Consider the following 84,108-nt stretch of genomic DNA (forward strand, 5'->3'; position numbering starts at 1 on the left):
GGGTGTAGGTGGTTGATTGAAAAGGCTTCTGCAACAGGGATGTTGCAGAGAGCTACAGGGACGTATTGATGCGTCCTTTGAAATCAAGCACCTACAACCTTAATTCAAAGCGGGCGAGTAGTTACGTTGGATATTAAAAACCCAAATCATTGTAGCCCTTAGAACAATAGCTTTCGGCTATGCCACATCCCGTGCGGCCTCTTCAATGACGCTATCAGGAACGCCCAGTTTTTTTAATGCAGCGATCAATTTCGCTTCCTTGCTAAATGTAAATTGCGCTTCATCCCGGCGCAGCCCTTCACTAATGTATGACTTTAATAACGCCTGATAGCCTGAAAAGCCTTTATAGGGCGCAATCGTCTTCATAGACTCCACTACATCAACCGGAATACGTAAGGTAATTGAAGTCATAGGACGGTCTTTGGTTAAACGGTTTTTAAGAGTGTCAGAAATCATAGTCATTGCGCTCAGTAATAGTAGCTTTTCTAGCCGAAATCAGTCGGATAACTTCGCCTTCAACCTCAATATGCACGACAAAAAGCAATCGGCCAGACTCATCATAACCAATAACCGCATCTCGTGCTTCTTGGTTTCGCCCGGCATCAACAAGCTTGAAAAAGGGATCAAAGAATACCTCGGTAGCGTGTTCGAAAGTTATTCCATCGTGTTTCTTTGGATTAGCCGTTGCTTTACGACCATTCCAGGTAAAGATGATGCCATTTTTTTCAAAGCGTATATCCATTAAACAATTTTATGCAACATATGTACATTGTCAATACATTATTGGATTGATTAACTTCACAACGAAAAATTGTTTAAAAGTACACGTAAAAACTAATTTTCTATTGGTTTTTGACAGCAATGTTCGACAGCCGAAAGGCTTAACTCACTCCGACCTAAAACCCACAAGACCCAGGAAGTTCGTGGCTTCCCGCACAAATATACAATAGCCCGCAACATTTGATATTGGTGGTTTTGTCTAGGGTAGCGATACCTCCAAAGTTAAAAGCCCAAGCAATAAAACGAGCCAAATGGCTTTCCGGAAACCAGTCATCCATTGATGAGGGTAACTGACACAGTGGTTGACGACTGGTTGGGACAAAACGATTCACAAGGCAAGCCTTTGCTGCAATTGGCCGTGAACATGTCGCTATTTTAACAAATATGATCCGTTAAATAGCAGGACATACTTATTTAGCTGCTCGCCAGACTCCTAGCCAGCGCGATCAACCTGCTGCATTTCAAATCATTCATTACCCGAAAATAAACGGCATTTTCTTTAACAATAGACATAGTTATAGACAAATTCACGTAAATTAGGGAAAATTGCCCGATAATTATAATAATTTTGAAACCTTACCTTAATGTCTAAAATTTTCGTCCTCAATGGACCTAATCTAAATTTGCTGGGCGTCCGAGAACCATCGCTTTATGGCCATCAGACCCTGAAAGACATTCAAAATAACTTAGAGTTGCAAGCGGCGGAAATGGGGCATTCCCTGCACTTCTATCAGCATAATGCTGAGCATCTGATGGTGGAGCTTATCCATCAGGCCTTTGCCGAAAAGATAGACTTTATCATCATAAATCCTGCCGCTTTTACTCATACCAGCGTTGCTTTACGCGATGCTTTACTTGCTACAAAAATTCCGTTTATAGAAGTTCATCTATCTAACGTACACGCCCGTGAACCGTTTAGAAAACACTCCTATTTTTCAGATATAGCCGAAGGGATTATCTGCGGACTGGGAGCAATCGGGTACGAACTGGCTCTTAAAGCCGCTCATGAGATACTAGCCAAGAGACATTAAAGACAATGGATATAAGAAAAATAAAAAAGCTGATCGAGATTATCGAAGAATCAGACATTGCAGAAATAGAAATAAGCGAAGGTGAAGAGTCAGTCAGAATCAGCCGCTATTCAAGCGCTCCTGTTGCCTATGCTCCTGCTCCGCAAGCACCTACAGCGATTAATCTGGCTCCAGCTGCTGCGCCTGCCGCAGCACCAACACCAGCAGCAGCCGTTGAAAATAAAGCAAGCGGACATGTTGTAAAGTCCCCTATGGTTGGTACTTTTTACCGAACAGCATCTCCCGGCTCCAAGGCGTTCGTCGAAATAGGCCATGCCGTAAAAGTAGGCGATACGTTATGCATCATTGAGGCAATGAAAATACTTAACCAAATTGAGGCCGACAAGAGCGGGACTATCACTCAAATTTTGGTCGAGAATGGACAACCTGTCGAATATGACCAACCTTTATTCGTTATTGAATAACAACACTTAGGTGCCTGATCATGTTCGATAAAATTGTCATTGCCAATAGAGGCGAAATTGCTCTGCGTATTTTGCGCGCCTGTCGCGAAATGGGCATTAAGGTGGTAGCGGTCCACTCATCTGCAGACCGTGATTTGAAACATGTCCGTCTTGCCGATGAATCAGTCTGCATCGGCCCCCCATCATCCAGCGAAAGCTATCTCAACATCCCGGCCATCATCAGTGCGGCTGAAGTCACCGATGCGGAAGCAATCCATCCTGGCTATGGGTTTTTATCAGAAAATGCCGATTTTTCGGAAAAAGTCCGACAAAGTGGATTTGTTTTCATTGGCCCGAACCCTGAAACCATCCGCTTGATGGGTGATAAAATTTCCGCCAAGAAAGCCATGAAAGCCGCAGGGATTCCCTGTGTTCCCGGTAACGGCGACCCGCTAGGCGATAACAACAAGAAAAATCTCAAGATGGCTCAGGAGATCGGTTACCCGGTCATCATTAAAGCCGCAGGCGGCGGTGGCGGCCGAGGCATGCGAACCGTCCATACGGAAGCGGCATTGGTTAATGCCATCACGATGACCAAAGCCGAAGCTGAGGTCGCTTTCGGTAATGGTACGGTATACATGGAAAAATTTCTGGAAGACCCCCGTCACATTGAGTTTCAAGTGATGGCCGATTCGCATGGAAATGCGATTCATCTGGGTGAACGGGATTGCTCCATGCAGCGCAGACATCAAAAAGTTGTAGAAGAGGCGCCGGCTCCCGGAATTACTAAAGAGCAGCGCAACCGAATGGGTGATCTATGCGCCAAAGCCTGCCGAGACATCGGCTATCTGGGCGCCGGCACGTTCGAATTTTTATACGAAAAAGGCGAATTCTTTTTCATTGAAATGAACACGCGAGTCCAGGTTGAACATCCGGTCACCGAAATGATTACCGGCTTTGATATCGTTAAGGAACAACTGCGAATCGCCTATGGCTTACCGCTTTCAATTACGCAGGATCAGGTTATATTCCGCGGCCACGCCATTGAATGCCGGTTAAACGCTGAAGATCCCAAGACATTCATGCCCTGCCCCGGCACGATCAATCAGTTCCATATGCCGGGCGGACCAGGTATTCGTTGCGAAACGCATATTTACAACGGCTATAAAGTACCGCCTTATTACGACTCAATGATCGGTAAACTGATCGCTTTTGGTGATGACAGAAACAGCGCCATTGCCAGAATGAATACGGCATTGAGTGAAATCATCATCGACGGGATCAAAACCAATATCGAATTGCACAAGGATATTATGGCCGACCAGGGTTTTATCAGCGGCCAAAGGAATATTCATTATCTTGAGAAAAAATTAGGCATGACCTCCTGATGATGAAATACGCCGCGTGAAACTCTGTTTTCAGGCGCATCTTTAAGGATGCGCCTTTTGCAGAAAACTACTTAATATGGCGTTATAACTTGAAACGCAATCAATTTCAGACACTCATTTCTTCACAAAACTTTTGTACTGAACAGCCCTTCAACTCACTACCGCATAATGGAATTTTAAGTTTTAACCATTATTTTGAAGTTAACCCCAAAGAGCAGACATCCGTCTGCTTTTGTATTTTAGAATGTGCAAACTCATGTCCTGGCACCAATTATCTGTTACCACCAATGAACATATAGCCCCCGAACTCGCTGACTATTTCAGTGAAATCGGCGCGGTCTCAGTGACCTACATGGATGCCGAAGATCAACCGGTTTATGAACCGCTACCCGGCGAAACAATAATATGGCCCAACACCCGGGTCATTGCCTTGTTTGAACTTGAGTTTGACCCTGATCAGATAAAAACATCGGTAAATGAGCAGTTTAATAGCGGGCTTTCTCAATGGACCTATGAAAGACTGGAAGATCAGGCCTGGGAACGCAGCTGGATGGCTTATTATCAACCGATGAAATTTGCCGACCGGCTTTGGGTCTGCCCTACCGGCCAGGAACAACACGAACCCGGAACGGTCTGCCTCACTCTCGACCCCGGACTGGCATTCGGCACAGGCACTCACCCGACCACTGCGCTGTGCCTGGAATGGCTGGCAAGTCATGATTTAACGGATAAAGTCGTGATTGATTACGGCTGCGGTTCGGGTATTTTAGCGGTAGCCGCTGTGCTGCTGGGAGCCCGCGAGGCGCATGCCATCGATATTGACCCCCAGGCACTGACAGCCACCGAAGAAAATGCCCGAAAAAACCATATCCCGGACCGCATAACCTGCTATTTGCCGGACAATTTTGTACCTTTTCAAGCCGATGTTGTCCTCGCCAACATTCTGGCTAAACCGCTGATTGACTTATCAACGGCTATTTCCGGATTAGTCGCGCCTGCAGGTTGCCTGGTTTTATCCGGCATCTTAAATGAACAAGCGCCGTCTGTTGCAGAAGCCTATACTCCCTTGATCGATCTAGGCCAGCCCGTGCAGCAAGATGATTGGTGCCGGCTTGATGGTATAAAAAAGGCGTGAACCATGTTTACTGACTGCCCTGAATGTCAAACCCGTCAAACCCTGACTATTGAACAGCTGCGCCTTAACCGCGGTTTAATGCGCTGTTCAAATTGCAATACGCTGTTTGATGCATTAAAGCAACTCAGCGAAAACACCTCGGAAGCACCGCAAAAAATCGAGACTAAAGAACCGGCAATCAATTGGCTGAAATCACCTGAAATACCCAATGCAAAAATTTGGGGCTCGGCTCTGGCTTTCAATTTACTGTTACTGGTCAGCCAGGGTGTTTATTTTTATGGGGACGACGTTCTACAAAATCCGTCATTAAGACAGCAACTGGAGCGAGGCTGCCAAACGCTGGGTTGCAGGCTGCCCGCCTATAAAAACCGGGATGAGCTGGTCGTGATGCAAAGTGCGTTGACCGAAAAAAACGGCTTCTATGAATTTTCTTCGGTTATCATCAATCAGGCCGAATTTGCTCAAAATTATCCCAGCATTAAATTAACTCTGCTAAATCTTAACGGTGAGCCTTTGGCTCAACGCATCTTTTTAGCCAAACACTACTTGAATGCAGGCAACAGCGCTATTGCCTCAAATCAATCATTTCAAGTCTCCCTAGCCATTGTCCCCACTGAAAAAACGATCGGTGGTTACACTTTTGAGCTGATATAAAACATGGCTTACCCTGAACTTTACTTAAAGAAAAACGAAGATAAACGCTTGCGAAAAGGCCATGTCTGGGTCTTTAGCAATGAAGTGGATACGCATCGCTCGCCTTTGGATCAATTTGCGCCCGGCGATCTGGTCAATATTGTCACCGATGACGGCAAACCGGTAGGCACAGCCTATGTTAATCCTCAAACACTGATTGCAGCCCGCCTTTTATCGAGAAAGCTGAATCTATCCTGTGGTATCAATTTTTTTAAATCACGCCTGACAACCGCGTTACGACTAAGAGAGCAACTGTTTAACAAACCTTTCTATCGATTAATTTTCGGTGAGAGTGATGGCTTACCGGGTTTAGTGATTGACCGCTTTGACCGCGTATTTTCGGTGCAAATCACAAGTGCCGGCATTGAAAAACACAAATCTTTTTTGATGTCCGCACTCATTGAACTGTTTAATCCTGAAGCGATCGTGCTCAAAAACGAAAACAGCCAACGAGCACTTGAAGGCTTATCCCAGGAAAATGAAATCGGCTATGGAAAAATGCCCGAAGCTCTTGTCATTGAAGAAAATGGTGTAAAATTCGTCATTGATGTTTTAACCGGCCAAAAAACCGGCTGGTTTTATGACCATCGCAACAGTCGGCGTGAATTAATGGGTTTATGCCGTGATCGGACCGTACTGGATTTATTTTCTTACACGGGAGCGTGGGCTATTCCCGCTGCAAAAAATAGGGCTGAGCATGTCACTTGTGTTGATGCTTCCGCTGCTGCACTGGCACTTGCATCCGAAAACGCCAGACTCAATGAGGTTGAACAACGGGTTGACTGTATCCAGAGTGATGTATTTGATTTTCTTAAAACCGCGCGTTCAGATAAGCGTAGTTTTGACATTATTGTTCTGGACCCGCCGGCATTGATCAAGCGCAAAAAAGACTTTAAACAGGGCTTTGAGGCTTACCGGAGACTGAATGACATGGCATTACAGATTTTGTCGCCAAACGGCATACTCATATCGGCATCTTGCTCGCATCATCTTAGCCGCGAAAATCTGCATGAACTGCTGCGCGCATCCGCACGTCACATTGACCGGCACTTGACTTTTTTTGGAACCGGAGGCCAAGGTCCTGATCATCCTATTCATCCAGGCATGCCGGAAACGGAATATCTGAAAACCTATTTCTGCTATGTGTCGCCAAGTTTATAACTGAATTTATAAAATAGTTACCCGTGACCAATAACCAAACTTCGCTTACCTGCGCACTCTGTAATCTGCCCGTCACCATTAAAGGCTTTTCTTTAAAAACCGAAGAGGGTGATATAAATTTTTGCTGCGGTGGTTGTAAAAGTATCTATGAATTACTTAACGCCGACAAGTTGATGCCATCCACTAAAACTAAAACAAAGAGAGGTCTTATCAAATGAAAACCTGTGAAACCTGTACCCATCGCGTCGAAATAGGTCGGCATTACAAAGAACAGCCCGTTTGGATACGAGGCATTGGGATGGTGCTCGTGTATTTACCGATCATTACGCTGCCTTTTGTTTTTCTCAGTGCCTACCTGACGTATTACCATCTACGCATGATGGGTGCCAAAAATATCAAAACTTTATCGGACTTTCTGCCCAACAGAAGCAGCCACCGGTATACACTGAAAGATCAAATTACCATGGATGCCTCATTTAAAGGCAGCACATCCCAATACAAACTGTTTTGGATATTGAACTGCACCTGGTATTGCCCGGTGAGCGTGGCGCTGTTCGAATGGCATGCCTATATGGTCAAAATCGTTGAAAACTGGTGGTGTCCTTTTGGTCACGATAAAAAGGACGGTTACATGGAAGGCGCTATCGACCAGTCTTTTTGGCATGTTTATCCGCATGACAAGGCTAAATTAAACCCTGAAGACCGCGACAATCCTATATGGAACGAAGAGTTTTCCTCTGAAAACAAGCCCAACAGTTAACACGTGATGTTTTTCAGCGGAGCAACAAAATAAAGTTGATGCACCTTGTAGGTTGCGGTTGGCGTGACAGCTAACCCAGCCTAAACAATTACTCAGTTGTTTTTTATATTTAACTGTCTCTGTCGATGAATAGCTTGACCGGATTCGGCCCCATTGCCACTGCCGAGTCTAAAATACTGATTTTAGGCTCGATGCCCGGCGTTCAATCTTTACAAAAAACCCAGTATTACGGCCACCCACGCAACGCATTTTGGCCGATTATGGCCGCACTGTTTAATGACTTTGACTCGATTGATTATGAGGCTAAAAAACGCATGCTTGAACGAGGCGGCATTGCTGTTTGGGATGTAATCCAAAACTGTAACCGACGCGGGAGTTTGGATGCCCACATTGAAAAAACATCTATCCAACCAAATAATTTCCGCTGTTTTTTTAATGAACACCCTAACATCACCACTGTTTTTTTTAACGGGGCTACTGCCGAAAAACTGTTTAAAAGTTTTGTTCTATCCACGCTTGATCCGTCTATTAACACGCGCGTATACCACCGTTTACCGTCGACAAGCCCAGCCAATGCCGGCCTTTCTCTTCATGACAAGACCCGGATCTGGAAATCAGCATTAGCCGCTGTTTTATAAACCCCTTTTTACGTTTATTGCGGTATGATACCCGCCCTTTTTTGAATATTAATCACGATGCAGATAGGCCCTTATACCCTCGACAGCCCCTTGATTCTTGCACCGATGGCCGGCGTGACTGATCTGCCGTTCAGAAATTTGTGCAAGGTATTGGGCGCAGGGCTCGCTGTATCTGAAATGGTCACTTCAAAACCAGACTTGCAACAACATAAAAAAACGCTGCTCAAATCCGAACAAACAGGAGAAACCGGATTACGTTCCGTTCAAATTTTGGGCACGGATCCGACACACATGGCCGAAGCCGCCAAAATCAATGTTGATCGAGGCGCACAAATCATCGATATCAACATGGGCTGCCCTGCCAAAAAAGTCTGCTCAGTTGCCGCAGGTTCGGCCCTCATGAGAGATGAAGCCTTGGTTTCCCAAATTCTTGAAGCCGTTGTCAATGCAGTGTCAGTGCCTGTTACGTTAAAGATGCGGACGGGCTGGGATCCGCAAAACCGTAACGCATTAGCCATTGCAACTATTGCTGAAACTGCCGGGATAGCCGCACTGACAATTCATGGCAGAACCCGTGCCTGTAAGTTTTCTGGTCACGCTGAATACGAAACAATAAGACAGATTAAAGAGGCCGTCAGAATTCCGGTCATCGCCAACGGCGACATCACCTGTCCGCAAAAAGCGCATGAGGTTCTTAGTTACACGGGAGCTGATGCCTTGATGATTGGCCGGGGTGCCCAAGGCAATCCCTGGATATTTAAAGAGATAGACCATTATCTCCAAACCGGGAGTGTTCTAAAAAGACCCGATGTTTTACAATTAAAAAACACGGTTATGGAACACCTGGATCAACTCTACAGTTTCTACGGAAACTTAACCGGTGTTAGAATAGCGAGAAAACATATCGGTTGGTATTTTGGCCATCTAGGCAGCTTACCGACTTCAATCGCAGATAAAATCAATAAGGCTCAGCAACCGCCTGAGCAGTTAGCGTCAGTTAACCTGGCCTTTACCCTCTTTACTTAAGAAATGAGCAGCACAATGGAAGCAATGCACAAATCCGCCAAGGTGATCAATATTAATAGTAAAGAAACCACTCAGATCCCTCTTTCAATACATGTCAAACAAGCCGTGGAACATTATTTTGCGCAGCTAAACGGGCATGAGACAGCCGGACTTTATGCGATGGTGATCAGTGAAGTTGAAAAACCGCTGCTGGAAATTACCCTGCAACAAGCCGGATACAATCAAACCAAAGCAGCAAAGGTATTGGGACTGAGCCGGAGTACGCTCAGAAAAAAGCTTGAACAATACGGACTTTCTTAAGTTAAAGCTCACAATGACCCCCCAATAAATAATGTTTGGTCTTTATCCGTGTTTCTTTAGTTAACGTTATTGCGGTATTGATTTTTCTGCATTCCTGTTTCTTTTACGATTCTTTCTCCAGAGATATTCATGAATAAAAAAATAAATCGAGCGCTGATCAGCGTCTCGGACAAAACCGGTATTATCGATTTTTGTCGGTCTCTCAGCGCAAGCGGCATTGAACTGCTGTCCACCGGCGGTACGGCAAAACTCTTGTCCGAACAAGGCATCCCGGTCATTGAAGTATCCGACTACACCGGTTTTCCGGAAATGATGGACGGCCGGGTCAAAACTTTGCACCCTAAAATCCATGGCGGTATTTTAGGCCGACGCGGCATCGACGATCAAATCATGGCCGCTCATGACATTCAGCCCATCGATATGGTAGTCGTGAACCTCTATCCTTTTGCCCAAACTATTGCCAAGCCTGATTGCGATCTGGAGACTGCGATTGAGAACATCGACATCGGTGGCCCGACAATGATACGTGCCGCCGCTAAAAATCATAATGATGTGGCGGTTGTGGTTAATCCGGAAGATTACTCCCTGTTATTGGCTGAATTAGCGGCACAAGAGGGCGAGTTGACTCAAGCCACCCGCTTTAATCTGGCGCTCAAATGTTTTGAACATACCGCAAACTACGACACCATGATAGCCACTTATCTGGCCCAGGTTAATCAACAACAGTTTCCTGAAACGCTGAACCTTCAATTCAAACGCGTTCAAACGATGCGGTACGGAGAAAATCCCCACCAGCAAGCCGCCTTTTACCGTGATCATTACCCAAAACAAGGAACCGTGGCGTCTGCCATTCAGCACCAAGGCAAAGAGCTGTCATTCAACAATATCGCAGATACGGATGCAGCCCTGGAATGCGTTAAATCGTTTCCAGAGCGTTCAGCCTGCGTCATTGTCAAGCACGCCAATCCTTGCGGTGTGGCCGTTGCCGATACTAATTTAGAAGCTTACGACTTCGCCTATGCAACCGATCCGACTTCCGCATTTGGCGGCATCATCGCTTTCAATCGTGAACTCGATAGCGCAACAGCAGCAGAAATCATCAAAAGGCAGTTTGTTGAGGTCATCATCGCTCCGGCCATTCAAAGTGAAGCACTTGCAGTGCTTGCTGCCAAGCAGAATATTCGTGTTTTAAGCTGTGGTTACTGGCAAGAAAATCAGGATCCTGCACTTGATTTCAAACGTGTTTCAGGCGGCCTGCTGGTTCAAGATAAAGACATAGGCACAATAACCGCAGCAGATTTAAAACTGGTCAGTGAGCGAGCCCCCACCGAACAGGAAATGCGCGACCTGCTATTTGCCTGGAAAGTCGCCAAATTTGTCAAATCAAATGCCATTGTTTATGGCCAAAACGAAAGAACGATTGGCGTAGGCGCAGGGCAAATGAGCCGGGTTTATTCAGCTAAAATTGCCGGCATCAAAGCGGCCGATGAAGGTTTAAAGGTAGCAGGGTCAGTAATGGCCTCGGATGCTTTTTTTCCTTTCCGGGACGGCATTGATTCGGCAGCCGAAGCCGGTATACGTGCGGTGATTCAACCGGGTGGTTCGATGCGTGATGATGAAGTCATTGCTGCCGCCAACGAACATCATATTGCCATGGTATTTACCGGCATGCGCCATTTCCGGCATTAAGAGACAGACAAACAGCATCATTAACGGATGAGCCCTTTGATCAGCTGATAGCAGCAGCAACCTCGCGGAGTTTTCCGGTAATGGCATCGAGCTCATCCTTTAATTGATAAATACCGGCAGGTCCATAGTCATCTCGATTTTGACCTGCAATCAACGTCCAGCGCACCCCGTGTGAGATATCATTATGAAAGTATTAATCGTCGGCAATGGTGGCCGTGAACATGCCTTGGCATGGAAAGCAGCCCAGTCACCCAGAGTAAAAAAAGTTTTTGTTGCCCCCGGAAATGCCGGCACCGCACTTGAACCTCAACTCGAAAATGTCCCTATTGCGGCCGATGACCTACCTGAACTGCTGGCCTTTGCCCGGCAGCAAGGTATTGATTTAACCATCGTAGGGCCGGAAGTACCTTTGGTAAAAGGCATTGTCGATCAATTTACTGCAGCCGGACTTAACTGTTTCGGCCCAACCGCCAAAGCGGCTCAGCTAGAAGGCTCTAAGCGTTTCAGCAAAGACTTCATGGCACGGCATCATATACCTACCGCAGACTATGAAACGTTTACCGATGCGGAAAAAGCCATTGAGTACATTAAAAATAAAGGTGCACCCATAGTCGTCAAAGCTGACGGGCTTGCCGCAGGCAAAGGCGTAATCGTCGCTCAAACCGAACAAGAAGCCATCAATGCCGTAAAAGATATGTTGTCTGGCAATGTCTTTGGCGAAGCGGGTAGCCGCGTGGTTATCGAGGAATTTTTAACGGGTGAAGAAGCCAGTTTTATCGTCATTGCCGATGGCCTGCATGCGCTACCCATGGCCACGTCTCAAGATCATAAAGCACGTGATAACGGCGACGTGGGGCCCAACACAGGCGGCATGGGAGCTTACTCCCCGGCACCGGTTGTTACGGATGCCATTCATAAACGAGTAATGCAGGAAGTTATCGCCCCTACACTTAAAGGAATGCAAGCTGACGGCAATACTTACACGGGATTTTTATATGCGGGTTTAATGATCAGTCCTGACGGCGGCATCAAAGTGCTGGAATTTAACTGCCGGTTTGGTGACCCTGAAACACAGCCTATTATGATGCGGCTGAATAGCGACTTGGTGACTCTGTGTGAAGCCGCATTAGCAGGCAATCTCGATACCATGGAGACCGAATGGGATGAGCGTCCGGCTCTGGGCGTAGTTTTGGCAGCAGGTGGATACCCTGATACGTATCAAAAAGGCGATGTGATAACAGGCTTACCCGACGCTGAAGACGCTGATTGTAAAGTGTTTCATGCCGGCACTTTGTTGCAGGAGGGCCAGGTTGTCACTAATGGGGGACGGGTATTATGCGCCTGCGCTCTGGGTGACACAGTCAAAGCCGCGCAAGAAAAAGCCTATGCTCTGGCTCAAACGATCCATTGGGATGCCATGTATTACCGAACCGATATCGGCTTCAAGGCGATAAAGCCATAAAACTTGCGATCATCATTTTATCCACAAACGACGATTTTAGGTTTAATGTTAAGGAACGGGAAGCTTAGACTTCCTGTTCCTTTTCTCCCTTATCCTCATCTTTCAGCACCTGCCTGAACGTTAAATTGATGCGTTGAGTCTTAAACCGCTTTGTTTTCGGAACGCTATGACGCCAATGGTTTTGTAAACTGCCCGCCATAACGACTAAATCACCGTGTTCCAAATCTAAATCGATGCAGTATTTAGATGTGTTATGAATCAATCTGAAGCGCCTGTTGTCTCCAAAACTGACTGAAGTAATGACGGGGTTAAAGCCCAGTTCTTTTTCATTATCGGCGTGACAGCCCATCGAATCATTGCCATCACGGTACAAATTAGCCAGTACGCTGTTAAAAGAGTGACCGCACGTTTTTTCAAGCCGTTGCCGAATACCAACCAGCTCCGGAGTCCAAGGCAACGGGATATGCTCAACTTTTGAATAGGTATAGCGAGCATTGGGGTCGCCATACCAACACATTAACCGTGGCACCTTAACCCATCGGCCAAACAGCCAAATTGATTCTTCCTGCCAGGTCAGATTGTTGATCAGGCTTTGAAATAAATGATCCGCTTCTGGTTTTGGGTAAAATCCTTTCAAGTGAAACAACTCCCCATCCATAGGGGCTAAATTGTCGCCGGCGCAGAACATTTCGAGGCTAGAACCGGCAAAGTGTTGTCAGAGGAATAAGCATGCGGGTTACCGCTATTTACCGCGCAATCATAGCTGGGCAAGTGGTACCGGCTTGCCAATTCCATAACCCTGAGCGTAGTCGACACCCAATTGTTTCAATATATCGAGAATTTCATCATTCTCTACAAATTCGGCGATCGTTTTTTTATCCATGACGTGACCGACTTCATTAATTGAGCGCACCATAGCCAAGTCAACTTTGTCATCGACGATATCCTTTACAAATAATCCGTCAATCTTGAGATAATCGACAGGCAAATTCTTTAAATAAGCAAAGGATGACAATCCGCTACCAAAATCATCCAACGAAAAAAAGCAGCCCTGCTGTTTTAACGTCCGGATAAAGTGCGTCGCATTGGACAAGCTGGCTATTGCCGCCGTTTCGGTTATTTCAAAACAAATACAATGAGTAGGAATCCTCCATTTGTTAAACTGCTCAGATATGAAGTCGAGCATGGTTTCATCGGATAGCGATAGCCCGGATAAATTCACCGAACACATCGCTAAGTTTTCGATAAATCCGGGTCTTTTAGCCATCCATTCAAATAACGTGGAAATGACCCATTTATCCAGTTCAGATGCCAGATTATAGCGTTCCGCTGCGGTTAAAAATGCGCCTGGTGGAATAATGTGACCCTCGGCATCCTGATAGCGAATCAATGTTTCAAAATGCAAACCTTCTTCACGACCATCAATCGGCACGATGGGCTGACCATAAAGACAAAACCGATTATTGATAATCCCTTGCTGAATTTTTTCAACCCATTGCATTTCACCCTGACGCGAAGCTAGTTCCTGGTCATTGGGCCTGAACACATGCACCCGGTTTCGGCCTTTTTCTTTAGCGGCATAACAGGCGGCATCAGCCTCTTTAAGTGACTCGATACTGTTACCGCTGATACTGTTAATGCTGGCTATTCCAATACTGACTCCCACTCTGAAAAGACGATCTTCCCAGGCAAATTGAAAATTCTGTACCGCATTGCGAATTTTTTCACAGGCGTTGTAAGCCTGTGATAACAAACATCCCCGCATCAAAATGCCAAATTCGTCTCCGCCCAAACGGGCTAATAAATCATCCTGGCGGATTTGTTTTTTTAACAAGGCGCCCAGCTGCCGCAGCAATTCATCTCCCGCTATATGTCCGCAGGTATCATTAACTACCTTAAACTGGTCCAAATCAAGGTAGCAGAGGGCATACTCAGTTCGATTGTTATGGGCGGAAAGCAAGGCTTGCTGAATTTGCCTGTCGAATTCGCTGCGATTCAGTAATCCGGTCAATTCATCGTGCCGGGCCTGATGAGAAATTTTTTCGTTCAGCTTTCTTGTCTCAGTAATATCTTCGCAAACCAATAAAATATTCACTTTTCCATTAGTTTGCCGGGTAGATCGGATGGCACCTCTAACCCATATCACTTTTTTGTCGACACAGATCAGCCTCAATTCCAGCTTGTGAACTTTATCCAGCTCTGCGGCACACATATTCAAGATGTGTCGCATTTCATTCCGGTCATCCGGATGAACAAAGTCAAACACTGAAAACCCATGTAAGCGGTTTGCAGTTTGACTTAGTTGACGGGCCCCAAATTTGTTGACGGATATGATCCCACCCTCTTCATCGATATTGAATATCATAGAGGGGTTATCATCAAATAAAAGAAGATACCGGTTTCTGGCTTCGACCAAGGCTTTGTTCTGCCTGTCAACGGTGGCCAACATATTGTTAAAGGTATCGATTAACAGACCAACCTCATCGTTATTACTTTTTTGGGCTCGCAGTTCGTAGTTTTTATCAATGCTGATTTTTTTGAGTGTCTGTACCAATCGCCCGATAGGTAAAATAATGTTCTTGTTTAAATATAACGATAACAGATAGGTAAAAACGCTGGCCCCTGCGAGGATACCTAGAAGGCAATAAAGAACATTAAGCTGACCCCAATACAAATGACCAAGATCTGCTTCTATAAAGACCAGACCGACTGTTTTATTCTCAAATTGAATGGGCGCTGAAATTTTGACTTTGAACCAACCCAAAACACTTTGATTCACGTCTGAATAAACGGGACAAAAAACCAATGCTGAGGCTCTTTTGGCCAAACGGCTGTATACATTCCCGTTCGTGTCATAAATGCAAATCTGGTCTATATAGTCCAACCCTTTACTCACCCGAAGATTTTCCTCAACTACCGCTCTATCATCCAAATTGAGAGCAGATCCGCTACGAAAACTGATATTGGTTGCAACAGCTTCCAGACCTTCAATCGTTGCTGTCCTTATGTTTGCCAAATCCTTTATTTCCATAAAAGCGCAGTTCAGTAACAAAAGAATACTGAAAGTACCAAATGTGACAAAAGAAAATTTTTGTTTGATACTTGATTTATTGATATAGCGATTATATTTTTCTCGCCATTGACTTAATCGCACAAAAATTCCCTCAAACAAGTGAAAAAATAAACTCAGGATTTGAATAATAAAAGCTTACTCGTTTATGGACTCCCGAACCCAGCGTCATCGCCATTAAGTGTAGGATCAAGCTGCTGCGGTAGTGGGGATTTATCCCTACTTTGCGAATCAATTCGCATCAGCAACAGTCACTCATGTTATGCGGACGTTATAGTTGAATTCGGCTCCATGAGAACACCTCCAGACTCACCCGTATAAAATAAATCCACTCAACTTTTATAATTCAGCTACTTAGCTGTTATTTACATCACTTAAGAGTTTAAATCAAGACTCCAAGGCAAGTCTTCAACCGATTTTGAGAGCTGTCTAGGCTGAAATATCAGCAGTACTGCCTGTTGAAAACTCAATGGAGAAAAAACCATTTCATAACTTCAATCATTGCAGCATGGTCTTCAACCCCGGCACTTTCTCTAAGGCTGTGCATGGCCCACATCGGATTACCCACATCTACCGTGTTAATTCCCAATCTGGCAGAAGTCAGCGGGCCTATCGTACTGCCACAGGGTAAATCTGTTCGATGTGCATACTTTTGATAACGCACATTTACGGCATCACACCAGGACGCAAACAGGGCCTCAGAAACACTATTTGTCGCATACCTATGATTTGCATTGACTTTTATAACCGGCCCATGATTAACCAATACTTTATGATCGGGCTCGTAAGCCATTGGAAAATTCGGCTGGTAGGCATGAGCCATATCGGCGCTGATCATAAAACTGCTTGCCAACGCACGTTGATATTGCTCGCCTTTGCACTCATCACCCGCCATGCCGATGCGTTGGAGAATATCAGACAAAAAACTGCCATCCGCGCCTTTAGATGTCGTACTGCCTATTTCTTCATGATCAAAAAACGCACAAACCAGTGTAGAGTCCGCTTTTAAAACCTGATCATCCAACAATGCCGTGAGTCCTGCATGACAGGAAGCCAGATTATCCAACTGACTGTTCGCATAAAACTCGTCTTCCGCACCCCAAAAGGCTCCTTTTTGAGTATCATAAACATTCAACTCCCAGGACAAAATTGCAGCGGCATCAACTTCAGCCTGTTCAGCCAATGTGGTCAAAAATTGCTGCTGGGGCGTTATTTGATCTTTAACCAGTGAAAATATCAGAGGCAGCTCAAGCTGCTTATTTAATTTCAAACCATCTTCATTCACAGTTCGATTCATATGAATCGCCAAATTAGGTAAACGAAGCAACGGTCTTGTAAAGTCAACCAGCTTCGTTGATATACCCTGCTCGGATCGATAGCTAATTCTCCCGGCAAGGCTCAAGTCTCTGTCCGTAAACGTGGCCAAAATCGGTCCGCCATAAACTTCCACACCGATCCTGACAAAATTATCTACGGCCATGACCGGATTAGGTTTTAATCGCAATCCCGGCGAATCCGTATGGGCGCCAATGATTTTGAAACCGGTTTCCACCAGCGGTTTTTGTCCCATCACAAATAGGATGATCGAAGAATCGTCACGTACCACATAGTAACGACCTCCCTGATTTAAGTGCCAGCGTTCCTGCTCATTCAATCTGACAAACTCACGGTCCAGAAGCTTTTTCTGGATCGTGTTGACAGCATGCCATGGACTCGGGCTTACATCGATAAAGTCTAGTAAATTTTTAACCCTGTGTTTACTGTTCATGATCTTTCTTGCAAGTCCAGCGATGCTGAATTAATGCAATAACGCAGTCCCGTTGGTTCTGGTCCGTCATTAAAAACATGCCCCAAGTGCGAACCACAGCTTTTACAGATTATTTCTACTCGTCTCATCCCATGACTGGTGTCGGTGATTTGATCGAGGCTGTTATCAGAGATTACATCCCAAAAGCTGGGCCAACCGGAACCCGAATCATATTTGGCAGCAGAATCAAAAAGCGCATTGCCGCAGCACACACAATGATAGATCCCCTCTTTTTTGCAGTCTGCATATTTCCCGGTAAAAGGGGGTTCGGTGCCTTTATTCCAGCAGACATTAAACTGTTCCGGGGTCAGCTTATCTTGCCACTCATCCGTTTTGTCTATTTGTTTAGTCATTATCTCAACCTATTATTTGAATATACTTAACCACATTAACTGGATAGTTTATTATCCGCTTTCAAAATTGACGATCATAAAAAAGCTTTTTGTGCCGCCTACCGTCAATTTAAACAACCAATTCCTACTAACGAATATACTTTTTCATAGTCAGTCGCCGTTCGATCAATACCGTTAAACTGCGCATTAAACATTGATGACAAAATCAATCGACTGATAGTTTCAATCGTTAAATAAACACATCCGCCTTGTCGAGAACGCCATAAACAGCAGACTCTGTTGCCGAGTCAAAATAATTAAAGACAAACTAATAAACATTTTGGCACTAAACTTCTGGTTTTATAAGGGTATGCTCGTAAAACTTTCCTGATTGTGTTGGAACAGTTATTAAAACAAAGCCATCGCGGCATCAATCCATCTCTATATGGCCTTGAAAAACAGCTCAAAACCCCTGTAACCCTTTATGATACAATTTTGCAACTGGTTAATTTTTTACTTTGGTCATTAGTTATGAACGAAATGTTAGAGAACGGCGTTGAACTAATGCTGATAGGCATGGGCATTGTATTCTTGTTTTTAACGTTACTGGTGGTTGCAATTAAAGTGATGTCTTCCCTCATCACCCGTTTTTTCCCGGAACCCATCGCTGTCCCGCCGCCAATTCCAAGCCTTGTAGCCAAGAAAAAACCGATTGACTCCGGCGTGATCGCAGCAATTTCAGCAGCTGTTCATCACTATAAAAAACAGCATTCACAACAATAAGTGAGTGTTGGTCAGACTTTTAAATCGTTATCTTAACAGCACACATTGATAGCTCGGTCAAGCGAATCTCCATTCTCAGAGAAAAAAGCATGAATGATCAAAATACCCAATCCTTAGGCATAACCGAAGTTGTTCTGAGAGACGCACACCAATCGCTACTGGCGACTCGTCTGCGCATTGAAGATATGCTGCCTATTTGCGCCAAACTCGATCAGATTGGTTTCTGGTCATTGGAAACATGGGGGGGCGCGACTTTTGATGCCTGCATCCGCTATTTAGGTGAAGACCCATGGGAACGCCTTCGTTCACTGAAAGCCGCGATGCCTCGCACACCCCAGCAAATGCTGTTAAGAGGTCAAAATTTACTCGGTTACAGGCATTATGCCGATGACGTTGTAGATAAGTTCGTCGAACGTAGCGCCGTCAATGGTATTGATGTTTTTCGTATCTTTGATGCGATGAACGACATGCGGAATATCGAGCGAGCTATCAAAGCCGTTCTTAGCACTGATGCTCACGCACAGGGTACTATTTCCTATACCGTCAGCCCTGTTCACACCCAAGCCATGTGGGTTACGCAAGGCAAACAAATTGAAGATATGGGTGCTCATTCGGTCTGCATCAAAGACATGGCGGGACTATTAACGCCTTATGACGCTTATGAGTTAGTCAGCCAATTGAAAAAAAGCCTGTCTATTCCTGTCCACTTGCATTGTCATGCCACGACCGGACTCAGTGTTGCAACCTTGCTAAAAGCGGCCGAAGCGGGAGTGGATAATGTCGACACCGCCATTTCATCAATGAGCATGACGTATGGCCATAGTCCAACTGAAACCATAGTCGCCGCACTCACCGGACAGCCCCGAGATACCGGGCTACCCATCAAACCCCTCGAAGATATTGCCGCTTATTTTCGCGACATCCGCAAAAAATATGCGCAATTTGAAGGCAACCTCAAAGGCGTAGACAGCCGCATTCTGGTCAGCCAGGTTCCTGGAGGCATGCTCACTAACATGGAAAGCCAGCTAAAAGAACAAGGTGCTGCGGACCGCTTTGATGAGGTACTTGCCGAAATTCCACGCGTTAGGGAAGATCTCGGCTTTCTGCCGCTGGTAACGCCCACGTCACAGATTGTCGGCAGTCAGGCTGTCATCAATATTCTGACCGGGGAACGTTATAAAAGCATCACCAAAGAATCCGCCGGCGTTTTAAAAGGTGAATATGGCGCCACGCCTGCACCCGTAAACAAAGCCCTGCAAGATCGTGTGCTTGAGGGAGCCGCCCCCATTACCTGCAGACCCGCTGATTTATTGGCGCCGGAAATGGATAAATTGATTGCTGAAGTTAAGGCCAAAGCCCTGACCGAACAGGTCAAACTGGCTGACAACATTGAAGAAGATGCTTTAATTAACGGCATGTTTGCTCAAATCGGCTGGAAATTCATTGCCAATCGGGGCAAAACCGATGCTTTTGAGCCTGCACCCGGTTCAGCATCAGCTAAACCTGCAACGGCCAGCCAGCCCCATGCAACTGAAAGCTACTCTGTCAATGTTGACGGGCGTAATTACAATGTTGTTGTAGCTCCTGGTGGTGCAGGGCTTGTTATTCAACAGTCCGCCGAAACCCAGCAAACTGTTGCGACGCCCCCCGCAATTACGACGGGCGAAATCGTACGTGCGCCCATGGCAGGTAACATTCTGAAAATTAATGTAGGTATAGGTAGTATCGTAAAAGAGGGCGATGTGGTTGTGATCATGGAAGCCATGAAAATGGAAACCGAAGTTCGCGTTAAAAACAGCGGCACAGTAAGTGCGATAAATGTCAAAGATGGTGCTGCTGTTGCTGTGGGTGATGCGTTGATTTCTTTATAACCCTTCAATTGAATCGAGGCCGGAATTTTTTGCTCCGGCCTCAAGCCACACCGATCTATTCACGCCGACCGCCTCTTTCATTTCTTCCTTCTCTTTCTGGCCTCTCCATTCTCTGTTCTTGCTGTCTTGGTTCGCGCTGATTAAATTGAGCATTTCGGGCAATCGTTTGACTTTCGTTTCTTTCGTTTCTTTCGTTTCTTTCGTTTCTTTCGTTTCTTTCGTTTCTTTCGTTTCTTTCGTTTCTTTCGTTTCTTTCGTTTCTTTCGTTTCTTTCGTTTCTTTCGCTGCTTCCTTCTCGCCGATTGAATGAAGGCCTATCGCCGCGATTGCTCGCTTGCGGTGTGACTCGATCACTTCGTGACCCTTCTCGCCTATCATTTCGAACTTCGACTCTACGACGGTCTTTATCGTCTTCTTTGCGAGAGTAATCAAAACCATCTTTTCTCCGATCATTCCCATGATCGTATCTATCCGGCTTACCTTGCCATTTTGGTACCGGCCTAATGACCTCAACCCTTTTGTTGATTACCGTAACCGGAGTTCTGCGCTCAATTATTCGCACAGGAGCAGGTGCGTAATATTCTCGGTAGGCAGGCCGGGCCGAATAATAACTGCTGTAAATACGGGTATCAGAACGAGGGTAAACGGGATAATACTCGGTACTTTGATAAACTCCGCGGGATGCACAACCGGAAACTGTTATGAGCACGGCCAATAGGATTAGTTTTCTAATGCTGTTCATTTGCTTATCCTTCCTCTTTGAAGTATGGATAAAGTTTGCTCCGAACAGCATGAATCAGAAGTGAATGCCAAGACAACATCGAATTAAATTTATGCGCGTGGGTTTACCGCAGTAATTCCCAGTTTGACGATAAAAAAAGGGGGGCTTAAGCTGAGGATGTCGGCAGCAGGGATGCTGCCGTCAAGCCCTCATAGATGGGTCTACGGCATTCCTCGCAAGGCTTACGCCACTCCTTGATGACATATTAAAAGTTCAAACTGGGAATTGCTGGGTTCACCGCCAAAATTCAATCTGCTTTTAATTTTGATGAATACTTAACCAGTTCTGCACCAAGCGCCAGAACCGTTGCATTGTTTTGGTCATCGCTTAATGTTCCATTAGTTAAAAATGCTTGGCCGGCATGAGTCAAAGCAAATTGACCGGGTAAAACCACAATACCGATATTAGCCAATAGCATTCTTAAAAACACCAAGCCTCTTAACCCGCCTAATGCACCGGGTGAAGCTGACATAATCGCTGCACATTTACCTCGATAAGCGACCAAGGGTTGCTCATCGCCCTCTTTTCGGGAAGCCCAATCCAGAACATTTTTCAGCAAGGGGGTAAAAGCGCTGTTGTATTCAGGTGAAGCAATTAAAAAGCCGTCATGCTCTATTAAAAGTTTTTTAAATGCTTTGACTGTTTCAGGCATACCTTGTTCAGCTTCAAAATCCTGATCAAAAATCGGCATCGGATAATCGGCCAGATTGACGACGGTAACTTCCCCACCAGCTTTTCCGGCGCCTTCCGCAGCCAACTTAACTAATTTCTGATTAAAAGAATCTTTCCTTGCACTCCCCGAAAAAGCCAGAATTTTTACCATTTAAATTCCCCTGTAATTAAAAAGATTCTTCATTTTGTTGATCCGCTACTGATGTGATAATCCGATGTCAATCGAAAAACAACAGGACTTAAAAGCGCCAACGCAATCAAATTGGGGATTGCCATCAATCCGTTCATGATGTCGGCTAATAACCATATCGTACTCAATTTCCCCATCGCGCCCAAGGGAACAGCACAAATCCACAGAACTCGAAACGGAAGAATTACTTTGATACCAAACAAAAATTCGGCACACCGTTCGCCGTAATAACTCCAGCCAACAAGGGTTGTAAACGCAAAAATCACAATTCCAAAAGCAACAATATAGCCGCCCCAACCGGGCAAAGCGCTATTGAAAGCGAATGCCGTCAAGGCCGCACCGGTCTCACCGCTATCCCATGAATCGGTAATGACAATGACCAACGCGGTCATCGTACAAATAACCAGTGTATCTATAAACGTTCCCAGCATCGCAATAGTTCCCTGCTGCACTGGGTTATGGGTTTTAGCTGCCGCATGGGCAATAGGCGCACTTCCAAGTCCCGCCTCATTGGAAAAAATGCCTCTTGCTACGCCGTATCGCACTGCCGCCCATACGCCCACTCCGGCAAATCCGCCTGTCGCAGCCGTTGGATTAAATGCGCTGTGAATTATCGTCATAAATGCGGCTGGCACGGCCTCAATATTGATACCGATAACCAGAAGAGCCCCGGCGACATAGCCAATCGCCATGAAAGGGACCAACTTTTCAGCCACTTCGGCAATACGGGTAATTCCGCCCAAAATTACAAAGGCAACCAGAACGGTCAGGATTACAGCCGTCACTTCATTTGGCATACTAAATTGTAGCGAGACGGCACTGGCAACTGAATTTGCCTGAACCATATTCCCTATTCCAAATGAAGCCAAAGTACCGAATGTAGCAAACAACGGGGCTAACCAATACCATCGCTTTCCCAAACCATTTTTAATGTAGTACATGGGACCACCGACATGCTTGCCCAAATGATCGGTCTCTCTATACTTAACGGCCAGCAAAGACTCCGCATACTTGGTAGACATCCCGAATAAAGCGGTCATCCACATCCAGAAAACCGCGCCTGGCCCCCCCATATAGATAGCGGTTGCAACTCCGGCAATGTTTCCTGTACCTATTGTGGCGGATAAAGCCGTCATGAGGGCTTGATAAGGCGTAATGTCACCTTCTTGCTCGGACTTTCTTCCCCGCCAAAGCGAAACAAACGCATGCGGCGTGTTAAGCCAGGTAAAGGCTTTAAGCCCCAATGTCAGGTAAATACCCATACCCAGTAATAGAGCCATCGTAGCAGGCCCCCAAACAAAACCACTGAGTTGATTAAGCCAATCATGAAAGACATCCATCAGGATAACTTATTCACTTCAGCGATCTTGTCATAATCCACTCCGACACTGATTATAAAACTGGTAGCCTCCTCAACATTCATCTCTGATTTAATCACTCTGCTCTTATCGACGATAACGGTAAAACCGGAGGTGGGATTGGGTGAAGTTGGAACAAACAAAATATAACTATCTTCAAATTTGTTGGTTACATAGGCAGGCACCCAAAGCCCTTCTTTTGGATATTCCACATACACCACTTCACGCGCATCTTTTCTATCGTGAGAGGAAAACATATTGATCACTTTTTTAGTGACACGATAGATGCTGTTTAAGAGCGGAATTCTGTCAATGATGAAATCAAATGCGGCAATAGCCCAAAACTTACCTTCTTTGACTATTTTATGGCCAATTAACACCAACAACAGAAAACTGACTGCAAAAACCATGGATGTATACAAGTAACTGTCGGCATAACCATAGACCAGCCCAAAAAGATCGGCCACCCTGTCTTTAACAAAAATGACAATCTGCAGCACTATAACGATGGGGATAACGGCAAAAATACCGATTAGAAAATTATTAAATATTTTCTTTAAAGAAACATTCATATCACTTTTCTCATTAAATTAGACGTTAAAAAAGTCAATATAGCTATTTGAGAGCTTTATATTGACTGACTCGAATATCGGAATGGTTATTACCGTAGATAAAGCCATTCTATTCTGAAAAACATGGACAACGTTAAAATGACAGCACTCATTGAACGAGACCCGTTTTGCTTTTTTAATTATAGATATGCCAATAGGAACAAAATAAAGATGACCATTGGGCCGTTCAGCCATCCATTTAAGGTATTTAAATTTTCACGCTTTCAGGTAAGTACTGAATTTGAAGTACACTTTAACTATAACCACTTAAATTTAGTTAAGCGAGGATAAGCCATAGCGTTTTTCGAGGCAAGTACAAGCGGATATTATCGCCTGTTCTGTAAGAAAATTATGCGGGATATTTCTGAGGACTTGGGCGGATAAAATCCACTGCGAGATTCAATCCGGATGGGGAAATTAAATAACAGCAGATCAAATGAGAAACTGCCTGGCCAAAAATTAAACAAAAAAAAGGGGCGCAAGCGCCCCCTTCTAAACTGGATACAAGAATTATGCAGTCACAACGTTAGCTGAAATGCGTTTTTTGCGTCCAACACTTGATAAAAGACCTACTAAACCAGCGCCGAACATCCAGATTGCAGATGGTACAGGAATCGGAGCAGTAGCTTCAAAAGGTGTAATATCAGTTGCATATAAAATGGTAAAACTGGTTCCAGCTAAAAATACAAACTGATAGGTATCAGCTACATTTAAAACTGGCCCTACTGAAAAAGGCAGATACCAGCTACCGGCAGATTTCCAAGCAACTTGGAAATCACTAGCAACTGAACTTGCTGGTGAAGAACCCCAATTAATCGTTGAAGCGGGTTCTAAAAATTCACCAGAAAACGTCAGAAGAGGAGCATCTGTAGAAATATCTGCAGATCCACCAAAAATTCCGAACGTATCTGTCAATGGTGTAAATGCATTGATAGATATAAATGCACTGCTACCGTCTGTTGCAGCCCAGTTTGCCGAAGCAACACTGGTCACAACCATTAAAATTAAAACACTAAGAGATTTTTTAAGAAACATAATTACACCCATTTTGAAAAGTGCGACCAGACTGTCTGAACAGGTCAATCATGATTCAGACTCTTGGCTTTCCGTCCCTACCTCACGATAGGTTTAGCCTGACTTATACGATTACTAAAGAATCCCTTTGTTTAAAATTGAATCATACATTCAAGTTAAAAAACGTATGATCTATAATCCAAATATGGTCCTTCACATTTGGCATTATCCCTAGCTTGTATTAAATAGACCTTAATAGAATACCAAGCGGTTGAACATAAAAAATTACTCATTTATTCAGCAGCGATCGAACCAACCCACCAACATAATTCGTAAGCTTATGTTTTACAGTAACTATTTATAAAACCCCACCCCCTCAGCGCTTGCTCAAAGAAGACTTTTTAAGGGTTAGATTGAAATGTTACATTTTTATTTTGATTAAAATTTGAGGGGGATTTAAGTTAATTTATATTTACAGCTACATTATTACCTAAAAAACAACTTATTAAAATTGTACTAAAGTGCTAAGCATTAACACTGTAAACAATTTCACTTTTTGAAATCACTCCTGCTCATAACAGATGACGCTCTCCGGAAACACACAGCTAAAACAACTGCCTTTTCCTAATTCACTGGCTATTTCCAGGCGTGCATTATGATTTAGCAATACATGCTTGACGATCGCAAGACCCAAACCGGTACCGCTTAGTTTACGATTTCGCTTAACGTCGACACGATAAAAACGCTCAGTAATCCTTGGAATCTCAAGCGGAGCAACACCTTCCCCATGATCGACCACATCAAGCCTGACCTCATTGCCGTCCCTATACCAGCGAACGCTTACCAATGATTCTTCTGGCGAATATTTCAATGCATTGATAAGGAGATTACTGAAGGCACTTCGTAAGTCTTCCTGGACACCTATAAGCCCTTTCGGCGTCTCCAATAACAACTGTATTCTTTCGGAGGCGCTTTTAAGATTTCCCTCTTCATTGCAAATAGCTGTCAAGAGCCCGCATACATCAACACAGACTGTTTTTTTTCTTTGCGTTTCCAACCGAGTCAGCAGCAGCAAATCATCAACCAGGTGCTCCATTCTTTCTGTCTGGTTTTGCATTTGGCGCAGCGAATTGGTGAGTAAAGGTGAATCCTGATCATCCATGTCCTTTAAGGTCTCCAGATAGCCCTTAAGCACCGTCAGAGGCGTTCTCAGTTCGTGCGATACATTTGCGACAAAATCCTTACGCATACTCTCCATCTTTTTTAATTGCGTAACATCCTGCGCCAACAGGAGTCGCAACCCAGCACCGTAGGCGACAACTCTAACAGACAAAATAATGCCGCTATCTACGGGCGAGGGAATGATGATGGCATTGTCAAAACTACCCATCTTCAAATAACTGAGAAAATCGGGATGACGAAATAAATTAATAATTCGCTGCCCTTTGTCGGCTCTTTGTAAACCAAGCACTCTCATGGCTGATTTATTGGCCCATTCAATTTCATCGTGCCCGCCTAAAACAACTGCCGCATCGGGCAATGCTTCAGTCGATTTACGAAACTGATCAATCATTTTGGTCAGCTTTTTTTTACGCTTTTTTTGACTTTTTCTGAGCCTGTAAACGTGATAGTAAATATCGCCCCAAATCCCGTTATTTTCCGGATACTTTCCTGCACCACCAAACTTGATCCATTTTTCAAACCGGTAAACCTGAATATACTGACGTAAAAGCAGAAGACTGAGAGCAACTAAATAAAGAAGGAAGAAGTGCCCTATAAAAACACCCAAAAGCCCTAAAAGAATCAATAAGGTAATTAGCAACAGAATTTCTTTATGCCATAGCGTCATACAGTCAGTCTATTAATGAAAACCGGTAACCAAAGCCACGAACTGTCTGAACCAAGTCCTCACGACCGTATTCTGCCAATATCTTTCTTAAGCGCCGGATATGGACATCCACTGTTCGCTCTTCGATATAAACGCTTCTTCCCCAGACTTGATCAAGCAATTGCGTGCGGCTATAGACTTTATCCGGATGAGTCATAAAAAATTGCATAAGACGGAATTCGGTTGGACTGACTTCCAATTGTTTGTCACCGAGGGTAAGACGGTGCTGCTCGGTATCCAAAATGATATCGCCCAAACTAATCTGGGCTAAATCCTGAATTTTACCGGCTCTTCGCAGCACTGCGCGAATTCTGGCCACCAATTCTTTTGGCGAAAAAGGTTTGGTCATGTAATCATCCGCGCCTATTTCCAGGCCTCGTACTTTATCCTCTTCCTCGCCCCGGGCAGTCAGCAAAATAATGGGAATCTCCCGGCAAAACTGATCTTTTTTTAAGCGCCTGGCCCATTCGACACCGGACATACCGGGCAACATCCAATCCAGCACAATCAGATCTGGTTGATGATCACTTAATGATTTGTTGGCCTGCTCGGCATCGGAGATCCCTGTTGCATGAAATCCAGCCTGCTCCAAAACCATCACCAGCATGTCCCTGATAGCATCTTCATCTTCAACAACAAGAACCGATATCCTAGTCATAAATACACATGTTTCGCTTTAATGCTTGATTTTAACAGTTAGTGTATTACATTTTTATGACAAGACTCATCAGCACTCAGTTAAAACACAAGAACTTATGCTCAAAAGCCGTCTGATGAGCTCCCTGGGTGGTTGATGTCTGATGGGAAAATGCAAAGCGTGGAAAATCAGTATTGATGATGCTTGAAGGAATAATCGCCGAAAGCGGCAATTAAGAATAACCAAACACGAGAGCATGAAGGCCAAAACGAGGTTTTATGCATCCTTGCACAAATATCCTGCCAAAACATAACCTGATTATAAAGATCAATCAGCTCAGTCAAAAATCGTCATCTCGGCAGGGATTGCCGAGATCCAGGTGCCATGGATGGCGAGCGCCGAACACATCCTTGTGCTCTAGATTCCGGCAATCCCTGCCGGAAAGACGTTGTTGCTGAAGCATCTTTATAATCAGGAAACATAATGACTTTATACAGCGACGCCCACATCCAGCGCTTCAAACCAATCCAGAAAGCGTTTTACGTCATCACCCTTGAATACACGGCCATGCTGAGGCGCCATAATATCGATTTCCAGTTTACGAACGCGCTCAATCCAAACACGTTTTGCCTGATTTGATGGCATCCAGCGCTGATGAAAATAACGCATATGTTCGGTATGTGCATCAAAATTATCAACATAAATGGGCGCACCTGACGGCTCCAGTGCAGCCCCTACATCGCCCGACATCAAAATCTTGGCTTGTGCATCATAGATATGAAAATTGGCGGAAGAATGAAGATAATGCGCGGGTATGATTTTTAATTCGGTAGAATCCAATTTGATACTGCCGCCATTATCGGGAATACCGACATATTCAATGGATTCACAACCGAAATGCCGGATAAAACCTTCCCACAATTTGGACGCATGCAGCTTGGCTTTAGGTAAAGCCTGATCCCATAAACCCAAGGAGGAAATGATATCGGGATCTTGATGGGACGCAAACAAATCGGTAATTTCTTCAACCGGAGCGTGGTGCAAGACGGCGGCCAACATCGGCGCAAACAATTCGACACCACCCGGGTCCATCAATAGACATCGTCTGGCCGTCCTGACCATATACTGATTGGTATCAATGATGTTAGCGGGTTTATTGACATCTCTGCCAAACATGATCCACTGGTAATTTCCTTCATAAATCTTGGTCATTTTCATGACGATTCAAGGCCTCTAAATTGTTATTTTTCTGAAAAATTAATCACTATTAATGCACTTCGACAACCCTGAACATTGTCATGAATAATTTGTGCGGCATGATCTACGCTCTCTGCTACAGCCTGTAAACTTTGCAAATATTCTCCGGCTTGAGACGCCTCAATTCTGGAATTAGCGGCAATCACACGTGCGGCCCGGGCAGGATGCATCACTTCCTGTAATTGATCCAATAGTTGGTCGATATTAACCTGAAACCTTTTACGGCAGTCATGCATCCGCTGTTGCACTAAATCTGACGAAGCTTTAAGAGAGCTTTCATTGGCAGAACCCTGTGCTAAGCGAATGACTTCCTCAAATTTATTAAAAGCATCCGTAGTTCGATATTCCTCAACCGTTAATTGATAGAGCAACATCGCATGTTCATTTATCCTGTTGACCTTCTCAATTGTTTCTTTAGCCAATTCATTGATGAAATCCGTGATGGGTTGAAAACCTCTGGCCTTTTCTCCCGCTCTAAATGCGATCGCTTTAGCATTAGCGGCTGCCAGCGAGATTTCTTTGGCAACATCCATTACCTCACTTAACTCGGCCGCAATGGATGCAACAGCTACAAATTTGGATTTAGTCTGGCTTGTTTTCTTTTTCATAACCATTAAGACTCATGCTGAGTGTTTAACATCGTCCATTCGTAAGTGGCCTTTACCTGATTTCCACTTCCGATATATTCAAAGCTTTGACATAACTTTTTCAATAAAATCATGCCTCGGCCATAGTAGGTATCCATACAGTTATCGTTTAAAGCTTCCGGATTAAAATCAAAACCTTTTCCTGAGTCCTGAACCTCAATAATTAGCTGACCTCCCTGACTGACCGGCAAATGACTGAGTGAAATCGTGATTTTTCCTTCTGATAATTGTTGTAATTGTTGCTCACGCAATTCGTAAAATCGCATAGAGCCATCAGGCGTTTGCTTTAAAGAAGAATCAAGACCCAATAAACCATGCTCCAGAGCATTGGTAAATAACTCACTCACAATGACATAAAGGGCTTCCCGGTGAGCTTTTAGCCCTTGAATTTCCATTAATGAATTCATGACAATGGGAACAGGATTTACTTTTCGAAGCGCAGACGGCTCAAATTCCAGAGACGTTTTCCAAGCCAAAGGCACGACATCAATACTGGTGCGCTCTGTTTGCGTAATAGCCCAAATCGGATTTAAAGAATTGCAATGTAATTCAACCAGGGTTAAATCATCTTTTTGATCCTGGCCTTGCGTAAACCGATGAAAAGCATCAAGTACTTGCTTAAAACCCGGCCCCTTAACACTCAAGCAAGCTTTGATGCGTTCAGTGCCAAACTCATCGCCTCCTTCTCCAAGAGCCTCGATAATGCCATCGGTAAACAAATAAAGATAAGTCTGCACGCTGGTTTGAAAAACCTGTTCCTGCGGCAGATAAGAACTGAGTATGCCCAACGGCACATTATTCGAGAGAATAGTAATAATTTCCCCCGTTTCATGATTAACCAAATAATGATCCGGTAAACCGCAGTTAATTAATTTAACGGTCTGAGAATCAGGATATAAAGCCAAAATAGTCGCCGCTAAAAAAAAATTGGCCGGCATGATCATCATTAATTTACGATTAATCTCAACCGTGATCTCGTTAATACTGAACCCTTTCTGAGCCATTCCATAAAATATTTCAGCGGTTGGACCGGCACCCATAGCCGCGGATAAGCCATGCCCGGTAAAATCACCTAGTAAAACATATAACAAATTCCCAGGGGTTCTCGCTGACAACAAGATATCACCGTTGAATAAGGCCATAGGCGATAAAAGGTAACGCAAGGCCTGTGTTTCAAAAAAACCCGCATTAATAAAGTTTTTATAAATTGAGGCGGCAATTTCCTGATCCTGCTGAGCCAATTGCCGAAAATGCTCCAATTGTTTGGCCTGAGTGACCTGGTCATGATAGAGCTTTTTAACTCGAAGCAAAGAAGCGATCTTCGCTGAGAGCAAACGGTGATTAAACGGCTTACTGATAATATCGTCACCACCGAGCGCATGACATTCGTCTAGTTTTTCTTCGGCATCAAGCCCGGTCAGAAAAATAATAGGAATGTATTCGCCAAAAAGAAACTCCCTTATATGCTTTGCTGCATTGATGCCATCGCAAACAGGCATGATAATATCCAAAATGACCAGATCCGGCCTGTATTCCTTAAATAATTCAAAGGCTTGATATCCATCAGAGCACTCGATAACTTCATGGCCAAACGCTTCGATTAATGCAGTCAGCATTTTCCGTTGCGAAATACTGTCCTCCGCAATTAAAATTTTCGCTTTAAGCTGAGGTGCGGCATCAGCAGTACCGCAGTTTACAGGATGAAAAGAAGCAGCCATCATTAACCAATCGTAAACAATTGATCAAAATTGGCAATCTGAAAAATCTTCTTCACGTCCGGTTTGGCATGAATCAGGTGAATTGCATTTTTGTTATTATTAATTTTTTCACGTAAAACCAATAACATACCCAATGCAGAACTATCAAGATAATCCGTCTTGCTCAAATCGATTATAATCCGGTCAATAGCTTGTTTATCCATGTCCGATACTTTCCGGAAATCCTGGTGCAGGCTAAAATCAAATCGGCCGGTCACTCGAATCACCAGTTCTTTTTTATCTTTATTGTATTGACTGCTTACAGACATTAGCTGTTGCTCCTTGAAATATCTTTATCAAAATAACTCTATATCGCCTTCGTCAAGAGAATGCTGCCCGACAGCCTTGGCAGAACTGGTTCTATGTTCCCATTGTTCCTTCAACTCACTCAACCGTTTAACACCATCATTCAAGACCTGAACACTCTGGGTTTGATCTCCTGATTTAAAGGTCTCAAAACTAAAGTGAATTTCATCTAACAATAGTTGGAAATGATCAATGTTGCCTTGCACATAATCAAGAAGCTGTCTAGCCATATCCTCGAATTGCAAAGCTCTCACGGCATTATTGACGTGCGAATCAATCTGTTCGGAGAGACCCGATACGTCATATAGTTTGGTTGCGATCAAGCTATTCATTTTGTCGATATCCTGCAGCATCTCGTCAATATTCGCCTTTGATGTAATCGCCACATTCATATCTTTTGAAGCCATCAATTCAATCATCTGCCTGGCTTCAGCAATGCTTGTTTTGGATTCGATAACCACTTTTCTAATTTCTTCGCTGAACTTGTCGGAATTTTTAGACAATTTCCGCACTTCATCAGCGACAACCGCAAAACCTCGCCCCGCATCTCCGGCTCTGGCCGCTTCAATAGCCGCGTTTAATGCCAATAAATTGGTTTGATCGGCAATCGTTTGAACATCATTCACCAGTTTTCTGATGAGTTCCATCCGGCTATCAACGTCACTGACGACATTCACCATCGACATACTTTGTTTACTGACGCTGATGATGTGCTCTATAAAACTGGTTAATACACTTTCGGTTTCAAGGGCGAAATCTTTAAAATTTATGGTTTGAGTGTCATTTTCGGAGCCGCCTCCTTGTACATTTGCCATCAAGGAATGGACCAATCCGGTTTGATTTTCCGTCAATCGGTGAAGCCCCTGAAAGCTTTCCGTCATTGTTCCAACGCCATCAGCAATCACCTTCTTGACCTGTATCAAATCTTCTCGCAAAACAGTCATTTCTTTAGTGGCACATTGCTCTAACTCAGCCAGATAATTATCAATCGCCCCATCAATCAAGTAGCCTTCATTATTTTTCAGCGACTCCTTATCACTGGCTGGCTGGTTTTGCATAAAAACAGACAGGCACCAGCAACAACCGAACAGCGGAATCATGATCCAATACAAGGTCTGAACGGGAAGCAGAAAAGGCGCAATAAGTCCTGTAGAAGTTAATGCGATGGCCGTCCAATAGGTTTGTCTTTTCATTTTATCCACACTAGTGCCGCTATGCTTTTAAGGCCAAAATTTGGGCTGGAATCCGCTCTAGCGGTTGAACGTAATCGACTGCACCCAATCGGTATGCCTCACCGGGCATACCCCAAACCACACTGGACGATTCGTCTTGAATAATATTAATCGCTCCGGAATCATGCATTTCCACCATACCTTTAGCACCATCAACCCCCATTCCCGTGAGCATGACACCAATCGCATGAGAACCCACATTCTGCGCGACCGAGTGAAACAAAATATCCACAGAGGGTTTATGCCGGTTAACCGGAGGTCCATCATCTAATTGACACACATAGTGCGCACCTTTGGTGATAACCATCAAATGCTTGTCGCCCGGCGCAATATAAATGTTACCGGGAAGTATCTCTTGCCCATGTTTAGCAACACAGGCATTCATTTCACTCGCCTGATTGACATGATTGGCAAAAGACTGACTGAATGCTATCGGCAAGTGCTGAGTAATCACAATCGCCGGGGAGCTTGCCGGCATTTTACTGACAACATACTTGATGGCTTCAGTTCCCCCCGTTGACGCACCTAAGGCTATCAGTTGAGCTTTCAACCGATTCATCTGTTTTTTAGGCGAACCAGTAATAATAGGGTCAAGTTTTGCCGTTGAAATACCACCCGAATTAGGGGAGTTCTCAGATGAAAGCATAGCTGCATCCAATGTCCGCACCTGGACAGTTGAAGCCATAAGGACCTTATTAATTATCTCATCGGCATATTCGTTCAATCGATTGGCTACGTCTACTTTAGGCTTGGATATAAAATCAACGGCCCCATAAGCTAAAGCATCCAAAGTCACATGAGCACCTTGTTCGGTGAGCGTCGACACCATAACAACCGGCATAGGACGTAAGCGCATCAAATTGCGCAAAAACGTCAAGCCATCCATCTTGGGCATTTCTATATCCAGGGTAAGCACATCCGGATTAAGCTTTTTAATTTTTTCTCTTGCCATATAAGGATCGGAAGCCGTTCCTACCACCTCAATAAGGGGTGAGCTGGATAAAATCTGGCTAAGCAAATTTCTTATCAAAGCCGAGTCATCAACAATTAAAACTGTTATCTTACGCATCCCTGAATCCTAAAATAGTTCAATTTCGCTTTCTATTGGAACGTCTTTAAGTTTTTTGCGATATTCAAACTCCCGGGTCACGATAGTTTGATTGTGCAAATCACTGATTTTTTTCATCCTGACCCGGCCTGTCATAGGATAGAAATTCACTTTCCGTGGATAAATATCCCCTAGATCCTGAGCCAACAACACTAAACTTTCGGTTTCGATATATTCCAGGACAAAAGCAATATTTCTCAATCCAACATCGCTTAAAGTAGGAATAATCTTGCCTCCGCCAAACAATTTAACCTCCAGGTTTTTTCGCTTTCCACCATGCGCCAAAATACTGTTGATCAAATGCTCCATCGCATAGTTACCGTAGCGCATAGCATTACCCACAACGGCATCTATGCCTCGGGCCAACCTGTTTTCAGAGGTTTCCGGCAACATAAAATGATTCATGCCACCTATATTCAACTCTTTGTCACGCACACAGGCGGCGATACAGGATCCTAAAACGGTTGTAATCAATTCATCTTCCTTAGTCACATATAATTCGCCAGGCATAATCTTGGCGGCCACTATTTGATTTTCAGGATCCCAATAACGGTTAACTTTTTCAAAACCGTTTAAAGAGGGCAGGATAATTGAACCGGTTAATGACTTAGACACGCTTCGATACCTTTTTGTAAATGGTATGGCCTATTAATTCAAAATCGGTATTGCCATGCTGTATAGTCTCACTGTGCCCAATAAAGAGATAGGCATCCATCGGCAGCAAGCTACTGTATCGCTGAGCAATGGTACATTTCGTCTCACGATCAAAATAAATAAAAACGTTACGACAAAATATAAAATCAAACGGTTGTTGCATCGGCCACTCTTGCATTAAATTCAGTTGCCGAAATCGAATACAAGCCTGTAATTCAGCCTTGACTTTAACTTTATTAATCTGAGCGCCTTTTCCATTATGAAACCAACGTTTAAGCCGGGCTTCTGAAATATTGGTAACCGTTTCCCTAGAATAAATACCATTTGCCGCCGTTTCCAATACCTTCGTATCCAAATCGGTAGCCAACAATTTGACTTCCCAGTTTGACGGCAAATTTTCCAACAATGTCATTACAATCGAATAAGGTTCTTCCCCCGTTGAGCATCCTGCAGACCAGGCTTTTATGACCTTGGTTGACTGGTTTTTTTTAATCAACTCAGGTATCAGCTTGTCTTTCAGAAATTCAAAATGATGCTTTTCTCTAAAGAAAGAGGTCAAATTCGTGGTAATCGCATTAATAAATTCTGTAAATTCTGCGTCATGATTGTTTTTCAGAAAATTGCTGTAACTTTTAAAATCCGATAAACCCAAGACTCTGATGCGCTTTGAAAGCCTGGAATAGAACATATCGAATTTTTCATCGGGCACCAAAATGCCGGAATATTCAGAAGATAATTTTCTCAGAAAATTAAAATCGTCCCAGGTAAATTCAAATTCGCGTTGTTTATCGTGCGTTGACATCAATAATGCAAAACCTGATTGTTAGTTTCAGAATCGAATAAACCACATAACTTGCCGATCAGTTAATCGGCCGTGGGGTGAAAACCTGAAGGAACCCGCCGTCAAAACAAACCTGAAACCGGTTTATCCACTTCCAACAGTTTCGATAAGCCCAGCAATTCGGAAGCTTCAATAAACCGGTCAGATGGAAAATCAATAGTGACTTGTTTACCCTGCTTCAATGCCTGTTGTTTAAACACTACCAAACACTGGAGCACCGACGTATCGACTGTTTTTACCGCGGAAGCATCGATTTCCATGTTATCGACTGAGGTCAAAAGAGTTCGCAATTGCTCAAATAGTGTTTGCACGTTTTGAATCGTATTGATTTCTTCCAATATCAAACAATTTTCAGTCTGAAAGGCATCTGTTACCTGAACGTCCTTATTCTGCTCATCAGGACTGCCGTTGCCGGGTTCGGCCTGCATATCGACCTCCTGCGGATTATTATCGGTATCGGGTATTGGCAAAGACGCGCCATCTAATTCCTGACTTTGTGAAGCATTGTTCATCCAGGCTAAAGGATCGAACCCGATCAGACTAGGGGTATCTTTGGAAGCCATCACATTACCTTGCCTTCAATAAAATTATTTGCCAGCTTTGCAAAATCCTTGGCTACAGGACTTTTTGGCTGATATTCCAGAATCGTTTTACCAAAACCGGGGCATTCTGCGAGCGATGCAGTTTCACGTATCACGGTTGCCAATACTTGCCCGGGAAAATGCTTGAGCAGCGTATCCAGGACTTCCTTAGATAATCTTCGGGTTGATGCATAACGGGACATGACTAATAACGTTTTGTATTTTTTTTTCAGGACTTGCTCAAAGCGCTTAATTGTAGCGACCAAATGTGAAAGCCCCTGCAGTGACAGAAAATCACTGCACATGGGGATTAACAACTCATCAGCGGCAAACAAGGCATTTGCGGCCAATATTCCGGAAGACGGTGGGCAATCCATAAATATAAAGTCCTGGTCTTTCAACTGATTTTGTAAGGACAATCTCAACAAATCGCCTCTTGCAACACCGCCTTCGGTTAACTGCTCAATTTCCCGCAATTTTGGCCCCGAAACGATGAGTTGAAGGTTGTCTCTTACGGGAATCACCTGCGTTTCAATATCGCTATGCCCCAACAACACTTCATCGATTCCCGACTTCGCCGCGTCAACAACTCCAAGAGAAACAGCAAGATGCCCTTGAGGGTCCAAATCGATGAGCGTGACTTTTTTTCCCATCATTGCCAGCGCGTGGCAAAGATTGGAAGAAGTTGTCGTTTTACCGACGCCGCCTTTTTGGTTGATAACGGCGATAATTCGTGGGTTCATAACAAACTTTCAATCTTGGTTAAGTCGTCGACATCAAGTAATTTATCCACATCCAGCAACATGATCATGCCTTGCTTGGCAACATAAATGCCGCGCATGTATCGAGTATCAATGTTGACCCCGAAGTTGGGTGCCGGCTTGATATCAGCCAGATTTAGATCCAGCACATCGGATACGGTATCGGCAATGACACCTAAAACCATCGGATGGTCATTATTATTAATGGATAACACAATCACAACCGTTACCGGTGTGTACTCGACATTCTCAAGACCGAATCGCTCTCGTAAATCCAGTACGGGAACAATGGTGCCGCGCAAGTTCAAAGCGCCTTTGATAAACCCCGGCGTATTAGGTATCTTTCTGACCGGCTCCCAACCCCTGATTTCCTGAACTTTAAGTATTTCAACGGCGTAAGAGTCCCCTGCCAGTTCAAATGTTAAAAACTGATTGACTTCTTTATCGTTTGGGCTGGGTTGATTTTCGCTTTTCATAATGAAGTGAAGCCTTTGTCCTGTCTATCAACAAACCGGATTATCGTTGTCATTAAAACTCTTCCCATTCATCCTTATCGGCAGTTGCCGAAAATCCGGAAGCGGGTCCCGCTTTTACCGGAGCAGGATTCACTCTGGCCTTAACCGGTGCAGACGAAACCGGAGCACGACTTACTTTTTCGGGGCGTTTTTCGGAGACTTGATCCAGTTTGAAAAAATTCAGCAAATCAGCCATTGTTGTGGCCTGATCGCTCATTGAAACACTTGCAGCTGAAGCTTCTTCAGCCAACGCGGCATTTTGTTGCGTGATTTCGTCCATTTGAGAAACCGCCTGATTGACCTGCTGTATGCCTTGGGCTTGTTCGGTGCTGGCCGAAGCTATTTCAGAAATAATGTCGCCGACTTTCTTAACGCTAATGACAATTTCTTGCAGCGCTGCGCCTGTCTCATTGACAAACTCAGTACCGGAGCGCACTTTCTGAACGCTGTTTTGAATCAATTCCTTACTTTCTTTGGCCGCAACTGCACTTCGCTGCGCCAAATTACGCACTTCTGTCGCAACCACTGAAAACCCTCGGCCATGCTCACCTGCTCTCGCCGCTTCAACCGAAGCATTCAGTGCCAATAAATTGGTTTGGAAAGCGATCTCATCGATAACGCCGATAATTTCGGCAATTTTGTTACTACTTTCATTGATCTCAGCCATCGCAGTGACTGCCGAGTTAACCACGGTGCCGCCTTTTTCAGCCAACTGCCTTGCCATATTAGCCACTTGATTAGCTTGTTGTGCATTGTCGGCATTGTTTTTCACAGTACCCGTCAGCTGCTCCATACTGGATGCCGTTTCTTCCAGACTTGACGCTTGAGTTTCAACCCGTTGTGACAGGTTGTTATTACCGCTGGCAATTTCATGCGAGGTATTGCTGATAAAATCAGCTGAGCTTCTGATATGGCTGACAATTTCGCTTAATTTATCAACAGTTTCATTGATATCATTTTTACATTGAGCATAAACACCTTGGTAATCCGTCGTTATGCTTTGGGTCAAATCTCCTGCCGACATGGCTTTCATCACGCGAGCGACATCACCGAACGCGGTCTCGATCACATCGGTCAGTTCATTGATACCTAAACTTAACGTCGCAAAAAATCCCTCCTTTTGGTCCATTGCTATTCGGCCGTTCAACACACCCGACTTGACCTGATCAACAATATCAGCGATTTCCCTCTGAATGCTGACTTCTTCACTCCGGTCTATCCATTCCACGACAGTACCCAGACGCGTCTCGTTGGCGTAGACCGGGGTCGCAATGACGACCATGGTTCTGCCGCCAATACTCAATTCAGCTCTGAAGGTTTGCGTCAATTTCGCCAGCATTCCTCTTTGATGTGCCGGGTTTTTGTGGAAAACATCGATGTTCGCGCCGATCAAAGCATCCGCATTGTAATCCGGCAAATCGCGTCTAAAGGCCGTTTCATTTTGCTTAAACATGCGTTTTGCGGCATTGTTCATGTAGATAATGTTCAATTCCGCGTCGGCCATCATCACGTTGCCGGTAACCTGATCCAGCGCTTGCTTAATTCTTTCTGTTGATGCGCCGGCCTCCAAACTTGCAGAGAAATCGGAATTCAACTTAACCTGCATCGATTGCAGCGCGCGATTGAGATTACCGATTTGATCCAGACGGTTGATATCGACCTGATTGCGAAAAAATCCGGCCGCCGCTTTATCGCAGAAGCCAATGGTCTGCTCGATTGAACGGCTCATTATCCGGTAAGTATGAACAGCCAAAAAAAGGCCTACTAATGCGCTGGTAGACACTGAAGCGAGCAAAATGTAATTGCCGGCAACAACCGCTTGATAAGCGCCATAAAACACGGGTAATAACAGCATTAACAAGGACAAACCGGCTTTTTTCCAAAGCGCCATTTGTTTGATTGCATTAATTTTTGCACTTAAACCGGCAGGCCTCAGTGCCGCCTGATTGGCGCTCACTTTTTGATAAAGCGCTTCAGCCTGATTGATCTGATCTCTCGTCGGCGGCTGGCGAACGGACAGATAGCCCGCTACCTGTTTATTCTCGTAATAAGGCGTGACATTGGCCTCAACCCAGTAATAATCGCCTGATTTGGTCCGGTTTTTAACTAACGCTATCCAAGGATTTCCCGCTTTTACGGTATCCCATAAATCTTTAAATGCGGCGGGTGGCATATCAGGATGGCGAACCATATTATGATTCGAACCAATCAGCTCATTTCTGGTGAAACCACTGATTTCAACGAACGCATCGTTAGCGTAGGTGATACTGCCTTTTAAATCAGTTTTGGTAACCAGTATCGTGCCTTTTTTCATCACGATTTCGCGATCGGTTACAGGCATATTTATTTTCATTGTAAAGGCTCCCCGCTAACTTCAATATTCAATAGTTCACTGTTAATTTTCATCATCATCCACGCCATCTAATTTAAGCAATTTGTTAACATCCAACAGCATCACCATGCGCCCATTCACCGTTATCAGGCCGTTGATATACTCGGTGCTGACTTTGCTGCCAAAATTAGGCGCGCTCTGTACCGATTTTTTATCGACATCAATGACGTTCGACACGGCATCGACCACCACTCCCATCACCCGCGTTTTATTTCCGATCATGGCCTGCAATACCATGACCACAGTCAAAGCACTGTAATGGCCATGCCCCAAATGGAAGCGCTCGCGTAAATCAATAATGGGAACGATAGCCCCACGCAAGTTCACTACACCTTTTTCGTAAGAAGGCACATTAGGAATGCGAGATACCGGTTCCCAGCTTCTGATTTCCTGAACACTGAGGATATCGACGCCATACTCTTCATTACCCAACGTAAAGCTGAGAAATTGGGAGCTGGAAGCCAAGCGCTTCTTTTCAGCCCGTTCTATTTCATTATTTTCGGCTACTTGTGACATAACGTGATTTTTACTGATTTGCCAGGCGGACGAGCCCTGGAATGTCGAGAATTAATGCAACGGAGCCATCGCCCAGTATGGTTGCACCGGAGACACCTTCGATACGCCGATAGTTGGCTTCCAACGATTTGATAACGACCTGTTGCTGCCCCAGAAGATCGTCAACAAACAATCCGCAGCGAACACCCTGGCCTTCGACAACCACCAATAATCCTTCACTAAGCTTTGTGGTTTTAACATTCGGCACTTTAAAAATTTCATGCATTCGAATGATGGGCAAATATTCGCTGCGCAGCAGAAACGTTTCACCTTTGTCAGCCACACGGTTAATGCGTTCTTCTTTGATATGAAGGGATTCGATGATTGAACCTAGCGGCACAATGTAAGTTTCATCGCCCACCGCAATAGATTGACCGTCAAGAATAGCCAATGTCAGCGGTAAATGAATGGAGATGGTGGAACCTTTCCCCAATTCAGAAATGATTTCTATATTACCGCCCAAGGCCTGAATATTACGTCGCACCACATCCATTCCGACGCCGCGCCCGGAAATATCCGTCAGTTGTTCTGCCGTAGAAAACCCCGGCATGAAAATCAGTTCAAAAGTCTGCTTGTCAGTCAGAATGGCATCTTCATCCAGCAAGCCTTTTTCAATGGCTTTAGCCCTAAGCCTGTCTTTATCCAGTCCCTTACCGTCGTCACTGACTTCAATAACGATGTTACCGCCTCGGTGGTAAGCTTCGAGTGTCACGGTACCCGTCTCAGGCTTACCGACCGCGACACGCTCATCAGGCATTTCTATGCCGTGATCAAGACTGTTTCTGACCAAGTGAACCAGAGGATCGCTGATTAGCTCTACGACGGTCTTATCAACTTCGGTATGCTCGCCAATAAGCTTTAGATCAATTTTTTTACCCAATTTATTGGACAGGTCATGCACAAGACGGGAAAAACGGCTAAAAACCGAATTGATAGGCATCATGCGAATATTCATGACACTTTCTTGCAATTCGCGGGTGTGTCTTTCCAGCTGAGCCAAACCATTTTTCAGCTGATCCTGCTTGCTCATATCAAAGTGCTCACCGATCAAACTCAACATTGATTGAGTAATGACCAGTTCACCTACCATATTAATCAGCGTATCAATCTTGCTGGTATCCACCCGAATGGATGTAGAACCCTTGTTCTTGGCTTCATCACCCGGCGCTTTTTCTTTGATGACCACCGGCGTGCTGATTTCTGCTGGTTTACTAACACCGGCCTGAACAACGTGCTCCGCCGCAGGATGCTGCGCCCGGTTAGCGGAAACCTGGTTTTCAGCGCCAGGTACTAAAAGGGATAAATCATCGGCTTGATAAAGCGGTTGAATAGCCAGATCGCAATCATCTTCAACCCAAGCGAAAGCCTCATCGATTGGAGCACGGTCAATATCGCCTTTAAGCACCAAATTCCATGACAAGTGGCATTCTTCCGGGTCAAGCTGATAAAAATCAGGCACACCCCTGAAATCTGCGGTGACTTCCAATTCACCCAGCACACTTAACTCCCTGAACATCCTGACGGGATCATTGCCGGTTTTTAACAAATCGGTATGCGGACTAAAAGCAATATGCCAGCCTATTACTTTAGAGTCCGATTGATGGGCCTGATTGGAAAGCGGTTCGTGTGCAGATAAAGACTTATCCTGTTGGCTTGAACCCGACTTCTGCTGCTCCAGGTCTAAGGCATGCTTATGCTCTGCAACCCGTTCAGCATCGATGGCTTGTCCTTCTTTGACCGCAAAAAGCATTTCTCTTAAACAATCGACAGACCCCAGCAACAGGTTTACCGCAGCCTGAGTAATCTGTCTTCGGCCATCACGCATTTCATCCATGAGTGTTTCCATGACATGGGTGAAATCTGAAATTTCGGTAAAACCGAAGGTTCCACTTCCGCCCTTGATGGAATGTGCTGCCCTGAAGATACTGTTAATTGCTTCACTGTCAGGTTCACCCGGACTAAGGTTCAAAAGGCCGGACTCCATGATATCCAGCCCTTCAAAGCTTTCTTCAAAAAACACTTGATGAAACTGCGCCATATCGATGGACATTGATAGATCCTTTTTTTACCCAAGAACCTTACTAATGGTCTTTAACAACTGATCAGGATTGAAAGGCTTAACAATCCAACCCGTTGCACCGGCCTCTTTACCTTGTTGTTTTTTGTCCATTCCAGACTCTGTAGTCAGTAATAACAAAGGCACAAACTTGTAATTAGGCAATGCTCGCAAATCCCTGATCAGCGTTATTCCATCCTTATTCGGCATATTGACATCGGTCACCACGCAATCGAATTTTCTGGCTTTTGCCTTGTTTAAAGCATCACTTCCATCTACCGCTTCAACAACATCATAACCGGCGCCCTTCAATGTGAAAGAAACCATTTGCCTCATAGAGGCGGAATCATCCACTGCTAAAATACTTGCCATCATTTGCTCCAAAAAAGTAAAAAATTAAAGTTAGAAAATAGAAACCGCGGTTCAACCAAGTAAACGAGAGTCCTGATTAATTTTTCCCATCACACCCGTTTTTTGGGTTTTTCTAACTCATTAAAACTTGAATTTTAGATCAGACTTCATGTGCGACTGAACTGCAGACGCTCTAACAATTTGTAATAGTCAGAATTTAAATTGATGTGACGAGTATAGTTAGTATCCTTACAAAAACCAGGAAACACAGACCTAATTTAAACAGGTCTAAAATTACGCATTACAAGTCTTGACTCTTTAAGTTTTCATGGCATGCATGTTAAAGAAAGAGCGCTCAGATCTAAAACCAGATAACCATTAACACACAAACGGCTGCTTGCAGCCGTAAGTCCACGCCCCGAAGCGCAGGCCTAGGCTGTAGTGGTTGAAAAATAAGACCCGGTAACTGATTGAACGGGTCGCCATAAACAAACTCTGCGTCTAATAGTCCGCGCATAAGTCGCGACCGTCCGTCTTCGGTTGAAGCCCCTTGAGTTTCAGATGTTTGAGATGAGTTTGATAGTTTTGCTTGAAATCAAATGCGGATAATGCTGTCATTGACTTGTAACCACATGATTCGTGGAGAATGCCGTCTAGAAAGGGTTTGATGTTACATTTTAAAGTCAATCAAATAGAGAGGGCTTTCCCCGCGTTAGCGGCTTCGTCCAGCAATACCTTCATTTATAAACCCATGGACAAACCATGATGTCAACTATCAGGCTCGGATTCAAAACTCCTGAAGAAGAAATTAATTTGCTTTATGGGATAATTAATTGCCTTAAGGATGCCGTTGTTGTGCTTGATCCGGAGCTCAATGTCAACTTCCTAAATAAGGCGGCTACATTACTTTATGGGCTTGAGCTTAGCCAGAAACCACCAGAGCACAAAGGCCAGCTTAGCGGTATATTTTCAACTGATCGCATCACACCGTATTCATTAAAAGAGCTGCCGTTCTTATTAGCAGACCAAAGTGATGCAGCTGCTGAACTGGAGCTGTACGTGCAACGCCCCGATGGCACAGGCACCCCAGTTTGCACTGATTGTCGAACTTTGCTGGATAAAGACGGGGACATGCAAGGTTGGTTGGTAACATTTACCGATATAACCTTGCAAAAACAACGAGAACACGAGCTATGCCAACGCACCGAACATCTTGAAGACGCGGCGATGATTGCGAATATTGGCAGTTGGTCGTGGGATGTGCTTAATGACAGGGTCTACTGGTCGGACGAACTCTACCGAATCTTTGGCCTGGATACACAATCGCCTGCACCTAGTTATTCGAAGCACCCGCATTTATATACGCCTGAAAGTTTTGCCCGCTTGAACGATGCCGTTCAAACAGCGCTTAACGCCGGATTGCCTTATGAGCTTGACCTGAATGCTCTACATGCAGATGGCACAATTAGAACGTTGATAGCGCGTGGCCAAGTTAAACGCGATCAAGCCGGACAAATTGTCGTGCTCAACGGCGTAGCCATCGATATTTCTAATCGCAAGCGCGTTGACGAACAACTGAAACTGATCATTGACATGATCCCGATGCCGGTTTTTGTGAAAGATGCCGACAGCCGTTTTCTCCTTGCCAACAAAGCAAGCGAAGAGCAATGGGGATATTCAGCTAACGACTTACGAGGAACAGACGGGAGTCAATTCTTTCCGGCTGAGCAAATGCAAGTGTTTTTGGCTAAGGATCGCGAAGTATGGGAAAGCCGGTCTTTGATAAGCAATGAAGAATTCGTGTGGAGCGATAAATTTAAAGAAAACAGACTTTGCATTACTTTGAAAAAACCGATCTTCGATAGCTTTGGTAATCCACTTTATCTGATTGGAACCATAGAGGACATTACCGAACGTCGGCATGCTGAAAATTCTCTTAGGGTAACATTGGCAAGATTAAGGGCTGTGTATGATAACTTGCCTTTTTTGGCCTGGATGAAAGATCTGGAAGGCCGGTATCTTTTAGCTAATAAGCATTGGTCCCAAGCTGTCGGGATCGATGACCGGATCAATTTAAACGGCATTACCGATTACGATATTTGGCCAAAAGAATTAGCCGATCATTACCGGTCGCTCGACCAACAAGTCATAACAAGCCGCCAACAGATAGTATTGACTGAGAAAGCTTTGGATGACGACCGGGAAACCTGGATAGAAACCATCAAAGCCCCCATACTTGATGATAATGAACAAGTATTAGGTACTACTAGCCTTGCCCGCGACGTTACTGAGATCCTAAGCACTGAACAACAACTAAAGAAATACAGTGAACGCTTACGCCTGGCTTCCAAAGCAGCGGCTATTGGCATCTGTGAGTGGGATATCAGCACGGGGCTGGCAGAATGGGATGAGCGCAACTACGAAATTTTTGGCATCCCCTATGGCACACCGATCGATTATCGGACATGGGCAAAATTGGTCCTTCCTGAGGATTTATCCAACACCACCATTAAACTGCGCAAATTACTTAAAATGAAGCAGGAAATATACTGGGAGTTTCGTATCCATCGCCAGAGCGATGGTGCGTTGCGCTACATTCAGGGATCTGCGATTCCTGCGTGCAAATCAAACGGTGAAGTCCATAAAATTGTTGGCGCTAACCTGGATATCACCGCTTTCAAACAAGTCGAAGCTGAACTTGAAGAGAAGAGATCTCACCTTTCGGAGGCTCAGGCTTTAGCAAATCTAGGTAGCTGGTCGCTTGATATGGTCAACAATGAACTGACATGGTCCGACGAAAATTACCGAATTTTCGAAATTGCCAGGGGAACAACGCTAAGCTATGAGAGCTTTTTAGCCCTAGTGCACCCGGATGACCGAGTGTATGTGAATGCCAAATGGGCTGCCGCTTTACAAGGAGAATCCTATGACATCCTTCATCGTATTGTGGTAGATAGTAAGGTTAAATGGATTCGGGAGCGTGCGGAATTGGAGTTTTCTTCTGATGGTCGTCCTTTACGCGCAGTCGGCACGTCTCAGGACATCACTAAACTCAAGTTAATTGAAAGCGAACTTGAAGCCTCCCGTTTGCAATTACGACAACTTGCTGCTCGCCGCGAAAGAACCAGGGAAGAAGAGCGCAAGCGCATCGCTCTCGACATTCACGATAATTTGGGCCAAATGTTGAGCTCGCTACGCATGGAAATTGCTCTATTACGTATCAATTTCGCCGGGGACAATCTACCACTTTTAGAAAGCATCCGAAGCCTTACCCAGCTGGTGGATAACACTATTGAGATAACACGTGAGGTAGCGACAAAATTAAGGCCCACGGTGCTCGAAATGGGTATTGGGCCAGCGCTGGAATGGCTTGTGAAAACTACCGCATTGCGATCCGGTATTGAATTCAACATTTCCTATACCGAGAGCGAACTGGATTTGAATGAGGAAAAAGCAGTCGTCTTATTTAGGATCGTCCAGGAGTCCATCAACAATGTGTTAAAACATGCCCAAGCAAGCAAAGTGAATATTTCCATGAAAATGGAGTCCGACAATTATGTATTAGAAATCGCTGATAACGGCAAAGGCTTTGACTACGCAGAATCCAGGGAAGTCAACTCTCTGGGGCTGATTGGCGTAAAGGAACGCGCCATTATGCTAGGAGGAGAAGCTTGCATCTCAAGTTCACAGGGCAATGGCACGCTTATCCGGGTGCGGATCCCGGTGAGTAATGCGGAGCATCGGCAATGATCCGACTCATTATTGCCGATGATCATCCTATTATTCGTACCGGGCTTAAGCATTTATTTCAATTATCAGTGGATATTGATATCGTTGCTGAAACAGACAACAGTCAGCAGCTGTTGGATCTTCTGAAGGATAAGGTTGATGAAGTCGATCTGCTATTGCTTGATTTGAATATGCCAGGCTTCAGCGGGATAGAATCTATCACCTACGTGCGCAAACACTATCCTGATTTACCGATTCTTATTTTGAGCATGCATAATGAGTTACAAATTGTCACACGTGCTTTAAAAGCCGGCGCATCGGGCTATCTTACTAAAGATAGTGAGCCTGAAATCTTACTAAGTGCTATCCGCAAAGTAGCGGCTGGTGGACGTTTTATCGACCCTAAACTTGCCGAAAAATTGGTCTTCGAATTTGAAGGTTCACACGAAAAAAAACCACACGAAAAGCTATCCGAACGAGAGTTTGAAGTCATGCAATTGTTGGCTAACGGCAAGAGTGTCAACGAAATTGCAAACGCGCTTTTTATTAGCAACAAAACCGTCAGCACTCACAAAACCCACCTGTTGAAAAAGTTGCATCTCAACAATATCACCGAACTGATCCGCTATTTCGATGCGCAAGACTGGCATAAATAATCGTGATGTAAACATTGGTTGTTCTCAGTCTTAGGGATTTTCCTATATTTTCATCAGGAATTTCTGTTTAAAAATCCGAATCGCACGATGTTCAATCACGCCCTCTTTGCCTAACATTGAAACGATGGCTTAATCGATTAAGTGGAGGCGAAAATGCGCGTATCAGTGGCAGATACTGAGATTGAAGTCACTATTAAAAATTTAGATTTTAGTAGCACACAAAACCTTTTGCTGTGCTGTAAAAGCCATGCAAATTTGCATCCGGCGGCAAGTGCTAAGCTTCGTCTTGAAAATGTAACCAACATCAATAGTTGCGGTATTGCCGCGATATCACTGATTGCCGATTGGATGCCTGGCGGTTTTGAGATAACTCTCAGTCAATGCAGCCGAGAAGTTCACCAATGGATTGACTATTGCCAAGGTAAAGACTTTTTAAGTACGCCTCCGAATTTATCCTGTTCTTTAATCTGTACTAGCTGTTTTGACAATAACGACTATCTGAGTTTTGGGGATAGCGTTCACTCTTCTGCACAATCGGAGTGCTAAGGATGGCCTTATCAGATCTATTCAATTTGGGTGAAATGGTCCCGCACGGTTTCTGTATTAAGTGGACACCGGGTCTGCTTTGGTCCTATGTAGCTGCCGATACATTAATTGCACTATCCTATTTCTCCATTCCATTCTCACTTTACTACTTTGTCTCGCGCCGTAAAGACCTGCAATTCCGCCGGATTTTCCTGATGTTCAGCGCATTCATCTTGGCCTGTGGCACCACCCACTTATTTTCGATCCTGTTGTTGTGGCAACCGTTTTACTGGGTGGATGCCATTTTAAAAGCCATCACGGCAGTTATCTCTTTTGTCACCGCGATTTATCTGGCGAGAATCATTCCGCAAGCTTTGTCTTTACCGTCTCCGGCAGCGCTCGAAAGGGAAATTGAACAACGAAAACAATACCAACTTGAACTGCAAGGCAGCGAGAGCAATCTGCGCATTCTTACCGATCAGCTCACGACGCTAATAGAGTCCATCCCGGACACCATTTTTTTTAAGGATGGCGAGGGTCGCTTGCTAATTGCGAATGAATGCGCTAGACAGCTTTTCAAGCTTCATGAGGTTGCCTGGCAAGGTAAGACAAAATTGCAACTGGTCGCTGAACAACCAGACTTACATGAGTTATACGAGAAGTGCTTTAACGATGACGAGTCCACATGGAATATCCACGATCGGCTAGTTTGCGAAGAGAATGTTATTATCGGTGATGGTAATGTTCATAAATTCGAGGTCCGTAAAACTGCAGTTTTCAATGATGACAGCGAACGCAAGGGTCTGGTCGTCATCGTGCGCGATATCACTGATCGTTGGCTGGCCGAGCGAGAATTACGTATTGCCGCCACCACCATCGAATCGCAAGAGGGCATCATGGTGACGGATGAAAAAAATCGTATCCTGCGGATCAATCGTGCCTTTACCCGATTAACCGGCTACATCCCGGCAGAAGTCATCGGCAAAACTCCCGCCATACTGAAGTCAGGTCGTCATGACAAAGCTTTTTATCAGGCGATGTGGGAGAAATTAATCTCGGAGAAGCACTGGCAGGGCGAAGTGTGGGATCGGCGCAAAAGCGGTGAAATTTATCCCAAGTGGCTAACTATCAATGCCGTGACCGACCCAACCGGGCAAGTCACCAATTACGTCGGCGCATTTTCCGATCTGAGCGAACACAAGGATGCTGAGGCGGCCATCCATCGACTTGCCTTTTATGATCCTCTCACCGATCTTCCCAACCGAAGATTGCTAAACGATCGTCTGGAACTGGCAATGATGGTGAGTGACCGCAACCAAGCCCATTGTGCAATGCTGCTGATCGATCTGGATAACTTCAAGATCATCAATGACACCAAGGGCCACGGTATCGGCGATCTGCTGTTGATAGAAGTGGGGAAACGCTTGAAATCCTGTGTGCGCCAAGGCGACACAGTCGCCCGACTAGGCGGCGACGAATTCGTCATCATGCTGGAGAATCTGGATGCTGAGCTAGAGACCGCAGTTGTCCAAGCCGAACGCGTGGGTGAAAAAATCATCCAATCGTTCACTCAGTCTCACCTATTGGATGGGAAGGAACACCATAGTTCTGCCAGTATCGGCATTAGTTTATTTTTCGGCAGCCAATTAACTAGTGAAGAAATCATGAAGCACGCCGATACGGCGATGTATGAGGCTAAACAAGCGGGACGCAATGCGCTACGATTTTTCGATCCAGATATGCATGCAACACTGGAAGCACGGGTGACCTTGGAGTCAGATTTACGCCATGCCCTGGAGCTCGATCAACTTCGGCTTTACTATCAGCTGCAGATCGACAATACTGGACGCGTGCTCGGTGCAGAAGTATTGTTGCGCTGGCAGCATCCGCAACACGGCATGATTTCCCCTGCCCAATTTATTCCGATCGCCGAGGAATCCGGGCTGATTGTGCCGATTGGCGAGTGGGTATTACACTCTGCCTGCATGCAATTGAAAGCATGGGAAAACGACCCGCTCACCAAGGATTTACACCTTGCCGTCAATGTCAGTGTCCGTCAGTTTAGACACCCTAACTTTGTCGAGCAGATGTGGAATATTCTAAAACATACCGGTGCGGACGGACTCAAGCTTAAGTTGGAACTTACAGAAAGTCTCGTGATGCAAAACGTGAGGGACACCATTGATAAGATGGAGGAGATGCAACTGTTTGGTATCCATTTCTCGATGGACGATTTCGGTACCGGCTATTCCTCCCTCAGTTACCTGAAGAGATTACCGCTATCCCAGTTAAAAATCGATCAATCCTTCGTCAGAGACCTCATCTACGACACATGTGATGCAGCCATTATCCAAACCATCATCGGCATGGCCCACAATCTCGGACTAAATGTGATTGCTGAAGGCGTGGAGACCGAAGAGCAGCGCGCCTGTCTGGAATGTTTGGGCTGCTTTTCCTATCAGGGTTATTTATTCAGTAAACCGGTGCCTCGAGTGGAGTTTGAAGCGTTATTGAAAGCCCGATCTACTTAGATGCGTGAGTTGTCCTTGCGGATTGTTTTAGAAACGTACCTTTATTTTAACCAGGAAAAAACAGGTTATTTGTGGAGCTCAATATACCGGTAACCGACAAAGGAATTCAAATGAATAAAGATGGCATGTTGGACACGCGAATCGATTGCTACCGGGAGAGCTGAATCAAGTCATACTGAACCTGATCATCAACGCTGCTCATGCCATTGAGGCTAAATCCTCAGGTACCTGTTTGATTCGTGTCGGCAGAGGCAAGTTAAACGCCAATGAAGTGGAATTAACATTGCCGATAACATCATCGACATTCCGGTAGACATTCAGGAAAAATTATTTTTAACCTGTTTTTTAAGGCCAAGCCAGTGGGCAAAGCGACAGGCCAAGGCCCCGTCTGGCTCACAATATCGTAGTGAAAATGCATCGTGCCAAACTTTTTTTGAGTCCCTGTTGAATAAGGGAACGACCTTTCATATTCACTTACCCATTCAAGTCCAAAAGCAGACATGAAAGCATGATCAAGAAAAACATCCTGTTTGTCGACGACAATGAAAATATACTCAGCGGCATTCAACGCCAACTGCACCCATACCGTGAGCAATGGCAATTATTTTTTGCCCACAATGGCTCCCAAGCTCTGGAATTGATGGCTAAACAACCAATAGACCTGATCGTCAGCGACATGCAGCTGCCCTATGTCCGGGGCGACCAGCTTCTAAAACAAGTCAGCGAGCTGTATCCAGCCACAGTCCGCATAATTTTGAGCGGTTATGCCGATGATGAAAACTTGAAAGCAGGGCTTGAGGTCGCACACCAGTACGTCAGCAAACCTTGCAGTGCCGAAATGCTGAGGGAAGTGATCGCCCAAGTATTTAAAATCCAGGCCTGCGTTACCAATCCAAAAATCATTTCCGGTATCGGCGATATTAACCAGTTGCCCAGCTTGCCAAAAATTTATAACGAACTTAACGCCATCATCACCAAAGAAAATACAACCAGCCGGGATATTGCGGAGATTTTTGCCAGAGACATGGTGTTATCCGCCAAATTACTGCAATTGGTTAACTCGCCGTATTTTGGTTTATATCGCAAAATTTCAAGCCTCACAGAAGCAATCAACCTGATTGGCGTCAAAAAATTGAATAGCCTGATGCTGTCTGCCCATGTCAAAAGTGCGTTTCCGGTCATCAACCCGCAAACGCAGCGGTACATGGAATATATTTGGCAGGATGCCGCCAGAGTGTCGGACCTTTCAAAACTGATCGCCCTGTCTGAACAACAAATGGAGGACCGCCCTGACCAGGCTTACCTGGGCGGTCTTTTACATAACCTGGGGCTACTGCTATTTCTATCTCGCGACGGCGACAAACTCAACGCCTTGATAGAACAGACAAAAAATACCCACATACCGGTCAGCGAGCTGGAAACGAGCATATTCGGTTTTAACCGCTGCGAGGCAGCCGCTTATGTACTGAGTTTATGGAAGATTCCTCCGCGTATCATAGAAGCCATTTTGCTGCAAAAAACACCCAATGATAGCGATTACGACGGTTTCAATGCTCTGACTGCGGTTCATACCGCTAGCTGCTTGCTCAAACCTTCGGTCATGGAAGGCTGTGACCGCCTGTTCGAAATCGATCTGGACTTCAGCTATTTAGAACGCATCAACAAACTGGAACGACTAACTCATTGGCAATCACTGGCTGAAAAAGTGCTGGCTCACTATGCGGATAAGTAATGCCGGCAATCATTGGAATGTATTGAAGACGCTTATCACAAAGCGATTGGACTCCTTTCAAAATCGGCTTGTGCAACAAAAGCAGGGGGTTAAGAGAGTTATCTGCAGGCTTTAGGACAAACCTTTCAAACCATCGAATCTACGACGGAGTATCTCGTAATGATGACTAAACAAACTGACAAAATTCTCTTTATAGATGATGAAGAGAATATGCTGCATATGTTTCATCGCGCGCTTGGCCGTCAGTTTAGTATTACTACGGCTAACGGCAGTGAGCAGGCTTTGAGCTTACTGCAAGAAAACGGCCCTTTCGCAGTGATTGTCGCTGATTACAATATGCCTGATATCAACGGGGTTGAATTACTCAACCGGGCCTTCACGCTTTCACCGAATACCGTGCAAATCATGCTGACCGGTAATATCCAGCTGGATGTAGCGATCAACGCCATCAACGAAACCAATGTCTTCCGTTACCTTCCCAAGCCCTGCCCTATGGATGTCCTGCGCAAAGTGATTGATGATGCGCTGGATCAATTCCACTTAATCCGGGATAAACAAAGGCTGACCAGCGAAATAGAGCAAAAAAACCTGCAATTGGCCGCCATGAACGATGAATTAACCCGGCAAAAATATATGCTGGAATATGAATTGGAAATGGCTAAATCCGTCTATGGCAACATCGTGCTCTTCGAAGAAAATGAGCCCGATGGACTGGATTATTATTCTGCGCCCAAGGAAACAGTGGGCGGAGATTTTTTGCTGAGTCACATCAGCAAAGGTCATGAATTTTTTTATCTGATGGTAGGCGACATCACCGGGCATGGTCTTCAATCCGCATTAGTGGTCTCATTGATTAGCAATGTATTTGACGACCTGAACAACAACCTCATCAGTATTGAGGAACTGGCTCAGAATATTAACGGCAAAATGTGCAACAAGCTGCCAACCGGCCTGTTTTGCTCTGCAGTTCTGGCAAAGCTAGACAAAAACACCGACAGTATCACCCTTTGGCAAGGCGGAATGCCCAACGCCTTCCTGCTTGATGCGGCAGGAAATATTGTGGAAACGCTAACTTCAAATAATCTGCCTCTAGGTGTGCTGGCTGAGCAGGATTTCAGCCGAAGTACCCGGTGCTACCCATTAAGCCATGCCAATTCACTGTTCGTTTACAGTGATGGTGTCACCGAACAAATGAATCAAGACCAGGTCATGTTCGGTGAAGATCGCTTACAGACTGCTTTGCGTAGCGGACCATCAGGACCAAAACGGGTAGACGCTGTCATCTCAGCCTTGCAAGCCTATCAGCAAGGCGAGCCTCAAGCTGATGACATTTCCATGATGGAAATGAACTTTGCCCGAGTTGCTCAAGCCCTGGCTCAAATATGAGCGACTCAACCACCGCACCGCTATCAGCCAAAAAATTCTATTTGTTGACGATGAAATGCTGTTGCTTGAGGGGATAAAACGCCAACTCAGACGCGAGTTTGACATCAGCGTAGCAGTAGGTGGCGAGGCAGCATTGGCCTTAACTGCAGAACAAGGCCCCTTTGCTGTCATCGTATCGGATTACAACATGCCGGGCATGGACGGCATTGCTTTTCTGAAAACCGTTTATCAACATTACCCGCAGACAATACTGATTATGCTCACCGGCCGGGCCGAACTGGATGTAGCAATCAGCGCCCTGCACAATGCTCATATCTCCCGTTTTCTCAACAAACCCTGCCCCAGGGAAATTCTGCTGGAAACCTTGGTGGATGGTTTGGAGCAATACCGCCTGAAAAAAGCCGAGGAGATTCTGCAAATACAATTGCAGGCAGCTAATCAGCAGCTTAACCAAATGAATGATCAACTGGAAATGCTGGTCGATAAAAAAACCAGGGCGCTGCAATTGCAATACCGTTATGCCGCCAGCATGGCGCAGATGACTTATTCGTCAGCGGTTATGGATGCTTTTATCCAGGCAGTCATTGAATTGACAGCCATTCAAAGCCTCAGTTTATGGTTAAGCCCTCAACAAAACGGTCAATTTACCTGCCATTATCCCGACAATTCTTCGCTGCCGGATTTTGACAGTAAAAACTGCCCGGCCGGATTGATCGCCAGCACGCTCAGTCAAAAAATAATCTGGCGGCAAGACAACGGAGCGTCAAAAACAGTCACCCTTTTCGATCCATCGGTATTTAGGGGAAAACCGTATTATTGCCGAAGGCCAAGGCGTCCATTTCGATCCGGATATCGTTTCGGCATTTTTAACGAATGAAGCCGAGTTTTACAAAATTGCTGAAGAATATGCCGACCTCATCTAACATCAAAAATAACAATAATTAAGCATGTTTATTAACATTGATGAAAAATCAGCCGTTCTGGTCGTTGATCCGGATCCTTCATTACGGAGTCACCTGGATGCTATGTTCAACGCGAGTGCCGACGCAAGCCTTGGCGACAACGATGAGAATCTGACTTATCTTATCCATGGTTGCACTCAGAGCGAAACGGCAAAAGAAAAAGTCATGAGCCGACTGGCTAATGGAGTACCCTATGAACTACTGTTTATTGAAAGCCAGATCGAGGATGGCAGCGGACTGGAATTGATCAGCCATCTTTGGCAGATCGACCCGGACCTGCATGTGGTTTTATGCAGCGCAGATAAGGCTTTGAACTGGCAACTCATTGTTAATAAACTGGGTGAAAGCGACCAATTGCTTATTTTACAAAAGCCCTTCAGCGATCTGGCCTTAAGGCAGACAGTCCACGCCATGTTAAGAAAATGGCAACTCGGCAAACAATCACAAAACGTGATGCAATTTATGGAAGCTCAAATCAACCAGCGAACGCTTGAAATTCAGGAAGCCAACAACAACCTGCTGCAAGCAGAAAAACTGGCTGCGGTGGGCCAACTCGCCGCGGGTATTGCCCACGAAATAAACACCCCGGCCCAATACGTTGGGGATAATATCAAAGCGATAGGTGATTTTTTCGAAAGTATCACTCGCTTGCTAGCGTTATACCGGCAACTGCTCAGCGAGCAACAACAACCGGAGCTTATGGAACAAGTCCATGACCTGGAGGAAAAAGAAGATCTGGCCTACATTCTGGAAGATATGCCTCTGGCAATAGCCCAGTCATTGGAAGGCATGTCGCAAATCGTTCGGATTGTCCAGGCCATGAAAGGTTTTTCTCACGTAGGCCCGAGCCGCATCGCTAATATTAACGTCAATCAGGCACTGGAAAACACCTTAGTAGTTTCACGCAGTAGTTATAAGTACTTTGCCGATGTTGTCACCGAATTCGGTGACATTCCATTAATTGAATGTTATCCGGGGGAGTTGAATCAGGTCTTTTTAAACATCATCGTCAATGCCGCTCAGGCCATAGAAGACAGCCGTAAAGGCCGCGGCAATATAACAGTGGTAACTGCCCCAAAGGAAAACGGTGTGGAAATTCGTATCAGCGATACCGGTAACGGCATCCCGGAACCCATTCGCAGCCGTGTTTTTGATCCCTTTTTCACTACCAAAGATCTGGACAGAGGCAGTGGCCAGGGTCTTAATATCGCTTACCGCATTATTCATCAGCAACATCGCGGCACCTTGACATTTAATACCGAAACCGGTGTCGGTACGACTTTCATCATCAATCTGCATCGCTATTTGCCGATTTAGAATTGGTCGGCAATAACCTCCTGATGGCATGAAATTAAGCACTGTTCTCGTGAGGTTACGGCGTCGTCCCGGCAACTATTAATGCAAACAAAGTTCTTCAACCAGTCTGGACAACCCTATAAAAACAGGGAAACTTCAGCTTTTTAAATACTTAACAACAGCATCCCAGACCGGCGCACCTGATAACGGCTCACCCACGCCTGCCCATCCGGCTACTTTGTAGGTTTTATTCACTTGCAGCAGCGAACTGCCGGTCAAGGCAAGATCGGAAATCCGACTGCCCATAGCCGCACCCGGATTGCAACGAAACGTCATCCCACCCACCCGAACCATATCGCCGCCCTGCCGGTAATAGGGATCCTTATTAAACAAATTATCCGCCACATCCTCCAGGATGCTTTTTATTTCATGCCCCTTAAGCCTTCTTATAGAGGTCTCAGGATAGGTAATCGCGGTATGGTTCATGATATCTTCGAAAGTAATTTCATCCCCCGGCAGCACAGTATGGCCCCAACGGAAACCAGGAGAAAAAGCGATTTCGGCGTCATGGACCGTCATCAATGCGTCTAATATCAGTTGATCGAAAGTGCCGTGAAAATTGTCCCGCCTGAACAGCAACTGGTCTGCCACCGCAACCGGTGTTTTCAGTTTAGTCAGATAGGGCGCCCTGATCGAGTCGATTAAACCCTGCATGTCCGGATCAGACGGCAGCAAATTGGCAAAAACCGGCAATAACCGGTAACGAAAATCGCATAACCGACCATTAACAATATCCAAATCCAGCACCGCTAAAAACTTGCCATGACTGCCCGCATTGGTGACCCAGGTTTGACCGCCCCGATTTTTGACTGAAAACGGTTTTGGCAAAGCATCGTGCGTATGCCCGCCCAAGATAAAATCCAGTCCGGAAACCTGAGAAGCCAGCTTCACATCAACATCCAAACCGTTATGAGACAGCAACACAATCACATCAGCCGCTTTAAGCCGCTTGATTTCATCGATAGTAAGCTGCAGATTCTGCTCTTCAATACCAAATTGCCAATCAGGCACAAAGCGCTTGGGATTGGCTATCGCCGTGTAAGGAAAAGCCTGACCGATGACCGCAACGCGGGCCTGGCCCAGTTGCTTGATGACATATGATTTAAAAACGCCGGGGTTCTCTAAATCCCGCTCAAACAGAGCTTCCTCGGTCAATGCGATATTCTGGGCGACAAATTCCCCGTTAAATGATTTTAGATTCTCCATGACCTGAACCGGGCCATAAGTAAATTCCCAGTGCCCGGTCATAATGTCGACACCCAATAAATTGGCCGCAGCGACCATGTCCCGACCCTGCGTCCAAAGCGCAGTTGCCGAACCCTGCCAACTGTCGCCGCCATCTAACAACAGGGTATTTTCAACGCCTCGCTCTGCTGTTAGTTTTTTGACCAGCGCCGCCAAATGAGCAAAACCGCCGACTTTTCCATAAACACGCGCCGCTTCGACAAAATCAAGGTGCGTAAAAGCATGCGCCTCTATTGACTGCGGCCTGAATCCATAATGATCCAGCAAGGCTTGACCTGCCAGATGAGGCGGCTGACCCAACCCCTCCCCTGCACCAAAACTGACATCCGGTTCACGGTAATAAACCGGCATCAATTGCGCGTGACAATCGGTGAGGTGAAGCAGAGAGGCATTTCCAAACGAAGGAATTTCATATAAATCAGATTTTTCCAATACCTTTAATATGCTTCTAGTTTGGCAACCAGAGAGGGCAATGACCGAGGAAACGATCTGAATGAATTCGCGGCGGTTCATAAATTTAAATGGTAAACCCCATAGATACTGACACTTTTAGCATTTCAACTGACAAAACTGTCAGGTTCCATACATTCTTTTTTAAGCATAATCACCATCCTTAACCAGGACATTATTTGGCATTTAAATTGCTTATTTTTTGTTAGTCAAAAAAATTACTTACCTTCTTGATATAAGGAGCTAGGTAGACGCAAGAATCTATTTATCCCTAAAACTATGATCAATGATTTTGTCGAGCTTGATTTATAATTACGAACTACGCTTTCAGGCTGCAATTCCAAAAAAACCATTATGGACTTGTCAACTTCTCTTTCTCACAAAAGACCGGTAAAACCCAATGAAAATGACTAAGCATTCCAAGTGTATACAGCGAAGCCTTGTATTCAGTTGTTTGATATTTCTATCGTTTTTCCATCATGCTCAGGCAAATTTCTTAGATTTAGGCCAAGCAGGCGGCTTTAATGCTTTCATATTAGGTGACATGACTGGATATGGCTCGGATGTTGAGGGCCGCCTCGCTGTCGGAGGAAATCTTAAATTAAATCATTTCTCAGTCGCGATGGAACTGAGTTCTGCCTGGGATCAGCAAGACACTTTGGTTGTTGGCGGTAATCTTGAGTACACCAATGGCAGAGTCTACCATGGCAATGCTAGAATCGGCGGGACGGTATCTATCAATGAAACGGTCGGTTTTTATAGCGGAGAGAACCCTGCACAAACTAATGGCAGCCTCATTAACAACAATGACGTGGATTTTGATGCACTAAGCCAGCAGATTATTAATAAATCGCAAAATTGGGCTAATTTTGCTGCTAATGGTAACGTTAACTTGGAATACAGCCAATTGACATTAACAGGTGAAAATAGCGGATTGAATATTTTTTCAATAACTTCTGACCATTTAGCATCCACACAAAAGTTTACACTGAATATACCTACAGATGCCTGGGCATTGATTAATGTAAGCGGTACTTCAGTCACCATGAACAACTTCGGATTTTTCCGTACTATCAACGGAGAAACCAATCAATTACAAGACAACGCGCCACCTGTAAGACACGATGGAAGTCTCACCCAAAAAGTTTTATTTAACCTGACGGATGCAACATCTTTATTGTTACATTCCATAGGTATCAAAGGCAGTTTACTTGCCCCTCTCGCCGATACAGTTTTCTATAATGGCCATATAGACGGCAATTTGTTAGTCGGCTCGTTACAAGGCAAAGAAGGTGAATATACAGGTCAAGTTAATCTATATCCTTTAACACCTGGTAGTCAAAACACTTCACCTGTTCCAATTCCAGGGATGTTGCCTATCTTAACTTTTGCTATAAGCAGTTTGCTACTGTTAAGAAGACGTAAAAATATGATTGGTTAAAAGCTGAAACTTACAACATCCTTGCCCCAGCAAGGATGTTGAATATCTTGAATTTTTGGCACCCGTAATCTCTAGGTAAAATAGTTATAACGACTAATACATCTGCATATTACTGAACATACCCTCCGGTATGTCCGTACTATAAGATGCCTTTCTTTCTTCGAAGAAGTAACGAATAAATAATCCACCGGTGTAATCTTCGAAGTTGTTGGCGTGGCGAATCGCGGCTCCTGCACCAAATTGAATATTAGGCGTTGCTAACCAAACACCTTTTAATTCAAAATCCAAGGCTTGGCCCACATCCTTTTGTTTATCATAACGGCCTCTACCTGGATCAACTAGAGGGAACCAAGGCGTACTGGATTCATTAACGATTTGCGCTCCAGCCACAGCACGACCTTTTATAACAAATGACTTACCCTCATCAGTTAAAAAATTAACGCCGAAACCGGCATTGATATAATGATCCGGACTGAAATAACCACCATGTCCTAACGTAAATTGGCTTAAGTTTTTCTCGTAATGCTCATACATTATCGACGGACCTATAGAAAAATAGTCAAATCCCCTAATTTTAATATTCCTGCCCAACCCTAACGAAGCAGCTAATGAAGTATTGTCAGCTACTTTGCTTCCGGTCAACATAACAATTTCGGCCGAACCGTTAAAATTCCATCTTTCGTTAAACTGATGATAACCTGATGCTTTAACACCTGAACGTAAAACTCGACCCCATTCCAAATCACTGTTACTTGCAGGAAGCGGAGAATTTAATTGATTCGCATAGGGATCACGAATACCTGTGTAGGAAAGAATGGATTGCCTGACCGGTTGCGAATAAACATTTAAACCCCAATGACCGGACTGGGTTTGCTGAATAAAACCAACATCAAACGTGATAGCTGGATCGACGACCCCACTGATCGGCGTACTACCCAGTCTGATAGAGGGACTAAACCACCCATCCTTACGGTATAAAAAATCGATTTCTAAGGCTTCGCTAAGCTTTTCAGTTGGCGAGAAGGGGCTTTTACATCCATTTAGAGTTGGATCGAGACTACCTATTGCCGACCTGCAGAAACCGGGGCTTCCTGAATGCAGCCCTATCCGACTGAGTGACAACTTGAAATTATGGACTCCGCCCACGGTGTAAGAACCGGTTACCACTGGCAACCTTAATAAATCGAGACGACCCAATCCATCTTCACCTGATTTATGACGACCATAAGCACCTGCATCTATATAAGCCGAGTCAATATTGGCCAAATCAGGAAAAAGATCGGGTGCCAATTGATAAGCCGATAGAAACTGCTTTCGGTAATAGAGTTCTTGAGCATGAAAATTTTTATATTCATCAAACAGTAAACCGCCTTCTTGTCTGGCTTTTTTCTCCAACAAATCTCGACTGACCTGGGCCTGATTTTGAACATAAGCACTTGCATAGTTCTTGGATGGGTTTTGTTGATAGAGCCCATCAAACAGTTGAGCCGCTTTTTTATAGTCTCCCGAATTATTTGCAATCCACGCGTTTAACTCTTGTGTCTCGGCATCACTTCCGGTTGCGGCCTCTGCATGTTGAACGTATCCCGATGCGGCAATCGGATTATTAGCGTCAATTTCTTGCCAAGCTTTTGCCTTGTATATCCGTGCTACTATTTTTTGTATTTCGATGTCAGCGTTATCGGATGCCTCGGTGATGGCTAGCGCTTTGTTTAACTCGCCTTGTTTCTCAAAACTAAGCGCTTGGCCGAGTCTTGCATTCTCATTAGAGGGGTTCCATTTTGCAGCTTTTTCAAACCATAGCTGGGCATTAGGGTAATCTTTTAAATCAAAAAAACGCCATCCTATAAGGCTGGCAATATTATCATCGTTAAAATGTTCAACCCAATGTGTTAATTGCTCAAAACTCTGCTGCTGAACATTTAAATCTGATTTCTGCTGGTTCAAATAATCGTCCTTCAGCCACTCATATTCCAACCTGTCAACATAATCACCTAACAGATAACTGCGTCCAATTTCGGCCAATTGCATAAAATCTTCATAATCCAAAACTGTGCGAGCCTTATCCAGAGTCGTCATCCTAAATGCAGTGTTTTGGCATTCTTGCAAGATAGTTTCATAGATGGATAGGCCAGCATGAGCATTATCTTGCTGGACCAGATTTTCAGCGCGATCCCACTTTGCCCCTAAATCACTACATGGTCCTACAGACTTTACTTTCTTGGGGCGCGCTTTAAGGGGTTTGGTAACTCGGTTATGTGAAAAACTTACCGAACCACTAACCCTGCTGCTACTTTGCATAGCATTTTGTAAATCAACAGGAACTTGCCAATTAGGAAAACGTTGTTTGAGCTGATTGATTTGCTGTTCAAGCGCTTTAAATTTTTTGGCTTCGTATAAGGCCCATAGGATGCTTTCGTCGGGTTGTTCCGCATGACTTGGTCGAAACAAAGGTAAGGCGTCAGGCTGACTTCCTGGTTTTTGTTCGATGCTTAAAGGCGCTGTATAACCCAGCGCAGGAAACAGCAGCACTAAAAAATAAAAAAAGCCGGATTTGTTCATTAGAGCGTTTTTTTGGTTTGCTGATAAGTCAGCTTACTGAACAGCAAAAGCGTTGACGAATAGTAATCTTGATCGTCATCAAGAGTTACCTTGTCAAAATTATTTTTTCGACCCGATGACCATAAGGCCATCTCTTTGACTGAAGAAATTCCGTCGCTTGCACCAAATGAATCCATAATATTTTCATTTAGCGCAATCCATGCCGGAGTAAAAGACTGATAAAACGACCAATAGTCAGCAAAAACATCCAGTGCTTCGTTATCGATTTTTGCCATCATCAAATAAAGCGGCACTCTTATCGCGTCATAACCAAAACGCTGATTTTTACTGGGAAACATCGTCTTGTCGCTATTGAGTTGCAACCAGTCCGGAGGAAGTTGCCAGCGACCGAACCGGGCTCTTTTCAACAATTTTTGGCCGCTTGCTGTCAAACTTACCCATACTGGATCATTATCAAACGATTGAAAAGTGAGCAAAGCGGGGAAAACCCAATAGGAAAGATTTATTACCGTGGCATCCGATGTTTTAAAGCCATATTCTCCAGGCAGAAAGATAGGTAATCCATCCCAGGAATCAACCAGCTTTTGCTTGATATCCTGCATGATGTCTTTAGCTTCCTTTTCATAGTCAGGTAAAGACCATAACCTTGAGGCTTCCAATAAAGCCCATGCAATCAAAATATCTCCATCAGTTGCATTGTTAGGGTCTTCATCCGACAAAGGTAATTCAGCACGTCTTCGCCACATGAAAAGTTTATCTTTTCTGACTTGTAAATTCATTTGGGTCCATTGCCAAATCTGATTAAATGAATCTTTATCATTGTTTTTGACCGCTAAAATCATCCCATAGCCTTGCCCCTCCGAATGCGAGACATTCTGATTGCCAGTATCGATAATTCTGCCGTCACTCGCTAAAAACTTGGATTTATACTGCTGCCAATCATCTTTGATGGACATATCCGGTTGCAGTTGACAAGCCGTAAGCAGAAAAAGAAAAGAGAGTAAGGCGCCTCTTAATATTACTGAAATCATGAGTGAGTAGCTTTTTTATATCGGCTTAAGAACTTATGTATCAACCAAGCTGTAAATAGCAATATACTAAAAATTAATCCCAGCCATTGCCAAGGATACTTGGAGAAATGCATGATCCATGTCATTTTTAGACTGTCGTCTCCAGACATAATTGATTCACCTTGCCGCTCCCAATGGAACTTGCCGTTTTTATCCCAAACAAAGATGTTACCCTGCACTTGCGACCATAATCCGGTTGAAAAAAGCTCTGTAAGACCAGAATACAACTCAGTGCTGCCTTCGCTAAGTAATGCCAACACTACACCGTCGCGTTTTTGAGATAAATAGGACATCATTAGAAAACTATTACCCAAACCGGCAGTCTGCGAAATGACGACATTTTCGCGCTCAGTTGCTACTGGTTTATTTATCATATTATTATCAAATAATACGCGTTCGAACCTTTCAATCAGTGACTCGTTCTGAGCTAATTGTCTCTCTTTAAAACGATAGGGAAATAAGTTAGTCTTGCCCAGCTTAACGGGAGCTCCGTCTAATATAGGCGGTATGTTTTTAGCCGAAATCTTGCCAATTAAGGCAATATTTTTCTTATCGTAATTGTCACTCTGCGTAATATTTAAGTCAAAAACAGGCGTGCCCTGATAACTGACCAATTGAGCAATCAAATACCAAGCCGAGGCAATGGAATCTGAAGAAGTATCCAACATTTTGAATACTGTATTATCGCCTGAGGCATTGTTTAGCAACGGGAAACCGGTTCTCTCAAGCAATTTAAGATCCGGTAAATTTGCTACTCGGCCCGTTTCTGGAAATGATAGGGTGGAATCTTCATAAACGTTGGCCAGTAAGTTTTCTCGCTGGACAAATGCGCACTCTCCGTATTCTGATGGAGTCAATACTGATTTAAAAGTCAGGGTATTGAGCCCAGGTTTAAAATTTCTTAATGGAACAGAAATTTGATAATTTCGATAATGGGCCCCGCTTTCCTCTTTAAGCTGAATAGCGTGCACAAAACCATTATTAAGACTAATGTTGATCACCGAATCTTTGCGCATTGCCGCGCCATAAGCCAAGTTAAGATTCAATTTAACCAAGGTCTCTTCAGTGCTATAAAGATCGGCCGGCAACCTAAATTCCAACCTTGCTTCTGAGCTTTGAATATCCATAAATTGGTTATAAAAATCCAAACTGGAAAAAGTATACGTATTTCCCGGAATAATTGATTTATCTGGCAAAAGAGGTTCGGCGACTGGAAAGTTCAACGCGTTTATAACTGTTTGCTGAGCATCAGGAAAAGAAGCATTCAACAATGCGAACGATTGGACAGCCGATTTAACCTCATCGTCTGTTTGCCCGGAAATCACCAGAATAAATTGATGTGTATTGGGATGTTGTTGAAACAAACCCAGGTAAGGACCTTCAATTGCTTGAGCTACGTGATCGGGCAGTAGTTGTTTAATCTGATCTTTGTTACCGACGATTACTGCATCGTTATTAAGTTGATCCATGTCGATTTTAAATTGCCCTATACCCGTGTTCCCCTCAACACTAACAGTTGACTCCATATAGCTTTCTTCGAGCTTCAGCGGCACGTATTTCAAACGTAATTTCACACCTTGCGCAATTATTGATCCCCAATATAGATAATCGTCTGAAACCGCCTTATCACCTCTAATGATGGTCAGAGAATAATGTTCTAGTCTGTCATTTATTAAGCTATTTAATTTAGATAATTTTTCTGTAATAGGTAGATTCTGGTAATTTAGTGTTAATGAAGATTTTACTGCATCAAATTGAGTCCATAATTCAGGTGCACTCCAGTCTTCACATTCCGAATCAGTATAATGCTGAGCAGCTTTGAAAGTAATTTTGTTATATCCCTGTATTATATATTCAGGGGCAATTTGATATATAACTTTAGTAGTGTTATTTATTGGGTCTAATTTGATTTGCCCGATAAGATAATCGTTTACATAAATTACAACTTGCGACCGATTGTTTTTTAATACATTCGAATTAGTCAAGGTTAAATCCAATACGGCCGAAATAGGCTTTATTCTATCGGATACCGGAAAATTTAACTCATAAGTTCCACTTGCATTCCTTATAACTATCTGTTCATTAGATGTCATAAAGTGACTCAGTGGCCATGATTTAATAAGTGTCTTTTCTGTTTGGCCGATAACCACGTTTGATGTGAGAAAAAAAACTAGAATAAATATATAAAAAGAGCCGTTTTCAAATTTTGACTTCATATCTTTTAATCTTTCTATTAGTCGAAGATAAAACCCATTTAATATGGCTAAGACCATAATAAATACCAATCTTGGTCATGAATACCATGCTTTTTAATAACCCAGGATCATTTCCAGCCAATTCCTGAATTTTTATCCACCTAAAACTATCACCATGAACAAATCTGACAATTCTTACAAATTCGTCTAAATCGGCATAAAGAAACTTAATACCAAAGATAATCCCGTTTGTTCTTTTGTATGAATTGGTAATAGCTGCTTTGTAAATTTCAACTGTCTGTCCTAAGTCATCTGATATTTCAATGTAGGTATTAATTGTCTCTGTATTTTCAGGTAATTCGGATTCGCAGAAAAAACTACTCCCTCCCATCGACAAGTCGTTGACCAAAATAGGTATTCTTTTTTCAAGAAAGTTATTTGACGATCTAATTAACCAATTAGCCTTTATGTGCACAGGAATCCTGGGATTTAATCTGCGTTGTTTTTGTTCAAAAAGAGCACCTAGCGCCGATAATAACAATAACAAATTAAATATCGCCCAAAATAAAGTTATCGTTATTAGTGACTGCTCTTCCGGATATATAAATAAACGTCCTATCCCAAAACAAACTGTTAATAACGTTATCCAGATTGTCCAGTAAAAAGGTTGAGCGAGAGGAGAAATAAAATCCTCCTCCAAAGTTTCCATTTTTGGCGTAACCAAAAATTCGGGATGACTTGGGTTTTTCAAGACAGACCAAACTGCTCTAATTGAAAATAAAGACTGCATCGTCTCGTATATTTCTGAGATAAAAACCCAGCGAACTTTACTAAATAAATAATGATTAGTAAGTAATAATGCCACTAAATAAGGTACGGTATAACTCAAAAAATCAAAGAAGTTCGCGTTGTATATTTTCAATCCAAAGAACAGATAAAGTCCGGGTGAAATAAGAAATACAAACCGGGCAAACGGAAAAAACCAGAATAACATATTGGATAAATAACCTATTCGTTGCCCTATCTTTAAATTGGGTAACAGTAAAGGGTTATGAAAAATGAAATTTTGTACCATTCCCTGAGCCCAACGTGTCCGTTGTATCATGAAACTAGTGAATGTTTCTGGCTGCAATCCGGATATGAGCGGATACATGACGTAATGAGATTTCCAACCCTTACTATGCAGAATTAAAGCGGTTTCAGAATCTTCTGTAATTGTAACGCCCCTAAAACCACCTATTTCGTCAATCGCTTTTCGCCTTAAAACAGCGGCTGATCCACAAAAAAATGACGATTGCCAAAAGTCCAACCCAAGCTGAATGGCTTGATAAAACATAAAGTTTTCAGAAGGCATTCGATTGAATAAATCAAGATTTTTTTCTATTGGATCGGGATTGATAAAAAAATGAGGTGTTTGGACTAAGAATACTTTTTCGTCGGCGATGAATGAACCGACCGTTTTTGTCAAAATATCGACAGAGGGCGCATGATCGGCATCTAAAACCAGAATCAGATCACCATGAATATGTGCTAGGGCTGAATTCATATTTCCAGCTTTGGCATGAAAGTTTTCTTTACGATTTAAATAAGTAACATTCAATAATGAACACAGGTTTAAAAAATGGCGTTTTCGTTCTTCTGCTACGTATCTTGTATCTTCATCTGATGAGCTTAATTTTTGTTCAGTGGCACCGTCATCTAATAAATAAATGTTCAACTTGTGTTTTGGGTATTCAATATTTGTTGCTGCCGCCAAGGTAATTTTTACCAAATCAACGGGTTCATTATAGGTAGGAATAATTACGTCAACACTAGGCCACTTTGCCTCATCTTCTGGTAAAGGTACAAATGTTCTCTGAAAGGGTCTGATATTGACAAATACACTTAAAAAAAACATTAAACCGCCATAAAGCTCGGCAAGGAATAATGCGGTAGCACCAATTGAACTAAAGAAGTCTTGATAACTTAATGTGTAGTTGATTCGCCAAAGGAAATAGCGCAACACTATAAAACTGCTAATCGTAACAAATAAGACCCGCCCAAAGTCTTCACTTTTAAATCGTCTTAGCAAAATTAAAATTAATAAAAAAAATAGTGATATTAAGGCTTGCGCATACCAATCAACTCTCAAACTTGCTAGAAAAAAAAGCCCGCCACCCATCAATAGCATTAAAATAAGCTTCATCAGTCTGTTTTTTTCCTTGTAAAAAATCACTACATTAAAGTGAGCTAAAAAAGCAATAAAAACGAATAGAGATGGCCAATTTATCACAATAATTGAACAGTGTAATCAATCCGTAAAACTACGGAACAATTGTTATAAATCAGTAGGGGGCGTAAGGGGGGACTTAAGAGGATCTTGGAGTTTTACTTAACGGATAAACATAGGTTTTATAAGACTAAGATGCTAAAGCTCTCAACCTATCCAGCACTTTCCCGACCATACGACGGGAAATCCAGGCTTCACCAGCCATTATCGCGGCAATCAGCTTATTGAATTGTCTATCCAGCATTTCTATGCTGGCATAGCCGTGAGCACCTGCAATCAAACAATCCATCAAGTCGAATTCTTCCAGCTGATCCGCAATCAGCACAATTTTGCTGGTTAAGCATCCCTTTACTAAAAGACTGATGTATTCAGGTGTTTCCTGTTTCCTAAGATGATAGTCCAACAAAATAACCGAAGGTTTTAACGCAATGGCCGAGTTAAGCCCGATAATGTCATTATCGCTTACCGAGATAGACAAGCCTTCTTTATCCGCCAGCACCCGGCATATCTGGCTTTTATCGATCAGTAAAATATCAGTCATGGCTCATCAATGATGTTTTTTGTAATTATTGTTTTTAACCCAAAAACCTGACAGGTTTTAAGACTACCGGACTGGACATAAGAAACGTGGATGGCCGTAAGTTTAGTTTAAGTTTGCTGAAATAGGAATGGACGTAAGTACAAGTGCGTATTGTCAATTCGGGGAGAATCGACAGATGGATTCAAATCACGACGTAGGCATCGCTACTCCAGATTGATACGGATTCGGGGCATTATTGGCGATTGGCTATTTATAGCCGTCCTTCAATTATCTCAACTCGCTGGGTTATGCCGCACAGTAAGGTGTATGGAATGGTATCGGCGCACAAGGCTATCTCTTCCACAGCCAGTCCCTTGCCCCAGAGCGTGACCGGATCCCCTGGTTTTGCGTCAGGTTGATCGGCTAAATCAACGGTAATCATATCCATTGAAACTCTGCCAATCAGCGGTACGCGCTGACCATTAACCAAAACCGGCGTTCCTGTTTTGGCATAGCGAGGATAACCGTCTCCGTAACCGATCGCCACCACGCCCATCACTGTCGAGCGTTCGCACACCCAAGTGCCGCCATAACCGACGGTATCGCCTTTTAAAACGGGTTTTACCGCGATCAGTCTTGAGTGCAGTTCCATGATGGGTTTAAGCCCCAACTCTTCACCTGTTTTATCGGCAAAAGGTGAAACGCCGTACAGCATGACGCCAGGCCTGACCCAGTCGGCTAACGAAGCCTTCCAGCCGATGATACCCGCCGAATTGGCAACACTACGAGGCCCAGGCAAATCTACCAGTGTTTCGTTGAATCGACTGATTTGTGCCATTGTCATGCTATCTGACAAATCATCGGCATTAGCCAGGTGTGTCATGAAATTGAATGGCTGTTTGATCACCGGACATTGTAATAAGCGCTGATAGACCGTTTTAATTTCATCCGGTTTAAAGCCCAACCGGTTCATGCCCGTATCCACTTTAATCCAGATGGCGATTTGCTCACGCGCCTGATTTTTTTCAAAAATGGCAATCTGCCCCAAAGAGTGTACAACGGCATCCAGATTGAACTGAATCAGGCTGTCCAACTCTTCTTCGCAGGTAAATCCCTCCAAAACCGCGATGCGTTGCTGAATGCCCGCCTGTCTCAACCGAATCCCTTCATGCACTCTGGCGACAGCAAAGCCATCCACAGGCTTGAGTGCTTGAGCAATGCGCAGCATGCCGTGACCATAAGCATTGGCTTTGATCACCGCCATGATTTTGGCATGCGGGGCAAATTGATGAACTTTCATAAGGTTATGTTCGACCGCATCAAGATTGATAATGGCATAAGCGGCTGGCGTCATAAAGAGATCAGAGAGTTATTCGTAGTCATTGTCACTGTAGCTGTGCCCTGCAAAATTTTCAAAGCGCGTGTACTGCCCCAAAAAGGTGAGCCTGACCGTTCCTATTGGACCGTTTCTTTGTTTGCCGATAATAATCTCGGCAACGCCTTTGTCGGGCGAGTCGGGGTTGTACACTTCGTCCCGGTAAACGAAAACGATGACGTCGGCATCCTGCTCGATACCGCCTGATTCTCGAAGATCCGACATGACCGGTCGTTTGTTGGGCCGTTGTTCCAGATTCCGGTTGAGCTGTGATAAGGCAATGACCGGCACGTTCAGTTCCTTGGCCAGGGCCTTGAGGCTTCGCGATATATCGGAAATTTGTTGCACGCGGTTTTCGCCGCTGGCAGGCGATTGCATCAATTGCAGATAATCGAGCACGATAAGACCCAGCTGTCCGTGTTCACGCATCAAGCGCCGGGCTCTTGAACGCACTTCGGTCGGTGTCAGTGCGGGCGTATCATCGATAAACAATTTGGTTTCCGCCAGCAAATTGATTGCCGAGGTCAGACGCGGCCATTCATCATCATCCAGTTTACCCGTTCTGACCTTATGCTGATCAATACGGCCTAAGGACGACATCATCCGCATGGCCAATGAGTCGCCCGGCATTTCCATACTGAAAACGGCAACCGGTTTATCCCCTTTGATCGCAACGTTTTCAGCCATGTTCATCGCAATGGTGGTTTTTCCCATCGACGGCCGCCCGGCTACGATAATCAGATCGGAGGGCTGCAATCCTGAGGTCATCTCATCAAAATCGCTAAATCCCGTGCTGGCTCCGGTGATTGAGCCTTCCTGCTCGTAAAGCAGTTCAATTTTATCGACCGCTTGCGCCAATAATGACTTGATCGAGGTAAAACCACCTTGTCCGCGCTGGCGCTGCTCGGCGATATGAAACACCTGCCGTTCGGCATTCTCCAATAATTCAGCGGTATCCCGGCCTTCGGTATTGAAAGCGGAGTTGGAAATATCGGTACCGACATGGATCAATTGACGGAGTATCGCTTTGTCCCTGACAATTTTGGCATATGCGACAATATTGGCAGCACTGGGCGTGTCTTTTGCCAGCGTTCCTAGATAAGCCAGTCCGCCGACCGTCGTCAACTCGCCGATCGCTGACAAAGATTCGGACAGTGTGATGACATCAAAAGGCTCCTGTTTTTCAGCAAGCCGCTCGATCGTCTTAAAAATCAGGCGATGGTCCTTGCGATAAAAATCACTTTCAACCACTTTGTCAGCAATGGAGTCCCAGGTCTGATTATCCAGCATCAAGCCGCCCAGTACTGATTGTTCGGCCTGTATAGAATGAGGCGAGACTTTCAGTGCCTCCATCTCATAATCACGATCGTAGGTATAGTCTTCAGACATTCAGATAAAGTATTGAAAAATTTTGCATTATAAACCCGGAAAAATCATTTGATCCACGAAAAACACTAAAAGAACGAAATGTTTCAACGAGATACCCATGATAGACAAGGTAACGCTTTATTTGGGGTTTACGCCGGATGCTGATAGATTGCAAAGAAAAATTACGATGAATGAAGATGACCAAAAAAGTTACATCACCCAATCCCCAAGGTAAAGGTTTGTGTCCGGTCATCGACCGGTTAACCGATCTGCAGCAACACGTTAATGCTCCGCCCAAACCCATTACCCAGATAGCGTCGGAATTGTTTACCTCGCTTTTCATTCTGGAAAGCCGGATACGCTTCAAACCGGTGCTGGACAGGAAATATTGGCTTTATAGAAAAGGTGATGACTACCACCTGTCATTGATTGGCCCGACGGAATGGCATCCATCGCTTTCCGGCCATTATATTGGCGAATGCAGGCTTCACCCTGACTTAACTTGGTCGCTGGCATTGTCGGAAGAAACACAAAATAATCGTTTATTGATGGAAGAGATACAATTTCGCCGTCAGGCATTCGATAAAAAACTCAAATCCGCCGAACAACTCAATGACGCACTACCCGTTTTTGTTAACGATTTTTCCTATCACTCCAGAGTCCTGGCGTCTGCATTAGCTTTTTCGCTGGCATCGTCAATGAGACAAACCGATATTCTGGGTCTCAGCTTTGCTCAGGCTCTCAATTTAGAATGCGGCCTGATCTCTATGACTCAGGATGACGCTTAACCGGCACTGTGCCTGACGCTGCATGCCTGAGAACCCAGAGCATCGGATAACTCAAAAAAGTTACTTGAAGTTTCTGACGAACACTTTAATGAACGCCTTAACGGGGACAGGATTTCCCAAAAGCTGATCGTAAAGCAGTTTGATATGATCAAAGCTTAAAAAGGCATAAACGCCATAACCTTTGGTACTAAAAAACTCCGCATTCAGCGATTCTATGAAATCTGACCACTCTACCTGGAATGATGTTAATGGTTGCTGGCTCATGTTAGGTACTCCTCATTAGTTCTTGACTCGCATTTAACTAAGCATTATATGCGCCAAGAACAACTTCTCCCTTTACAACAATGCCGTTAAATTAAGTGGATTTTGATAGGGACCGGGAAGTATTATCTCCTTGCCCTCCGAACCTTGCCTTCAGTACTCCCGCACTCGGCTCTCCAGTCGATAATTTGCTCATCGGGATTGACATGCCAGCGCATGAGCTTCTTTCAGGATGAAAAGCCCATAGTCAATTCGCATTGATCAATGTAGGTTAAGCGAGTAGCCAAAAAATTGAAGTAAAGAAGCTATTCCTACCCTATCCTCAGATGCCTGATATGAATGGCGGCCATCTTTGACGCATCAAGCCTGTTTTAACGGAAAACAAAAAGCATCTACTTTGTCCCCCATAGAACTCTTGTTTTTTCCTATACCTGCTCCTACCATCTCCCTATAATGCGCTTTAGATTAATCATAAGCAGTCGGGAGGTCGTTACGCGCATGAGGCAGTTTCGCCACACTCATTCTTTTGTTCATCTGCCTATGGCTTTTATCCTTGGCTTCGAACTTCTGTTTTTTCGCCCTGCTTATGCACAAGAATGGCTTTATGAAGTGGAGCCCGGAGACACCATCTGGAACATCACTCAACGGCACTTAACATCGCTAAGCCTTTGGTCAAAATTGCAAGCCATCAATCAAGTCTCCGACCCTTTTCATCTTCCTCCGGGAGGTCAATTACGCATTCCGGTAGCCTGGCTAAGAAAAGAACCTTTTCTCGCGAGAGTGCAGAGCCTGCAAGGCGAAGTCGAAGTATTGGAGGAAGGCAAAGAACCTGGACGACGATTGTCTGAAGGCGATTGGCTGATGATTGGGGACACAGTGCGAACCAAATCTGACACCAACGTCACCTTGGAATTTGTCGATGGATCTCAGGTACTGCTTCAATCCGACAGTCTGTTAAATATAAAATCCGTCGGTGTATTCGGCTCTACGGGAATGACTGACACGCGATTACACCTGGAAAAAGGTCGACTGGAAACGCTGGTTGCGCCAAAAAAGGGGGCGGCAACACGATTTGAGATATCAACACCGGCGGCAGTGACCTCTGTTAGAGGAACCGACTATCGCGTCAGCGCCGAAGAAGCACAAGCTGAATCACGCACCGAAGTGCTAAAAGGCAGCGTCGAGGTCAACAATGCAAAAGTCAGTCAAACCGTTGCTGCGGGCTTTGGAACCGTGTCAGTAGCGAACGGAACGCCGCTTCCGCCGGTAAAATTGCTGGAGGCGCCCGATGTTTCGGCGCTACAGGATGAATTCGACCGCGTACCCATGATGCTTAGTCTTCCCGAGCAGCCTGATACCCGGGGCTACCGCCTGCAAATCGCGCCCTCCGCGTCTTTTTCGCAACTTTTATTTGATCGGCATTACGCGACGACAGGCCCTCTTCGCGGTCCGGATTTACCTGACGGCGACTATACGCTTCGCGTTCGCGGCATAGACGAATACGGTCTGGAAGGACAGAATGCCGAAAAACATTTTATACTCAACGCCCGTCCGGAAGCGCCATTTCCTATCCAGCCCAAAGCCGGTGCGGGTATCGCCGAAGAAGCACCCGGCTTTGCCTGGTCTCAGATAGAAACCATAAAGCGCTACCACTTTCAAATTGCCCGGGATGCTAAATTTAGCGAGCTTCTGCTGGACAAGCCGGGGCTTGAGGAATTTCAACTGGCAATCGCGATGAAACTCCCCTTGGGCACTTATTATTGGCGGGTAGCCTCGATTGATGATAAAGAAGGAAGAGGCCCGTTCAGCGATCCACAGGAATTTAGACGCGTCCCTCCTGCTCCCGAAGCAGAGGAACCTGAGATAGACGGCGATACGATGGAAATCCGTTGGCGCGCGGGAACGTCCGGACAAAAATATCAACTGCAAATGGCCGAAGATAAGGAATTCACCCAGCCCACTGTTGATAGCGTTACCGATGAACCCAAGCTGCTGATCGCTACACCGTCAGCAGGCACCTATTTCATTCGGATCAGAACTCTCGATCCGGACGGATTTGAAGGCCCATTCGGTAGCCCGCAAAAAATAGAAGTGCCAAGATCGCTTTATTGGTGGCTGTTAATGCTGCCCTTATTAGCACTGATCGCAATTTAGGGTGGCATAGTGGAACGACTGGCGCGCTTATTCCGCTTTCCAGGTTTAGGGCTGGCGCTAAGCCTTTCCCTGTTAGCCGTTCTCCTCTTGAATACTGGGGCGCTCAGCCGGATCGACAACTTAATCTACGACAGCCTGCTCAGAATCTGGCCGCGGTCCGCGAGTTCAGAGATTGTGCTTATTGAAATTGACGAACACAGCTTATATAGACTTGGGCGTTGGCCCTGGTCAAGGCGCATCCATGCCGACTTGATCAATGCGCTGGGTCAGCAGGGTCCAGCTGCGATAGGCCTGGATATCATTTTTGCAGAACCTGACGTTGTTGATCCGGAAGCGGACACGCTTTTAGCACAGGCAATTGACAACAATGGCCATGTCATTCTGCCGGTATTACCGGAGGCTGCAGACATTCGCTCAGGAGGAGTGACTGTAACCCTGCCCCTTCCTCAGCTTGCCATTGCCGCAGCCGGACTGGGCCACGTTGATGTTGAACTCGACAAGGACGGCCTGGTTCGCAGCGCCTATCTGGAGGCGGGTTACGGCAAGCAAAAATGGCGATCATTTGCGTCCGTCTTGTTAAGCACAGGACGTAAAGACAGCACACTGTCATCGGAAGGAGAAAGCCGCCCGCAATCAGGATATCCTGGGCCGGGCATTTGGTGGCGTAATCAACGAATTCTGGTCCCCTTTGCAACTGAAACGGGATTTCAAAGACTCCCTTATGTCGATGCCTTGCAAGGCAAAATGGGTGGCGTAGACCTGCACGGCAAATTTGTGCTGGTTGGCGCTTCAGCAGCGGGCTTGGCGCCCCGCTTCCCGTCGCCCTTATCAGGCGAATCCAAACCGATGAGTGGCTTGGAGTTTCATGCGCAGATACTCAATGCCGGTCTTCAAGGCTTCCATCTCACGCGCATAAACTCCGCTATTGAAAACTTCCTGACGCTGATCTTAGTGTTCGCGGCTTTGATCATCGGCCGATTTTTGTTTCCGAACCGGCCATTCTTAATGTCATTTGCAGGCATAAGCCTGTCCGGCGCAATCAGCCTTATCCTGCTGTTCACATCAGAAATCTGGTATAGCCCCACTCCGGTAGTGTTTGCTCTGGCCCTGAGTTACCCTCTTCTGAACTGGCGGAGGCTGGAACACATCGGCCGCATCTTGTTGTCGGAGCAACGACGCAACGCAGCAACGCTGAATGCCATGAGTGATGCGGTCATCATTACTGACCTATTAGGTTGCGTCGAATATCTGAATCCAAACGCCGAACTATTGACCGGATTCAGCCTGCAGGAAGCCAAAGACAACAGTATTGATGTTGTCTTGGCATGTTTGGATATGGATCAATTAAATATCCGGAATCCCTCGCAATTGCTGAATCCCGGCAGCCAATCTTTTGACCCCTGTATTCTGACCACACCTAATGGCGATGAATACACCATCCGACTGTCCAGCAACCGGATTCAGACATCTGAGAACGAACCCGAGCGGATCATGATCGTGCTAAGCGATATCACGGAAACGCTAAAAATTGGCCGCCGCTGGCAATATCTGGCTACGCACGATAAATTAACAGGACTGCCAAATCGCGCCATGATGGAAGAGCTCATTGAGCAAAGCTTGGCTAAAGGCAAACAGGTTGATTCACATTTCGCTATTTGCTTGATCGATCTTGACGGATTTAAGTCCGCCAATAACGCGTTAGGTCAATCCGCCGGCGACTTTTTGCTCAAAGAAGTTGCCAGGCGTCTTAAAATCAACACTCGCAATGGCGATACCGTAGCCCGCTGGGGTGGTGATGTGTTCATAATCTTTTTCGATAGAGTCCCCAACCGGGAAATGATTGCGACACTCACCAAAAAAATCCTGGCCACGCTTGGTCAGCCTTACCCTTATCTTCAAGAAACGTTTACCGTAACGCCCAGCATCGGTATCAGCCTGTTCCCCGACGATGGTAAAACAGCTGAGCACTTGTTGAACAAAGCCAATGCCGCCATGTATTCCGTCAAAAAAAGCGGCAGCAACGATTTTTGCTTTTATTCGTCTCAACACATGAGTACCGATGAAGAGCATGTTATGGAACTGTCCAGCGAGGATTTAGTTTATAGCCTCTCGGTTGAAGACAAAGCAAAACTGGATGCCATCCGTCTTAAAACCGAGCAACTCAAATCCACGATCAAAAAAGCCCAGCCTCAGGACCCATTGAAAGGCTTGCTCTCAACATTATTTAAAAAACCCAAGTAGCGCTCATCAATCCTGTCCGATTGCTGAAATAGCCGGCTTCATTTTGCTCATTCACCATCAAAAAATACGTCAGCGTCTTTGCTCTCACTGACAGAAGTAGCAGCGCCACACTGCCAGCAATACTTTTGATCTGATGCCAGCGACGCACCACATTGACCGCAGGTCAGTGGTTCAACTGTTTTTTCTCCACACTGACTGCAAAACTTTGCTGATTTTGGCATTCGGTGACCGCATGACGGACATGGTCTGGAAGTAACCGCCAATACTTTCGCCAACGGATTGCGAAACCTTTGTACTGCCTCAAGTAAATAGGGAGCGGATTGGTAAGCCTTGAGGATCAGCCACGCGCTGGCGGCTAAAATCAGCAGGATGGCCGAGGCAAAAAAGATCTTTTTACCGGTCACGGCAACAAACGGCGCTATCACTTGCCATAGCAATGCCTGAGCGAAAATGACAATCACTAAAATGGTTAACGGCTTGCCTATACTGCGAACAAACGACCGGACTTTGCCGTCTTCAGCAATCGCGGCTAGCGCATGTTCAGTAAACCGATAAAACAGGATCAAGGCCGTCATTTTTGTTGCAAACACAACGCAATCAGCCGCCACCAGTTTATGGGCGAATTTAATTTCAGTCATGACGGGTAACAGACTGATTAACAATCCAACCGGCAATACGATCAAAATGGTAATCAGATATTGCGCCGCCCGGCGGCAATCCGTACCTGTTTTATATGTGACTGTATTCATAGCAGCACCTCCGCGTTGAAAGAAAATTAACCACTCGTGCTTTTATTGAACTTGTTAATTGTATCCGCGTTTATTTATAGGCCTAAAAATACCATTAAACAACACACCCTTATGTATGGCAGCGAACAGACAAGTATTCAAATCTCCGATAGTGTGTAAAAAATTATTCTGTTTTTTACAAAAACTTACGACCGATAAAAGATTGATTCTTTCAACGTAACTACTCGCCCGCTTGAAATAGAAGGTGTAGGTGATTGATTGAAAAGGCTTCTGCAACAGGGATGTTGCAGAGAGCTACAAGGAAGTATTCATGCGTCCTTTGAAATCAAGCACCTACACCCAATAAAGTAGGAAGGGGTGAGCAGATACCTTTCAACAATAAAGGAGTGTTATTTATGAAGCCATTAAACTACGCGCTGATTATCCCCTGCTTACTTTTTAGTCTGTCTGCGTTTGCAGAGGAATCACCACTCAAACCCGAAACACAGGGCGACGTCACTTTCATCAGTGGCGGCATTGGCGAAACCGAACGTGAAGCCCTGCAATCCATGAAAGCTGATTACAATTTGAACCTGTTGTTTGCTTACAAAGGTTCCGGCCAATTTATGTCTGATGTCAATGTGCGTATCGCTGATGCAAAAGGTAATGTACTGGTCGAAACCTTTGCTGAAGGACCTTATCTATTTGCTAATCTAAAACCGGGTAACTACCTGATAAGCGCAGTAAAAGACGGCAATGAGATTCGCCAAAAAGCCAAAATTGGCGGCAGTAAGACAACTTCGCTATCATTTTACTGGCCTCTTCAGGCCGGCAGTTCAGGAAATCCATGATTTGGAGGTAACTACCTCTCTTTTGTCAGATTTAATCAAACGCCGCCATGCCCGCCGAGAAACAGGCATCCAAAGCCATGGAGGGCCGGCTTCGTTTCATCCATGAGGCCTGGTTTCCGGCAATCCCTGCCGGAATGACGAGCACCTTTGAGAAATAGCCTGTATGTTTTCAATAAGGTGTATGGATCAGTTATCCGTCTGAAAGCTCAAACAACCTCGCTATTTTTTGTCCAAATCAAGCAAGCGGGCCAACCGCCCCCGGGCTAAAAACAACGGGTCAAAAATAGCCAGATGTAGCTTGGCCATGCAATAGCCTGTAAGTGCAATGGCAAACTTGATGACCCAGCTTCGCGCTTCTTCTTTCGGGTTTAACCATTTTAAAGCCGGAAATAATAAAGCGGCGACTAAACCCAGCAAAGCAATCATGGCTTTGCCTACCGAGATAGAAAAAAGCGTGTTATCCCATTGAGAAACTACCAATTTAATCGATAGCCATAGGATCAAAACGGCGGCAACACCCGATACTATTTTAAGCCAGGGTATCAATTGCCAGGCTTTAAAGAATAATTCGCTCCCTACGTTTAATTGCAGTTCCAGATCTTTTCTTTTTGCTGACGCTTGCTCACCGGCTTCCTCAGCCAGAACTTCTTTCAATTTCAGGAATTCCCAGTCTCTTTGCGGTTCGGCATAAATATTAAAATCCCCCCACGTCCCCGGTTTACCCTCTTTTTTATGCTGCTGATCCAGGTCTTTTAACTGCTTGTCAGCCATCAAATAACCACTGGCCATTAACGCATGGGCTTCCACTTCGGTAAATGAATCCAGATCAGTACGCAGGCCTGCAATTTTCTTTTGTAAATCCTTTGCGATGCCGTAAGACGTTACTTTAGATGCCGGGATATCGGGCTTAGGGTCCTGACAGCCTATCCAATCCAAAGGTTTGGGGTCCAGTTCCTTTTGGGTATGAATAAAAAACACACCATGCAATGCCCGGCTATCGAGGCGGCCCTGTAAATCCTGGTACTGAGATTCGCGCACCCTGTCCTGTAGCACCGAGACCGTTCGGAGCAAAACGCCGCCTGGATCTTCCGCAGGATCATAAGAATCGGGCATTTGACCGCTGGCGTCGCTGCACAAAATCAGCGTGCATCCTTCCGCCAGTAAGCCTTGTACGCCTTGATTATCATAGACGCCGCCATCGACCAGCTTGACGGTACGGTCTTGATAAAGCTTGTCTAAAACCAAGGGTTCAAATAAACCGGGGACACATGAAGAAGCCGCCGCTGCATAACCCACCCGGAATTTTTTCAAGTGCTCGGGAGCCTGATAATAATAAAGGCGCCGGAACCGCTCGTTGCTGTCCACATCGATCAAGCCGGGCGGCTCACCCATCCAGGCTGCAGTGAAGAACCAGTTATGCCCGGAATTAAGCGACGTCGTATTTAATAACAACACCGGCACTTTGGCTCGACGCCGCCAGTTGTGGGCATTAGGTTTAAAGCTGTCACCCTGGAATCGGCCTTGTGCCGGTTTTACCAGCAAGTCAGGCATGGTGCGCGGCTGATCGTTTTTACCGTCAGCAACCTTAGAATACAAATTCGTTTCGTATAATTCGCCTAATTTATGACTGCGCGAATAGCTCTTGGAAAACAACATCCTGACATTGGCGGCAAAATCACCAAAGGCGCGCATCCTGATATTGGTTTCAACACCTTTCAGAAAATCATTTTGGAGTTTTTCGACAATATCCAGGTAATCGTTCTGACTCAATTTTTTTGCCGATTCTTCGAAAAGTTTCTGCACTTCCAGATAATACTGCATTCCTACAATACTGCCGCCCGAAACGGTAGACAAAACATCGACACCTCGCAAAGCATCGGCTTCCGCCAGTCTGGCCATGACCCCCAAATGGAAAAACGACGCACGAAAACCGCCGCCTGATAACGCCAGCCCCACTTTTCCACGATGACACACCAAAGCCTCAGCCGTTTCATCACCCAGCAGATGCTGCAACGTTTGCCACGCCTCATGCCAATCTTCTGGCTTTTGAGTTTCATCAGGCGCATCGATGTGCTGTTGTCGGGCAATCCCCACCCATTGCCGGAAGGTGGTTTGTAATTCCCATTCGTCAACACTGACTGATTGAGTCTTATCCAGCCATTGTGCCGCTTCGGCGTAGAGCCCCATGCCAAAGCAGGCTTCACCCACCGTCGCTAGAAACCAGTACTGATCGGCCAGCTCAGGATTTTTTTGCTGACTTGCTAATAGATGCTCTCGCACCTTGTTCCGCAGATCCTTAGCTTCTTTGCGAAACTTAGGGGCTTCTCTGGATTTTAATCCACTTCTGGCTTCCAGGCCCTCCGCACGCGCCGCCAATAAATCCAGCAAATACGCAGCATTGATACCCCCATATCCCATGTCTTGCTCAGGATTTCGTTCGAAAGCTGCACGATAAAAAGCCAGACTCTCATAGAGATGATCAAGTTGACCGTCAAACTCCCACATTCTTTTATAAATAGCTCCGCCCATTGCCAGTGTTTCGGAATTCTTAGTGTCCGCGCTGCGCAATCCGACAGTCTCCAGCAATTCCAGCGCCGTTTTCAGCCGAGTTTTCGGATAGAGTTCTTCATCTTTGTAGGTACATAGCGCCAGTTGCTGGGTCACCCAGACTTCATCCGGGTATTCCCTCCGCGCTTTTTCCAGCAACTCACGCGCATCACCGAAATTTTGTTTGCTTTTATAGTCTCTAACCCTTGTTTTTAGTTCTTGAAGATCGGGTAGTTTCTCGCGATCAGATCCGGTTTGACCGCTTATTTCATTTGAATTAGCCATTTCATCCCCTCATTTATTATTATGTTTTCTGATTATTGAAACGCATCCGTGGCGAACCATATTTCATACTGCCCCGGCATGATCGCTTTTGAATTTTCAAAACCGGCAATGTATTTGGTGGTCACGTTCGGAATTTTTTGTTGCAGCAACACATCGGCAATAGCCTGAGCCTCCCCAGCTTCATTATTTCTGAAATACCTTACCTCCGTCGTTGAGGGCCCCGTAGCCAGTGTTTCTATACCCGGCACCTTGTAATACCGGTCCATTAATAATTTCTGAATTTGACTGGCGGCTTGACGCTGGCTGTCATTTCGAATTTGCACATAAATAAGGGCTCCTTTTTTTATGCTGACCGACCGGTCAGGCGGAGCAATCGTCTGATTTAATGGCACCAGGAGCTGATCGCGTGAACGTTTTGCAATGGCTTCGGCCGTCTGGATGATTAACTCGGTCTTGGTTGAGCCTTCCCAGTGTTGCCAGCCGCTAAACGACACAACCACGAATATGGCGGCTAATGCCAACAGCCAGGCGCGCTTTATTTCCTTTTTAACACGTCGGCGTTCTTTGGCCTTACGCACCACGGAAACCAGACGATCATGAATCAATTCCACTCGCGGTGTACCCAGTTGCTGATCGATTCGCAGCAACCGGTGCCGGTCGGTCAACTCGGTCAATTGTTTTTGGTTCAGCAAACCTTCGTCTAAAGCCAACTGAACCGGGTAACTGCTGCGATAACGGTCACCTTGAATTAACCGGGTTTCAATGAATTCAGCGACGGAACGGTGCATTGAGGCAAGCGCATTGGCGTAATAGCTCTCCAGAATTTCCTGACCTTCGTTACGCAGCAACTCCGCATCGATACACGGTGATTTTTTTACTTGCCGGCGCACATTTAACTGATAGCAGCACAAACTCAGTAAAACCGGCTCAATTGTAGAGTCTCCTTCGGTCTGTGATTTATCAAGGTTGCCGACAAAATCAACGATTTCTTCAGCCGCACCCTCCGCCAGAATGGCTGCTCCCGACTGAGACACGGCGCGAATAGCGCGTTCTCTGGATAGGGGTTTTAACTGGCACCAGCTTTTGAGTAACGAAGGAACATCACGCTCCCAGTTTTTCAGTGCCGGCAAAAAGTCCTCACGAAAAGAAAGTACGACCCGGTAATGTTGCGTGAGTAAATCCAGTTTTTCGATCAACAGCTTATCGAGATTCTGCTCGGCAAAATGAGCCGGTAATTTATTTTCTATCAAATCGGCTAAGCCATGGCATAAAACCTGAGGCTGTGATAAATCCGGATTGGCTCCGGCAAAAACTTCTTCAAACTGATCAAAAACAAAAACCGGTGTCAATAATTGATTATCCGTACTCCAGATTTCCAGATCGCGCCGGTGCAGATAACACCAAAGATTTTCCCCAGCGGCAAAATCGGGACAGTCGGCTTTTGCGGACTTCAAGGCTTCCTGAAACCAATAGGCGGCCTGATCAAGGAAAGGCATCGCTTCCACATTGGCCTTATTCAGCCGGATATAAACCGGTAAAAAATGTTCCTGACGTAATTTGGGAAACAAACCCGCTTGCAATAATGAGCTTTTACCTAACCCGGACTTTCCGTAGAGCACGATCAACGGTGATAAACGGATTAAACGCAACAATTCCTGCGTCTCTTCTTCCCTGCCATAAAAGAAATGACGGGCGGTTTCATCATAAGTGGCCAATCCGGGCCAGGGATTTTGCGCATTCAACTGTAAACTCTGATGAGGCATCATGGCTTTTCTCCGCGGCGCAACTCGCGTATCAACTTGATCAAATGTTGACGCGTGCGGGCATCGGCCAATCCTCCCGGCGCATGGCCGAAATCGATAGAGCCCGACCACTCTTGGGGCACGCGTTGATATCCTTGCGGGTTGTAGTCTTCATCGAGAATAACGGGGACGATAAATTCACGGCCGCTGATACCTTTACTTCTGTCGATGGCGGCATTCCATTCACGGTAAAAGAATTTTTCGTCAAAGCGGTCGGCAGCCGATGAAATCAGCGGCAAAAAGTAACGGCAGGTGCGAATGCCGTCATAGATCAGTTTTTGAAAGTCGCCGCCCGGCTCTATTGCCGTCCGGTCAAACCAGATTTCATTGTCGGACAAGCCTTGTTCGCGCAAGGTTTGATACAGCTTTTCCGCTGCAGGTAAATCCGTGGCACGCGAGTAACTGATAAAAAACGCCACACTTGATGGATCAGGAGATTGAGTGCGATTATCACTGCCGGACGGATGGGAGGATGGCGTGTTTCTGGCCGACCACCGGGTATACAATTCATCAACAAAGGCTTGCGGTGAGAGTTCGGTAATGATTTCAGTTTCCCGGCTGAAACCTTGCAAAAACAATGTCAATTCGGGCTGATTTTGCCCGTCATCCACCAGCCAGGCCCGGGTTTTCTTATCTGAAAGCCGGGTTTGATTGGTTAAGCGCAACAAGAACCGGCTGAACCAATCCGGGAAGTTCGTACCGAGAAACAGCAGGCCGCGTTGCTGCAACTCACCCAAAAAGCGAAGCGGCACATTGCTGCCCCGTGACAGCAGGTTATGCGTGTATTCCAGTGTATCTTCATCATGAATCGCAAATACCGGCGTCGATTGCATCTTTCCGAACAGATACAGCAAATTGACTTCGCCCGGTTTCTTTAGCCAGTCAATCGTCAGATCGCCGGCTTCACTGGTGGGCAAATTGGGCGAATGCACTATTTCATTGACGGCGCTTCTCTTGCGCAAGGCTTGAGCCAGCAACATGTCCGGCGTCAAGGTCACCAGTAATCGAAACGAGGTGATGGCGGCCATCTTTTCAATCGCTGCGGGTAATTTAAAGCCGGGTTCTTTTCGTACCGCCTCCAATGCTTCCGCTATATCGCCATAAAGATCTTGAAGATTGACGGTCGGCTTAAGCAGCGTGACGACTTCGTGCAATTCCCTATGCGGCGTTAGACTGGCTGGGGCATTTATGCCGTAAAGATCCAGGACTCGCTTGGCGATACGCTGCTGCAGCGTTTGAACGGAGCCTTGATCTTGCCAGATCAGTAACTGAGAACCGATAACCGGCACCACCTGCCCTTCTTCTATGGCTTTCAGCAAGCGATTCCAAAAGCGATCGTCCAGATCATTTTGTTTTTCCGCCACAATCACCCCCTCAAGGGTTAGGTTATCAAATTAAAACAGCATCAGGGACAAGTGCATCTTTAACATGATTCACCACAATTTGCGAGTATCCAGCCAATAGACTTGCCCCTTGCTCGATTTTACCTCATTCACCATATGCGCTGTCCCTCCCGGATCATTGCTGCCTGTGCCATTCCACAAACAGATAAACCGGACTTTTTCGACGCCGTAAGCCAGCGCGGTGTCCAGCAACCAGAGGTTACAGCGTTCATAAGGGTCTTCGTTTTCAGAGAGAGCCCCCAATTCAGCCGGCGCGGATTTGATTTGAGCGTGAGGTTTAATGTTGAAATAGCGATTTTGCCAGAGTGGGCCACCGGTAATAACCGATTTTTGAAGGAATGTCGGCTCATCGAAGGGTTGCAGGAGTATGAGTTTGACGCCCCGGGTCAAACAGGCCTCGGCAAACAGGATATCGGCGCCGTTGGCGCCTTGGGTTAATGCCAGATCTTCAGGACCTGCGGAGAGGTTTTCCAATGTCTCGGCAATTTTTTGGGCGGCGATGGCTTCCATGTCTGCAGGAAAACGGGGCGTTGGCCGATCAGGTGCGTCTATCATATGTCCACTGAATAACAATACTTGCCGGGGACACCATCCGTTTTCTGTTTTTTGAACGTCAGTTAGGCACTCAACCGGTTTATCAATGACGGCCTGGTTACCGGTCGTGGTTTCGTTGGTTTTTTGACTGGAGCCGAACGGCATGGCCGTAAAAATAGGTCGCTTCACCCGTTCTCCATCATGCCGCAGACATGTCAGTTGACTGGTTTTATAAGGTATTCGGAATTGTATCTTGAAAAGTTAAACTTTGACAGAATGGAAAAACTTCATCGTTTGGTGAAACCAATGAAAAGCCACCCTTGCAACGGAGTCACCCATTAGCCTGCCGTAGTCAATAAGCCAAAGAAATTCCTCAAGCATTTTTTGGCTTTTTTTGAATTAACTGTCTTTAAGATCAATCACTTTAACCTGTTATTGAACCTGCGGACTTTGTGGTCGCGAGGTCCGAGAGTGTGGATAAGTTGTGGTCAGCAGGGAGGCTGTCCATGACTTATCCACACGGCTCTGCTCGGACCGGTCCGCAGGACGCGTCCACAAGTCTGTCGGTTATTCCTCTAATGGTTTGCTCTGACAGTTAATTCTCATGCC

The 84,108-nt window shown here is 45.1% G+C and carries 71 protein-coding genes and 1 riboswitch; of the genes, 27 read left to right on the forward strand and 44 right to left on the reverse strand.

Features of this window, described 5'->3' with window-relative positions; translation table 11 throughout:
- Positions 1-177: 177 nt before the first annotated feature.
- Entirely contained in the window at positions 178-456 is a 279-nt protein-coding gene (locus Q7V32_RS12440; protein ID WP_304897303.1) for a hypothetical protein, read from the reverse strand.
- Entirely contained in the window at positions 446-742 is a 297-nt protein-coding gene (locus Q7V32_RS12445; RefSeq protein WP_304897304.1) for a BrnT family toxin, read from the reverse strand. Before Q7V32_RS12445 ends, Q7V32_RS12440 begins: the two co-directional genes overlap by 11 nt.
- Positions 743-1,364: 622 nt before the next feature.
- Between Q7V32_RS12445 and aroQ the strand changes: the two genes are divergently transcribed.
- The 11 genes from aroQ (at position 1,365) to purH (ending at position 11,044) form a co-directional block, all read left to right on the forward strand.
- Complete coding sequence (gene aroQ, locus Q7V32_RS12450) at positions 1,365-1,811, forward strand: type II 3-dehydroquinate dehydratase (RefSeq protein WP_304897305.1); 447 nt, start codon at positions 1,365-1,367, stop codon at positions 1,809-1,811.
- 5 nt (positions 1,812-1,816) lie between these two features.
- On the forward strand, positions 1,817-2,275 hold the full coding sequence (accB, locus tag Q7V32_RS12455; protein ID WP_304897306.1) for an acetyl-CoA carboxylase biotin carboxyl carrier protein: 459 nt from the start codon (positions 1,817-1,819) through the stop codon (positions 2,273-2,275).
- Positions 2,276-2,295: 20 nt separating this feature from the next.
- Entirely contained in the window at positions 2,296-3,642 is a 1,347-nt protein-coding gene (accC, locus tag Q7V32_RS12460) for an acetyl-CoA carboxylase biotin carboxylase subunit (protein WP_304897307.1), read from the forward strand.
- Between the two features lie 256 nt (positions 3,643-3,898).
- A complete protein-coding gene (gene prmA / locus Q7V32_RS12465; protein ID WP_304897308.1) occupies positions 3,899-4,777 on the forward strand; it encodes a 50S ribosomal protein L11 methyltransferase in 879 nt (292 codons plus the stop codon).
- 3 nt (positions 4,778-4,780) lie between these two features.
- Complete coding sequence (locus tag Q7V32_RS12470) at positions 4,781-5,431, forward strand: zinc-ribbon and DUF3426 domain-containing protein (protein WP_304897309.1); 651 nt, start codon at positions 4,781-4,783, stop codon at positions 5,429-5,431.
- A 3-nt stretch (positions 5,432-5,434) separates the two neighbouring features.
- Complete coding sequence (locus Q7V32_RS12475) at positions 5,435-6,631, forward strand: class I SAM-dependent rRNA methyltransferase (protein WP_304897310.1); 1,197 nt, start codon at positions 5,435-5,437, stop codon at positions 6,629-6,631.
- Between the two features lie 214 nt (positions 6,632-6,845).
- Positions 6,846-7,391, forward strand: a complete 546-nt coding sequence (locus Q7V32_RS12480) for a hypothetical protein (protein ID WP_304897311.1) — start codon at positions 6,846-6,848, stop codon at positions 7,389-7,391.
- A 125-nt stretch (positions 7,392-7,516) separates the two neighbouring features.
- Positions 7,517-8,029 carry a DNA-deoxyinosine glycosylase gene (locus Q7V32_RS12485; RefSeq protein ID WP_304897312.1) on the forward strand — a complete coding sequence of 171 codons (513 nt, stop codon included), beginning with the start codon at positions 7,517-7,519 and terminating at the stop codon, positions 8,027-8,029.
- A gap of 57 nt (positions 8,030-8,086) precedes the next feature.
- Positions 8,087-9,055 carry a tRNA dihydrouridine synthase DusB gene (gene dusB, locus Q7V32_RS12490; protein ID WP_304897313.1) on the forward strand — a complete coding sequence of 323 codons (969 nt, stop codon included), beginning with the start codon at positions 8,087-8,089 and terminating at the stop codon, positions 9,053-9,055.
- A 15-nt stretch (positions 9,056-9,070) separates the two neighbouring features.
- Complete coding sequence (gene fis / locus Q7V32_RS12495) at positions 9,071-9,355, forward strand: DNA-binding transcriptional regulator Fis (protein ID WP_159656628.1); 285 nt, start codon at positions 9,071-9,073, stop codon at positions 9,353-9,355.
- 129 nt (positions 9,356-9,484) lie between these two features.
- Entirely contained in the window at positions 9,485-11,044 is a 1,560-nt protein-coding gene (purH, locus tag Q7V32_RS12500) for a bifunctional phosphoribosylaminoimidazolecarboxamide formyltransferase/IMP cyclohydrolase (RefSeq protein WP_304897314.1), read from the forward strand.
- A gap of 40 nt (positions 11,045-11,084) precedes the next feature.
- Here the strand turns inward: purH and Q7V32_RS12505 are convergent, their stop codons facing one another.
- Positions 11,085-11,210 (reverse strand): hypothetical protein, encoded by a 126-nt coding sequence (locus tag Q7V32_RS12505; protein ID WP_304897315.1) that lies wholly within the window; start codon positions 11,208-11,210, stop codon positions 11,085-11,087.
- 18 nt (positions 11,211-11,228) lie between these two features.
- Between Q7V32_RS12505 and purD the strand changes: the two genes are divergently transcribed.
- Positions 11,229-12,506: a phosphoribosylamine--glycine ligase gene (gene purD, locus Q7V32_RS12510; protein ID WP_304897316.1), complete on the forward strand. Its 1,278-nt coding sequence runs from the start codon at positions 11,229-11,231 to the stop codon at positions 12,504-12,506.
- Positions 12,507-12,570: 64 nt separating this feature from the next.
- On the opposite strand, the gene Q7V32_RS12515 is transcribed toward purD, so the two are convergent.
- From Q7V32_RS12515 to msrB, 4 genes are all read right to left on the reverse strand, one after another.
- Positions 12,571-13,143 carry an alpha-ketoglutarate-dependent dioxygenase AlkB gene (locus tag Q7V32_RS12515; protein ID WP_370691462.1) on the reverse strand — a complete coding sequence of 191 codons (573 nt, stop codon included), beginning with the start codon at positions 13,141-13,143 and terminating at the stop codon, positions 12,571-12,573.
- 120 nt (positions 13,144-13,263) lie between these two features.
- A complete protein-coding gene (locus tag Q7V32_RS12520; protein ID WP_304897317.1) occupies positions 13,264-15,660 on the reverse strand; it encodes an EAL domain-containing protein in 2,397 nt (798 codons plus the stop codon).
- Between the two features lie 382 nt (positions 15,661-16,042).
- On the reverse strand, positions 16,043-17,344 hold the full coding sequence (locus Q7V32_RS12525; RefSeq protein WP_304897318.1) for a M18 family aminopeptidase: 1,302 nt from the start codon (positions 17,342-17,344) through the stop codon (positions 16,043-16,045).
- The gene (gene msrB / locus Q7V32_RS12530; RefSeq protein ID WP_304897319.1) at positions 17,341-17,736 is read right to left on the reverse strand and encodes a peptide-methionine (R)-S-oxide reductase MsrB; all 396 of its coding nucleotides are present in this window, start codon (positions 17,734-17,736) and stop codon (positions 17,341-17,343) included. Before msrB ends, Q7V32_RS12525 begins: the two co-directional genes overlap by 4 nt.
- Before the next feature lie 375 nt (positions 17,737-18,111).
- Between msrB and Q7V32_RS12535 the strand changes: the two genes are divergently transcribed.
- Both Q7V32_RS12535 and oadA read left to right on the forward strand, forming a co-directional pair.
- Entirely contained in the window at positions 18,112-18,498 is a 387-nt protein-coding gene (locus tag Q7V32_RS12535; protein WP_370690774.1) for an OadG family protein, read from the forward strand.
- 89 nt (positions 18,499-18,587) lie between these two features.
- Positions 18,588-20,369, forward strand: a complete 1,782-nt coding sequence (oadA, locus tag Q7V32_RS12540; protein ID WP_304897320.1) for a sodium-extruding oxaloacetate decarboxylase subunit alpha — start codon at positions 18,588-18,590, stop codon at positions 20,367-20,369.
- Here oadA and Q7V32_RS12545 read toward each other — a convergent pair.
- From Q7V32_RS12545 to Q7V32_RS12655, 23 genes are all read right to left on the reverse strand, one after another.
- Positions 20,364-20,828: a hypothetical protein gene (locus Q7V32_RS12545; RefSeq protein ID WP_304897321.1), complete on the reverse strand. Its 465-nt coding sequence runs from the start codon at positions 20,826-20,828 to the stop codon at positions 20,364-20,366. The genes oadA and Q7V32_RS12545 overlap by 6 nt on opposite strands.
- A gap of 569 nt (positions 20,829-21,397) precedes the next feature.
- A complete protein-coding gene (locus Q7V32_RS12550; protein ID WP_304897322.1) occupies positions 21,398-21,973 on the reverse strand; it encodes an NADPH-dependent FMN reductase in 576 nt (191 codons plus the stop codon).
- A 29-nt stretch (positions 21,974-22,002) separates the two neighbouring features.
- Positions 22,003-23,352: a sodium:alanine symporter family protein gene (locus tag Q7V32_RS12555; RefSeq protein ID WP_304897323.1), complete on the reverse strand. Its 1,350-nt coding sequence runs from the start codon at positions 23,350-23,352 to the stop codon at positions 22,003-22,005.
- The gene (locus Q7V32_RS12560; protein ID WP_304897324.1) at positions 23,352-23,942 is read right to left on the reverse strand and encodes a DUF502 domain-containing protein; all 591 of its coding nucleotides are present in this window, start codon (positions 23,940-23,942) and stop codon (positions 23,352-23,354) included. The genes Q7V32_RS12555 and Q7V32_RS12560 overlap by 1 nt, the downstream gene beginning before the upstream one ends.
- A 549-nt stretch (positions 23,943-24,491) precedes the next feature.
- Positions 24,492-25,016, reverse strand: a complete 525-nt coding sequence (locus Q7V32_RS12565) for a hypothetical protein (RefSeq protein WP_304897325.1) — start codon at positions 25,014-25,016, stop codon at positions 24,492-24,494.
- A gap of 18 nt (positions 25,017-25,034) precedes the next feature.
- Positions 25,035-25,124, reverse strand: a riboswitch (cyclic di-GMP riboswitch).
- Positions 25,125-25,557: 433 nt separating this feature from the next.
- Positions 25,558-26,844 carry a phosphate regulon sensor histidine kinase PhoR gene (gene phoR, locus Q7V32_RS12570; RefSeq protein ID WP_304897326.1) on the reverse strand — a complete coding sequence of 429 codons (1,287 nt, stop codon included), beginning with the start codon at positions 26,842-26,844 and terminating at the stop codon, positions 25,558-25,560.
- A gap of 4 nt (positions 26,845-26,848) precedes the next feature.
- Positions 26,849-27,541 carry a phosphate regulon transcriptional regulator PhoB gene (phoB, locus tag Q7V32_RS12575; RefSeq protein WP_304897327.1) on the reverse strand — a complete coding sequence of 231 codons (693 nt, stop codon included), beginning with the start codon at positions 27,539-27,541 and terminating at the stop codon, positions 26,849-26,851.
- Positions 27,542-27,860: 319 nt separating this feature from the next.
- Positions 27,861-27,983: a hypothetical protein gene (locus Q7V32_RS12580; protein ID WP_304897328.1), complete on the reverse strand. Its 123-nt coding sequence runs from the start codon at positions 27,981-27,983 to the stop codon at positions 27,861-27,863.
- A 26-nt stretch (positions 27,984-28,009) separates the two neighbouring features.
- Entirely contained in the window at positions 28,010-28,738 is a 729-nt protein-coding gene (locus Q7V32_RS12585) for an MBL fold metallo-hydrolase (protein WP_304897329.1), read from the reverse strand.
- Between the two features lie 23 nt (positions 28,739-28,761).
- Complete coding sequence (locus tag Q7V32_RS12590) at positions 28,762-29,385, reverse strand: chemotaxis protein (RefSeq protein WP_304897330.1); 624 nt, start codon at positions 29,383-29,385, stop codon at positions 28,762-28,764.
- A 5-nt stretch (positions 29,386-29,390) separates the two neighbouring features.
- A complete protein-coding gene (locus Q7V32_RS12595) occupies positions 29,391-31,142 on the reverse strand; it encodes a fused response regulator/phosphatase (RefSeq protein WP_304897331.1) in 1,752 nt (583 codons plus the stop codon).
- Positions 31,143-31,144: 2 nt separating this feature from the next.
- Positions 31,145-31,450, reverse strand: coding sequence for an STAS domain-containing protein (locus tag Q7V32_RS12600; protein WP_304897332.1), 306 nt, complete (start codon positions 31,448-31,450; stop codon positions 31,145-31,147).
- A gap of 27 nt (positions 31,451-31,477) precedes the next feature.
- Positions 31,478-32,680 (reverse strand): methyl-accepting chemotaxis protein, encoded by a 1,203-nt coding sequence (locus Q7V32_RS12605; protein WP_304897333.1) that lies wholly within the window; start codon positions 32,678-32,680, stop codon positions 31,478-31,480.
- A gap of 19 nt (positions 32,681-32,699) precedes the next feature.
- Positions 32,700-33,788, reverse strand: a complete 1,089-nt coding sequence (locus Q7V32_RS12610) for a chemotaxis response regulator protein-glutamate methylesterase (RefSeq protein ID WP_304897334.1) — start codon at positions 33,786-33,788, stop codon at positions 32,700-32,702.
- A 9-nt stretch (positions 33,789-33,797) separates the two neighbouring features.
- Positions 33,798-34,442, reverse strand: a complete 645-nt coding sequence (cheD, locus tag Q7V32_RS12615) for a chemoreceptor glutamine deamidase CheD (RefSeq protein ID WP_304897335.1) — start codon at positions 34,440-34,442, stop codon at positions 33,798-33,800.
- The gene (locus tag Q7V32_RS12620; RefSeq protein WP_304897336.1) at positions 34,435-35,283 is read right to left on the reverse strand and encodes a protein-glutamate O-methyltransferase CheR; all 849 of its coding nucleotides are present in this window, start codon (positions 35,281-35,283) and stop codon (positions 34,435-34,437) included. Before Q7V32_RS12620 ends, cheD begins: the two co-directional genes overlap by 8 nt.
- Before the next feature lie 101 nt (positions 35,284-35,384).
- Complete coding sequence (locus Q7V32_RS12625) at positions 35,385-35,885, reverse strand: lipid asymmetry maintenance protein MlaB (RefSeq protein ID WP_304897337.1); 501 nt, start codon at positions 35,883-35,885, stop codon at positions 35,385-35,387.
- A complete protein-coding gene (locus Q7V32_RS12630) occupies positions 35,885-36,646 on the reverse strand; it encodes a ParA family protein (protein ID WP_304897338.1) in 762 nt (253 codons plus the stop codon). Before Q7V32_RS12630 ends, Q7V32_RS12625 begins: the two co-directional genes overlap by 1 nt.
- Positions 36,643-37,140, reverse strand: coding sequence for a chemotaxis protein CheW (locus Q7V32_RS12635; protein ID WP_304897339.1), 498 nt, complete (start codon positions 37,138-37,140; stop codon positions 36,643-36,645). Before Q7V32_RS12635 ends, Q7V32_RS12630 begins: the two co-directional genes overlap by 4 nt.
- A 52-nt stretch (positions 37,141-37,192) precedes the next feature.
- Complete coding sequence (locus Q7V32_RS12640; protein WP_304897340.1) at positions 37,193-39,532, reverse strand: methyl-accepting chemotaxis protein; 2,340 nt, start codon at positions 39,530-39,532, stop codon at positions 37,193-37,195.
- Between the two features lie 42 nt (positions 39,533-39,574).
- Positions 39,575-40,087, reverse strand: a complete 513-nt coding sequence (locus tag Q7V32_RS12645; protein WP_304897341.1) for a chemotaxis protein CheW — start codon at positions 40,085-40,087, stop codon at positions 39,575-39,577.
- A gap of 10 nt (positions 40,088-40,097) precedes the next feature.
- A complete protein-coding gene (locus tag Q7V32_RS12650) occupies positions 40,098-42,176 on the reverse strand; it encodes a chemotaxis protein CheA (protein ID WP_304897342.1) in 2,079 nt (692 codons plus the stop codon).
- A gap of 15 nt (positions 42,177-42,191) precedes the next feature.
- Positions 42,192-42,557, reverse strand: a complete 366-nt coding sequence (locus Q7V32_RS12655) for a response regulator (RefSeq protein ID WP_304897343.1) — start codon at positions 42,555-42,557, stop codon at positions 42,192-42,194.
- 738 nt (positions 42,558-43,295) lie between these two features.
- On the opposite strand from Q7V32_RS12655, the gene Q7V32_RS12660 reads away from it, so the two are divergent.
- From Q7V32_RS12660 to Q7V32_RS12695, 8 genes are all read left to right on the forward strand, one after another.
- A complete protein-coding gene (locus Q7V32_RS12660) occupies positions 43,296-46,283 on the forward strand; it encodes a PAS domain-containing protein (RefSeq protein ID WP_304897344.1) in 2,988 nt (995 codons plus the stop codon).
- The gene (locus Q7V32_RS12665) at positions 46,280-46,918 is read left to right on the forward strand and encodes a response regulator transcription factor (RefSeq protein WP_304897345.1); all 639 of its coding nucleotides are present in this window, start codon (positions 46,280-46,282) and stop codon (positions 46,916-46,918) included. The genes Q7V32_RS12660 and Q7V32_RS12665 overlap by 4 nt, the downstream gene beginning before the upstream one ends.
- Positions 46,919-47,071: 153 nt before the next feature.
- Positions 47,072-47,464, forward strand: coding sequence for a hypothetical protein (locus Q7V32_RS12670; RefSeq protein ID WP_304897346.1), 393 nt, complete (start codon positions 47,072-47,074; stop codon positions 47,462-47,464).
- A 2-nt stretch (positions 47,465-47,466) separates the two neighbouring features.
- Positions 47,467-49,974, forward strand: coding sequence for an EAL domain-containing protein (locus Q7V32_RS12675; protein WP_304897347.1), 2,508 nt, complete (start codon positions 47,467-47,469; stop codon positions 49,972-49,974).
- Positions 49,975-50,482: 508 nt separating this feature from the next.
- The gene (locus Q7V32_RS12680; RefSeq protein ID WP_304897348.1) at positions 50,483-51,706 is read left to right on the forward strand and encodes an HDOD domain-containing protein; all 1,224 of its coding nucleotides are present in this window, start codon (positions 50,483-50,485) and stop codon (positions 51,704-51,706) included.
- Between the two features lie 159 nt (positions 51,707-51,865).
- Positions 51,866-53,092 carry a PP2C family protein-serine/threonine phosphatase gene (locus Q7V32_RS12685; RefSeq protein WP_304897349.1) on the forward strand — a complete coding sequence of 409 codons (1,227 nt, stop codon included), beginning with the start codon at positions 51,866-51,868 and terminating at the stop codon, positions 53,090-53,092.
- The gene (locus Q7V32_RS12690; protein WP_304897350.1) at positions 53,058-53,969 is read left to right on the forward strand and encodes a response regulator; all 912 of its coding nucleotides are present in this window, start codon (positions 53,058-53,060) and stop codon (positions 53,967-53,969) included. The genes Q7V32_RS12685 and Q7V32_RS12690 overlap by 35 nt, the downstream gene beginning before the upstream one ends.
- A gap of 70 nt (positions 53,970-54,039) precedes the next feature.
- Positions 54,040-55,371 (forward strand): ATP-binding protein, encoded by a 1,332-nt coding sequence (locus tag Q7V32_RS12695; protein ID WP_304897351.1) that lies wholly within the window; start codon positions 54,040-54,042, stop codon positions 55,369-55,371.
- Positions 55,372-55,506: 135 nt separating this feature from the next.
- Here Q7V32_RS12695 and soxB read toward each other — a convergent pair whose 3' ends face one another.
- Entirely contained in the window at positions 55,507-57,168 is a 1,662-nt protein-coding gene (soxB, locus tag Q7V32_RS12700; RefSeq protein ID WP_304897352.1) for a thiosulfohydrolase SoxB, read from the reverse strand.
- A 337-nt stretch (positions 57,169-57,505) separates the two neighbouring features.
- On the opposite strand from soxB, the gene Q7V32_RS12705 reads away from it, so the two are divergent.
- Entirely contained in the window at positions 57,506-58,546 is a 1,041-nt protein-coding gene (locus Q7V32_RS12705) for a choice-of-anchor A family protein (RefSeq protein ID WP_304897353.1), read from the forward strand.
- Between the two features lie 93 nt (positions 58,547-58,639).
- On the opposite strand, the gene Q7V32_RS12710 is transcribed toward Q7V32_RS12705, so the two are convergent.
- The 7 genes from Q7V32_RS12710 to dnaB form a co-directional block, all read right to left on the reverse strand.
- Positions 58,640-60,847 (reverse strand): cellulose synthase subunit BcsC-related outer membrane protein, encoded by a 2,208-nt coding sequence (locus Q7V32_RS12710; RefSeq protein WP_304897354.1) that lies wholly within the window; start codon positions 60,845-60,847, stop codon positions 58,640-58,642.
- Between the two features lie 260 nt (positions 60,848-61,107).
- Positions 61,108-62,139, reverse strand: coding sequence for a glycosyl hydrolase family 8 (locus Q7V32_RS12715; protein ID WP_304897355.1), 1,032 nt, complete (start codon positions 62,137-62,139; stop codon positions 61,108-61,110).
- Positions 62,136-64,394 (reverse strand): cellulose biosynthesis cyclic di-GMP-binding regulatory protein BcsB, encoded by a 2,259-nt coding sequence (locus tag Q7V32_RS12720; protein WP_304897356.1) that lies wholly within the window; start codon positions 64,392-64,394, stop codon positions 62,136-62,138. The genes Q7V32_RS12715 and Q7V32_RS12720 overlap by 4 nt, the downstream gene beginning before the upstream one ends.
- On the reverse strand, positions 64,378-66,558 hold the full coding sequence (bcsA, locus tag Q7V32_RS12725) for a UDP-forming cellulose synthase catalytic subunit (protein WP_304897357.1): 2,181 nt from the start codon (positions 66,556-66,558) through the stop codon (positions 64,378-64,380). Before bcsA ends, Q7V32_RS12720 begins: the two co-directional genes overlap by 17 nt.
- A gap of 214 nt (positions 66,559-66,772) precedes the next feature.
- Positions 66,773-67,183 (reverse strand): DNA-binding response regulator, encoded by a 411-nt coding sequence (locus Q7V32_RS12730; protein ID WP_304897358.1) that lies wholly within the window; start codon positions 67,181-67,183, stop codon positions 66,773-66,775.
- Positions 67,184-67,433: 250 nt separating this feature from the next.
- A complete protein-coding gene (gene alr, locus Q7V32_RS12735; protein ID WP_304897359.1) occupies positions 67,434-68,516 on the reverse strand; it encodes an alanine racemase in 1,083 nt (360 codons plus the stop codon).
- 15 nt (positions 68,517-68,531) lie between these two features.
- Positions 68,532-69,926 (reverse strand): replicative DNA helicase, encoded by a 1,395-nt coding sequence (gene dnaB / locus Q7V32_RS12740; protein ID WP_304897360.1) that lies wholly within the window; start codon positions 69,924-69,926, stop codon positions 68,532-68,534.
- A 176-nt stretch (positions 69,927-70,102) separates the two neighbouring features.
- Between dnaB and Q7V32_RS12745 the strand changes: the two genes are divergently transcribed.
- A complete protein-coding gene (locus Q7V32_RS12745) occupies positions 70,103-70,693 on the forward strand; it encodes a DUF2452 domain-containing protein (protein ID WP_304897361.1) in 591 nt (196 codons plus the stop codon).
- 60 nt (positions 70,694-70,753) lie between these two features.
- Here Q7V32_RS12745 and Q7V32_RS12750 read toward each other — a convergent pair whose 3' ends face one another.
- Positions 70,754-70,957 (reverse strand): hypothetical protein, encoded by a 204-nt coding sequence (locus Q7V32_RS12750; RefSeq protein WP_304897362.1) that lies wholly within the window; start codon positions 70,955-70,957, stop codon positions 70,754-70,756.
- A 495-nt stretch (positions 70,958-71,452) separates the two neighbouring features.
- Between Q7V32_RS12750 and Q7V32_RS12755 the strand changes: the two genes are divergently transcribed.
- Both Q7V32_RS12755 and Q7V32_RS12760 read left to right on the forward strand, forming a co-directional pair.
- On the forward strand, positions 71,453-73,108 hold the full coding sequence (locus tag Q7V32_RS12755; RefSeq protein ID WP_304897363.1) for a FecR domain-containing protein: 1,656 nt from the start codon (positions 71,453-71,455) through the stop codon (positions 73,106-73,108).
- 9 nt (positions 73,109-73,117) lie between these two features.
- Complete coding sequence (locus Q7V32_RS12760; protein ID WP_304897364.1) at positions 73,118-75,349, forward strand: CHASE2 domain-containing protein; 2,232 nt, start codon at positions 73,118-73,120, stop codon at positions 75,347-75,349.
- A 47-nt stretch (positions 75,350-75,396) separates the two neighbouring features.
- On the opposite strand, the gene Q7V32_RS12765 is transcribed toward Q7V32_RS12760, so the two are convergent.
- On the reverse strand, positions 75,397-76,098 hold the full coding sequence (locus Q7V32_RS12765) for a zinc ribbon domain-containing protein (RefSeq protein ID WP_304897365.1): 702 nt from the start codon (positions 76,096-76,098) through the stop codon (positions 75,397-75,399).
- Between the two features lie 395 nt (positions 76,099-76,493).
- Between Q7V32_RS12765 and Q7V32_RS12770 the strand changes: the two genes are divergently transcribed.
- Positions 76,494-76,928: a carboxypeptidase regulatory-like domain-containing protein gene (locus Q7V32_RS12770; RefSeq protein ID WP_304897366.1), complete on the forward strand. Its 435-nt coding sequence runs from the start codon at positions 76,494-76,496 to the stop codon at positions 76,926-76,928.
- A 219-nt stretch (positions 76,929-77,147) separates the two neighbouring features.
- On the opposite strand, the gene Q7V32_RS12775 is transcribed toward Q7V32_RS12770, so the two are convergent.
- The 4 genes from Q7V32_RS12775 to Q7V32_RS12790 form a co-directional block, all read right to left on the reverse strand.
- On the reverse strand, positions 77,148-79,760 hold the full coding sequence (locus Q7V32_RS12775) for a tetratricopeptide repeat-containing protein (protein ID WP_304897367.1): 2,613 nt from the start codon (positions 79,758-79,760) through the stop codon (positions 77,148-77,150).
- A gap of 32 nt (positions 79,761-79,792) precedes the next feature.
- Entirely contained in the window at positions 79,793-81,526 is a 1,734-nt protein-coding gene (locus tag Q7V32_RS12780) for an ATP-binding protein (RefSeq protein ID WP_304897368.1), read from the reverse strand.
- The gene (locus Q7V32_RS12785; protein ID WP_304897369.1) at positions 81,523-82,926 is read right to left on the reverse strand and encodes a toll/interleukin-1 receptor domain-containing protein; all 1,404 of its coding nucleotides are present in this window, start codon (positions 82,924-82,926) and stop codon (positions 81,523-81,525) included. The genes Q7V32_RS12780 and Q7V32_RS12785 overlap by 4 nt, the downstream gene beginning before the upstream one ends.
- 69 nt (positions 82,927-82,995) lie before the next feature.
- A complete protein-coding gene (locus Q7V32_RS12790) occupies positions 82,996-83,688 on the reverse strand; it encodes a hypothetical protein (protein WP_304897370.1) in 693 nt (230 codons plus the stop codon).
- Positions 83,689-84,108 lie beyond the last annotated feature (420 nt).

This window comes from Methylicorpusculum sp. (genome assembly GCF_030651835.1).
GTDB lineage: Bacteria > Pseudomonadota > Gammaproteobacteria > Methylococcales > Methylomonadaceae > Methylicorpusculum.

Bases quoted from the DNA above. Each gene is read 5' to 3' on its own strand.
- Q7V32_RS12440 (WP_304897303.1), bottom strand. From the start codon at position 456: ATGATTTCTGACACTCTTAAAAACCGTTTAACCAAAGACCGTCCTATG.
- Q7V32_RS12445 (WP_304897304.1), bottom strand. From the start codon at position 742: ATGGATATACGCTTTGAAAAAAATGGCATCATCTTTACCTGGAATGGT.
- aroQ (WP_304897305.1), top strand. From the start codon at position 1,365: ATGTCTAAAATTTTCGTCCTCAATGGACCTAATCTAAATTTGCTGGGC.
- accB (WP_304897306.1), top strand. From the start codon at position 1,817: ATGGATATAAGAAAAATAAAAAAGCTGATCGAGATTATCGAAGAATCA.
- accC (WP_304897307.1), top strand. From the start codon at position 2,296: ATGTTCGATAAAATTGTCATTGCCAATAGAGGCGAAATTGCTCTGCGT.
- prmA (WP_304897308.1), top strand. From the start codon at position 3,899: ATGTCCTGGCACCAATTATCTGTTACCACCAATGAACATATAGCCCCC.
- Q7V32_RS12470 (WP_304897309.1), top strand. From the start codon at position 4,781: ATGTTTACTGACTGCCCTGAATGTCAAACCCGTCAAACCCTGACTATT.
- Q7V32_RS12475 (WP_304897310.1), top strand. From the start codon at position 5,435: ATGGCTTACCCTGAACTTTACTTAAAGAAAAACGAAGATAAACGCTTG.
- Q7V32_RS12480 (WP_304897311.1), top strand. From the start codon at position 6,846: ATGAAAACCTGTGAAACCTGTACCCATCGCGTCGAAATAGGTCGGCAT.
- Q7V32_RS12485 (WP_304897312.1), top strand. From the start codon at position 7,517: ATGAATAGCTTGACCGGATTCGGCCCCATTGCCACTGCCGAGTCTAAA.
- dusB (WP_304897313.1), top strand. From the start codon at position 8,087: ATGCAGATAGGCCCTTATACCCTCGACAGCCCCTTGATTCTTGCACCG.
- fis (WP_159656628.1), top strand. From the start codon at position 9,071: ATGGAAGCAATGCACAAATCCGCCAAGGTGATCAATATTAATAGTAAA.
- purH (WP_304897314.1), top strand. From the start codon at position 9,485: ATGAATAAAAAAATAAATCGAGCGCTGATCAGCGTCTCGGACAAAACC.
- purD (WP_304897316.1), top strand. From the start codon at position 11,229: ATGAAAGTATTAATCGTCGGCAATGGTGGCCGTGAACATGCCTTGGCA.
- Q7V32_RS12525 (WP_304897318.1), bottom strand. From the start codon at position 17,344: ATGAACAGTAAACACAGGGTTAAAAATTTACTAGACTTTATCGATGTA.
- msrB (WP_304897319.1), bottom strand. From the start codon at position 17,736: ATGACTAAACAAATAGACAAAACGGATGAGTGGCAAGATAAGCTGACC.
- oadA (WP_304897320.1), top strand. From the start codon at position 18,588: ATGAATGATCAAAATACCCAATCCTTAGGCATAACCGAAGTTGTTCTG.
- Q7V32_RS12545 (WP_304897321.1), bottom strand. From the start codon at position 20,828: ATGGGAATGATCGGAGAAAAGATGGTTTTGATTACTCTCGCAAAGAAG.
- Q7V32_RS12550 (WP_304897322.1), bottom strand. From the start codon at position 21,973: ATGGTAAAAATTCTGGCTTTTTCGGGGAGTGCAAGGAAAGATTCTTTT.
- Q7V32_RS12555 (WP_304897323.1), bottom strand. From the start codon at position 23,352: ATGGATGTCTTTCATGATTGGCTTAATCAACTCAGTGGTTTTGTTTGG.
- Q7V32_RS12560 (WP_304897324.1), bottom strand. From the start codon at position 23,942: ATGAATGTTTCTTTAAAGAAAATATTTAATAATTTTCTAATCGGTATT.
- Q7V32_RS12565 (WP_304897325.1), bottom strand. From the start codon at position 25,016: ATGTTTCTTAAAAAATCTCTTAGTGTTTTAATTTTAATGGTTGTGACC.
- phoR (WP_304897326.1), bottom strand. From the start codon at position 26,844: ATGACGCTATGGCATAAAGAAATTCTGTTGCTAATTACCTTATTGATT.
- phoB (WP_304897327.1), bottom strand. From the start codon at position 27,541: ATGACTAGGATATCGGTTCTTGTTGTTGAAGATGAAGATGCTATCAGG.
- Q7V32_RS12580 (WP_304897328.1), bottom strand. From the start codon at position 27,983: ATGCTTCAGCAACAACGTCTTTCCGGCAGGGATTGCCGGAATCTAGAG.
- Q7V32_RS12585 (WP_304897329.1), bottom strand. From the start codon at position 28,738: ATGAAAATGACCAAGATTTATGAAGGAAATTACCAGTGGATCATGTTT.
- Q7V32_RS12590 (WP_304897330.1), bottom strand. From the start codon at position 29,385: ATGAAAAAGAAAACAAGCCAGACTAAATCCAAATTTGTAGCTGTTGCA.
- Q7V32_RS12595 (WP_304897331.1), bottom strand. From the start codon at position 31,142: ATGGCTGCTTCTTTTCATCCTGTAAACTGCGGTACTGCTGATGCCGCA.
- Q7V32_RS12600 (WP_304897332.1), bottom strand. From the start codon at position 31,450: ATGTCTGTAAGCAGTCAATACAATAAAGATAAAAAAGAACTGGTGATT.
- Q7V32_RS12605 (WP_304897333.1), bottom strand. From the start codon at position 32,680: ATGAAAAGACAAACCTATTGGACGGCCATCGCATTAACTTCTACAGGA.
- Q7V32_RS12610 (WP_304897334.1), bottom strand. From the start codon at position 33,788: ATGCGTAAGATAACAGTTTTAATTGTTGATGACTCGGCTTTGATAAGA.
- Q7V32_RS12620 (WP_304897336.1), bottom strand. From the start codon at position 35,283: ATGTCAACGCACGATAAACAACGCGAATTTGAATTTACCTGGGACGAT.
- Q7V32_RS12625 (WP_304897337.1), bottom strand. From the start codon at position 35,885: ATGGCTTCCAAAGATACCCCTAGTCTGATCGGGTTCGATCCTTTAGCC.
- Q7V32_RS12630 (WP_304897338.1), bottom strand. From the start codon at position 36,646: ATGAACCCACGAATTATCGCCGTTATCAACCAAAAAGGCGGCGTCGGT.
- Q7V32_RS12635 (WP_304897339.1), bottom strand. From the start codon at position 37,140: ATGAAAAGCGAAAATCAACCCAGCCCAAACGATAAAGAAGTCAATCAG.
- Q7V32_RS12640 (WP_304897340.1), bottom strand. From the start codon at position 39,532: ATGAAAATAAATATGCCTGTAACCGATCGCGAAATCGTGATGAAAAAA.
- Q7V32_RS12645 (WP_304897341.1), bottom strand. From the start codon at position 40,087: ATGTCACAAGTAGCCGAAAATAATGAAATAGAACGGGCTGAAAAGAAG.
- Q7V32_RS12650 (WP_304897342.1), bottom strand. From the start codon at position 42,176: ATGTCCATCGATATGGCGCAGTTTCATCAAGTGTTTTTTGAAGAAAGC.
- Q7V32_RS12655 (WP_304897343.1), bottom strand. From the start codon at position 42,557: ATGATGGCAAGTATTTTAGCAGTGGATGATTCCGCCTCTATGAGGCAA.
- Q7V32_RS12660 (WP_304897344.1), top strand. From the start codon at position 43,296: ATGATGTCAACTATCAGGCTCGGATTCAAAACTCCTGAAGAAGAAATT.
- Q7V32_RS12665 (WP_304897345.1), top strand. From the start codon at position 46,280: ATGATCCGACTCATTATTGCCGATGATCATCCTATTATTCGTACCGGG.
- Q7V32_RS12670 (WP_304897346.1), top strand. From the start codon at position 47,072: ATGCGCGTATCAGTGGCAGATACTGAGATTGAAGTCACTATTAAAAAT.
- Q7V32_RS12675 (WP_304897347.1), top strand. From the start codon at position 47,467: ATGGCCTTATCAGATCTATTCAATTTGGGTGAAATGGTCCCGCACGGT.
- Q7V32_RS12680 (WP_304897348.1), top strand. From the start codon at position 50,483: ATGATCAAGAAAAACATCCTGTTTGTCGACGACAATGAAAATATACTC.
- Q7V32_RS12685 (WP_304897349.1), top strand. From the start codon at position 51,866: ATGATGACTAAACAAACTGACAAAATTCTCTTTATAGATGATGAAGAG.
- Q7V32_RS12695 (WP_304897351.1), top strand. From the start codon at position 54,040: ATGTTTATTAACATTGATGAAAAATCAGCCGTTCTGGTCGTTGATCCG.
- soxB (WP_304897352.1), bottom strand. From the start codon at position 57,168: ATGAACCGCCGCGAATTCATTCAGATCGTTTCCTCGGTCATTGCCCTC.
- Q7V32_RS12705 (WP_304897353.1), top strand. From the start codon at position 57,506: ATGAAAATGACTAAGCATTCCAAGTGTATACAGCGAAGCCTTGTATTC.
- Q7V32_RS12710 (WP_304897354.1), bottom strand. From the start codon at position 60,847: ATGCAAAGTAGCAGCAGGGTTAGTGGTTCGGTAAGTTTTTCACATAAC.
- Q7V32_RS12715 (WP_304897355.1), bottom strand. From the start codon at position 62,139: ATGATTTCAGTAATATTAAGAGGCGCCTTACTCTCTTTTCTTTTTCTG.
- Q7V32_RS12720 (WP_304897356.1), bottom strand. From the start codon at position 64,394: ATGAAGTCAAAATTTGAAAACGGCTCTTTTTATATATTTATTCTAGTT.
- bcsA (WP_304897357.1), bottom strand. From the start codon at position 66,558: ATGAAGCTTATTTTAATGCTATTGATGGGTGGCGGGCTTTTTTTTCTA.
- Q7V32_RS12730 (WP_304897358.1), bottom strand. From the start codon at position 67,183: ATGACTGATATTTTACTGATCGATAAAAGCCAGATATGCCGGGTGCTG.
- alr (WP_304897359.1), bottom strand. From the start codon at position 68,516: ATGACGCCAGCCGCTTATGCCATTATCAATCTTGATGCGGTCGAACAT.
- dnaB (WP_304897360.1), bottom strand. From the start codon at position 69,926: ATGTCTGAAGACTATACCTACGATCGTGATTATGAGATGGAGGCACTG.
- Q7V32_RS12745 (WP_304897361.1), top strand. From the start codon at position 70,103: ATGACCAAAAAAGTTACATCACCCAATCCCCAAGGTAAAGGTTTGTGT.
- Q7V32_RS12750 (WP_304897362.1), bottom strand. From the start codon at position 70,957: ATGAGCCAGCAACCATTAACATCATTCCAGGTAGAGTGGTCAGATTTC.
- Q7V32_RS12755 (WP_304897363.1), top strand. From the start codon at position 71,453: ATGAGGCAGTTTCGCCACACTCATTCTTTTGTTCATCTGCCTATGGCT.
- Q7V32_RS12765 (WP_304897365.1), bottom strand. From the start codon at position 76,098: ATGAATACAGTCACATATAAAACAGGTACGGATTGCCGCCGGGCGGCG.
- Q7V32_RS12770 (WP_304897366.1), top strand. From the start codon at position 76,494: ATGAAGCCATTAAACTACGCGCTGATTATCCCCTGCTTACTTTTTAGT.
- Q7V32_RS12775 (WP_304897367.1), bottom strand. From the start codon at position 79,760: ATGGCTAATTCAAATGAAATAAGCGGTCAAACCGGATCTGATCGCGAG.
- Q7V32_RS12780 (WP_304897368.1), bottom strand. From the start codon at position 81,526: ATGATGCCTCATCAGAGTTTACAGTTGAATGCGCAAAATCCCTGGCCC.